This is a genomic window from Streptomyces sp. NPDC058671 (assembly GCF_042716475.1).
In the GTDB taxonomy this organism is placed as follows: Bacteria; Actinomycetota; Actinomycetes; order Streptomycetales; family Streptomycetaceae; genus Streptomyces.
Genome location: NZ_JBHXSA010000001.1, coordinates 107,922 through 221,919, shown reverse-complemented (window position 1 = coordinate 221,919; position 113,998 = coordinate 107,922). Strand labels below are relative to the sequence as shown.

At 71.1% G+C, this 113,998-nt stretch carries 106 protein-coding genes and 3 tRNA genes (1 of these 109 running past the window's edge); 53 read left to right on the top strand and 56 right to left on the bottom strand.

Annotated features, from left to right (window positions below):
* Together ACFWV2_RS00955 and ACFWV2_RS00950 are read left to right on the top strand one after the other, a co-directional pair.
* Positions 1-64: the final stretch of a SpoIIE family protein phosphatase gene (locus ACFWV2_RS00955; protein ID WP_384399688.1), read on the top strand. 2,132 nt of this gene lie to the left of the window's left edge; the window shows 64 of its 2,196 coding nt (coding positions 2,133-2,196); the start codon falls outside the window, past its left edge; the stop codon is at positions 62-64.
* 214 nt (positions 65-278) lie between these two features.
* Positions 279-1,097, top strand: a complete 819-nt coding sequence (locus ACFWV2_RS00950; RefSeq protein ID WP_384399685.1) for an MBL fold metallo-hydrolase — start codon at positions 279-281, stop codon at positions 1,095-1,097.
* A 205-nt stretch (positions 1,098-1,302) separates the two neighbouring features.
* Here ACFWV2_RS00950 and ACFWV2_RS00945 read toward each other — a convergent pair whose 3' ends face one another.
* Positions 1,303-2,265, bottom strand: coding sequence for a pirin family protein (locus tag ACFWV2_RS00945; protein WP_384399682.1), 963 nt, complete (start codon positions 2,263-2,265; stop codon positions 1,303-1,305).
* A gap of 131 nt (positions 2,266-2,396) precedes the next feature.
* Positions 2,397-2,897, bottom strand: coding sequence for an SseB family protein (locus ACFWV2_RS00940; RefSeq protein WP_384399679.1), 501 nt, complete (start codon positions 2,895-2,897; stop codon positions 2,397-2,399).
* A 152-nt stretch (positions 2,898-3,049) separates the two neighbouring features.
* Between ACFWV2_RS00940 and ACFWV2_RS00935 the strand changes: the two genes are divergently transcribed.
* The 6 genes from ACFWV2_RS00935 to ACFWV2_RS00910 all read left to right on the top strand — a co-directional run bounded on the left by ACFWV2_RS00935 (position 3,050) and on the right by ACFWV2_RS00910 (position 10,021).
* Positions 3,050-3,481, top strand: a complete 432-nt coding sequence (locus ACFWV2_RS00935) for a hypothetical protein (protein WP_384399676.1) — start codon at positions 3,050-3,052, stop codon at positions 3,479-3,481.
* 5 nt (positions 3,482-3,486) lie between these two features.
* On the top strand, positions 3,487-5,271 hold the full coding sequence (locus tag ACFWV2_RS00930) for an alpha/beta hydrolase (protein ID WP_384399673.1): 1,785 nt from the start codon (positions 3,487-3,489) through the stop codon (positions 5,269-5,271).
* Entirely contained in the window at positions 5,268-5,867 is a 600-nt protein-coding gene (locus tag ACFWV2_RS00925; protein WP_384399670.1) for a hypothetical protein, read from the top strand. Before ACFWV2_RS00930 ends, ACFWV2_RS00925 begins: the two co-directional genes overlap by 4 nt.
* Positions 5,868-6,109: 242 nt before the next feature.
* The gene (locus tag ACFWV2_RS00920; protein WP_384399667.1) at positions 6,110-7,939 is read left to right on the top strand and encodes an acyl-CoA dehydrogenase; all 1,830 of its coding nucleotides are present in this window, start codon (positions 6,110-6,112) and stop codon (positions 7,937-7,939) included.
* A gap of 338 nt (positions 7,940-8,277) precedes the next feature.
* Entirely contained in the window at positions 8,278-9,609 is a 1,332-nt protein-coding gene (locus tag ACFWV2_RS00915; RefSeq protein ID WP_384399664.1) for a M18 family aminopeptidase, read from the top strand.
* 67 nt (positions 9,610-9,676) lie between these two features.
* Entirely contained in the window at positions 9,677-10,021 is a 345-nt protein-coding gene (locus ACFWV2_RS00910) for a hypothetical protein (RefSeq protein WP_384399661.1), read from the top strand.
* 66 nt (positions 10,022-10,087) lie between these two features.
* On the opposite strand, the gene ACFWV2_RS00905 is transcribed toward ACFWV2_RS00910, so the two are convergent.
* The 7 genes from ACFWV2_RS00905 to ACFWV2_RS00875 all read right to left on the bottom strand — a co-directional run bounded on the left by ACFWV2_RS00905 (position 10,088) and on the right by ACFWV2_RS00875 (position 16,334).
* The gene (locus ACFWV2_RS00905; RefSeq protein ID WP_384399658.1) at positions 10,088-11,893 is read right to left on the bottom strand and encodes an NHL domain-containing thioredoxin family protein; all 1,806 of its coding nucleotides are present in this window, start codon (positions 11,891-11,893) and stop codon (positions 10,088-10,090) included.
* Positions 11,894-12,186: 293 nt separating this feature from the next.
* On the bottom strand, positions 12,187-12,411 hold the full coding sequence (locus ACFWV2_RS00900; protein WP_384399655.1) for a hypothetical protein: 225 nt from the start codon (positions 12,409-12,411) through the stop codon (positions 12,187-12,189).
* Positions 12,412-12,474: 63 nt separating this feature from the next.
* Positions 12,475-13,323, bottom strand: coding sequence for a helix-turn-helix domain-containing protein (locus ACFWV2_RS00895; protein WP_384399652.1), 849 nt, complete (start codon positions 13,321-13,323; stop codon positions 12,475-12,477).
* A gap of 13 nt (positions 13,324-13,336) precedes the next feature.
* Complete coding sequence (locus tag ACFWV2_RS00890; protein ID WP_384399649.1) at positions 13,337-13,855, bottom strand: DUF6879 family protein; 519 nt, start codon at positions 13,853-13,855, stop codon at positions 13,337-13,339.
* 10 nt (positions 13,856-13,865) lie between these two features.
* Positions 13,866-14,108 (bottom strand): hypothetical protein, encoded by a 243-nt coding sequence (locus tag ACFWV2_RS00885; protein ID WP_384399647.1) that lies wholly within the window; start codon positions 14,106-14,108, stop codon positions 13,866-13,868.
* A gap of 467 nt (positions 14,109-14,575) precedes the next feature.
* Positions 14,576-16,141, bottom strand: a complete 1,566-nt coding sequence (locus ACFWV2_RS00880) for a recombinase family protein (RefSeq protein WP_384399646.1) — start codon at positions 16,139-16,141, stop codon at positions 14,576-14,578.
* A gap of 34 nt (positions 16,142-16,175) precedes the next feature.
* Positions 16,176-16,334, bottom strand: a complete 159-nt coding sequence (locus ACFWV2_RS00875; RefSeq protein ID WP_384400344.1) for a hypothetical protein — start codon at positions 16,332-16,334, stop codon at positions 16,176-16,178.
* 144 nt (positions 16,335-16,478) lie between these two features.
* Between ACFWV2_RS00875 and ACFWV2_RS00870 the strand changes: the two genes are divergently transcribed.
* Genes ACFWV2_RS00870 through ACFWV2_RS00860 form a run of 3 tightly spaced genes read left to right on the top strand, consistent with a single transcriptional unit; the run spans position 16,479 to position 19,368 of the window.
* The gene (locus tag ACFWV2_RS00870) at positions 16,479-18,092 is read left to right on the top strand and encodes a hypothetical protein (protein ID WP_384399644.1); all 1,614 of its coding nucleotides are present in this window, start codon (positions 16,479-16,481) and stop codon (positions 18,090-18,092) included.
* Positions 18,093-18,094: 2 nt separating this feature from the next.
* On the top strand, positions 18,095-18,844 hold the full coding sequence (locus ACFWV2_RS00865; RefSeq protein WP_384399642.1) for a hypothetical protein: 750 nt from the start codon (positions 18,095-18,097) through the stop codon (positions 18,842-18,844).
* 32 nt (positions 18,845-18,876) lie between these two features.
* The gene (locus ACFWV2_RS00860) at positions 18,877-19,368 is read left to right on the top strand and encodes an LURP-one-related/scramblase family protein (protein ID WP_384399639.1); all 492 of its coding nucleotides are present in this window, start codon (positions 18,877-18,879) and stop codon (positions 19,366-19,368) included.
* Between the two features lie 35 nt (positions 19,369-19,403).
* On the opposite strand, the gene ACFWV2_RS00855 is transcribed toward ACFWV2_RS00860, so the two are convergent.
* Positions 19,404-20,624 (bottom strand): trans-sulfuration enzyme family protein, encoded by a 1,221-nt coding sequence (locus tag ACFWV2_RS00855; RefSeq protein ID WP_384399636.1) that lies wholly within the window; start codon positions 20,622-20,624, stop codon positions 19,404-19,406.
* Positions 20,625-20,687: 63 nt separating this feature from the next.
* On the opposite strand from ACFWV2_RS00855, the gene ACFWV2_RS00850 reads away from it, so the two are divergent.
* The 5 genes from ACFWV2_RS00850 (at position 20,688) to ACFWV2_RS00830 (ending at position 25,892) form a co-directional block, all read left to right on the top strand.
* Positions 20,688-22,184 carry a PLP-dependent aminotransferase family protein gene (locus ACFWV2_RS00850; RefSeq protein WP_384399633.1) on the top strand — a complete coding sequence of 499 codons (1,497 nt, stop codon included), beginning with the start codon at positions 20,688-20,690 and terminating at the stop codon, positions 22,182-22,184.
* 147 nt (positions 22,185-22,331) lie between these two features.
* Positions 22,332-22,772, top strand: a complete 441-nt coding sequence (locus tag ACFWV2_RS00845; RefSeq protein WP_384399630.1) for a hypothetical protein — start codon at positions 22,332-22,334, stop codon at positions 22,770-22,772.
* A gap of 11 nt (positions 22,773-22,783) precedes the next feature.
* Complete coding sequence (locus tag ACFWV2_RS00840; protein ID WP_384399627.1) at positions 22,784-24,241, top strand: hypothetical protein; 1,458 nt, start codon at positions 22,784-22,786, stop codon at positions 24,239-24,241.
* Between the two features lie 147 nt (positions 24,242-24,388).
* Positions 24,389-24,997 carry a hypothetical protein gene (locus ACFWV2_RS00835; RefSeq protein WP_384399624.1) on the top strand — a complete coding sequence of 203 codons (609 nt, stop codon included), beginning with the start codon at positions 24,389-24,391 and terminating at the stop codon, positions 24,995-24,997.
* Between the two features lie 52 nt (positions 24,998-25,049).
* Positions 25,050-25,892 carry a histidine kinase gene (locus tag ACFWV2_RS00830; RefSeq protein ID WP_384399621.1) on the top strand — a complete coding sequence of 281 codons (843 nt, stop codon included), beginning with the start codon at positions 25,050-25,052 and terminating at the stop codon, positions 25,890-25,892.
* A gap of 160 nt (positions 25,893-26,052) precedes the next feature.
* Here the strand turns inward: ACFWV2_RS00830 and ACFWV2_RS00825 are convergent, their stop codons facing one another.
* The gene (locus ACFWV2_RS00825; RefSeq protein ID WP_384399618.1) at positions 26,053-26,850 is read right to left on the bottom strand and encodes a carbon-nitrogen family hydrolase; all 798 of its coding nucleotides are present in this window, start codon (positions 26,848-26,850) and stop codon (positions 26,053-26,055) included.
* Positions 26,851-27,005: 155 nt separating this feature from the next.
* On the opposite strand from ACFWV2_RS00825, the gene ACFWV2_RS00820 reads away from it, so the two are divergent.
* Complete coding sequence (locus tag ACFWV2_RS00820; RefSeq protein WP_384399615.1) at positions 27,006-27,833, top strand: maleylpyruvate isomerase family mycothiol-dependent enzyme; 828 nt, start codon at positions 27,006-27,008, stop codon at positions 27,831-27,833.
* 4 nt (positions 27,834-27,837) lie between these two features.
* Here ACFWV2_RS00820 and ACFWV2_RS00815 read toward each other — a convergent pair whose 3' ends face one another.
* The 5 genes from ACFWV2_RS00815 to pdhA (ACFWV2_RS00795) all read right to left on the bottom strand — a co-directional run bounded on the left by ACFWV2_RS00815 (position 27,838) and on the right by pdhA (ACFWV2_RS00795) (position 33,682).
* Complete coding sequence (locus ACFWV2_RS00815) at positions 27,838-29,223, bottom strand: nitrate/nitrite transporter (protein WP_384400313.1); 1,386 nt, start codon at positions 29,221-29,223, stop codon at positions 27,838-27,840.
* 26 nt (positions 29,224-29,249) lie between these two features.
* Entirely contained in the window at positions 29,250-29,909 is a 660-nt protein-coding gene (locus ACFWV2_RS00810) for a GntR family transcriptional regulator (RefSeq protein ID WP_384399612.1), read from the bottom strand.
* Between the two features lie 155 nt (positions 29,910-30,064).
* Positions 30,065-31,495, bottom strand: a complete 1,431-nt coding sequence (locus ACFWV2_RS00805) for a dihydrolipoamide acetyltransferase family protein (protein WP_384399609.1) — start codon at positions 31,493-31,495, stop codon at positions 30,065-30,067.
* 10 nt (positions 31,496-31,505) lie between these two features.
* A complete protein-coding gene (locus ACFWV2_RS00800) occupies positions 31,506-32,486 on the bottom strand; it encodes an alpha-ketoacid dehydrogenase subunit beta (RefSeq protein WP_384399606.1) in 981 nt (326 codons plus the stop codon).
* 2 nt (positions 32,487-32,488) lie between these two features.
* Complete coding sequence (gene pdhA / locus ACFWV2_RS00795; RefSeq protein ID WP_384399603.1) at positions 32,489-33,682, bottom strand: pyruvate dehydrogenase (acetyl-transferring) E1 component subunit alpha; 1,194 nt, start codon at positions 33,680-33,682, stop codon at positions 32,489-32,491.
* A gap of 339 nt (positions 33,683-34,021) precedes the next feature.
* On the opposite strand from pdhA (ACFWV2_RS00795), the gene ACFWV2_RS00790 reads away from it, so the two are divergent.
* The 3 genes from ACFWV2_RS00790 (at position 34,022) to ACFWV2_RS00780 (ending at position 36,330) form a co-directional block, all read left to right on the top strand.
* Positions 34,022-34,681 carry a response regulator gene (locus tag ACFWV2_RS00790; protein ID WP_384399601.1) on the top strand — a complete coding sequence of 220 codons (660 nt, stop codon included), beginning with the start codon at positions 34,022-34,024 and terminating at the stop codon, positions 34,679-34,681.
* An 89-nt stretch (positions 34,682-34,770) separates the two neighbouring features.
* Positions 34,771-35,223 (top strand): pyridoxamine 5'-phosphate oxidase family protein, encoded by a 453-nt coding sequence (locus ACFWV2_RS00785; RefSeq protein WP_384399598.1) that lies wholly within the window; start codon positions 34,771-34,773, stop codon positions 35,221-35,223.
* Between the two features lie 15 nt (positions 35,224-35,238).
* Entirely contained in the window at positions 35,239-36,330 is a 1,092-nt protein-coding gene (locus ACFWV2_RS00780; protein WP_384399595.1) for a phosphotransferase, read from the top strand.
* 148 nt (positions 36,331-36,478) lie between these two features.
* Here the strand turns inward: ACFWV2_RS00780 and ACFWV2_RS00775 are convergent, their stop codons facing one another.
* Entirely contained in the window at positions 36,479-38,110 is a 1,632-nt protein-coding gene (locus tag ACFWV2_RS00775; RefSeq protein ID WP_384399592.1) for a protein kinase, read from the bottom strand.
* 263 nt (positions 38,111-38,373) lie between these two features.
* On the opposite strand from ACFWV2_RS00775, the gene ACFWV2_RS00770 reads away from it, so the two are divergent.
* From ACFWV2_RS00770 to ACFWV2_RS00740, 7 genes are all read left to right on the top strand, one after another.
* Positions 38,374-40,023: a protein kinase gene (locus ACFWV2_RS00770; protein ID WP_384399589.1), complete on the top strand. Its 1,650-nt coding sequence runs from the start codon at positions 38,374-38,376 to the stop codon at positions 40,021-40,023.
* Between the two features lie 334 nt (positions 40,024-40,357).
* Positions 40,358-40,831 carry a hypothetical protein gene (locus ACFWV2_RS00765; RefSeq protein WP_384399586.1) on the top strand — a complete coding sequence of 158 codons (474 nt, stop codon included), beginning with the start codon at positions 40,358-40,360 and terminating at the stop codon, positions 40,829-40,831.
* A 25-nt stretch (positions 40,832-40,856) separates the two neighbouring features.
* Positions 40,857-41,144: a hypothetical protein gene (locus ACFWV2_RS00760; protein ID WP_384399583.1), complete on the top strand. Its 288-nt coding sequence runs from the start codon at positions 40,857-40,859 to the stop codon at positions 41,142-41,144.
* Between the two features lie 94 nt (positions 41,145-41,238).
* The gene (locus tag ACFWV2_RS00755) at positions 41,239-41,931 is read left to right on the top strand and encodes a PadR family transcriptional regulator (protein ID WP_384399580.1); all 693 of its coding nucleotides are present in this window, start codon (positions 41,239-41,241) and stop codon (positions 41,929-41,931) included.
* Between the two features lie 103 nt (positions 41,932-42,034).
* A complete protein-coding gene (locus tag ACFWV2_RS00750) occupies positions 42,035-42,769 on the top strand; it encodes an ABC transporter ATP-binding protein (RefSeq protein ID WP_360788351.1) in 735 nt (244 codons plus the stop codon).
* The gene (locus tag ACFWV2_RS00745) at positions 42,766-45,630 is read left to right on the top strand and encodes an FtsX-like permease family protein (protein WP_384399577.1); all 2,865 of its coding nucleotides are present in this window, start codon (positions 42,766-42,768) and stop codon (positions 45,628-45,630) included. Before ACFWV2_RS00750 ends, ACFWV2_RS00745 begins: the two co-directional genes overlap by 4 nt.
* A 97-nt stretch (positions 45,631-45,727) precedes the next feature.
* Complete coding sequence (locus tag ACFWV2_RS00740) at positions 45,728-46,276, top strand: bacterial proteasome activator family protein (RefSeq protein ID WP_384399574.1); 549 nt, start codon at positions 45,728-45,730, stop codon at positions 46,274-46,276.
* Between the two features lie 125 nt (positions 46,277-46,401).
* On the opposite strand, the gene ACFWV2_RS00735 is transcribed toward ACFWV2_RS00740, so the two are convergent.
* The 7 genes from ACFWV2_RS00735 to pdhA (ACFWV2_RS00705) form a co-directional block, all read right to left on the bottom strand.
* Positions 46,402-47,388 (bottom strand): NAD(P)H-quinone oxidoreductase, encoded by a 987-nt coding sequence (locus tag ACFWV2_RS00735; RefSeq protein ID WP_384399571.1) that lies wholly within the window; start codon positions 47,386-47,388, stop codon positions 46,402-46,404.
* Positions 47,389-47,486: 98 nt separating this feature from the next.
* Positions 47,487-48,548, bottom strand: coding sequence for a potassium channel family protein (locus ACFWV2_RS00730; protein ID WP_384400310.1), 1,062 nt, complete (start codon positions 48,546-48,548; stop codon positions 47,487-47,489).
* 20 nt (positions 48,549-48,568) lie between these two features.
* The gene (locus ACFWV2_RS00725) at positions 48,569-50,035 is read right to left on the bottom strand and encodes a molybdopterin molybdotransferase MoeA (protein WP_384399568.1); all 1,467 of its coding nucleotides are present in this window, start codon (positions 50,033-50,035) and stop codon (positions 48,569-48,571) included.
* Positions 50,032-50,886 carry an NTP transferase domain-containing protein gene (locus ACFWV2_RS00720; RefSeq protein ID WP_384399565.1) on the bottom strand — a complete coding sequence of 285 codons (855 nt, stop codon included), beginning with the start codon at positions 50,884-50,886 and terminating at the stop codon, positions 50,032-50,034. The genes ACFWV2_RS00725 and ACFWV2_RS00720 overlap by 4 nt, the downstream gene beginning before the upstream one ends.
* Positions 50,887-51,126: 240 nt before the next feature.
* Positions 51,127-52,656 (bottom strand): dihydrolipoamide acetyltransferase family protein, encoded by a 1,530-nt coding sequence (locus ACFWV2_RS00715; protein ID WP_384399562.1) that lies wholly within the window; start codon positions 52,654-52,656, stop codon positions 51,127-51,129.
* Positions 52,656-53,702, bottom strand: coding sequence for an alpha-ketoacid dehydrogenase subunit beta (locus ACFWV2_RS00710; RefSeq protein WP_384399559.1), 1,047 nt, complete (start codon positions 53,700-53,702; stop codon positions 52,656-52,658). The genes ACFWV2_RS00715 and ACFWV2_RS00710 overlap by 1 nt, the downstream gene beginning before the upstream one ends.
* Positions 53,702-54,859, bottom strand: coding sequence for a pyruvate dehydrogenase (acetyl-transferring) E1 component subunit alpha (gene pdhA / locus ACFWV2_RS00705; protein WP_384400307.1), 1,158 nt, complete (start codon positions 54,857-54,859; stop codon positions 53,702-53,704). Before pdhA (ACFWV2_RS00705) ends, ACFWV2_RS00710 begins: the two co-directional genes overlap by 1 nt.
* Positions 54,860-55,036: 177 nt before the next feature.
* On the opposite strand from pdhA (ACFWV2_RS00705), the gene ACFWV2_RS00700 reads away from it, so the two are divergent.
* Entirely contained in the window at positions 55,037-55,663 is a 627-nt protein-coding gene (locus ACFWV2_RS00700; RefSeq protein ID WP_384399556.1) for an Lrp/AsnC family transcriptional regulator, read from the top strand.
* A 59-nt stretch (positions 55,664-55,722) separates the two neighbouring features.
* Here ACFWV2_RS00700 and ACFWV2_RS00695 read toward each other — a convergent pair whose 3' ends face one another.
* Together ACFWV2_RS00695 and ACFWV2_RS00690 are read right to left on the bottom strand one after the other, a co-directional pair.
* Entirely contained in the window at positions 55,723-56,316 is a 594-nt protein-coding gene (locus tag ACFWV2_RS00695) for a TetR/AcrR family transcriptional regulator (protein ID WP_384399553.1), read from the bottom strand.
* Positions 56,313-57,875 (bottom strand): 3-hydroxyacyl-CoA dehydrogenase, encoded by a 1,563-nt coding sequence (locus ACFWV2_RS00690; RefSeq protein ID WP_384399550.1) that lies wholly within the window; start codon positions 57,873-57,875, stop codon positions 56,313-56,315. The genes ACFWV2_RS00695 and ACFWV2_RS00690 overlap by 4 nt, the downstream gene beginning before the upstream one ends.
* Positions 57,876-57,999: 124 nt before the next feature.
* Here ACFWV2_RS00690 and paaN point away from each other — a divergent pair, with 124 nt between their 5' ends.
* A complete protein-coding gene (gene paaN / locus ACFWV2_RS00685; RefSeq protein WP_384399547.1) occupies positions 58,000-59,697 on the top strand; it encodes a phenylacetic acid degradation protein PaaN in 1,698 nt (565 codons plus the stop codon).
* An 80-nt stretch (positions 59,698-59,777) separates the two neighbouring features.
* Here paaN and ACFWV2_RS00680 read toward each other — a convergent pair whose 3' ends face one another.
* From ACFWV2_RS00680 to ACFWV2_RS00670, 3 genes are read right to left on the bottom strand one after another with little or no spacing between them, the layout of a single operon-like run.
* Entirely contained in the window at positions 59,778-60,479 is a 702-nt protein-coding gene (locus ACFWV2_RS00680) for a TrmH family RNA methyltransferase (RefSeq protein ID WP_384399545.1), read from the bottom strand.
* Complete coding sequence (locus tag ACFWV2_RS00675) at positions 60,476-61,765, bottom strand: HTTM domain-containing protein (RefSeq protein WP_384399542.1); 1,290 nt, start codon at positions 61,763-61,765, stop codon at positions 60,476-60,478. Before ACFWV2_RS00675 ends, ACFWV2_RS00680 begins: the two co-directional genes overlap by 4 nt.
* Complete coding sequence (locus ACFWV2_RS00670; protein ID WP_384399539.1) at positions 61,762-62,583, bottom strand: DUF5819 family protein; 822 nt, start codon at positions 62,581-62,583, stop codon at positions 61,762-61,764. The genes ACFWV2_RS00675 and ACFWV2_RS00670 overlap by 4 nt, the downstream gene beginning before the upstream one ends.
* Before the next feature lie 112 nt (positions 62,584-62,695).
* On the opposite strand from ACFWV2_RS00670, the gene paaA reads away from it, so the two are divergent.
* From paaA to ACFWV2_RS00645, 5 genes are read left to right on the top strand one after another with little or no spacing between them, the layout of a single operon-like run.
* Positions 62,696-63,718, top strand: coding sequence for a 1,2-phenylacetyl-CoA epoxidase subunit PaaA (gene paaA, locus ACFWV2_RS00665; RefSeq protein ID WP_360788309.1), 1,023 nt, complete (start codon positions 62,696-62,698; stop codon positions 63,716-63,718).
* A complete protein-coding gene (gene paaB / locus ACFWV2_RS00660; protein WP_250769027.1) occupies positions 63,715-64,002 on the top strand; it encodes a 1,2-phenylacetyl-CoA epoxidase subunit PaaB in 288 nt (95 codons plus the stop codon). The genes paaA and paaB overlap by 4 nt, the downstream gene beginning before the upstream one ends.
* Complete coding sequence (gene paaC / locus ACFWV2_RS00655) at positions 63,999-64,736, top strand: 1,2-phenylacetyl-CoA epoxidase subunit PaaC (protein WP_384399536.1); 738 nt, start codon at positions 63,999-64,001, stop codon at positions 64,734-64,736. Before paaB ends, paaC begins: the two co-directional genes overlap by 4 nt.
* Positions 64,730-65,236, top strand: coding sequence for a 1,2-phenylacetyl-CoA epoxidase subunit PaaD (gene paaD, locus ACFWV2_RS00650; RefSeq protein ID WP_384399531.1), 507 nt, complete (start codon positions 64,730-64,732; stop codon positions 65,234-65,236). The genes paaC and paaD overlap by 7 nt, the downstream gene beginning before the upstream one ends.
* A complete protein-coding gene (locus ACFWV2_RS00645) occupies positions 65,237-66,352 on the top strand; it encodes a 2Fe-2S iron-sulfur cluster-binding protein (protein ID WP_384399528.1) in 1,116 nt (371 codons plus the stop codon).
* A 340-nt stretch (positions 66,353-66,692) separates the two neighbouring features.
* Here the strand turns inward: ACFWV2_RS00645 and ACFWV2_RS00640 are convergent, their stop codons facing one another.
* From ACFWV2_RS00640 to ACFWV2_RS00625, 4 genes are all read right to left on the bottom strand, one after another.
* Positions 66,693-67,037, bottom strand: a complete 345-nt coding sequence (locus tag ACFWV2_RS00640; protein ID WP_384399525.1) for a rhodanese-like domain-containing protein — start codon at positions 67,035-67,037, stop codon at positions 66,693-66,695.
* A 56-nt stretch (positions 67,038-67,093) separates the two neighbouring features.
* On the bottom strand, positions 67,094-67,834 hold the full coding sequence (locus ACFWV2_RS00635) for a hypothetical protein (RefSeq protein WP_384399522.1): 741 nt from the start codon (positions 67,832-67,834) through the stop codon (positions 67,094-67,096).
* Between the two features lie 363 nt (positions 67,835-68,197).
* Positions 68,198-69,658 (bottom strand): DUF2252 domain-containing protein, encoded by a 1,461-nt coding sequence (locus tag ACFWV2_RS00630; protein WP_384399519.1) that lies wholly within the window; start codon positions 69,656-69,658, stop codon positions 68,198-68,200.
* Positions 69,659-69,810: 152 nt separating this feature from the next.
* Entirely contained in the window at positions 69,811-70,962 is a 1,152-nt protein-coding gene (locus ACFWV2_RS00625; RefSeq protein WP_384399516.1) for a hypothetical protein, read from the bottom strand.
* 103 nt (positions 70,963-71,065) lie between these two features.
* Between ACFWV2_RS00625 and ACFWV2_RS00620 the strand changes: the two genes are divergently transcribed.
* Positions 71,066-71,569 carry a MarR family winged helix-turn-helix transcriptional regulator gene (locus ACFWV2_RS00620; RefSeq protein WP_384399513.1) on the top strand — a complete coding sequence of 168 codons (504 nt, stop codon included), beginning with the start codon at positions 71,066-71,068 and terminating at the stop codon, positions 71,567-71,569.
* Positions 71,570-71,630: 61 nt separating this feature from the next.
* On the opposite strand, the gene ACFWV2_RS00615 is transcribed toward ACFWV2_RS00620, so the two are convergent.
* The 3 genes from ACFWV2_RS00615 to ACFWV2_RS00605 form a co-directional block, all read right to left on the bottom strand.
* Positions 71,631-72,290: a response regulator gene (locus ACFWV2_RS00615; RefSeq protein ID WP_384399510.1), complete on the bottom strand. Its 660-nt coding sequence runs from the start codon at positions 72,288-72,290 to the stop codon at positions 71,631-71,633.
* 37 nt (positions 72,291-72,327) lie between these two features.
* Positions 72,328-74,118 carry a sensor histidine kinase gene (locus tag ACFWV2_RS00610; protein ID WP_384400304.1) on the bottom strand — a complete coding sequence of 597 codons (1,791 nt, stop codon included), beginning with the start codon at positions 74,116-74,118 and terminating at the stop codon, positions 72,328-72,330.
* 193 nt (positions 74,119-74,311) lie between these two features.
* Positions 74,312-74,398 (bottom strand) — tRNA-Leu (locus tag ACFWV2_RS00605).
* 409 nt (positions 74,399-74,807) lie between these two features.
* Between ACFWV2_RS00605 and ACFWV2_RS00600 the strand changes: the two genes are divergently transcribed.
* From ACFWV2_RS00600 to pknB, 6 genes are all read left to right on the top strand, one after another.
* Positions 74,808-75,683 carry an FhaA domain-containing protein gene (locus ACFWV2_RS00600; protein ID WP_384399507.1) on the top strand — a complete coding sequence of 292 codons (876 nt, stop codon included), beginning with the start codon at positions 74,808-74,810 and terminating at the stop codon, positions 75,681-75,683.
* A gap of 10 nt (positions 75,684-75,693) precedes the next feature.
* Positions 75,694-76,215 carry an FHA domain-containing protein gene (locus tag ACFWV2_RS00595; protein WP_360788277.1) on the top strand — a complete coding sequence of 174 codons (522 nt, stop codon included), beginning with the start codon at positions 75,694-75,696 and terminating at the stop codon, positions 76,213-76,215.
* A gap of 179 nt (positions 76,216-76,394) precedes the next feature.
* Positions 76,395-77,888, top strand: coding sequence for a Stp1/IreP family PP2C-type Ser/Thr phosphatase (locus ACFWV2_RS00590; RefSeq protein WP_384399503.1), 1,494 nt, complete (start codon positions 76,395-76,397; stop codon positions 77,886-77,888).
* 26 nt (positions 77,889-77,914) lie between these two features.
* Complete coding sequence (locus ACFWV2_RS00585; protein WP_384399500.1) at positions 77,915-79,339, top strand: FtsW/RodA/SpoVE family cell cycle protein; 1,425 nt, start codon at positions 77,915-77,917, stop codon at positions 79,337-79,339.
* Entirely contained in the window at positions 79,336-80,802 is a 1,467-nt protein-coding gene (locus tag ACFWV2_RS00580) for a peptidoglycan D,D-transpeptidase FtsI family protein (protein ID WP_384399497.1), read from the top strand. Before ACFWV2_RS00585 ends, ACFWV2_RS00580 begins: the two co-directional genes overlap by 4 nt.
* Positions 80,803-80,957: 155 nt before the next feature.
* Entirely contained in the window at positions 80,958-83,000 is a 2,043-nt protein-coding gene (gene pknB, locus ACFWV2_RS00575; RefSeq protein WP_384399494.1) for a Stk1 family PASTA domain-containing Ser/Thr kinase, read from the top strand.
* A 121-nt stretch (positions 83,001-83,121) separates the two neighbouring features.
* On the opposite strand, the gene ACFWV2_RS00570 is transcribed toward pknB, so the two are convergent.
* The 5 genes from ACFWV2_RS00570 to ACFWV2_RS00550 all read right to left on the bottom strand — a co-directional run bounded on the left by ACFWV2_RS00570 (position 83,122) and on the right by ACFWV2_RS00550 (position 86,844).
* Positions 83,122-83,796 carry a class E sortase gene (locus ACFWV2_RS00570; protein ID WP_384399491.1) on the bottom strand — a complete coding sequence of 225 codons (675 nt, stop codon included), beginning with the start codon at positions 83,794-83,796 and terminating at the stop codon, positions 83,122-83,124.
* A 37-nt stretch (positions 83,797-83,833) separates the two neighbouring features.
* The gene (locus ACFWV2_RS00565; RefSeq protein ID WP_384399488.1) at positions 83,834-85,087 is read right to left on the bottom strand and encodes a class E sortase; all 1,254 of its coding nucleotides are present in this window, start codon (positions 85,085-85,087) and stop codon (positions 83,834-83,836) included.
* The gene (locus ACFWV2_RS00560) at positions 85,084-85,722 is read right to left on the bottom strand and encodes an aminodeoxychorismate/anthranilate synthase component II (protein ID WP_384399485.1); all 639 of its coding nucleotides are present in this window, start codon (positions 85,720-85,722) and stop codon (positions 85,084-85,086) included. The genes ACFWV2_RS00565 and ACFWV2_RS00560 overlap by 4 nt, the downstream gene beginning before the upstream one ends.
* Positions 85,719-85,880 carry a hypothetical protein gene (locus ACFWV2_RS00555; RefSeq protein ID WP_024760376.1) on the bottom strand — a complete coding sequence of 54 codons (162 nt, stop codon included), beginning with the start codon at positions 85,878-85,880 and terminating at the stop codon, positions 85,719-85,721. The genes ACFWV2_RS00560 and ACFWV2_RS00555 overlap by 4 nt, the downstream gene beginning before the upstream one ends.
* 196 nt (positions 85,881-86,076) lie before the next feature.
* Entirely contained in the window at positions 86,077-86,844 is a 768-nt protein-coding gene (locus ACFWV2_RS00550; protein ID WP_384399482.1) for a DUF881 domain-containing protein, read from the bottom strand.
* A 140-nt stretch (positions 86,845-86,984) separates the two neighbouring features.
* On the opposite strand from ACFWV2_RS00550, the gene crgA reads away from it, so the two are divergent.
* On the top strand, positions 86,985-87,239 hold the full coding sequence (gene crgA / locus ACFWV2_RS00545) for a cell division protein CrgA (protein ID WP_360788250.1): 255 nt from the start codon (positions 86,985-86,987) through the stop codon (positions 87,237-87,239).
* Between the two features lie 304 nt (positions 87,240-87,543).
* Here the strand turns inward: crgA and ACFWV2_RS00540 are convergent, their stop codons facing one another.
* Together ACFWV2_RS00540 and ACFWV2_RS00535 are read right to left on the bottom strand one after the other, a co-directional pair.
* Complete coding sequence (locus tag ACFWV2_RS00540; RefSeq protein WP_384399479.1) at positions 87,544-88,428, bottom strand: rhomboid family intramembrane serine protease; 885 nt, start codon at positions 88,426-88,428, stop codon at positions 87,544-87,546.
* 22 nt (positions 88,429-88,450) lie between these two features.
* Complete coding sequence (locus tag ACFWV2_RS00535; protein WP_384101916.1) at positions 88,451-88,978, bottom strand: peptidylprolyl isomerase; 528 nt, start codon at positions 88,976-88,978, stop codon at positions 88,451-88,453.
* A 162-nt stretch (positions 88,979-89,140) separates the two neighbouring features.
* On the opposite strand from ACFWV2_RS00535, the gene ACFWV2_RS00530 reads away from it, so the two are divergent.
* Complete coding sequence (locus ACFWV2_RS00530) at positions 89,141-89,851, top strand: DUF5324 family protein (protein WP_384399476.1); 711 nt, start codon at positions 89,141-89,143, stop codon at positions 89,849-89,851.
* A 285-nt stretch (positions 89,852-90,136) separates the two neighbouring features.
* Here the strand turns inward: ACFWV2_RS00530 and ACFWV2_RS00525 are convergent, their stop codons facing one another.
* Both ACFWV2_RS00525 and ACFWV2_RS00520 read right to left on the bottom strand, forming a co-directional pair.
* Entirely contained in the window at positions 90,137-90,517 is a 381-nt protein-coding gene (locus ACFWV2_RS00525) for a DUF6344 domain-containing protein (protein ID WP_384399473.1), read from the bottom strand.
* A gap of 346 nt (positions 90,518-90,863) precedes the next feature.
* Positions 90,864-90,936, bottom strand: a tRNA-Ala gene (locus tag ACFWV2_RS00520).
* 129 nt (positions 90,937-91,065) lie between these two features.
* On the opposite strand from ACFWV2_RS00520, the gene ACFWV2_RS00515 reads away from it, so the two are divergent.
* Together ACFWV2_RS00515 and ACFWV2_RS00510 are read left to right on the top strand one after the other, a co-directional pair.
* Complete coding sequence (locus tag ACFWV2_RS00515; RefSeq protein WP_360788235.1) at positions 91,066-91,614, top strand: DNA-binding protein; 549 nt, start codon at positions 91,066-91,068, stop codon at positions 91,612-91,614.
* A 60-nt stretch (positions 91,615-91,674) separates the two neighbouring features.
* Complete coding sequence (locus ACFWV2_RS00510; RefSeq protein WP_384399469.1) at positions 91,675-93,090, top strand: protein kinase; 1,416 nt, start codon at positions 91,675-91,677, stop codon at positions 93,088-93,090.
* Positions 93,091-93,114: 24 nt separating this feature from the next.
* On the opposite strand, the gene ACFWV2_RS00505 is transcribed toward ACFWV2_RS00510, so the two are convergent.
* From ACFWV2_RS00505 to dnaA, 11 genes are all read right to left on the bottom strand, one after another.
* Positions 93,115-94,488, bottom strand: a complete 1,374-nt coding sequence (locus tag ACFWV2_RS00505; protein ID WP_384399466.1) for a hypothetical protein — start codon at positions 94,486-94,488, stop codon at positions 93,115-93,117.
* Between the two features lie 104 nt (positions 94,489-94,592).
* Positions 94,593-94,727, bottom strand: coding sequence for a DLW-39 family protein (locus tag ACFWV2_RS00500; RefSeq protein ID WP_003958712.1), 135 nt, complete (start codon positions 94,725-94,727; stop codon positions 94,593-94,595).
* Positions 94,728-94,917: 190 nt separating this feature from the next.
* Positions 94,918-94,991: transfer RNA gene (locus tag ACFWV2_RS00495), tRNA-Ile, on the bottom strand.
* A 98-nt stretch (positions 94,992-95,089) separates the two neighbouring features.
* A complete protein-coding gene (locus tag ACFWV2_RS00490; protein ID WP_384399463.1) occupies positions 95,090-95,752 on the bottom strand; it encodes a DUF3566 domain-containing protein in 663 nt (220 codons plus the stop codon).
* A gap of 4 nt (positions 95,753-95,756) precedes the next feature.
* Positions 95,757-98,384 carry a DNA gyrase subunit A gene (gene gyrA / locus ACFWV2_RS00485; protein ID WP_384399460.1) on the bottom strand — a complete coding sequence of 876 codons (2,628 nt, stop codon included), beginning with the start codon at positions 98,382-98,384 and terminating at the stop codon, positions 95,757-95,759.
* Between the two features lie 41 nt (positions 98,385-98,425).
* Entirely contained in the window at positions 98,426-100,453 is a 2,028-nt protein-coding gene (gene gyrB / locus ACFWV2_RS00480; protein WP_384399457.1) for a DNA topoisomerase (ATP-hydrolyzing) subunit B, read from the bottom strand.
* 582 nt (positions 100,454-101,035) lie between these two features.
* Positions 101,036-101,605: a DUF721 domain-containing protein gene (locus ACFWV2_RS00475; protein WP_384399454.1), complete on the bottom strand. Its 570-nt coding sequence runs from the start codon at positions 101,603-101,605 to the stop codon at positions 101,036-101,038.
* A complete protein-coding gene (recF, locus tag ACFWV2_RS00470; RefSeq protein ID WP_384399451.1) occupies positions 101,602-102,723 on the bottom strand; it encodes a DNA replication/repair protein RecF in 1,122 nt (373 codons plus the stop codon). Before recF ends, ACFWV2_RS00475 begins: the two co-directional genes overlap by 4 nt.
* Positions 102,724-102,783: 60 nt before the next feature.
* Positions 102,784-103,662, bottom strand: coding sequence for a phosphogluconate dehydrogenase (NAD(+)-dependent, decarboxylating) (gnd, locus tag ACFWV2_RS00465; RefSeq protein ID WP_384399448.1), 879 nt, complete (start codon positions 103,660-103,662; stop codon positions 102,784-102,786).
* 109 nt (positions 103,663-103,771) lie between these two features.
* Positions 103,772-104,902 (bottom strand): DNA polymerase III subunit beta, encoded by a 1,131-nt coding sequence (dnaN, locus tag ACFWV2_RS00460; RefSeq protein ID WP_360788208.1) that lies wholly within the window; start codon positions 104,900-104,902, stop codon positions 103,772-103,774.
* A gap of 839 nt (positions 104,903-105,741) precedes the next feature.
* Positions 105,742-107,496 (bottom strand): chromosomal replication initiator protein DnaA, encoded by a 1,755-nt coding sequence (gene dnaA / locus ACFWV2_RS00455; protein WP_384399445.1) that lies wholly within the window; start codon positions 107,494-107,496, stop codon positions 105,742-105,744.
* A gap of 396 nt (positions 107,497-107,892) precedes the next feature.
* Here dnaA and rpmH point away from each other — a divergent pair, with 396 nt between their 5' ends.
* From rpmH to ACFWV2_RS00415, 8 genes are all read left to right on the top strand, one after another.
* A complete protein-coding gene (rpmH, locus tag ACFWV2_RS00450) occupies positions 107,893-108,030 on the top strand; it encodes a 50S ribosomal protein L34 (RefSeq protein ID WP_030205020.1) in 138 nt (45 codons plus the stop codon).
* A gap of 21 nt (positions 108,031-108,051) precedes the next feature.
* Complete coding sequence (gene rnpA, locus ACFWV2_RS00445) at positions 108,052-108,423, top strand: ribonuclease P protein component (protein ID WP_384399441.1); 372 nt, start codon at positions 108,052-108,054, stop codon at positions 108,421-108,423.
* A complete protein-coding gene (gene yidD / locus ACFWV2_RS00440) occupies positions 108,420-108,746 on the top strand; it encodes a membrane protein insertion efficiency factor YidD (protein ID WP_015034858.1) in 327 nt (108 codons plus the stop codon). The genes rnpA and yidD overlap by 4 nt, the downstream gene beginning before the upstream one ends.
* 3 nt (positions 108,747-108,749) lie before the next feature.
* Positions 108,750-110,069 (top strand): membrane protein insertase YidC, encoded by a 1,320-nt coding sequence (gene yidC / locus ACFWV2_RS00435; RefSeq protein ID WP_384399438.1) that lies wholly within the window; start codon positions 108,750-108,752, stop codon positions 110,067-110,069.
* Between the two features lie 29 nt (positions 110,070-110,098).
* On the top strand, positions 110,099-110,611 hold the full coding sequence (locus ACFWV2_RS00430; protein WP_384399435.1) for a protein jag: 513 nt from the start codon (positions 110,099-110,101) through the stop codon (positions 110,609-110,611).
* 117 nt (positions 110,612-110,728) lie between these two features.
* On the top strand, positions 110,729-111,445 hold the full coding sequence (gene rsmG / locus ACFWV2_RS00425) for a 16S rRNA (guanine(527)-N(7))-methyltransferase RsmG (RefSeq protein ID WP_384399432.1): 717 nt from the start codon (positions 110,729-110,731) through the stop codon (positions 111,443-111,445).
* Positions 111,446-111,681: 236 nt separating this feature from the next.
* Positions 111,682-112,758 carry a ParA family protein gene (locus ACFWV2_RS00420; RefSeq protein WP_384400301.1) on the top strand — a complete coding sequence of 359 codons (1,077 nt, stop codon included), beginning with the start codon at positions 111,682-111,684 and terminating at the stop codon, positions 112,756-112,758.
* Entirely contained in the window at positions 112,755-113,855 is a 1,101-nt protein-coding gene (locus ACFWV2_RS00415; protein WP_384399429.1) for a ParB/RepB/Spo0J family partition protein, read from the top strand. Before ACFWV2_RS00420 ends, ACFWV2_RS00415 begins: the two co-directional genes overlap by 4 nt.
* The last annotated feature ends 143 nt before the right edge of the window (positions 113,856-113,998 follow it).

The window sequence follows — 113,998 nt, the reverse complement described above, 5'->3', positions numbered from 1 at the left end:
CGAGGGCAAGGCGATCTGGTTCGAGCTGAACGAGTCCGCGACGGGGAAGGGCTGCTGCGCGTAGGGGGAAGGGGCACTGGGCGTAGGGAAAGGGGCGTTGGGGGTATCGGGAGGCCGGGAGGCGAGGCCCCCCCGGGGAGCACGGTGCACCGCCACTCCCGCGCACCCCGTCCTCACCGCGCCCGCCACGCCCGCACCCGTCTCCGCCGCGCGCCGCCGCCTCCCCCGGCGCAGACTGGTGTCGTAGTACGGCCGTCGGGGGGACCACGGAGCGTGCCATGGACATCCACAAGGTCGGGAGCGACACCACCGTCCTGGCCGACAGCCTCGATGTGCCCGGGATCGGGCACATTCCCGCCAACGCCTACGTCGTCACCGCCACCGAGCCCGTCGTCGTCGACACGGGGCTCTCCCTGTCCGACCGGAACTTCGTCGACACGCTCGGCTCGGTCGTCGACCCCGCCGACGTCCGCTGGATCTGGCTGACCCACCCCGACCGCGACCACACGGGCGGCCTCTTCGACCTGCTCGTGGCCGCGCCCCGGGCGAAGGTCGTCACCACCTTCATCGGTGCCGGGATCATGTCCACCGAGCGCCCGCTGCCGACGGACCGCGTGTACTTCCTCAACCCCGGCCAGTCCCTCGACGTCGGCGACCGCATGCTGCACGGCTTCAGGCCGCCGCTCTTCGACAACCCGGCCACCGTCGGCTTCTACGACGACAGGACGCGGATCTGCTTCAGTTCCGACTGCTTCGGCGGGCCCATGCCGACGCGGGAGCTCGCGGAGAGCGGGCACGCGAACGACCTCAAGCCGGAGGAACTGCGGCAGGCCCAACTCCTGTGGGCGTCCGTGGACAGCCCGTGGGTGCACGTCGTGGACCCGGTCAAGTACCGGGCGACGATCGACCCGCTGCGGGAGATGGCCCCGGAGATCGTGCTGTCCACGCATCTGCCGCCCGCGGTCCGGATGACGACGTCGATGATCGACACGATCTCGACGGCGCCGGACGTGGACCCGTTCGTCGGTCCCGACCAGGCGGCCCTGGAGCGGATGCTGGCGAGCTTCGAGCCGGGCGGCCAGCCCGCGGCGACCTGAGGGGCCTCACGTCACCGCCCGGCCACCGCCGGATCGGGCGGTTCCGCATCCGGCTTCCCGTACCGGGTCCGTGGGCGTGTCGTCGGGGCTCTGACTGCCCTGGCGCGCTGACTGCCGTACGGGTGACGGCTCGTCAGCATGCGCGCCGACGAGCCGCCCTGTTCGCCGCGTACTCCCCGTACCCGGCCCCGCCCCGTGCGCGGGGCTACTCCCCCATGCCGTGCACCGCCGGGACCGTCCCCAGGCGGCCGGCCTGGAAGTCCTCGAAGGCCTGGCGCAGTTCGGCCTGGGTGTTCATGACGAAGGGGCCGTAGTGGGCCATGGGCTCGCGGATCGGCTGTCCACCCAGGAGGACGACCTCCAGGTCCGGGGTGTTCCCGTCCTGCTTCTCGTCCGCGCGGACGGTCAGCGCGCCGCCCTTGCCGAAGACGGCGGTCTGGCCCATGTGGACCGGGCGGCGTTCGGCGCCGACGGTGCCGCGTCCGGCCATGACGTACGCGAGGCCGTTGAAGTCCTCGCGCCACGGCAGGGAGATCTCGGCGCCCGGCCGCAGGGTGGCGTGGATCATCGTGATCGGGGTGTGGGTGATGCCCGGGCCGTCGTGGCCGTCGAGCTCGCCGGCGATGACGCGGAGGAGCGCGCCGCCGTCGGGGGAGGTGAGGAGCTGGACCTGGCCGCCGCGGATGTCCTGGTAGCGGGGGGCCATCATCTTGTCGGCGGCGGGCAGGTTGACCCACAGCTGGAGGCCGTGGAAGAGGCCGCCGCTGACGACGAGGGACTCCGGCGGCGCCTCGATGTGGAGGAGGCCGGCACCGGCGGTCATCCACTGCGTGTCGCCATTGGTGATGGTGCCGCCGCCACCCTGACTGTCCTGGTGGTCGAAGATCCCGTCGATGATGTAGGTGACGGTCTCGAAGCCGCGGTGGGGGTGCCAGGGCGTGCCCTTGGGCTCTCCCGGCGCGTACTCCACCTCGCCCATCTGGTCCATCATGATGAACGGGTCGAGGTACTGGTAGTTGATCCCGGCGAAGGCCCGGCGCACCGGGAAGCCCTCGCCCTCGAAGCCCGTGGGGGCCGTGGTCACGGCGAGCACGGGGCGGGAGACGGCGTCCGCGGTGGCGGCGACGCGCGGCAGGGTGAGCGGGTTCTCGACGGTCACGGCGGGCATGACGACCTCCTAGGTGCGGCCTCGGCGGCCTCGATACGTCCACTTTAGTTGAACGATGAACTTCCTGCCACCCGGAACGCGGAACGCCCGGGAGGAATTCCTCCCGGGCGCCCCCGTACGTTCAGGATCGGTCAGCCGTACATCCGCCGCATCGCGAAGTCGACCATCTGCTCCACGGCCTTCGCGTCGAACACCATCCGGTGGTCGCCCTCCATGTCCAGGACGAAGCCGTAGCCCGTCGGCAGCAGGTCGATCACCTCGGCGCCGGTGATCACGAAGTACTTCGACTCCTTGCCCGCGTACCGCCGCAGCTCCTTGAGCGAGGTGAACATCGGGATGACCGGCTGCTGGGTGTTGTGCAGGGCCAGGAAGCCCGGGTTGTCACCGCGCGGGCAGTAGACCTTGGAGGTCGAGAAGATGTGCTGGAAGTCCTCGGGCGCGAGCGTGCCGGTCGTGAAGGCGCGTACGGCGTCCGCGAGGGAGGGCGGCGAGGGCTCGGGGTAGAGCGGGGCCTGCTGCTGCCCGTACCCGGCCTGCATACCGCCCTGCATGTCGGCCTGCGGGGCGTACTGCTGCTGCTGAGGCGGCGCGTACTGCTGCTGGGCACCCGGATTCTGCTCGTAGCCGTACATGGGGCCAGCCTATCGACCCGTGGGCCGTCGCATCACTGCCCGTCGGCGCCGGCCGGCCGCCGGGCAGCCCCCACCCGCTCTTCGTCAACACCCCCGCCTCTTGCTAGGTTCGCGGAAGCAATTTTCGGTCACCACGGGGGTGGAACATGGCGTTGAACGCCACTTGGGAAGAGCTGTTCGGCGGGACGCCGCCGCCGGGACAGGCCGCGGCGATGACCCTCGCGGGGGTGCCCGCCCCCGACTCCGGTGGAGGCGGCGGCGACGCGGACCTGAAGGCCGACGAAGGCCCGTGGCACCAGGCCGGGAACACCGCCGGTGAGCTGCGCACCTCCACGACCGCCTCGCTCACCGACCTCGACACCGCGAACGAGGGCGTCGGCGGCGGCACCGCCGGCTTCGACTCCTCGGCCGGCCTCACCGAGATCCTCGGCACCTGGAAGGCCCGCCTCGGCGCCGTACGCGACGAATGCGGCCGCCTCGAGGGCGCGCTGAAGGGCGCGGGCCTGCAGTTCGGCGAGCGCGAGGCCGCGACGAAACGGAAGATCGCCGCAGAGGCGCCGGCTCCCGCGCAGAAGGAAGGCTGAGCTCCGTGCCCACCTGGCAGCAACTGCGCGACGTGAAGCTGAACGAGTACACCGACGCGGCCGACGGCTGGGGCAAGGTCTCCTCCCGCTCCAACGCCGACAAGGACCGTGTCGACAACGGCATGTTCGCCAGGATCCACGACACGCAGAAGGGGGAGACCGCCACCGAGGCGACCCACGCCGTCCGGCAGCTCAGCCGCAACTACCAGTACCTGCACACCGAATGCGGACTGATCCGCACCGCGCTCAACGGGCTCGCCTCCGAACTCGCGGCCCCGCAGAGGAAGCTGAAGCAGGCCCTGGAGGACGCCGAGAACCTCAAGTTCACGGTGAAGCCCGACGGCTCGGTGGAGTACCCGACCCAGTCCTTCGTCCTCGCCCCCGGCAGCAACACCGCCGAGCACGGCGCGCCCGTGCCGCTCGCGCCCGGCAAGGGCGAAGGGGTCGGCAGCGCCGACGCCAACAAGGGCAAGGCCGAGGACATAGCCCAGCGCATCGGCGACGCCGTCCGCGAGGCCGCCGAGATCGACGGCCGCTACGCCGCCGCCCTGCGCAGGCTCAAGGCCGGCCCCGGCCTGGACGTCAGCGACGCGGACCTGGTCGACGCCGCCGCCGACACCAAGGCCCTCCAGCAGGCCGCCGGGAAGTACGCCGACGACGACAGGATCCCGCACGGGAAGTCCCCGAAGGAGAACGCCGAGTGGTGGAACGGCCTCAGCCAGGAACAGCGTGACGAGTACGCCACGCTCTACCCGGCCTCCGTCGGCGCCCTCGACGGCCTGCCCTCCTCGGTCCGCGACGACGCCAACCGGATGGTCTTCGCCGAGACCCGCGCCCAGATCCAGACGGACCTGAACAGGCCCGCGCCGAACCAGTACATCCCGAACCCGAACGGCAACTACCCGGCCGTCGTCCTCAGCCCCGAGTACAAGCAGTGGCAGAAGGACCAGGAACGCCTGAAGGAACAGCTCAGGGGCAGCGACTCGATCCAGGCGCGCTTCGACGCCACCGGCAGGGAGGGCCTGCCGGAGGCGTACCTCCTCGGCTACGACAAAGAGGGCATCGGCCGCGCGATCATCGCCAACGGCAACCCCGACACGGCCGACCACACCGCGGTCTACGTGCCGGGTACGACGACGAACCTGAAGGATTTCGACGGCGACATCACACGGATGACGGACCTGTGGAAGGAGACACAGAGCTGGGCACCGGGCCAGAACGTCTCCACCATCACCTGGTTCGGTTACGAGACTCCGCAGTCCATCGCACCCGATGCCATGCAGAAGGGCTGGGCGCACGACGGCTCCCCCAAGCTGCTCCGGTTCATGGACGGCCTGGAGACGGTGCAGGGCGGCGCCGACCGGAGCCACACCACGATCATCGGGCACAGCTACGGCTCGACCGTCGTCGGTGACGCCTCGAACAAGGGCGATCTCGCGGCCGACGACATCGTGGCGGTCGGCAGTCCCGGGATGCTCACCGGCAGGGCCGAGGACCTGGACGTCGGCAAGGACCACGTCTGGTCCGAGGCGGCGTGGAACGATGTCGTGCCGGCGGGTGGCAAGGCGGCCGGGCTCGGCGGCTACACGTGGGGCGTCGAGACCTGGAACGGCGTCCCGTTCAATGCCGGGTACGTGCAGACCGTTCCCTCCGACGAACTGTTCGGCGCCCATCGGATGGACGTGGACACCAGCGGACACAGCGACTACTGGACCCGGGACTCGGAGAGCCTCAGGAACCAGGCGAAGGTCGTGGCGGGCCGGTACGACGATGTGAACGAGGACCGATGAGCAGCAGCGACCACGACAGCACCGCAGGCCCGATGGCGATCCCACGGCCGCGCCGGGTCCGGCGCCCGGCCGTGCTCGGCGCCCTCCTCCTCTGCCTCACCACCCTGGCGACGGGATGCACCATGAACGACGCGGACGACCTCGGCTACACCCCCACGACCCTCGACGTCGCGGGCGCCAAGACGCGGACGAAGGCGATCTCCAGCGAGATCTTCGACATGATCGGGCTGCCCCGGGCCAGGACGACGGAGCCCGGCCCGAGCGCCTCCCCCTGCCCGGAGGACCGCGAGCACCTCTTCAAGACCCGTCACCCCTGGTCGGTGTACGACGTCTCCGACGACGAGCTGGAGCAGGGCTTCGAGCGGCTCCGCCAGGCGCTGCCCGGCAAGGGCTGGAAGATCGTCTCGTACGGGCCCAACAACAGCAGGGCCAAGTCCCTCGAACTCACGGCGGACTCGGAGAAGGAGCACTTCGCCGTCAACGCCGAGTTGTCGCTCGGCAGCAAGAACCCGAAGCAGAAGAACCTGATCGCCGTCACCGTCGTCTCCGGCTGCTACCGCGCCCCGGAGGGTACGGACCTCACCCACCTGTACTGACCGGGACACCACACGCCGACGCCCGCCTCCCCACGGAGGCGGGCGTCGGCGTTCCGCGGGTGGCACCGGCCAAGATCACGGCGGGCTCGATCGGGCTTTGCCGGCGGCGATCGACGTCACAGTTCCCCGTGCGGGGTTGCTCTTATTACCGGTGGGTAGCATCATCGGAGAGAGCGTGTTTGCTACTCGCTGGTACGTGTACGAGGAACCTCCCCTCCCCGAGCCTTAACGGAGCCGTCGCCATGGGGCACTACAAGTCGAATCTCCGCGACATCGAGTTCAACCTCTTCGAGGTCCTCGGCCGCGACAAGGTGTACGGCACCGGGCCGTTCGAGGAGATGGACGTCGAGACCGCCAAGAGCATCCTCGACGAGATCCGCCGCCTCGCCGAGAACGAGCTCGCGGAGTCCTTCGCCGACGCCGACCGCAACCCGCCGGTCTTCGACCCCGAGACCAACACCGCCCCGGTCCCCGCCACCTTCAAGAAGTCGTACAACGCCTTCATGGAGTCCGAGTACTGGCGCCTCGGCATCCCCGAGGAGATCGGCGGCACCGTCTCCCCCCGCTCCCTGATCTGGGCCTACGCGGAGCTGCTCCTCGGCTCGAACCCGGCCGTCTGGATGTACTCCTCCGGCCCCGCCTTCGCCGGCATCCTCTACACCGAGGGCAACGAGCAGCAGAAGAAGGCCGCGCAGATCGCCGTCGACCGCCGCTGGGGCTCCACCATGGTCCTCACCGAGCCCGACGCGGGCTCGGACGTCGGGGCCGGCCGCACCAAGGCCACCCAGCAGGAGGACGGCTCCTGGCACATCGAGGGCGTCAAGCGCTTCATCACCTCCGGTGAGCACGACATGGAGGAGAACATCCTCCACTACGTCCTCGCCCGCCCCGAAGGCGCCGGCCCCGGCACCAAGGGCCTCTCCCTCTTCCTCGTCCCCAAGTACGAGTTCGACTGGGAGACCGGCGAGCTCGGCGCGCGCAACGGCGTCTACGCGACCAACGTCGAGCACAAGATGGGCCTGAAGGCCTCCAACACGTGCGAGATGACCTTCGGCGACCAGCACCCCGCCAAGGGCTGGCTCATCGGCGACAAGCACGACGGCATCCGCCAGATGTTCCTCATCATCGAGTTCGCCCGCATGATGGTCGGCACGAAGGCGATCTCCACCCTCTCCACGGGCTACCTCAACGCCCTGGAGTACGCCAAGGAGCGCGTCCAGGGCACCGACCTGGCCAACTTCATGGACAAGGCCGCGCCCAAGGTCACCATCACCCACCACCCCGACGTCCGCCGCTCGCTCATGACGCAGAAGGCGTACGCCGAGGGCATGCGCTCCCTCGTCCTCTACACGGCCTCCGTGCAGGACGAGATCGCGATCAAGGAAGCGGCCGGCGAGGACTCCAAGGCCCTGCACGGCCTCAACGACCTGCTGCTCCCGATCGTCAAGGGATACGGCTCCGAGAAGGGCTACGAGCAGCTCGCGCAGTCGCTCCAGACCTTCGGCGGCTCCGGCTTCCTCCAGGAGTACCCGATCGAGCAGTACATCCGGGACGCCAAGATCGACACCCTGTACGAGGGCACCACCGCCATCCAGGGCCAGGACTTCTTCTTCCGGAAGATCGTCCGCGACCAGGGCGCCTCCCTGAACGCGCTGTCCGAGGAGATCAAGAAGTTCCTCGCCGTCGGCACCGGCGGCGACGACCTCGCCGACGCCCGCGACTCGCTCGCCAAGGCCGCCGTCGACCTCGAAGGCATCGTCGGCACGATGATCACCGACCTCACCGCCACCGGCGAGGACGTCAAGAACATCTACAAGGTCGGCCTCAACACCACCCGCCTGCTCCTCGCCTCCGGCGACGTCGTCGTCGGCTACCTGCTGCTGCGCGGAGCGGCCGTCGCCGCCGAGAAGCTGGCCGCCGGGGCCACCGGCAAGGATGTCGCCTTCTACCAGGGCAAGATCGCGGCCGCGAAGTTCTTCGCCGCCAACGTCCTGCCCGGCGTCACCGCCGAGCGCGCCCTCGCCGAGGCCGTCGACGGCTCGCTGATGGACCTGGACGAGGCCGCGTTCTAACCCGCGCCCACGTCCTGCAGGGAACGGCCCGTCCCCGGGGAGGGGGGCGGGCCGTTCTGTGTTTTTTGGGGCTCGGTTCGCCCCCGGGGTGCTCAGGCCGGGCTCACAGTCCCGACCGTGCTCGCCTGCCGACTTTCCGGGCTCGGTTCGCCTCCGGGGGGACGCGGGCGGACCGGGGCGGCGCGGGTCGCGCCCGCGAGGTCCCCGTCGTGTCGGCGACGGACGGCGCGGGTCCCGCTCGCGGGGTCCCCGGCCCGGTCGGACCGTCTCACGCGTGACGTGCCCGTCGAGCAGGTCCCCAGCGGCTCCGGCGCGGCCCCGCTGCGTAAGGTTGGGCCATGAGCAGCGCAGCTTCCCGTCCCGCCGCCGGCCCCTTCGACCGCGGTCACACCGACGACCTCATGGCCTTCCTGATGGCGTCCCCCTCGCCGTACCACGCGGTCGCGAGCGTCGCCTCACGCCTTGAGGCGGCCGGGTTCCGGCAGGTCGAGGAGACCGCCGCATGGGACGCTGCTACACCGACGGGCGAGCCGGCGGGGCACGGCGGGAAGTACGTCGTCCGCGGCGGGGCGATCATCGCCTGGTACGTGCCGGAGGGCGCCGCCCCCCACACCCCGTACCGCATCGTCGGCGCCCACACCGACTCCCCCAACCTGCGCGTCAAGCCGCGGCCCGACATGGGCGCGCACGGCTGGCGACAGGTCGCCGTCGAGATCTACGGCGGCGCCCTCCTCAACACCTGGCTGGACCGCGACCTCGGCCTCGCCGGACGCCTCACCCTCCGTGACGGCAGTCATCACCTCGTCGACGTCGGCCGGCCCCTGCTGCGCGTCCCGCAGCTCGCCATCCACCTCGACCGAGGGGCCAACGACGGCCTCAAGCTGGAGCGCCAGCGCCACATGCAGCCCGTCTGGGGCATCGGCGACGTCCACGAGGGCGACCTGATCTCCTTCCTCGCCGACGAGGCCGGCGTCGACGCCGAGGACGTCAGCGGCTGGGACCTGATGGTCCACCCCGTCGAAGCGCCCGCCTACCTCGGCCGCGACCGCGAGCTCCTGGCCGGACCCCGCATGGACAACCTGCTCTCCGTCCACGCGGCCGTCGCCGCGCTCGCCTCCCTCGCCGGCCGCGACGACCTCCCGTACATCCCGGTCCTCGCCGCCTTCGACCACGAGGAGAACGGTTCCGAGGCCGACACCGGCGCCCAGGGCCCCCTGCTCGGCAACGTCCTGGAACGCTCCGTCTACGCCCGCGGCGGGTCCTACGAGGACCGGGCGCGGGCCTTCGCCGGCACCGTCTGCCTGTCCTCCGACACCGGCCACGCCGTCCACCCCAACTACGGCGAGCGCCACGACCCGACGCACCACCCGCGCGTCAACGGCGGCCCGATCCTCAAGGTGAACGTCAACCAGCGGTACGCGACCGACGGCGGCGGGCGCGCCCTGTTCGCCGCCGCCTGCGAGCGCGCGGGCGTGCCCTGGCAGTCGTTCGTCTCCAACAACGACATGCCCTGCGGCACCACCATCGGCCCGATCACGGCCGCCCGTCACGGCATCAAGACCGTCGACATCGGCGTCGCGATCCTCTCCATGCACAGCGCCCGCGAACTCTGCGGCGCCGACGACCCGTACCTCCTCGCGAACGCCCTGGTCGCCTTCCTGGAGGGCTGAACCCCGACTGCCGGACGGCACCACGAGCGAAACATCCGCGAAAGGCCCCGCCTGACACCGTCACCCCATGCACCGTCATGAGGGGCCTCCCCCGCGCCAGTTCGTCCCGTACGCCGTCGGCTCCCTGCTCCTGGTCCTGACGGGGGCGGGGCTGCTCATCGACGCGTACCACGACCGGCCCCCGTGGGGCACGGACATCGCGTACGAGGGCGGCTACGTCCAGGCCTCCCGCATCCGCGGGTACGACGTGGACGGCACGCGGACGAAGGCCCTGCTCGACGGCGAGTGCGCGCTCATGGAACGGCAGGGAATGGGCGGCGACCGGGCCGTCCACGATCCCGCGGCATGGGTGGCCGGATGCCTGGACGGGGCCGCGGGGCGCCCGTCCAGGAACCAGGGGATGCTGCGCTGAGCGGCTGACCAGGGCCTTTCATGGGGATCAGGCCGGGCTCGCGGAGTCTGATCCCGACGAAAGGCGCTAGCCGTCCAGGCCCGCGAGGATCAGCGGGAGGCGGGAGACGCCCGCCTCCGTGATCTTCACGGGCACGCCCCAGTCCTGCTGGTGGACGTGACAGGCCGGGTACTCGTTGGCCGGGTCGTCGTCGCAGGACGCGGCCATCGCCGAGACGTGCAGGACGCCCTCCGTGACCTGCGGGTTCAGGTCGAGGTCCCGGAAGAGGTCCGTGCCCGTGCCGTCGCCGCCGAGCAGCAGCTCCGGCGGGGTCGAGGAGACCAGGAGCCGGGTCGAGGGGCCGTAGCGGTCGTCGAGCTTCTGGCCCGTCGGCGCCTGGAAGACGACGTCCAGGCGGAGCCGCCCGGGGGCGACCTCGGTGGCCTCCCGCCGGGTGCGGTGCGCCACGGCGGCGACCTGGACGGCCTCCTCGGGGAGCCGAAGCCGGGTCAGCCGGTGCCGGGCGGACTCGACGACCACGATGTCGCCGTCGACGAGGACCGCGCCGCTGGGCTCGCGCAGATCGGTGGCGAGGGTGGTGACCTCGTCGGTCGCCGGGTCGTAGCGGCGCAGGGCGTGGTTGTACGTGTCGCTGACGGCGACCGAGCCGTCGGGCAGGGCCGTGACGCCCAGCGGGTGCTGGAGCAGGGCCTGGCCGGCGGCGCCGTCGCGGTGCCCGAAGTCGAAGAGACCGGTGCCGACGGCGGTGTGGACGACCCCCTCGGGGTCGATCCAGCGCAGGGAGCTGGTCTCGGAGTCGGCGATCCACAGCCGGTCCTCGGTGGCCGAGAGCCCCGAGGGCTGCGCGAACCAGGCCTCGGCGGCGGGCCCGTCGACGAGCCCCTCGTTCGTCGTCCCGGCCGCGACCTCGACGGTCCCGCTCTCCGGGTCGTACGTCCACAGCTGGTGGACACCGGCCATGGCGATCCACACCTTGCCCTGCCACCAGGCCACGTCCCACGGCGAGGACAGGTCGACCTCCAGGGCGGGACCCGAGGTGGCGGATCCCTGCCACCACTGCTTTCCGGTGCCGGCGACCCGCTCGATCACGCCCGTCTCGGGGTCGAGGACGCGCAGCGAGTGGTTCACCGTGTCGGCGACGACGATCCTGCCGTCGGGCAGCTCCGCGAGGCCCTGCGGCTCCCGGAAGACACCTTCGCCGATGCGGCGCACGACGGTCTCGCCGTCGGCTTCGAGCTCCACGAGCTGGTGGCGGGTGGTGTCGGAGACCAGGAGGTTCCCCGAGGACAGCAGGATCGCCTTGCCGGGGAACCGCAGGTCGGTGGCGACGGGCTCGGGCGGCACGTACGGACCGTCGCCGCGCCGCAGCGTCCCCTTGGCCTCGTGCTCGGCCTCCAGCTCCTCGACGAGCGTCCGGATCGCGTTGGCGTGCCCCTCACCGGCGTGCTGGGCGACGACGTACCCCTCGGGGTCGATCACGACCAGCGTCGGCCAGGCGCGCACGGCGTACTGCTTCCAGGTCGCGAGCTCGGGGTCGTCCAGTACGGGGTGGTGCACCTCGTACCGCTCGACGGCGTCGACGACGGCCTGGTGCTCGGCCTCGTGCACGAACTTCGGCGAGTGCACCCCGACGATCACGAGCGTGTCGCGGTGCTTCTCCTCCAGTTCGCGGAGCTCGTCGAGGACGTGCAGGCAGTTCACGCAGCAGAAGGTCCAGAAGTCGAGGATCAATGTGCGACCTCGGAAATCGGCGAGCTTCAGGTCCTTCCCGCCGGTATTGATCCAGCCGCCCTTGCCGATCAGCTCGGGGGCACGAACACGGGCACGGCGGGGCGCGGGCGCGGGGGTGGGCGCCGGGGCAGCATCGTTCATGTTTCAAGCTTGCCATTGGCCCATGAACACCGGATCACGGCCGTACGACGCGGTTGCCCTGCGCAGCTATGGGATCCGCTCCACCACGGCGACCTCCGAGAATTCTCGGAGGTAGGTCATATGCCCGGTCCGGCCAGTGTGCTGTATGCACATGTCGGTGCACACGTCCGCGTTCCCGGTCGGTTCTGAGGTCCACCGGCAGTCCGGGTTCAGGCACCACGCGGTTGCCGTCGTCTCGGCCGATGGGTGGCGGCGCATGACGTAGCTCACGTACCGCAGCACGGCTTTCACGCTCACGTCGACTCCCCGGGGTGCGGGTGGTTGCTGAGCTCCACGTTGCAGTCACTGACCACGGAGCCGTCGCCTTCAAGGCGGGCCTCTCGGCGCTGCGCGGCCAGGGCGGCGCAGACTCCGCAGCCGGCTGCCGGTACGGGCTCCGGATCCGTTCGCAGCGGCAGCTCCACCGGGGGCTGCGCATAGGTGATCGGCTTCACGGCCCGATCTCGTGTCGTCCGCATGGTGACCACGCTAGGAACGCCGAGGTCGCACTTCCCATGAGATTGCATGAGGTTGCACGGCTATCACCGCAGGGTCTGGATGACGCTCGTGATCAGCGCTCGGGCCTTCGCTCCGTAGACCGCCATGTCAGCAAGTTCCCGGAACGTGTCCGCGTAAGCGGCAACCTCACTGGGCTGGGTCAGCGTGAGGTAGCCCGAGACCAACTCGACGTTGACCTGCGCGGTGTCGAAGATCCAGAACCCCTCCACCGGCATCCGCGATCGCTCAGTACACGTGGGGACCACGCCCAGGCTGACACTGGGCAAAGAGCCGACCGTGAGGAGGCGGCGGAGCTGTTCCTCCTGTACCTCCGCCCCTCCGAGCCCGTTCCGCAAGACCGATTCCTCAATCAGGAACGCGAACCGCCGATCACCCTTGTAGAGCACGCGCTGACGCTCCATGCGGACGGCGACCGCATCGGCAACGTCGTCGACTTCGACCCGTCTGCGCTGGACCGCGCGCAAGACGGCTTCCGTGTAGCCGTAGGTCTGGATCAGGCCCGGAACGAACCACGAGGAGTACGCGCGGAACCGGCGGGTTCGCTCGAAGAGCGGGAGACGGGCTTCTTGGGCCTGCTTGAGCCCGGCGCGCTCCATTCGCCGCCACCCGACCCACATGCCTTCGGCGGTACGCAGCGAGGCCAACAGATCTTCCGTCTGATCTTCCGAGCCACACGCCCGGCACCACGCCCGGATGTCATCAGCAGACGGAGGCGTACGGGCGTTCATGATCCGTGACGACTTGGACGGATGCCAGGAGCACAAACGGGCGATGTCCCGTCCGGTGAGGCCGGCATCCCGGCACAGCTCAGCGAGTCGATTCGCCAGAGCCTGCCGGGCCTGCTGTGCGCTTGATGAGGGTGAGACGGCCATGGTGGGTGACAGCTCAGCGCGGTCGGTACTCCTCGTGTGGAACGGCCCGTTGCCAAGCTGCCTCGAAGGCGCCGGCGCACAGCTTCACCCGCTCGGGGTCGTCCGCGTACTCCCGCCCGTCCTGGTCGAGCTGCCCGTTCCCGGTGAAGTGGTGGAAGAGCGTCTGCGCGCTGTCGAACAGCCAGAAATCGGTACCCGGCAAGGCCAAGTCCGTGGTCTGCCGCCGGGGCAGCCACCGGACCAGCTCACCCGCCGCGATGTTTGTGAACGTACAGTCGTACTCGTACCGCACGTAGTCGCTGATCGGCTCCGACACGATCCGGACCCGACGGACCACGACCCCGCGAGCCGTCGCCTCCTTCACCGCGTCGTGCCAGCCGCCCCACCACAAAGACCGGTCAGCGGGATCGAGGCGCTTCCCCCGCTGCCACGCGATGAACTCGGGGTCATCGAGCATGTAGCTGTCACGCAACTCAAGGTGCACCGCCGAGTGCTGTGCTCGTGCCAGTGCATGACGGGCGGGTGGCTGCACGTCCTACCTCTCAGTTGTCATCCGGGCAGGGGATGTACTTCAGCATCACCGCGGGCAGCCGGATGATCGTCTCGTGGTCCGGCACGTCCGTGGAATGACCCGGGATCGAACCGATCTCCTGGCACGCCCTCACTTCGTCCTCGGTCGCCTTGTACGACTGGATCAGAAGGTCGCCGGTCTCCTCGTGGAGCCAGATCGTCGGGGACTCGTCAGTCGGCGTATTGGGGATGATGCCGAGGAACTTTAGGGTCATGGTCGCTCCCGCCGTCGAGTGGGTTGCACCAGCGTGCACGAGCCTCACCGTTGAGGCTGAGCCGCGCAAGAGGGCCTTCAGGTCAGGCGCTTGGGCTGTCATCGAACGGACGAAAGCCCCCGCACCCACCGCCCCCATCAGGGCCGACGAGCACGGGGGCTCATGGTGTTCCACCGCCCGCCGGGCAGCTACGTGGGGCCTTTGGCAGGCTTTGCAGGGCGTTAACTGTGCCGCTCTCGCGCCTTCGGCGGTCGATATGCGCTGGTCAGAGCCATGATGGGCTCGAAAAACGGCGCCACACCCAGCGTGCGCGTTCCGAGCTGAGGCCGGGGCCGGGACGGTGACCACAGCGCAACTTCGCACCGACCCTTGGGCGGCCCCAGTGACGAAGTGACGGAATGACGTTTAGTTCTATTCCATCCATAGAGACTCAGAACATCTCTTAAGGAGGTAATGGACTTCGACCGTCATTCCGTCACTTCGTCACCCGCTGACTCCTCCCCAGCACCGTCTCTCGTCGCCCAGACGATCCGGCAGCGCTCGTCGCCGTCGAACCTCACGCCCACCCTGCCTCGCCGGACTTCCACTCGATCGATTGCGAGGCCGAGGCGTTCACGTCTTCCGGCCGCATCGTCGGCTTCCCAAGCTTCACGAAGCAGGCCCGCATCCAGGAGAGGAGAGATGTCCACGGAAGGGGTCGGCATCCGCAGTAGGTCCGCGCGCAGCCCCTCGATCCGGGTACGAAGTCGTCCTGCGAGCCGGTTGTACCGGTCGATCGCGTCTGCGCCGGTGAACTCGCCGCGGACGTACCTGGCCTCCTCCAGGTCCGAAAGGCGAGCCCCCTCGTCCGCGATCTCCGCCTCGATCGCGTCCCGCTTCGCGAAAATCTCAGGGTCCTCCCTCTGTACCCAGCGATCGGCGATCACGGCGAGCAGCGGGTCCTGAGGCTCCAGGGACGGCAGGCGTGAGAGGAACGCCCGAGTCACGTAGTCGTCAATGCTCTCCACACGGGCCGAGACACCGGAGCATCCCCGCCCCATGCGGTGGCTGGAGCACTGGTACGACGTGCCGGCCTTGCTCATCCGGGCCCCGCAGAGCCCACAACGTGCTATCCCGGTGAGCAGCGACTTCCCCTGCTTGTGACCGTGCCGCTTCCCCGCCAGAGGAAACGTGCGCGCTTCGAGCTGGCGGAGGATGAGCTCACGCTCCCCGACCGTGATGATCCCCTCACCGATGCTCACGGTCTCCAGCGTCTCCGGGTCTCGGTAGGGAGAGACCCGGTTCATGTACTTGCGTGTCCCGTCCGGCTGCTCCTCGTACTCGGTCTGCGGCATGAGACCGGCGAAGGCCGGTGAACGAAGGAGTTGCATGACGCTGGACGAGTTCCACTCGCCCCCACGGGCGGACTCCACCCCGTGCTCGTTCAGCAGCCGGGCGATGTGGACGAGGGCCTTCCCGGACAGCGCCTCGTCGGCGATCAGGCGGGCGTAGACGGCGGTCTCGGGGTCGTGGACGAGCTTCTTCGCCTCCGGGTCCACCAGCAGCCCGTAAGGCGGCTGTCCGCCGATCCACTGGCCCCGCTGGCGCAAATACCGCTTTGCGTTGCCGACGCGCATCCCAAGGTTGCGGGACTCATTGCGCGCCAGTTCCGCCAGCATCGCGATGGTGACCCGGGCGTTGTCGTTCTTCGTGTCGAGGCCGTCCATGACGGAGACCAGGCGTCCGCCGACCCGGCCTATGTCGTCCAGTGCCTTGCCGACCTCGCCGATGCCCTTGCGGGACAGGCGGTCGAGCTTCCAGACGATCAGAACGCCCACGACGCCGGCCGTGGCTGCTGTGATCGCCGCATCGAATCCCTTGCGGCTGACGCTCTTGTAACCGGAACGTCCACGGTCGATGTGGACCTTGCGGACGGTCAGTCCGTTGCGCTCCGCCCATGCGCGACAGTCGGCTTCCTGGCGGTCGATCGCGGTCTTGCCCTCCCGGTCCAGGGACAGGCGCAAGTACAGGTCAGCAGTGGTGTGTTGGTGCACGCGCCCAACGCTAGCGAGGAGTGCTCACATTGGTTCATGAAATCCAGAAATCGAGCAGCACGATCTTTCCTCGCAGGCCGGCGAGGGTCAGGTCGTCTCCTCCCGTGTTCAGCCAGCCGCCCTTGCCGATCAGCTCGGGGGCGCGGACACGGGCACGTCGGCGGGGCCCGGGCGCGGGCGCGGAGTCGTTCATGTCTCAAGGGTGCCGTACGGGTGGAAAGTGAGGGCCGGGTGGGGCGGGGGTGCGTGTCCGGGGGCCGGGTGGGGGCGGTGCCTGGCGAGCATGGCGGGCATGGCGGAACGTTTGGTCAGGTCATCGGATTATTACCGCCATCGGGTGAGCGGGGGGCTCCTGGTGGTGCTGCTCGTCCTGGTGCCCGTCGTACCCCTGGCCCTCCCCGCGAACCTCGCACGGGCCGGCGGCGTCGGGGACGGGGCCCTGCGGCTCACCGTGACCGTGAACGGTCGCGGCGACAGCCGGCAGCGGCCACCCGCCGTCCGGGCCGGCACGGACGCCGTGAAGCGGTACCGCCTCGTGAACCGCGGCGAGGCGCACCTGTACGGGGTACGGGTCGTCGACCCCGAGGTCCCGGCCGGGTCCGTGCGCTGCCCGGCGGGGCCGCTGCCCGCGCTCGGGGAGGTGGAGTGCGTCGCCGGATTCCGCGCGGCGCCGGGGCTGCACCGGGGCACCGTGCACGCGGAGGGCACCGTCCCGTCCCTCCGGAAGCGGCTCACCGCGACCGCGGGCGCCGGATACACCGGGATCGCCGGAAGCCTCGGTCTCACCGAGCGGGTGACGGTCGGGGGCGGGAGCACGGCGGGGCGGAGTGTGGGGAGTGGTTCGGGCCGGGGTGTGGGGAGCGGTTCGGGGCTGGCCGTGGGGCGGGGCACGGCCACCGTCACGTACACCGTGACCAACCACGGCAACCGGCCCCTCCAGGCGGTACGGGTGCGGGACACCGCCCTCGGTCTGCGCGACGGCTCCGTGGACTGCGCGGGACATCCCGGCACCGTTCCCCGGCTCGCCCCCGGCGCCTCGGCCCACTGCACGGCCACCGTACGGCGGCCCCCTGGCACCCACCGGAGTACGGGGGTCGCCTCGGGGAGCGACCGGGTGACCACCTACGGGCCGGGCGGCGCCCGGGTGGCCGCGCCGATGCTCGTCGCCCGGTCGTCGGCCGTGTTCACGGTGGTGGGACCCGGGGGGTCGGTGGGGGGATCGGGGGGTGTTTCCTCCGGCGGGACGGTAGGGGGGACGGCCCCCGGGGCGGTCGGAGGGTCCCTATGGGGGCCCGTGGGGGATTCCGTACGGGGAGCGGGTGCGGCGCCGGGTGTGCTTGGCGCGCCGGTACCCGGGGCCGGGGCGGCTCCCGGGGCCGCGGCGGCCGTACCGGGAGCTGCCGCGGCGGCCGTACCGGGAGCTCCCGCGGCGGCGGAAGCCGGGCCTGGAGCGGCGGCGGCAGCTGCGGCCGCCGCCGCTGCGGGAGCGGCCCTACCGGGGGCAGCCGCGCCCGGAGCCGGTGCGCCGGGGGCAGCCGCGCCCGGGGCAGCCCTGCCCGGAGCCGGTGCGCCCGGGGCCGCCGCACCCGGCGGGGCGGGCGTGCCTCCGGGTGCCCTCGCCGCCGCGGGCTTGCCCCCGGCGGGCGTACTCCCGGGAGCCGTTCCCCCCGCCGCCGTACCCCCGCTCCTGCCCATCGGGCCGCCCGGGAGCGGGGACGGCACCGGGACCGACCCCGGCTCCGGGGTCGGGGTCACCGCCGGCACAGGGGTCGGCGGCGTCGTCAGTCCTCCCGCCGCCCGCCGCGCCGCCGCTCTCGACTCCGAGGGGTTCCTCGGGCGGCTGCGGCGGCGGGGGCGGGAGGCCGGTGAGTTCGGCGTCGTGACGATGCTGCTGCTGCTCCTGATCCCGGCGGCCGTCGCGGCCGCCCTCCTCGGCAACCGGAGAAGCTGACCATGGCCCTGCTCGAAACGCTCGTCGTCGTCCTCGGTGTCGCGGTCGCCGCCGCCCTCGCCGTCGTCGCCAAGACCAGGCTCTTCCCCGTCGGAGAGGACGAGGAGCCGCGCGAGGACGTCGCCGAGTACATCGCCATGATGGTGTCGGTGCTCTACGCCGTCGTCCTAGGCCTCTGTCTCGTCTCCGTCTGGGACACCCGCTCCTCCGCGGCCGACCACGTCCAGGCCGAGGCGAGCGCCCTGCACCAGATGTATCTGCTCGCGGACGCGCTCCCCGCAGACCAGCGGCAGCCGCTGCGCGAGGCGGCCCGGACGTACGCCGGGCACGTCGTCGACGTCGAGTGGCCGGTGATGGCGGCCCGCGAGCCGCTTGACATGGCCGGCTGGCGGCTCCTGGAACAGGTGCGGCGGGCCGGTGAGGTGCAGGACTCCGCGAAGGTGCCGCAGCAGATCGCCGCCCAGGAGGTCCTCGCCCAGCTCGGCTACGTCGACGACGCGCGGCGCGGGCGGGAGGCGGCGGCGCAGGAGCGGCTGTCCCCGGTGCTGTGGGCGGGACTGCTCATCGGGGGCACGCTGACGCTCGCGTTCATGTTCCTCTTCGGGATCAGGAGGAGCACGACCCATGTGGTGATGGTGATGGGTCTGGCGGGGTTCATCGCGTTCACGGTGCTGCTGATCCACCAGCTCGACTCGCCGTTCGGCGCGACGCTGGGGGCGACCCCGGACGCGTTCACCCGCTACTTCAGGTGAGAACCGCCGCTCGTCCGGGCAGTCATACCGCCGTGAAATATCTCGTACGGGACAAGATCTTCGCGATCGGTGACGACTACTGGATCGAGGACGAGCAGGGTCGCCACGCCTTCCTCGTCGACGGCAAGGCGCTGCGGCTGCGCGACACGCTGGAGCTGAAGGACCCCGACGGGCAGGTCCTGATCACGCTGCGGCAGAAGATGTTCAGCCTGCGGGACACCATGACCGTCGAGCGGGACGAGCGGCCGCTGGCGACCATCCGCCGCAAGCGGCTCTCGCTGCTGCGCAACCACTTCCGGGTGACGCTGGTCGAGGGGACCGAACTGGACGTCAGCGGCCGAATCCTGGACCGGGAGTTCACCGTCGAGTACGAGGGCGAACTCCTGGCCCACGTCTCCCGGCAGTGGATCCGCGTCCGGGAGACGTACGCGGTGAACGTGGTCCGGGAGGACGCGGACGCCGCCCTCCTCGTCGCCGTGGCGGTGTGCGTGATCCGGATGGCCGAGCGCGAGCGGGAGGACTGACGTGGCATCACACGTACACCTGGGGTGACCTGTCGTCACCCGACCTTCGCCAAGGCCTGTTCCAGGTCCGTCCACAGGTCCTCGACGTGCTCGATGCCGACCGAGATCCGGACCGTGCCGGGGCCGATCCCGGCCGCCGCGAGGGCCGCCGCGTCGAGCTGGTGGTGGGAGGTGGAGGCCGGGTGCATCACCAGGGTCTTCACATCGCCGAGGGAGACGCTGAGCGAGGCCAGCCGTACCGCCTCGACGAACGTGCGGCCCGCCTCCCGGCCGCCCGCGAGGTCGACCGAGACCACTCCGCCGCCACCGCCGGGCAGCAGGCGCGCGGCGATCTCCCGGTCCGGGTGGCTCGCGAGGGCGGGGTGGCGAACGGCCGCGACGGCGGGGTGCGTCGCGAGCCGGGCCGCGAGGTCGGCGGCGCTCGCGCACTGGCGTTCCATGCGCAGCGACAGGGTCTGCATCCCGCGCAGGGTCAGCCAGGCGGCGAACGGGTCGGTGGAGGCGCCCTGTTCGACGGCGTGGTGGCGGACCCTGCCGTACAGCTCGTGGTCCTTGAAGACGGCGACGCCGCCGAGGACGTCCGCGTGCCCGGCCAGGTACTTGGTGGCCGAGTGGACGACGATGTCGGCGCCGTGGTCGAGGGGGCGGCACAGGAGCGGGGAGGCGAAGGTGTTGTCGACGGCGACCGGCACCCCGGCCCCGGCCGCGACGGCGGCGAGCGCGGGCAGGTCGGAGACGCGGGTGGTCGGGTTGGCGATGGTCTCCAGGTAGAGGAGCCGGGTCGTGGGGCGCAGCGCCGCCCGGACCTCCTCCGGGTCGGTTCCGGAGACGTAGGTGACGTCGACGCCCCAGCGGGCGGCGAGGTCGGTGAGGACCGCGTACGTACCGCCGTACAGGCAGCTCTGGGCCACGACGTGGTCGCCGCTGGAGAGCAGGCCGAGCAGGACGGCGTTGACGGCGCCCATGCCGGAGGCGAAGGAGAGGCCGGCGGCTCCGCCTTCGAGGCGGGTGACGGCGTCCTCGAGGGTGCGGACGGTGGGGTTTCCGAGGCGGCTGTAGAGGAAGGCGTCCCCCGAGGTGAAGGCGGTGGCGAGGGCGTCGGCCGAGTCGAAGGCGAAGACGTGGCCCTGGTGGAGCGGGACGCCGAGGGGCCTGCTGCCCTTGACCTCCACGTGCGGCGGGTGGACGGCGAGGGTCTCGGGGCGGACGGCCCCGGTACGGAGGGGCGTGGCTGCGGAGTCGTCGGCGTGGCTCATGCGTCCAGTCTGTGGACCCGCCGCTTGCCTTCCCAGGGCCAATCCCGGCAGATTGGTCCGGCGATGGAGCCAATCGACGCGTCCCTCGACCTGGACGACCTGGTCGCCCGCCTCGGCCGCTGGTCGGCCGGGCGCGGGCCGCTGTACCTGCTGCTCGCGGCCCGGCTGCGCCGGCTGATCGACGAGGCCGCGCTGCCGCCGGACGCGCTTCTGCCACCGGACCGGCGGCTCGCGAAGGCCCTGGCCGTGGGCCGTACGACGGTGGTCGCCGCCTACGACACGCTGCGCCAGGAGGGGCGGCTGGTACGGCGGCAGGGCAGCGGAACCCGGGTCGCGCGGGCGGCGCTGGCTCCGGAGGGGCGCGGGGGGACGGAGGCGTCCCGCCGACCGGACACCCCCCGCGTCACCGAGACGTCGAATCCGCTCTTCCTGCACCTCCTGGAGGCGCCGGACGACGTGATCCTGCTGACCTGCGCCGCCCCGTCCCAGCCGCCGCCCGAGCTGGCGGAGGCGTACCGCTCGCTCGTCCTGCCCGACGCGGACCTCGGCTACCACCCGGCCGGTCTCGCGGCGCTGCGGACGGCGGTCGCCGAGCGGTACACGGCGCGCGGGGTGCCGACCGAGCCGGCGCAGATCCTGGTCACCACCGGCGCGCAGCAGGCGCTTTCGCTGCTCACGCGGCTGCTGCTCGCGCCGGGGGACGGCGTGCTCGTGGAGGCGCCGACGTATCCGGGGGCGCTCGACCTGTTCCGGGAGGCGGCGGCCGTACCGCTGCCGGTGGCGGTCGGGCCGTACGGGACCGACGTGGCGGAGGCGGTACGGGTGATGGAACGCCACCGTCCGGCCCTGGCCTATGTGATGGCGCGGTTCCAGAACCCGACGGGGGCGGTGCTCCCGCCGCTGGCCGGGCGCCGGCTCGTGGAGGCGGCGAACGCGTTCGGCGTGCCGCTCGTGGACGACGAGGTCCTCGCGGACCTGGCGTTCGACACGGCGTCGCCGCCGGCGGCCCCGCTCGCCTCGTACGGCGAGGTGATCGCGGTCGGTTCGCTGAGCAAGACGGTGTGGGGCGGGCTGCGCATCGGCTGGCTGCGCGGCCCCGCGTCCCTGGTCGCCCGTCTCGCCCGGCTCAAGGCCCTCCACGACCTGGGCAGCGACCTGCCGTCCCAGCTCGCCGCGACCCGTCTCCTCGACGACTTCGGCCCGGTCCTCGCGGCCCGCCTGGCGTCGGTGCGGGCGGGCCACGACCACCTCAGGGCCGAACTTGTCCGCCACCTGCCCTCCTGGTCCTGCGCGCCGTCCACGGGCGGCCAGACGCTGTGGGTACGGCTCCCCCACGGCGACGGCGTCTCCTTCGCGCAGCTCGCCCTGCGCCACGGGGTGGCCGTCCTGCCGGGCTCGACGGCCGACGCGCTCGGCGGGAGCGTCCGCCACCTCCGGCTGCACCACCTCGCCCCGGCCGACGTCCTGACGGAGGCGGTGCGGAGGCTGGCGGCGGCCTGGGCGGAGTACGCCCCGGGGCCGGTAACGGAACGGGCCTCCCTGCGGGCGATCGTCGTCTGACTCCGCGTGCGACCGTCGCTGACGCCGGGGGCGATCGTCGTCCGGCCCCGGTGGGGTGGCCGACCGACCTTGCGTCCCACGCGTCTCAGCGGAAACATACGATGCACCTGCAAAGTGGTGATCATTTTTTCATGGGGGCGCTACACCATGGGTTTTGACGAGGACTGGGCCGCGATGCGCTCCGGCGCACCGGAACAAGCCCCCGCCGACACGCGATTGAACCAGGTCGCACCGGGTGGCGGCGGCGGTCCGGCGGGCGGGACGCCCCACCTCGCCACCGCACCGGCACGGAAGAAGGCCGCGGCGAACACGATCGAGGCCGAGCTGGAGCCGAACACCGGCAAGGCCGCCACGTGGGCCGACGCCGCCACCACCGCCGCCGTCGGCGGCTTCGAGGGCTGGGCGACCGCCGCCGGCCTCAAGACCGTCGACTCCACCTGGAACAACCAGGTCAAGAGCCTCCTCGCCCGGCTCGCCGCCGAGAAGACCGCCCTGCGTGACACCGCGGTCTCCTTCGGGCAGCGGGAGGCCGACAACCGCGCCCGTATCGCGGGGGTCCGGCCGACCTCCCGCATAGACCGGTACTGAGGGGGCGGACCGTGCTGACGTACTCCGAGATCATGACGACCGACCTGGGCAAGCTCGCCACCGCCGCCGACAAGTGGCAGGAGATGGCGGGGGAGCTGCACAAGGTCGAGGAGCGCTACCGGGACACCGTGCAGTCGCTGACCACGGCGCAGAGCTGGCTGGGCGAGACCGCGACCGCCGCCCACACCACCTTCGCGGCGACCCGCTACGAGTACCAGGCGGCCCAGACGCAGGCCAGGGCCACCGCGACGCTGCTGCGCAACGGCCACGAGCAGTTCACCGAACTGAAGAAGCAGTTGGAGAGCGCCCGCGCCGACGCCGTCAAGGCCGGTATGAAGGTCTCCGAGCAGGGCAGGGTCGCCTACGACTACGAGCGGCTCACCCCCGAGGAGCGCACCGCGCTGCACCACGACCCGGACGGCGCCGAGAGCGTCCGGGCGGCCGAGGCGGCCTGGGCCGAGCACCTGGACGGCTGCGTCAAGGCCTTCGACCTCGCCGACCAGGACCTGAAGAAGGACCTGGAGGCCGTGGTCAAGGACGGCCACGGCAACAAGAACGACGCGACCCTCGGCACCGGCTTCAACGGTGACGCGGGCAAGGTCGCCGCGGCCGACGACAAGGCCGAGGACGACCGGACGAACCTGGCCTGGCTGAAGATGAAGGACAACGAGACGCTCGACGACTACGTCGCGCGGCTCCAGCGCGACGGCGTCGCGAAACTCACCGGCAACGAGAAACTGGCCGAACTGGTCGCGCAGTTCACCAAGGGCACGATCACGGCGGGCGCGTTCGCGGGCGCCCTGACGTCGGTCGGCCTGTACTCGTACAAGCTGTCCCAGGCGATCCGTCCGCCGTTCGTCCACCCGACCGCGCCCGGCACCTTCCTCTCCAAGCACTTCAACATGCGGCTGGCGGGGGCAGCTCCCGGCAGCATGCTCAGCAAGGTGCCGCCGGGTCTGGCGACCGCGCTCACGGGCTCCGACGAGGCCGCCATGCTCGGCGGTCACCTGCGCAACGGCGCCTTCTTCATGCCGACCACCGCCGAGGCCAACCTGGTGAAGGTCGCGCAGAACGGCGGCCTCGCCAACGCCGCCAAGGCGGCCGGCTGGCTGCGCGGCGCGGGGGTCGTCGGCGGGGTCGCGGCCACCGCGTACGGCGTGGCCAACCTCACCACGTACAACACGGACATGATCAAGGCCGACCCGGCGAAGTTCGCCTCCGACCTCACCGGGACGGCCTTCAGCGCCTCGATGACGGCCCTCACCGTCGCCCCGAACCCGGTCACGCTCGGGCTCGCCGTCGGCACGGGCGTGGCCTACGCCGGTGCGCTGGTCTGGGACAACCACGAGGCCATCGGGAAGGGTCTGGAGAAGGCGGGCGACTGGGTGGGCGACAAGGCCTCCGACGTCGGGTCCGGGATCGCGAGCGGGGCGAAGAAGCTGGGCGGTGCGCTGAACCCGTTCGACTGACCCGTTCGCCGCGGGCCGGTCGGCGCGGGGCCGGTGGACGCGGGGCCGGTCGGCGCGGGGCCGGGGGACGAGCCTGCTGGACCGCACCGCACCCGTCGCACCGCACCCGTCGCACCGCGCCTGCCGCACCGATGAGGAGTTCCTGTCATGCACACCAACGTCACCCCGTTCGACCTCCACGCGTGGAAGGAGGGGAACCGGCACGACTACCGCGCGGGCTGGAAGGGCGTCTCGCCGGAATTCGGGGAGATCACGCTGACCTGCCCCCTGCCCCGGACCACGCCCGAGTCGATCGTCTCCGAGGTACGCGGCGGGCAACTCCCCGTCGCCTCCTACGAGTCGCGCGGGATGCACGCCGAGGGACTGAAGCTGCCGACCCTGAACCGGTCGACGCTGCGGGTCGGCGACCGGATGGTGTACGTGGAGCGGAACCGTCTCGGCGCCACCCTCGGCCGGCGCGCCCTGACGATGCGGTACGCGGGCGACCACTACCGGCTCGCCGCCCTCGACAAGCACGGTTACGTCCTGACCCGCGAGGCCGACGACGAGGACCCCGGGGTGACGATCACCGTCCGTGAGTCCGGGCGGGGCAGGAACCGCAGGCTCTCCGTCCAGGTCGCCGGGCGCGCCGAGGGCGGGGACCTGGCGCTGGCCCTGATCTTCGCGGGCGTCGACCGTTCCGCCCTGACGCACCTCGGCGCGGTGAAGGCGGGCATCTCCCGCGTGACCCACTTCTGGACCGAGTCCCAGTACTGATCCCCTGACCACCACCTCCGAACTCCACCCGCCCTACCCGAGTGAGCGACACATGCCTTCCTTCGACGTGACCCGATCCCGTTTCCGGCTGTCCGACGACGAGGTCTTCGTCCTCGCCCAGCTGGCGACCGGTCAGCCGGTCCCGGAGTCCATGGCGCCCGCGGAGGCGCGGCTGCGGGACTGCGGGCTGATGAACGGCGCCGGGGAGCTGTCCACGCTCCTGCTGCCCCTGGTGCAGACCCTCGTACAGCCGTCCGTGATCGTCTCCCTGGAGGCGGGGGGCCGGCAGGGCACCCTCCACCACGGGGTGCTGATCGGCGACGACCACGTCGTGTGCCACGAGACCTGGCCGGGCCAGGAGGAAGCCGAGTACCGGCTCGTGGAGCCGAGGACCGTGGTGTGGACGCTGGCCGACCTGGTCGGCCTGCGTCAGTCCGGCGTCGCCGAGGCCGCCGGGCAGGTCGTCGAGACGACCGTGGGCGTCCTGGAGGCGGGGCTCGCGGCGCTGGAGAAGGCCGCGTCGACGCCCGGCGCGGACGACCGGACGCTGGTCGTCGAGGCCCTGCGCGCGGCGGGGGCACCGGACGCGACCGCCGTCCTGCTCGGGGAGCTCGTCGTGGAGCTGCGCTCCAACTGGCGCATGACCGCGGCGTGGCAGGGCAGCCAGGACGGGGTACGGGGGGTGGCCGCCCGCGTGGTCGCCGCCTGGGACTGCGGCCCCCTCGGCCACTGGCTGCGGGAGCTGCCCGCCGAGCCGCTGGCGGAGGGCGGGGCGAGCGCGGACAGCCCGTTCCGGCTGCGCCGCGTCGCGCCGAAGCGGATCTGGCAGGAACTGACCGGCCTGCTCCCGGACGCCACGGAGATCACACGAGCGGAGGCGCCGGGGCAGGGCTGAGCGGGAGGGGAGCGGTGGGCCGCCGGGGCGCCGGGAGCGGAGGGCGTCGGGGGCCCGGGCCCCCGGCCCCAGGCGGCTACCCGGGCCCAGGGCCTCAGGCCGCTGCCGGGGCCCAGGGCCTCAGGGCCTCAGGGCCTCAGGCCCTCGGGCCCCCAGTTCCTCAAGGCCTCTTCGGCGGGGTGACGCCCAGGACCCGGTCCTTCAGGGCCGGGAACTGTTCGCGGGTCGTGGTGACCTTCGCCGGGTCGAGGTCGACCCGGAGGATCTCCTCTTCGGGGCCCGCCTCCGCGAGGACCTCGCCCCAGGGGTCGACGACGATCGAGTGGCCGGCCTGCTCGACACCCGCGTGGGTACCCGCCGTCCCGCAGGCCAGGACGTACGCCTGGTTCTCGACGGCACGCGCCTGGGCGAGAAGGGTCCAGTGGGCGCGGCGGCGGGCCGGCCAGCCGGCCGGGACGACGAAGGCCTGGGCGCCGGCGTCGACGAGCCCGCGGAAGAGCTCCGGGAAGCGCAGGTCGTAGCAGGTGCCGACGCCGACGGTGAGGTGCGGCAGGTCGACGGTGACGAGGTCCTCCCCGGCCGCCATCATCACCGCCTCGCCCCTGTCGAAGCCGAAGCGGTGGATCTTCCGGTAGGAGGCGGCGAGTTCGCCGTCGGGGGAGAGGACCAGCGAGGTGTTGTAGAGGGCGCCGCCCTCCGCCTCGACGAAGGAACCGGCGTGCAGCCAGACCCCCGCGTCACGCGCGGCGGCCGCCATCGCCCGGTGCGTGGGGCCGTTCAGCGGCTCGGACTCGGCGGCGAACGACTCGTAGGCGAAGGCGCCCATGGGCCACAGTTCCGGCAGGACGACGAGGTCGGCGCGGCCGGCCTCCTCCCGTACGAGGCGCGCCACGCGGGCGCGGCGGGCGTCGACCGGTTCGTCCGGGTCTACCGCGATCTGGATCAGCGAGGCGCGCACACTACCACCGTCCTGGCATTCGAGCCGTCAACACCGGCCTACGATCGTCACACGAAAGCACTGCCGGGGTGCCTTCGGGCAGCGTAACTTAGCGTCCGAGCCTCCCACCCAGTCGTGTTTTCAGCCCGCGCACCGAAGAACCGCCGAGGGGTCCCGTGACCGTCCATCCCAGCCTCCAGAACTACGCCGACGCCTGGACCCATTCCATCGAGGCGATAGCCGAGCTGGTGCAGCCGCTCGTGGAGGGCGAGTGGAACCGGCCGACACCGTGCCCGGGCTGGTCCGTCCGGGACATCGTGTCCCATGTGATCGGCATGGAGACGGAGATGCTCGGCGACCCGCGGCCGATCCACTCCCTGCCGCGCGACCTGTACCACGTACGCACCGACTTCGCGCGGTACATGGAGGTGCAGGTCGATGTGCGACGGCACCACACCGCGCCGGAGATGACCTCGGAGCTGGAGTACATCCTGATCCGCCGGGCCCGGCAGCTCCGCAACGAGAACCGCTCCCCCGAGCACCTGATCCGCGCGCCCCTGGGTGCGGAGCAGTCCCTGGAACTGGCTTACCGGATGCGTGCCTTCGACGTGTGGGTGCACGAGCAGGACCTGCGGACGGCGCTCGGGGTGCCGGGCAACCTGGACTCCGCGGGAGCGCACGTGACGCGTGACGTGCTCCTGGAGGCGCTGCCGAAGGTGGTCGCCAAGGACGCGGGCGCGCCGGCGTCCTCAGCGGTGGTCCTGGACGTGAGCGGTCCGGTGGAGTTCCTGCGGACGGTCCGGGTCGACGCGGACGGCCGCGGTTCGATCGACGGAGCGCCGTCGCTGGGTCCCGCGGTGACGCTGGCCACGGACTGGGAGACGTTCGTGCGTCTCGCCTGCGGCCGGATCCGGCCGGCCGACGCGGCCGACCGGGTCAAGGTGGAGGGCGACGAGGAGCTGGCGCGGGCGATCCTCGCCAACATCGCGGTGACGCCCCGCTGAGGACTCAGACGGGGACGTGCACCGCCTCCACACGGCTGACGACCAGCCGTTCGCGTTCCCTGCGGTGGGTACGGGCCTTGAGGCGCAGGATCTGGACGACGCCGAGGGCCTCCAGGACGAAGACGGACGAGAACGCGATCCGGTAGTTGTCGCCGGTCGCGTCGAGGAGCACGCCGACGGCGAGGAGCGTCGTCATCGACGCCACGAACCCGCCCATGTTGACGATGCCGGACGCGGTGCCCTGGCGCCCCGGCGGGTTCGCCGGGCGGGCGAAGTCGAAGCCGATCATCGAGGCCGGTCCGCAGGCGCCGAGGACCAGGCAGAGGGTGACGAGCAGCCACATCGGCGCGTGTTGGCCGGGGTACGCGAGGGTGGCGCCCCACATCAGGGCGGTGCCGGCGACCGTGCCGAGGGCGAGCGGGGCGCGGGCCCCGTGGTGACGGGCGATGATCTGCCCGTACGCGAGGCCGACGGCCATGTTCGACAGGACGACCAGGGTGAGCAGTCCCCCGGCAGCCGACCGGGAGAGGCCCTGCGCCTCGACGAGGTAGGGCAGTCCCCAGAGCAGCAGGAAGACCATCGCGGGGAACTGGGTGGTGAAGTGCACCCACATGCCGAGGCGCGTGCCGGGTTCCCGCCAGGACTCGGCGATCTGGCGGCGGACGAAGGCGGCGCCCGCGTGGGACGGGGGTGCCCCCTGCTCGAGCGCAGCCGAGAGCAGGGGGGAGGGCTGGGGTTCGTACCCCTCGGGGTGGTCCTTGAGGAAGAGCAGCAGCAGGACGAGGACGAGGACCCCGGCGAGGGAGCTGCCGACGAAGGTCGTCGTCCAGCCGAGGCCGTGCAGGGCGCGGGCGATGAGGACGGTGGAGACGAGGTTCCCCGCCATGCCGAAGAGGGCGGCGACCTGGCCGATGAGCGGACCGCGGCGGGCCGGGAACCAGTGGGCGCCGAGCCGCAGGACGCTGATGAAGGTCATGGCGTCGCCGCAGCCCAGGAGGGCGCGGGCGGCGAGCGCCGTGCCGTACGAGGGCGAGAGCGCGAAGCCCAGCTGGCCGAGGGTGAACAGGACGACGCCGAGGGTGAGGACCTTCTTGGTGCCGAGCCGGTCGACCATGAGGCCGACGGGTATCTGCATGCCCGCGTAGACGAGCAGCTGGACTATGGAGAAGGTGGAGAGCGCGGAGGCGTTGACGTCGAAGCGGTCTGCGGCGTCGAGTCCGGCGACGCCGAGGGACGTGCGGAAGATGACGGCGACGAAGTAGACAGCGACGCCGACGCCCCAGACGAGGGCGGCGCGGCGGCCGCCGGGCGGGTCTCCGGGGAGGGTGCGGGCAGACCCGGACCCGTCGCGGCTGCCACGGCCCTTCCCGCCGCCACGGCCGTTCCCGATGTCACGGCCCTTCCGGCTGTCGCCGCTCACCGGTCCTCACCGCGGACCAGGACCTTGACCCAGGTGAGGTGCTGACGGACGCAGCGAGCGGCGCCCTCCACGTCTCCGGCCTTGATCCGGTCGAGGATCTCGGCGTGCTCGGTGATGTTCTTGGTGACCCGGTCGGGCTGGGACTGCATCACGGCGACGCCCATGCGCAACTGACGGTCGCGGAGCTGGTCGTAGAGGCGGGACAGTATCTGGTTGCCGGCGTGACGGACGATCTCGGCGTGGAAGCAGCGGTCGGTGACGGCGACCTCGGCGAGGTCCCCGGCCTCGGCGCGCCGCTTCTGCTCCTCCAGGAGCTCTTCGAGCCGTGCGACGAGGGAGGCGGGCGCGGGCACGGCCCGGCGGACGGCGAACTCCTCGACGAGGAGGCGGGTCTCGACGACGTCGGCGATCTCCTGGGCGGAGACGGCGAGGACGAGGGCGCCCTTCTTCGGGTAGAGCTTGAGCAGCCCTTCCATCTCCAGCTTGAGCAGCGCCTCGCGGACCGGCGTCCGGGACACTCCGACGGCGAGGGCGAGTTCCCCTTCGGTGAGGAGGGTGCCTCCCTCGTACCGCCGGTCGAGTACGGCCTGCTTGACGTGCGAGTACACGCGGTCGGCGGCGGGCTGTTGCTTGACGGGGGCGGTGGCGGACGGCATGCGCACAGGATAGATACAACAGAGGTGCAACAGAGAGCCCCATCCACATCGTGGACGGGGCTCCCTTGTTTCACGTGAAACGGACGGACCGGCGCACTACGACTACACCCAGGGAGTCAGCCCGAGGCGTCAGCTCCAGGCGTCAGCCCGAGGCGTCAGCTCCAGGTGATCAGCCGCTTCGGCTGCTCCAGGATCGCGGCGACGTCCGCCAGGAACTTGGAGCCGAGCTCGCCGTCGACCAGTCGGTGGTCGAAGGAGAGGGCCAGCGTGGTGACCTGACGCGGCTTCACCTTGCCCTTGTGCACCCACGGCTGGAGCTTGATCGCACCGACCGCGAGGATCGCGGACTCGCCGGGGTTGAGGATGGGCGTACCGGTGTCGACGCCGAAGACGCCGACGTTGGTGATGGTGAGGGTGCCCCCCTGCATGGCCGCCGGGGTCGTCTTCCCCTCCCGGGCGGTGGAGACCAGCTCGCTCAGGGACGCCGAGAGCTCGGGCAGGGTCTGGGCGTGCGCGTCCTTGATGTTCGGCACGAGCAGACCGCGCGGGGTGGCCGCGGCGATACCCAGGTTCACGTAGTGCTTGAGGACGATCTCCTGCGCCGCCTCGTCCCAGGCCGCGTTGATCTCCGGGTTGCGCTTGACCGCGACCAGGACGGCCTTGGCGATCAGGAGCAGCGGATTGACCCGCAGGCCCGCCATGTCCTGGTCGGACTTGAGCTCCTCGACCAGCTTCATCGTGCGCGTGATGTCGAAGGTCACGAACTCGGTGACGTGCGGAGCGGTGAAGGCCGAACCGACCATCGCCGCCGCCGTGGCCTTCCGTACGCCCTTGACGGGCACACGGGTCTCCCGGGCGTCGGTCGAGACGAGCGGCGCGGACGCCACAGCCTGGGCCGGAGCCGGAACCACGGCCGGCGTCGGAGCCGGGACCTCGACGGCGGGCGCGGGCGCCGGAGCGGCCGCCGCGTGCACGTCCTCACGGGTGATGACGCCGTCGGGGCCGGTCGGAGTGACCGTCGCGAGATCGACGCCGAGGTCCTTCGCGAGTTTCCGGACCGGCGGCTTGGCCAGCGGCCGGGCTCCGGCACCGGCCGGAGCGTGCCCGTTGAGCTGCTCCGGTACGGAGACGGTGACGGGCACTGCCGGAGCCGGAGCGGCGGGGGCCGAGCCCGTCGGCGCCTTGCGCGCACGGCGCTTGGTGGAGCTGGCGGCCACGCCGTAGCCGACGAGGACGGGCTGGCGGCCCTTCGGCTCCTCGTCCTCCTCGACCGGCGCGGGCGCGGGTACGGCGGCTGCCGGAGCGGCCTCGGCCACCGGAGCGGCGGGGGCCTCGGCGGTCCCGCCGCCGACGTTCACAGAGATGATGACCTGGCCGACGTCGACCGTCGTCCCCTCGGGGAAGCACAGCTCGTGGACCGTGCCGTCGAAGGGGCTCGGCAGCTCGACCGCGGCCTTGGCCGTCTCTACCTCGCACACGACCTGCCCGTCGGTGACCGTGTCACCGGGCTGGACGTACCACTTGAGGATCTCGGCCTCGGTGAGGCCCTCGCCCACGTCGGGCATCTTGAATTCGCGGATCGTCACGGTGCTCTCCTCAGTACGCCAGCGAGCGGTCGACGGCGTCGAGCACGCGATCGAGACCCGGCAGGTACTCCTCCTCCAGGCGCGCCGGCGGGTACGGCGCGTGGTAGCCGCCGACCCGCAGGACGGGGGCCTCCAGGTGGTAGAAGCACCGCTCGGTGATCCGGGCGGCGATCTCGGCGCCGGACCCGAAGAAGACGGGCGCCTCGTGGACCACGACCAGGCGCCGGGTCTTCTCGACCGAGGCCTGGATGGTGTCGAAGTCGAGCGGCGAGACGGAGCGCAGGTCCACGACCTCGACCGACCTGCCCTCCTCGGCGGCGACGGCGGCCGCCTCCAGGCAGGTCTTCACCATCGGCCCGTAGGCGACGAGGGTGAGGTCCGTGCCCTCGCGAGCGACCCGGGCCTTGTGCAGCTCGCCGGGGAAGGCCTCGACGTCGACCTCGCCCTTGTCCCAGTAGCGGCGCTTGGGCTCGAAGAAGATGACCGGGTCGTCGCTCTGGATCGCCTGCTGGAGCATCCAGTAGGCGTCGGAGGAGTTCGCCGGGGTGACGACCTTGAGGCCCGCGACGTGCGCGAAGAGCGACTCGGGGGACTCGGAGTGGTGCTCGACCGCACCGATGCCGCCGCCGTACGGGATGCGGATGACGACCGGCATCTTCACCGTGCCGAGCGAACGGGCCCGCATCTTCGCCAGCTGGGTGACGATCTGGTCGTACGCCGGGAAGACGAAGCCGTCGAACTGGATCTCCACGACCGGCCGGTAGCCGCGCAGAGCGAGGCCGATCGCGGTCCCGACGATGCCGGATTCGGCGAGCGGGGTGTCGATGACCCGGTCCTCGCCGAAGTCCTTCTGCAGGCCGTCGGTGATCCGGAAGACACCGCCGAGCTTGCCGACGTCCAGGCCCATGATGACGACCTTGGGGTCGGTCTCCAGGGCCTTGCGCAGCGACTCGTTGAGCGCCTTCGCGAGAGGAAGATTCTGAACAGCCATGATTACTGGCCCTCCCCGGCCGCGAAGGACGCCTGGTAGGCGGCGAACTGCGCGCGCTCCTCGTCGACGAGCGCGTGCCCGTCCGCGTACGTGTGGTCGAAGATCGCCATGTGCTCCGGTACGGGCATGGCGCGGACGACCTCGCGGACGTTCTTGCCGAGCGCCTCGCTCTCCGTCTCCAGCTCCTCGAAGAAGGCCGCGTCGGCGTGGCCCTCGTTCTCCAGGTAGGCCCTCAGGCGCAGGATCGGGTCCTTGGCCTCCCACTCCGCGCGCTCCGCGTCACGGCGGTAGCGGGTCGGGTCGTCGGAGGTGGTGTGGGCGGCCATGCGGTACGTGAACGCCTCGATGAGCGTCGGGCCCTCGCCACGGCGGGCACGCTCCAGGGCCGACCGGGTCACGGCGAGGCAGGCGAGGACGTCGTTGCCGTCGACCCGGACGCCGGGGAAGCCGAACCCGGCCGCGCGCTGGTAGAGCGGGACGCGCGTCTGCTTCTCGATGGGCTCGGAAATGGCCCACTGGTTGTTCTGGCAGAAGAACACGACGGGGGCGTTGTAGACCGCGGAGAAGACGAACGACTCGTTGACGTCACCCTGGCTGGAGGCGCCGTCACCGAAGTACGCGAGCACGGCGGAATCCGCGCCGTCCTTGGCGATCCCCATGGCGTAGCCGGTGGCGTGCAGGGTCTGCGAACCGAGAACGATCGTGTACAGGTGGAAATTGTTGCTGCTGGGATCCCAGCCACCGTGGTTGACACCACGGAACATTCCCAGCAGGTTCGTCGGGTCGACTCCCCGTACCCACGCGACACCGTGTTCGCGATAGGTGGGAAAGACGTAGTCGTCGTCCCGCAGGGCCCGGCCGGAACCGATCTGGGCCGCCTCCTGGCCGAGCAGCGAGGCCCACAGGCCCAGCTCGCCCTGGCGCTGCAACGAGGTGGCCTCGGCGTCGAAGCGACGGGTGAGCACCATGTCGCGGTAGAGGCCGCGCAGCTCCTCGGCGCTCAGGTCGATGTCGTAATCGGGGTGCTGGACGCGCTCTCCCTCGGGCGTCAGCAGCTGGACGAGCTCGGGCTCCGTCGCTCCCGACGCGGCGCGCGTGCTCGTCTTCTTGGTGGTGCTCGTGCTCGCGCTTGCGGTGCGCTTGGTGCCGCTGCTGCGTCGCGTCGTCTTGCGCGCGGCAGTGCTCTCCACGGTCACGTGCGTGCTCCTCCGTCGGTCCGGCCTCCGGGTTCGCCGGGTGGGCCAGTGCGGCTCCGCCTTGCCCGTACCTGCGCACGGGGTGGGTGCGACGCGGTCGGGGTCGGGCGTGACAGGTGCCCCGACGAACGCCGTCATAGGCACGTTACCCACAGTGCGGCATTCCCGCGAAACCCCACCTGACCTGCGATTTTGCTTGGATATCCAAGTAAATCGAGAAAAGCGGGGACTCCGCCCTGGTCAGGGCGTGGACAACGGCCCGACACCGTCGTCGGAACAACCGGCACGTTATCCCGCGCACCCCGGGCGCGGGAAGAGCCAATATGTGAGACTGACCGAGTGCGCGAAGAAGGAAAAATCCGGGTATTTCTGCTGGACGACCACGAAGTGGTCCGGCGCGGCGTCCACGAGCTGCTCTCCGTGGAGCACGACATCGAGGTGGTCGGCGAGGCCGGCACGGCGGCGGACGCCCTGGTCAGGATCCCCGCGACCCGTCCCGACGTGGCCGTGCTCGACGTCCGGCTGCCCGACGGCAGCGGGGTCGAGGTGTGCCGCGAGATCCGTTCGCAGGACGAGAGCATCAGATGCCTGATGCTGACCTCGTACGCGGACGACGAGGCCCTCTTCGACGCGATCATGGCGGGGGCCTCGGGCTACGTCCTCAAGGCCATCCGCGGCAACGAACTCCTGAACGCCGTACGGGACGTGGCGGCCGGCAGGTCGCTGCTCGACCCGGTGGCGACGGCCCGGGTCCTGGAGCGGCTGCGCGACGGGAACAACCCGAAGAAGGACGACAAGCTCGCCAACCTCACGGAGCAGGAGCGCAAGATCCTGGACCTGATCGGCGAGGGCCTCACCAACCGGGTCATCGGCGAGCGGCTCCACCTCGCGGAGAAGACCATCAAGAACTACGTCTCCAGCCTGCTGTCGAAGCTGGGCATGGAGCGACGCTCGCAGGCCGCCGCCTATGTGGCGCGGCTCCAGGCGGAGCGCCACTGAGCCGACGGCGCGCTTCGGGACCTAAGGCCCCCTGAAGGCGGGGCGGGGGCCCCTTTCCCGGCACGGGTCGGTGCCGGAGAGTGGGGACCATGTCCACCGACGAGATCCGCGCCATCGAGATGCTGAACCGCGTGGCGTACGGCCGGGTGGCGACGAGCATGCGGGCGATGCCGTTCGTCGCGCCCGCCCGGCACATCGTGGTCGACGGCCGCGTCCTGCTCCGGATGCACCGGGGACTCGGCTACCACCGCGCCTGCAGCGGCAGTGTCGTCGCGTACGGCGCGGACAACTTCAACTCCGGGTCCGAGCACCTCTGGACCGTGCAGTTCACCGGCACCGCCGAGATCGTCGAGCCGACCGGGGAGGAACTCGCGGCCTTCGGTCCCGAGCCCGAGCAGGTCGACGACGAGGCCTTCGCGCCGGTCTACATGCGGATCGAACCGCAGTTCGTGACGGTGCACGCGCTCGACTACGCGAGCGAGACCCCGGTGACCCGCCCCGCACCCCGATCCGTACGGCGACACCTTCACCACGTAGCGTGATCTAACATCTGGCGGGTGCCGCGCTCATCTGAAACGATCCCCCCGCCGACCGCCCCGCCCACCCGGCACACCGCGCCCACCGCGCCCTCCCCGCCCGTCGCGGCCCTGCTGCGCCGCCACCGGCACGCGGGCGAGCCGCTGTCCTGCGTACCGGTCGCCGAGGGCCTGCTCAACCGGAGTTTCCGACTCTCCACCACCCGCGGCACCTACTTCCTCAAGCAGCACCTGGACGCCCCCACCGCCGACCGCGCCACCATCACCCGCCAGCACCGCGCCACCCATCGGCTGCACGCCCTCGGCCTGCCCGTCGCCCCGCCGCTGCCCGACGCCACCGGCCGCACGGTCGCCGTCATCGGCGGCCACTGCTACGCCCTGCACCCCTGGATCGACGGCCGCCACCGCGACGGCACCCAGCTCTCCACCGGCTGCTCCCGGCGCCTCGGCACCCTCCTCGGGCAGGTCCACACCGCCCTCGACCGGGTCATGGAATCGCAGGCGGGACCGTCCGGGCCGTCCGGCACCGCCGCCGGAGACGTCTGCGCGAGCGCCGACCTCCAGGACACCTTCCGCGCCATCGACGAACTGATCCGCCTCGCCCGCGCACACCGCCCCCGTGACAGCTTCGACGCGCTCGCCGAGCACCGGCTCAGGGAGCGGCGCCGACTGCTCGCCCAGCACGCCCACCACCGCCCGCCGCCCGCGGCGGCCGCCGGCTGGGTGCACGGCGACTTCCACCCGCTGAACCTGCTCTACCGGGGCGCGGAGCCCGCCGCCATCGTCGACTGGGACCGGCTCGCGGTCCGGCCGAGGGCCGAGGAGGCGGTCAGGGCCGCCGCCATCTTCTTCGTACGGCCGGGCGGTGAGCTGGCCCTGGAGAAGGTGCGGGCCTACGCGCGCGCGTACCGCCGGGCGACCGGCGCGGACCGCGCCGAGCTGGCGGCGGCGGCCCACCGGGTGTGGTGGGAGCGGCTCAACGACTTCTGGACCCTGCACTGGCGCTACCGGCTCCACGACCGAAGGGCCGATCCGCAGTTCCCCGCGGTGTCGGCCCTGGCGGTCTGGTGGACCCACGAATACGCGGCGGTCCACGACGCCTTCACGGCGTGACCGGCGGACGCCGCGCCTGCGACTGGGGCTGACGGCGCCGCGTCGTCACGGCGTGAGGGCGCGGCGCCGCGTCGTACGTGCGCGGGCGCGTGCGCGGGCAGGCAGTGTCACGGCCGGAGCGGATGGCGCCGCCCGGTCGCCGGGTTCGTCAGCCCGTTTCCGCGTCGGACGGCGGGGTCGTGCCCGGGTTGCCGTTGCCGCCCGTCGGCTCGCCGCCGCCGGTCGTCTCGCCCCCGGTCGGCTCGCCCCCGGTCGTCTCGCCGCCCGTCGGCGTGTCCGTCGGCGTCGGCGTGCCCGTGGACGTGGTGGGCGGGGTGGTCGTCGGCTCCGTCGGCTCCTGCGGCGGCGGCGTCGTCGCGGGATCCGTCGGCTGGTACGACGTCTCCGGCGGCCACGGGTTCTGGGTCTGGCCGCCGTCCGTCCTGCCCGGGTCCTGTGACGGCTCCGCGGTGGTCTCCTGCGAAGGCGTGGGCTCCTCGGAGACCGTCGAGGGGGACTTGCTGACGGTGGGCGTGATGACGCCCTTCTCCCCGCCCTTCCCGCCCGCCTTGTCGAGCGCGAAGACGACTCCGGCGACGACGGCGATCAGCGCGAGCGCCGCGAACAGCCACACCTTGCCGCGGCCGCCGCCACCACGGCCCTGCGGGCCGTAGGACCCGTCCTGGACGTAGCCGCCGGAGCCGCCCGTACCGCCGCCGTATCCACCGCTGTATCCGCCGTCGTTCGGGTTGACCGGCGGCAGGAGCGGGCCCTGCGCGGTCTCGCCGTGCATGGGGTGCCCCATGGCGGCCGTCGCGGCCATGCCGCCGACCGGGGTGTGCCCGCCCTCGTGCATCTCGACCGGCCCGGTGTTCCACGTGCCGGTGTGGCCGCCCTGCTGCTGGAGCATCTGCAGGCCGTACTGGATGAGGCCGCGCATCTCCTCGGCGCTCTGGAACCGGTCGTCCGGCTCCTTCGCGAGCGAACGCATCACCAGGCCGTCGAGCTCCGGCGGCGCGCCCTGCGCCACGTCGGACGGCGGGATCGGCGCGTCCTGGACGTGCTGGTACACGACGGACAGCGGGGTCTCACCGGTGAACGGGGGCCGCAGCGCGAGCAGTTCGTAGAGGAGGCAGCCCGTCGCGTACAGGTCGGAGCGGTGGTCGACGGCCTTGCCGAGCGCCTGCTCGGGCGAGAGGTACTGCGGGGTGCCCATGACCATGCCGGTCTGGGTCATCGTCGACTGCGCGCCGTGCAGGGCGCGCGCGATGCCGAAGTCCATGACCTTGACGGCGCCGCCGTGCGTGATGATCACGTTCGCCGGCTTGATGTCGCGGTGCACGATGCCGTGCTGGTGCGAGTAGGCCAGCGCCTCCAGGACTCCGGAGACGATGATGAGGGCCTGCTCGGGCCCGGGGGCCTCGGCGCTGAGCAGCAGCTCGCGGATGGTGCGGCCCTCGACCAGCTCCATCACGATGTACGGCACGGGCCGGCCGGCCACGAGGTCCTCGCCGGAGTCGTACACGGCGACGATGGCGTGGTGGTTGAGCCCGGCGACGGACTGCGCCTCGCGGGTGAAGCGGGCCTTGGAGACCGGGTCCTCGGCGAGGTCGGCGCGGAGGAGCTTCACGGCGACCGTGCGGCCCAGCCGTACGTCCTCGGCGGCGAAGACCTCCGCCATGCCGCCGCGGCCCAGACGGTGGGTCAGGCGGTAGCGCCCGTCGCCGACGACTCCGCCGACGCCCCAGGACTCCGCCGACGCGTCCGGCACACCGCCACCTGATCCGGATTCGGGTGCCATCAGTCCTCGCCGTCGTCTGTCGTGCCGTGTCCAGTCGTCACGCTACAGGCTCCGTACGACATCACGGTCCGAGATGGACCGGCCATCCAACCCCGCCCGCGTACACCTGTGCAAATTCGACGCTTTCATCCGCCGCCGAGGAAACGGTTCCTGTGCGCAGGGTCACGGAACGGGCACCCGGCTTGACGTGTCACTGCCCTCGGGCAGACTTGGCCAGGAAAATCCGGATCAACGCCGCCACGCGCGCGTAGGGGGAAGCACAGATGAGCCAGGACGGCGCACAGGGCCGCTATGCGGGCGGTTCGGTCGCGGGCGGCCGGTACCAGCTGCGCGACCTTCTCGGCGAGGGCGGCATGGCGTCGGTGTACCTGGCCTACGACAGCGCGCTCGACCGGCAGGTCGCCATCAAGACGCTCCACACCGAACTCGGCCGCGAGCAGTCCTTCCGCGAGCGGTTCCGGCGCGAGGCGCAGGCCGTCGCGAAGCTGTCGCACACCAACATCGTCTCGGTCTTCGACACCGGCGAGGACACCCTCGACGGCGCCGTCATGCCGTACATCGTCATGGAGTACGTGGAGGGGCAGCCACTCGGCTCGGTCCTCGCATCGGACATCCGGCAGTACGGCGCGATGCCGGCCGACAAGGCGCTGAAGGTCACGGCCGACGTGCTGGCCGCCCTGGAGGTCAGCCACGAGATGGGCCTGGTCCACCGGGACATCAAGCCGGGCAACGTGATGACGACCAAGCGCGGCGTCGTCAAGGTCATGGACTTCGGCATCGCGCGCGCCATGCAGTCCGGCGTCACGTCGATGACCCAGACCGGCATGGTCGTCGGCACCCCGCAGTACCTCTCCCCCGAGCAGGCCCTCGGCCGCGCGGTGGACGCCCGCTCCGACCTCTACTCGGTCGGCATCATGCTCTTCCAGCTGCTCACGGGCCGGCTCCCGTTCGACGCCGACTCCCCGCTGGCCATCGCGTACGCGCACGTGCAGGAGGAGCCGGTCGCCCCGTCCACCGTCAACCGGGCGGTGACGCCGGCGATGGACGCGCTCGTCGCCCGCGCGCTGCGAAAGAACCCGAACGAGCGGTTCCCGAGCGCGGCGGCGATGCGCGACGAGTGCCTCCGGGTGCTCGCGGCCGGTCAGACCGGCGCTCCGGTGATCGTCCAGGGCGGCCCGGTCATCAGCGGCGCGGGTGTCGGCTCGGCGGTCTTCCCGCCCGTCGGCCAGACCCCGCCGCCGACCCCGCACCCCGGCCTGCCCGGGGTGCAGCAGCCCTACCAGCCGGGACCGTACGGCCCCGCGACCCCCGCGCCCGCGTACGGCTACCCGCAGGCGCCGACGCCCGCGCCGATGCAGTACCAGACGCCGGCCACTGCGGGCCCGGTGTCGTACCAGCCCCCCGGTCCCGCCTCGTACGCCCCGGCCCACACGTCGTCCTCCTCCTCGACGGGCGGCGGTTCACGGCGGACTCCGATGCTCGTGGGCGCGATCATCGCCGCGCTGCTCGCCGTCGGCGGCGTGCTCGTGGCACTCGACAGGAACAAGGACGACCCGGGCACGGAGGCGGGCGGCGCCGGAGGCACGGGAACGGACCAGAGCCAGACCGCGGCCCCGGGCCACAAGGGTCCTGACCTGACCAAGACGATCGACCCGAAGAAGTGCTCCCAGCCGAGGGAGTCGAGCGAGGACCCGGAGAAGTTCGAGGTACCGAACTTCACCTACAAGAACATCCAGTCGGTCAAGGACTGCGTCCAGGCCGCGGGGTGGAAGATCATGACCCAGACCCCGGTCGACGAGGCGACCTACGGCGAGGGCACGGTCCTGGAGCAGTACCCGCCGGCCGGTGAGGACATCACCGACAAGGACGCCGAGTTCACCCTCAAGATCTCGACGGGCAACCCGCCGCAGTAGCCCCCTAGACCCGCCGCGCACTCCGGCCCTCCTTCAGGGGTGCCGGTCCGGATCCACGTCGACCGGCCGGGCTTCGTCCGCTGACGCGCCTCCATGTCCGCCTGCCCGGGTCCAGGTGGGCCGACCCGGCTACGTCCGCCGACCCGGCTCCGTCCGCTGACCCGTCCCTACTTCTGTCGACCCCGTCCCGGATGCCGGAAACGTCCCGTCATGTGACGCTGAGTCGACCATCTCGGCTGCTCGGTACGGGAGGGGGTCACCCGGTGACTCCAGTACTCCGCAGGGCACGCGCGCGGGCCTACGGCCCCGCGCTGACCTGCGTGTTCACCTGCGCGTGCATGCTGTACGCCGCACCACTCGGGTCCGGGCGGGACCTGGCGTACGGGGTGGAGGCGCCCGGCGGTCCGGGGGGCACCACGGCCCCGCCGCCGGCGACCGGGACCAGTCCGGCGCCGTCACCCCCGCCACCCCCGTCGACCTCCCCTCCGGCTTCGGCGTCGCCCCCCGCCTCCACCTCGCCGTCCGCGACCGCCGCTCCCACCCGGTCCCCCTCCACGTCGGCCGCCGCTCCCACCCGGTCCCCCTCCACGTCGGCCGCCGCTCCCACCCGGTCCCCCTCCACGTCGGCCGCCGCGCCCTCCTCCGGCTCCGCTTCACCGGGGCGGCCCGGGGGTGCCGGTACGCCCCCGCCCCCCGCGCCCGCGCCTACCGGCACCGGGGCACCGGCCCCGTCCGCGTCGAACGCCGAGCCCAGCGACGCCCCCGCGCCCAGCGGCTCCGCCTCCCTGGCGGGCCGGCCGGCCGGTGAGGGGCGGACCCGGCCCGGGCGCTCCGTGCCACCCCGCCCCACGGAGCCCTCGCCGGACGACTCCCGTACCGAAACGGCAACAGACCCGCTGACCCCGGAGGCCGAAGAGGAGGAGGCCGAAGCGGTACGCGAGGAGGACCCGTTCCTGACGGAGGTGGCGCCCGCGAGTCGGCCCGGTGCCGCGCCCCGCGAGGCGGCCGAAGCCGTCCCCGCCCTCGCCGACCAGCGGATTCCCGTCCTCACGCTGGGCGTGGGACTGGCCCTGATGGGGCTCGGGATCGGTTTTCTCGGGGTGCGGATGCGCCGCCGCTGAGCCTCCCGGGCGTCCGGGTCCCCCTTGAGGCGGACCTGCCGCCTCCGTCCCAGGACGGTTGTCCGCCTCGGCATACCCGGTATACATACTGAGTATGTCGATCCGTCACGGGCTTCTCGCCCTCCTCGAACGCGGCCCTCGGTACGGCTCCCAGCTCCGTACGGAGTTCGAGTCCCGCACCGGTTCCACCTGGCCGCTCAACGTCGGCCAGGTCTATACGACCCTCAGCCGGCTCGAGCGCGACGGCATGGTCGCCCAGGGGGGTGAGGACACGGCGGGGCACACGCTCTACACGATCACCGACAGCGGCCGCGCCGAGCTCAGGACCTGGTTCGAGAACCCGGTGGACCGCACCAGCCCCGCCCGTGACGAGCTGGCCATCAAGCTCGCCATGGCCGTGGGAGCCCCCGGTGTCGACATCCGCGACGTCATCCAGTCCCAGCGCCGGCACACCGTGAAGGCCATGCAGGACTACACCCGCCTCAAGGCCCAGGCTCTCGTCGCCGTCGAGAGCAGCGCGGCGCGGGAACGGGACGACGTGGCCTGGCTGCTCGTCCTGGAGCAGCTGATCTTCCAGACCGAGGCCGAGGCGCGCTGGCTCGACCACTGCGAGTCCCGGCTGATCCGCCTGTCGACGGCGACGGCGACGGCGACGGCGACCTCCGCGAACGCGCCGGTCGCACCGGACGCCCATGCGGCCCCGCCCATGCCGGTCGCGCCGGGCTCCCCGGTCGCACCGCACGCACCGCACGCGCCGAGCGCGCCGCGCTCCGACCTCGGCCGCTGACCCCGGGGCCCGCGCGCCCCACCCCGTACCGCCGACGTACGACCCTTCCACCGCTCGTTCCCGTACCCGGCCGACCGCCGTGTACGTCCAAGGGGGACCCTTCATGTCCGCACAGCAGCCCGTGCTGCAACTCACGAACCTGACCCGCGTCCACGGCGCGGGCGCCACCGAGGTCCACGCCCTGCGCGGTATCGACCTCGCCGTGTACCCCGGTGAACTCGTCGCCGTCATGGGCCCGTCCGGCTCCGGCAAGTCCACGCTCCTGACCATCGCGGGCGGCCTGGACACCGCCACGTCGGGCCAGGTGATCGTCGAGAACACCGACATCACCACCGCCGGCGTCAAGGAACTCGCGGCCCTGCGCCGCCGCAGCATCGGATACGTCTTCCAGGACTACAACCTCATCCCGGCGCTCACCGCCGCCGAGAACGTGGCCCTGCCCCGCGAGCTGGACGGGACCTCCGCCCGCAAGGCGCGCGTCGAGGCCGTCGGCGCACTGGAGGAGATGGGACTCGGCCACCTCGCCGACCGCTTCCCCGACGAGATGTCCGGCGGCCAGCAGCAGCGCGTCGCCATCGCCCGCGCCCTCGTCGGTGACCGCCGCCTCGTCCTCGCCGACGAGCCGACCGGTGCCCTCGACTCCGAGACCGGCGAGTCCGTGCTCGCCCTCCTCCGCAGCCGCTGTGACGCGGGGGCCGCCGGCGTCCTCGTCACCCACGAGCCGCGGTTCGCCGCCTGGGCCGACCGCGTGGTGTTCCTGCGGGACGGTGCCATCGTCGACCAGACCGTGCGCAGCGAGGCCGATTCCCTGCTGTCGGGCCAGGTGGCTGAGGCGTGAAGACCTGGTTCCACTCCTGGCGGGCCGCTATCCGCATCGCCCGTCGTGACGCTTGGCGCTCCAAGGGCCGCAGCGCCCTCGTCCTGGCCATGATCGCTCTGCCGATCCTGGGTGTCAGCGCCCTCGATCTGACCTTCCGCAGCTCGGAGCTGTCCCCCGCCGAGCAGGCGACGAGGTCGATGGGCACGGCCGACGCGATATTCCGGGACGCCCACGTCGAGGGTGTCCCGATCTTCCAGGACCCGAGCGGCGAGATGCACACGCCGGTCACCGATTACAAGGACCGACCGTGGCCCAACGGCGCCACCGATGTCACCAAGGCCTTCCCCGCGGGTTCCACGGTCCTCAAGGACAGCTCCGGATCGGCCAAGCTGACCACGACCCACGGTCTGCTCACGGCCGACGTGCGTGAGCTGAAGGCGTCCGATCCGATGGCCCGGGGCATCATGACCCTCCTGTCGGGGCGCTTCCCGGAGAAGGGCGACGAGGTCATGGCGACCTCTCACTTCCTGGAAAGCAGCGGTCTGTCGATCGGCTCGACCCTTTCCGCCCGCAACTTCGACCGTCCGTATCGCATCGTCGGCTCCTACGAACTTCCCGACGCGCTCGCCGCCGACCAGGTCACCGCGCTGCCCGGGGCCTTCCTCGCCCCGTACGGCAAGGCAATCGAGAAGGCCGGCCTCTCCGCCCCCGAAACCTCCACCGCCTACCTGGTGGGCAAGCCGGGTGGTTTCACGTGGAACATGGTCAAGGAGATCAACGCCAAGGGCGTGGTCGTCGCCTCACGCGCCGTCCTCCTCGCCCCGCCCGCCGACGCCGAGGTGCCGCTCTACCAGAAGGAGAGCTGGGGCAGGTACGAGTCCAGCCCGGCGGCCGACGCCACCGAACTCGCCGCCATCGGGACCGTCGTGGGCCTGGCGATGCTGGAGATCTGCCTGCTCGCCGGACCGGCCTTCGCGGTCGGCGCCCGCCGCTCGCGCCGCCAGCTCGGTCTCGTCGGGGCCAACGGCGGTGCCCGCAGCCACATCCGGGCCATCGTGCTGAGCGGCGGCCTGGTCATCGGTGTCGCGGCCGCCGTCACCGGCACCGTCCTCGCGGTGATCCTCACCCTGGCACTCCAGCCGGTCCTCGAAGACATGATGAACCAGCGGTTCGGCGCCTTCGACGTCCGACCGCTCGAACTCCTCGGCATCGCGCTGCTCGCCGTTCTGACCGGTCTGCTCGCGGCGATCGTGCCGGCCGTCACCGCTTCCCGGCAGACCGTCCTCGCCTCGCTCACGGGCCGTCGCGGGGTCCGTCGCAGCAGCCGGGTGCTGCCGCTGATCGGTCTCGCGGCCGTCCTGCTCGGAGGGGCGATCGCCCTCTTCGGCTCCCTCTTCTCCGAGCAGTTCATCATCGTGGCGGGCGGCTCGGCGATCGCGGAGCTGGGCGTCGTCGCCATGACCCCGGCCCTGGTGGGCCTGTTCGGGCGGGCCGGGCGCTGGCTGCCGCTGTCGCCGCGGCTCGCGCTCCGGGACGCCGTCCGCAACCGGGGGCGTACGGCCCCGGCCGTCGCCGCCGTCCTCGCCGCCGTCGCGGGTACGGTCGCCGTCTCCACCTTCATGGCCAGCAGCGAGGCTCAGAACAGGGCCCGTTACGAGGCCCGGCTGCCGCACGGGGCGGTCTCCGCCTTCGTCCTGGAGGAAGGCGGCCGGGACGTTCCGGCGGTCCGCGAGGCCATCCAGCGCTTCTTCCCGGTGGACGTCCGGGCCGACGTCGAGCGCGTCTCGGTCGGAAAGCCCGGCTGTCCTCCCTGGGGCGGCGGAGCGGGCTGCGGCCGCTACGAGGTCGTGATCCCCCCGGCGAACGTGTGCCCGCTGTACGCGGTGCTCCCCGACGGCAGTGACCCCAGCGAGAAGTACACCCCCGAACAGCGCCGGAAGATGATCACCGAGGACTGGCGGTGTGCCTACTCCGACGGCAGCTACCTCCCCGTCGACGGCGGGCTGCTCGTGGGCGACGCCAAGGTCCTCCAGGTCCTCGGCATCGACGACCCGGGTGCGGTGAAGGCCCTGGACGAGGGCAGGATCGTCAGCTTCTCCCGAATGGAGATCGACAAGAACGGCGCCATCGGGATCAAGCAGATCACCGACATCGCCGCCGCCGACAGGGCCTCCGAGCAGGGCCGTCCCGTGCCCGGCAAGGTCAGCTCCGTCGCCGCCTACCTGGTGCCCGAGGGGCAGAAGTCCTACGGCGTCAGGGCACTGATGACCCCGGCCACCGCCAAGGCCGCCGGTCTCGCCACCCTGCCCGCGGGCTCGTACTTCAGCACCGAGCGGATGCCGGACGGCGAACAGCGCCAGAAGCTCGACGGCGAACTCGCCAAGCTCGGCAGCAGCGTCGAGGTGCACGTGGAGGAAGGCTTCGTCAACGACGACAGTCTCTTCCTGATCGCCCTGGCGATCTTCGCGGGCCTCGTGACCATCGGCGCCGCCGGCATCGCCACCGGCCTCGCCCAGGCCGACGCCGAGGCCGACCTCAAGACGCTCGCCGCCGTAGGCGCCCCGCCCCGGGTCCGCCGCACCCTCAGCGGCTTCCAGTGCGGAGTCGTCGCGGCGATGGGCGTGATCCTCGGATCGGCGGCCGGAGTCCTCCCGGCGATAGGCCTTCGTCTCACCGACGAACGCGAACAGATCCGCTACTACGAGGAGGCGCTCCTCCAGGGCTGGGACAACGGCCTGTCCGGCCCGCCGTACGTCCCGATCGTCATCCCCTGGGAGACCCTCGCGGGCCTGCTCATCGCCGTCCCGCTGGGCGCCGCGCTGCTCGCCGCCCTGGTGACCCGCTCACGCGGTGCGCTGGCCCGGCGCGAGGCGACCTGACGGTCTTCGTTGCCGTCCTGTGCCCCTGTACGAGGGTGGATCACCCTCGTACAGGGGCACACCCCGTGGTGACGCACGTGTACGAGAGAATGGCGGCATGGAGATGCCGAGGAATGACAGGTCGCAGGAGAGCCCCCAGGTCCTCATCGTGGGACAGGACGGGATGGCGCTCGGCGGCACTCAGGGCGACGACGAACCCCGCGAGGTCCCGGTGACGGAAATGGTCGAGCAGCCTGCGAAGGTCATGCGGATCGGCAGCATGATCAAACAGCTCCTGGAGGAAGTACGCGCGGCACCTCTCGACGAGGCCAGCCGGGTGAGGCTCAAGGACATCCACGCGAGCTCCGTGAAGGAGCTGGAGGACGGACTCGCGCCGGAGCTGGTCGAGGAACTGGAGCGGCTCTCGCTGCCGTTCACGGACGAGGCGATCCCCTCCGAAGCGGAGCTGCGCATCGCGCAGGCCCAGCTCGTGGGCTGGCTGGAGGGCCTCTTCCACGGCATCCAGACCGCGCTGTTCGCCCAGCAGATGGCGGCCCGCGCGCAGCTGGAGCAGATGCGCAGGGCGCTGCCTCCGGGTGCGTCGCACGACGAGGACGACGACGACCGCGGCCCCGGCCACCCGGTCCGCTCGGGTCCGTACCTGTAGGCAACCGGAAGACGGAAGGGGCCCGGCACACACGGTGTGCCGGGCCCCGTTCTTCGTGGGCGCGTCAGGCGGGGGCGCGAGGCGCGGCTGAGGACCAGGTGCCCGGCGCTCGCGCTCCGGCGGCGTCAGGTCCGGGGGGCGAGGAGCAGCACCTTGCCGACGTGGCTGCCGGACTCCAGCGCACGGTGCCCCTCGGCGGCATCCGTCAGCGGCACCGTACGGTCGACGACCGGCCGGACCGTACCGGCACCGATCAGCGGCCAGACGTGCTCCCGTACGGCGGCGACGATCGCCGCCTTCTCCTGCGGCGGGCGGGAGCGCAGTGTCGTCGCCATGACGGCGGCGCGCTTCGCGAGCAGCGCCCCGAGGTTCAGCTCGCCCTTCACCCCGCCCTGGAGTCCGATGACGACGAGGCGGCCGTTCACGGCCAGCGCCTTCACGTTCCGCTCCAGGTACTTGGCACCGACGATGTCCAGGATGACGTCCGCGCCCGCTCCGTCGGTGGCCTTGTGCAGCTCCTCGACGAAGTCCTGCTCGCGGTAGTCGATGAGGATGTCCGCGCCGAGGTCGGCGCAGCGCGCCAGCTTCTCGGGACCTCCCGCGGTGACCGCGACCCGCGCCCCGACCGCCTTGGCCAGCTGCACGGCCATCGTGCCGATCCCGCTCGCCCCGCCGTGCACGAGCAGCGTCTCGCCCGGCCGCAGGTGGGCGATCATGAAGATGTTGGACCAGACGGTACAGGCGACCTCCGGGAGCGCGGCGGCCGTGGCCAGGTCGACGCCCTCGGGGACGGGGAGCAGCTGGCCGGCCGGGACGGCCACCTTCTGCGCGTAACCGCCGCCGACGAGCAGCGCGCACACCTCGTCGCCGACGGCCCAGCCGGATACTCCCGGGCCGAGGGCGGTGATCCGGCCGGAACACTCCAGGCCGGGGTACGGGGAGCTGCCCAGTGGCGGGTCGTAGAAGCCCTGGCGCTGGAGCAGGTCGGCGCGGTTGACGGCGCTCGCCGCGACCTCGACGAGCACCTCTCCCTCGCCGGGTACGGGATCGGGCACCTCGGCCCAGACGAGGGCCTCGGGGCCGCCGGGTTCCGGAATCGTGATCGCATACATGGCGGCGAGGCTACTCCCGCCGCCGTCCGGGGCGTGGTGGTCCTGGCCCCGGCGGGCGAGGACGCTCCCGACCCCGGGGCGGGGCGGCCGCTCCCGCTTCAGTCCTCCCGCGGTGTGCTGAGCCGGGTGACCGGCACCGCGCGCACGATGGTGATCAACCGGTCGGTCAGCTGGAGCGGATTGGCCGCGGGGTCGTCGTACCCGAGGAGCCGGTGGCCACGGAGCACACTCACCACCAGGTCGCCGGTCTCCCGCGGGCTCTTGCCCACCTCGCTCTTGGTCACCGGGCGTTCCACCAGGTCGAGACCGGATCCCTGCTGGATCAGGTCCTCCATGACCGTGCCGGCGCTGGGGCTCAGCACGGAGAGGCCGAGCAGGCGCCCGGCGGCGCTGGCGCTGGTGATGACCGCGTCCGCACCGGACTGGCGCAGCAGCGGCGCGTTCTCCTCCTCGCGGACGGCGGCGACGATCTTGGCGCCCCGGTTGAGCTGGCGGGCCGTGAGGGTGACCAGGACGGCCGTGTCGTCGCGCTGGGTGGCGATGACGATCTGCCGGGCCCGCTGCACCTCGGCGCGGAGCAGCACATCGCTGCGGGTCGCGTCACCGATGACGCCGACGAATCCGTCCGCGTTCGCCGTCTCGATCACCTTGCTCGACGGATCGACGATGACGATCTGTTCCTTGCTCAGGCCGGTCGCGCAGAGGGTCTGGATCGCGGACCGCCCCTTGGTACCGAAGCCGACGATGACGGTGTGGTCGCGCAAGGTGGACCTCCAGCGGTTCAGCCGGAACTCTTCGCGGGTCCGCTCCGTGAGGACCTCGAGAGTGGTGCCGACCAGGATGATCAGAAACAGCACGCGCAGGGGCGTGACCAGCAGGATGTTGGCGAGCCGCGCCGAGTCGCTGTACGGGACGATGTCGCCGTACCCGGTGGTGGAGAGCGTGACGGTCGCGTAGTAGGCGCAGTCGAGGAAGTCGAGCGTCTCGTTGGCGTTGTCGTGGTAGCCCTCACGGTCGACGTAGACGATGAGGACCGTCAGGGCCAGCACACCGAGCGCCATGAGCAGGCGTTTGCCGACCTGGCGCAGCGGCCGCTCGACCTCCTGGCGGGGCAGCGTGACCCGAGGGCCGGAGAGTTTCTCGTCCGCGTGGCGGGCCATCACGTCACGACTGGGAAGTTTCACGTGAAACACGCTCCTTGGGCCGGCACGGCCCCCGCTTCGGTCGGCCAGGGAAGGTCGAGGATGTCCAGCTCCTGGCCGGGCCGCGCGCCGCCGGGCGGCACGACGGCCAGCCCGTCCGCCGCGGCGATGCCCCGGAGCATGGCCGGTCCGTTGTAGCGCAGGGGTACGGCCTGCCCGCCACGGCGGACGACCGGGACGAGCCGCGTGTCGTACGGATGCCCGTGCACCTCGCCCTGAACGGCGGCGCGGGGCGGAGCCGGGGACGGGGCCGAGGACGGAGACGGGGACGGGGACAGGTTCGCTCCGGCTTCGGCCCCCTTGAGGGCCGTGAGCAGGGGCTCGGCGAGGGTGAGGAGTCCGGAGACGGCCGCGAGCGGATTGCCGGGGAGCCCGACGAGATGCCGGACGGGACGACCCGGGGCGGGTTCGGCGTCGAGGCGGGCGAGCAGCATCGGGTGACCCGGGCGGACTTTCACCCCGTCGACGAGGAGGGTGGCGCCCGCCTTGCCGAGCACCCCGTGGACGTGGTCCACGGGCCCGGCGGCGGTCCCGCCGGTGGTGACGACGAGATCGGCGGGGGAGCCGGTCACGGCGGCGTACAGCTCCTCGGCGTCGTCACCGATACGGCGGGTGGCGAGCACGTCGGCGCCGAGCGCGGTCAGCCAGGGGCCGAGCATCGGGCCGAGGGCGTCACGGATGAGCCCCTCGTGGGGGAGGCCCGCCGTGAGCAGTTCGTCGCCGAGGACCAGGATCTCCACGCGTGGGCGGGACGGCACGGGCAGCTCGTCGTACCCGGCGGCGGCGGCGAGGCCGAGTACGGCGGGGGTCACGGTGGTCCCCGCGGGAAGCAGCTCGTCGCCCGCGCGGCACTCCTGGCCCCGGGGACGGATGTCCTGCCCCGGAACCACGTCACGCAGGGCGTGCAGCAGGAGGGCGGGGTCGGTTCCCGCTCCCACCTGCTCGGGACGGGCGCCTGCGATACGGGCGTCTTCGAGCCCGGCGTCTTCGAACCCGGCGTCTTCGACAGGCGAGGGCTCGGTACGGGAGGGCTCGGTACGCGAGTGTTCGGTACGGAGGACGGCGGTGGTCCCGGCGGGGACGCGGGCGCCGGTGGCGATCCGTACGGCCTCCCCGGCGACCGACACGTGCGCGGACGCCTGCCCGGCGAGCACGGCGGCGTCCTCGCGCACCCTCCAGGGGCCGGGGCCCGCGACCGCCCAGCCGTCCATGGCGGAGGTGTCGAAGGGCGGCAGGTCGGTGAGGGCGAGGAGCGGCTCGGCAAGGACCTGGCCGAGTGCCCGCCCGAGGGGAACGCCCAGCGGAGCCCGGCCGTCCCGGGCGGCGGCCCCGGCGCGTACGGCGGCGGCTCGCGCCTCGGGCCAGGCGGTGGCCCGGTGCGGCTGGCCGGCGCGCGCGTCGGTGGCGGCGCCCGGGGCCACCGGGGCGGGTTCCTTCAGGTTCATCCGGCCTCGTCCTGCTCGGCGGCCCAGCGCTGGGCCAGCGCGGCGGCCTTGCGGGCGGCCTCGGCGACCGCCTCCGGACCGCCCTCGGCGCCCGCGCGCGCCGCCGCGTACCCGACCAGGAAGGTGGTCAGGGGCGCGGCGGGGCGGGCCACTCCGTGGGCGGCGTCACGGGCCAGGTCGAGCAGCACGCCGGTGTCGACGTCCAGCTCGATACCCAGTTCGTCCTTGACTGCGGTGATCCATTCATCCAGCACGGTCCCATGCTCCCTGATGCGGGCCCGGGCCGTGGCGATGTCCTCCCAGGTGTCGCAGTCGAAGGAGGCCAGGGGGCCACCGGCGACCCGGACGGGGCGGAGCACGTGGGTGAGGTGGCGCAACGGCAGGTGGGCGAGGCCTCCATGGTCCCGCGTGAGACGACTCAGCTCACGTCGGAGCGGCCCCGTCCGGTAAGCGGCGACGAGCGGTTGGTCCCTTCCCTCGGCGTCGACGAGGAGCGCGACCTCCGACTCGGGTGCCCCGTCGAGCGCCGTCACGAGGTCCCGGACGGTGTCCCCGTCCAGGAAGGGAAGGTCGGCGGAGAGAACGAGGAGGACGGCGGCCTCCGTCTCCCGGACGCCGGCGTCGAGGGCGGCCACCGGCCCGCCGCCGGGCGGCTCCTCCCGGGTCCAGCGCACGGGGCGGGCCGTCGGGCGCGGAGCGCCGACGACCACGGTCAGGTCCGCGTCGGGGCATGCCCCGAGGACGCGGTCGAGCAGGGGCCTTCCCCCGACCCGTACCGCGGGCTTGTCGGAACCGCCGAGGCGCCGGGCGGCGCCCCCGGCGAGCACGACGGCGTCGTAGGCGGTGGTCACCCCAGCAGTATGGGGCGCGGTGTCCGACGAGTGCCCGGCGCGTCCCACTCAGAGAGACGGAGCGCGCCGGACGGACGGCCTCCACGGACGGGCGAGCCCTCCTCGGGCGGCCCGGGAACTCCGAGGAGCCCGAGCGGCCCGCGGAGCCCGAGGAGCCCGAGGAGCCCTAGGAACGCTGCGGGAGGCGTCCTCCACCGCCGGGCCGCCACGGGAGGGCGCGGCCCGGACCGGTGCGGGCCGTCAGAGCGTGCGGAGCAGGACCGCGGGCTGCTCGACGCAGTCCGCCACGTACCGCAGGAAACCGCCCGCCGTCCCGCCGTCGCATACGCGGTGGTCGAAGGTGAGGGAGAGCTGCACCACCTGACGGACGGCCAGTTCGCCCTGGTGCACCCAGGGCTTGGGGATGATCCGGCCGACGCCGAGCATGGCGGCCTCGGGGTGATTGATGATCGGCGTGGATCCGTCGACCCCGAACACCCCGTAGTTGTTCAGGGTGAACGTGCCACCCGTCAGATCGGCCGGGGTGAGCGCGGACTGCCGGGCCGACTCCGTCAACCGGGCGAACTCCGCCCTCAGCGACTCGGCCGTGCGGGCCCCCGCGTCCTTGACCACGGGGACGACGAGACCGCGCGGGGTCTGGGCGGCGAAGCCGAGGTGCACGGCGGGCAACCGCACGATCTCCCTGGCGGCGGTGTCCACGGTGGAGTTGAGCTCGGGGAACCGGGCCAGGGCATGGACGCAGATCCGGGCGAGGAGCGCGAGCAGCGAGATCTTCGGCCCGCCCGCCGCGTTCATCGCCGAGCGTGCCGCCATCAGCTCGGTCGCGTCGGCGTCCACCCAGCAGGTCGCGTCCGGGATCTCCGTACGGCTGCGCGACAGCTTGTCCGCCACGGCGCCACGGACCCCGCGCAGCGGAATCCGCTCACCGGCCGTGGCGACGCCCGCCGGAGCGGCGGCGACCGCGGGCGCCTGGGGGGCTTGGGGGGCCTGGGGGGCGATCGCACGGTCCAGGGCCGTGAGGGCCAGCTCCACATCGGCGCGCAGGATCAGCCCCTCGGGCCCCGATCCCCGCACCTCCCGGAGGTCGAGCCCCCGGTCCCTGGCCAGCTTCCGCACGAGCGGTGAGATGACCGGCACCGGGCCCTCGTGCACTCCCGCACCCACGCGGGCGGACGCCGAAGCCGGTGAGGCGGTCGCCGAAGCGGGAGCGACGGACGCCGGAGCGGCGGCGGGCGGCGCCGATGCGGCGGACGCCGTAGACCCGGCCGTGCCCGTCAGGGCCGTCGCGGTGGCGGGCTCGGACGTCCGCGCCACGGCCGGGCTCTCGTGCCGCACTCGACGGCGCCGGGCGGCGGGTCCCGCCGTGCCGTAACCGACCAACACGTTGCCCGAGTACTCGGACGAGACGGCGGAAGCGGCGGCCTCGTCCGAGGCGCCGGAAGCCGCGGGGACGGAAGCCGAGGGGACGGGCGCCGAGGCGCCGGAAGCCGCGGCGGCCCCGTTCCCGCCCGCGTCCGCGTCCGTACCGCCCACCGCGACCGTCAGAAGCGGCGCGCCGACGGGCAGCTCCGTGCCCTCCTCGCCGTACCGGGCGGTGACGACACCGCCGTACGGGCAGGGCACCTCGACCATGGCCTTGGCCGTCTCGACCTCGACGACCGGCTGGTCGATGGCGACGACGTCGCCGACGGCGACCAGCCAGCGGACGATCTCCGCCTCGGTGAGCCCCTCCCCGAGGTCGGGCAGCTTGAACTCGAGCACTCGCGCCATCAGCTTCCCGCCTCCCACTGCAGCCGCGCCACCGCGTCCAGGACCCGGTCCACGCCGGGCAGATGGTGCCGCTCCAGCATGGGCGGCGGATACGGGATGTCGAAGCCCGCGACCCGCAGCACCGGTGCCTCCAGGTGGTGGAAACAGCGCTCGGTCACGCGCGCGGCGATCTCCGCGCCGGGGCCGCCGAACCCGGTCGACTCGTGGACCACGACCGCGCGGCCGGTGCGCCGCACCGAGGCACAGACGGTCTCGTCGTCGAAGGGCACGAGCGAGCGCAGGTCGACGACCTCCAGGTCCCAGCCCTCGGCCTGCGCGGCCTCCGCGGCCTCCAGGCACACCGGCACCGAAGGGCCGTAGGTGATGAGGGTGGCGCCGGTGCCCCGCCGCCGTACGACGGCCTTGCCGATCGGCTCCACGCGCGCGGGGGCCTCGGGGGACCAGTCCGACTTGGACCAGTAGAGCCGCTTGGGCTCCAGGAAGACCACGGGGTCGTCGGAGGCGATGGCCGCGCGCAGCAGCCCGTAGGCGTCCTCGACGGTGGCCGGCGTGACGACATGCAGGCCGGGGGTGGCCGTGTAGTAGGCCTCGGAGGAGTCGCTGTGGTGCTCGACGCCGCCGATCCCGCCGCCGTAGGGGACACGGATGACGATCGGCATCGGCATCGCGCCGCGGGTGCGGTTCCGCATCCGCGCCACATGGGAGATCAGCTGCTCGAACGCCGGGTACGCGAACGCGTCGAACTGCATCTCGACGACCGGCCGCAGGCCGTACATGGCCATGCCGACGGCCGCGCCGAGGATGCCCGCCTCGGCCAGCGGGGTGTCCGTGCAGCGGTCCTCGCCGAACTCCTTGGCGAGCCCGTCGGTGACCCGGAAGACGCCGCCGAGCGTGCCGACGTCCTCGCCCATCACATGGACGGTCGGGTCCTCGGCCATCGCGTCACGCATGGCGCGCTGGAGCGCCTGCGCCATCGTGGCCGGCTTCGGCCTGTTGCCGTTCCCCGCGGTCCTGTCCGCCGTGGGTCCGGTCGTCGCCGTCGTCATCACGCCTCACCCTCGGCATCGAGCTCGGCGCGCAGCTGCGCCGCCTGTTCGCGCAGCTGTGTGGTCTGCTCCGCGTACACATGGGCGAAGAGGTCCATCGGGTCGAGCACCGGGTCGGCGTTCATCCGCTCGCGCAGCTCCGCGGCCATCGTCTCGGCGGCCTCCGCCGCCGCGCGCCTGCCGTCCTCGTCGAGCAGGCCACGCTTGGTCAGTTCCCTCTCCAGGATGAGGATCGGGTCGTGCGCCCGCCAGGTCTCGACCTCGCCTGCCGCACGGTAGCGGGTGGCGTCGTCGGCGTTGGTGTGGGCGTCGATCCGGTAGGTGACGGCCTCGACGAGGGTGGGTCCGCCGCCGCGCCGCGCACGGCTCACGGCCTCGGTGAGTACCTGGTGGACGGCGACCGCGTCGTTGCCGTCGACGAGCCGGCCGGGCATCCCGTATCCGACGGCCTTGTGGGCGAGGGAGGGGGCGGCGGTCTGCTTGGCGAGGGGCACGGAGATCGCGAAGCCGTTGTTCTGCACGAAGAAGACCACCGGGGCCTGCCAGACGGCCGCGAAGTTCAGCGCCTCGTGGAAGTCGCCCTCGCTGGTGCCGCCGTCGCCGACCATGGCGAGCGCGACCACGTCGTCGCCCTTGAGCCGGGCCGCGTGGGCGAGGCCCACCGCGTGCGGGAGCTGGGTGGCCAGCGGGGTGCAGAGCGGTGCGATGCGGTGCTCGTGCGGGTCGTAGCCGGTGTGCCAGTCGCCGCGCAGCAGGGTCAGGGCCTGCACGGGGTCGAGGCCGCGGGCGACGGCCGCCAGGGTGTCGCGGTACGAGGGGAAGAGCCAGTCCCGGTCCTCCAGGGCGAGGGCGGCGGCGATCTCGCACGCCTCCTGGCCGGTGGTGGACGGGTACACGGCGAGGCGGCCCTGCTTGGTGAGGGCGGTGGCCTGCGTGTTGTACCGGCGGCCGCGGACCAGCTCCGCGTAGAGCCGGAGCAGCAGCGCGGGGTCGGCGTCGGACACGGCGTCCGTGCCGAGCACGCGCAGCGGCTCGGTGTCGGGCAGCAGCGGGGCGGGGTCGGTGCGCGGCTGCCATGCCGGCGGGGTGGGCCGGTGGGCGGTGACGGCACCGGGCGGCTCTTGGACTGTCGAACTGCGCTGTTGCAACGAGTCCACCTCCTCGTGGGAGCGGGCATGACACCCGAAGGCGGGTGGCGCGAGTGTGGTGCGCCTCACCTACCGATTGTTCGGTCGTGGAGGCATTTTGGCTACAGGCACCACCAGCCTGTGGACAAACGGTTCTCCACAGCCTGGGATATGAGCAGGTCGTCCATCGGAGAGAGGCGGGGGCACATGGCGGATGAACAAATGGCCGTCGACCGGAGCGGGGCTCCGGGCGACGGGACGAGCGACGAGGCGGCCGGTGGCGCGAGCGGCGACCTGGGCGGCGCCCTCGGCGGAGCCGAGCCGGAGGTGCCCGGCGAGGTCCTGAGCGCCCCCGTCGGCACGCCGACGGGCGCCCTGCCGGCCCGCCCGCTGGACGCGATCGACAGGGACATTCTCCGCCTGCTGCAGGCGGACGGTCGCGCCTCGGTACGCTCCGTAGCCGAACGGGTGCACGTCTCCCGGGCCAATGCCTACGCGCGCATCAACCGGCTCATCGACGACGGGGTGATCCGCGGCTTCAGCGCCCGGGTCAACCACGAGCGCGCCGGGCACGGCGCCTCCGCCTACATCACGCTCAAGATCGTCCAGAACTCCTGGCGTACGGTCCGCGAGCAGCTCAAGACGCTGCCGGGCGCCACACACATCGCGCTGGTCAGCGGCGACTTCGACGTCCTGCTCCTGGTGCACACACCGGACAACCGGACCCTGCGCGAGCTGGTGCTCACCCGGCTCCAGGCGATCCCGGAGGTGCTGTCCACCCGCACCCTGCTGGTCTTCGAGGAGACGGACCTCAACACCGACCCGCGCGCCTGAGCCCACAGGAACCGGGCCTGCCCCTGGGAAGGCCCTCAGCCGCGCCCTCAGCCGTCCCCTCAGCGGGCCGTCCGCAGCCCGTCGAAGGCCAGACGGGCGACGGTCTCCGCGAGCTGCTCCCGCTCCGCCGTCGCGTCCGGATGCGGCCGGTACCACTCCACCAGAGAGTTGATCATGCCGAAGAGGAGCCTGGTGGCGAGCCGGATGTCCACATCGGCCCTCAGATCGCCCTCATCGGCGGCGGCCTTGAGCAGTTCGGCCACCCTGTGGTCGAACTCGCGACGCCGCTCCATGGCCCACCGCTCGGTGCTCGTGTTGCCGCGCACCCGAAGGAGCAGCGTCACGTACGGCAGCTCCGCGATCAGCACCTCGACCGTCCGCCGCGTGACGTACTCGACCCGCTCGACGGCCCGGCCACGCCCGGCGCCCGGCTCGTCGAGGATCGCGAAGAGCCCGTCGAGCGCCCGGCTGACCGCCCGCCGCAGCAACTCCTCCTTGCCGGACACATGGTGGTAGATCGACGACTTGGAGATCCCGGCCGCCTTGGAGAGGTGCTCCATGGAGGTGCCGTCGTAGCCGCGCTCGTTGAAGATCCGGACGGCGACCGAGAGCAGCGTCTCGGGGGTGTACGTGTCGCGCTTCACGGTGGTCATCGGGAGTCCTCCGCCTCCTCGGCGTACCCCCGGCGCACGAGGGCGACGCTCGGCGCGTACCGCCCCGTCGGGTACCGCTCGTGCAGCTCCCCCAGGAGCCCGGACATCCGCTGGTATCCGACGTTCGCGGCCCACTCCAGCGGGCCGACGGGGTAGTTCACCCCGAGCCGCATCGCCGTGTCCACGTCCTCGGCGGTCGCGACGCCCCTGTCGACCGCGTCGGCCGCGATGTCGGCCAGCATGGCGACCGTACGGGCCACGATCATGCCGGGCACGTCACCGATCACGGAGACCTGCTTGCCGAGGGCCTGGAAGAGGCCCACGGCCTTGTCCAGGGTCTCGGGCGAAGTGCCCTCCCTGGTGGAGAGGACGATCCGGCTCGCGCGCGCGTAGTCCAGCGCGAGGTCGAAGTAGACGATCTCCTCCCGGGGGTACTCGAAGGAGCTCTCCCCGTCCGCGAGGTTGAGCTCACCCCCGCCGGGCAGCTCGATGAATCCGAAGCCCTTCTTGCGCCGGACCTCGATCCCCGCCTCCTCGAAGAGCCCCACCAGCGGCTCCGCGGGTCCCAGGTCACCCCGCACGACGATCTTCGTGGGGGCCTTCGCCGGCGGCGCCGTGTGCGGCTCCGGCCGCTCGGCGCCCTCCGCGTACGAGAACCAGCCCTGGCCCGTCTTGCGACCGAGGCGCCCGGACTCCACGAGCCGCCGCTGTGCGAGCGAGGGCGTGAACTTCGGGTCCCGGTGGAAGGACTCCCACACGGACCGGGTGACGGCCTCGTTGACGTCCTGGCCGATCAGGTCCGTCAGCTCGAAGGGGCCCATGCGGAAGCCGCCGCAGTCGCGCAGGGCCGCGTCGATGGTGGCGGGGTCGGCGGCGCCCTCCTCGTAGATCCGCAGGGCCTCCGCGTAGAAGGGGCGCGCGACCCGGTTCACGATGAAGCCGGGGGTGTCCGCGCAGCGCACCGGCGTCTTGCCCCAGGCCTTCACCGTGTCGTACGCCCGCGTGGCGACGTCCGGGTCGGTGGCGAAGCCGCTGACGACCTCGACGAGCGGGAGCAGCGGCGCCGGGTTGAAGAAGTGCAGCCCGACGAACCGGCCGGGCAGCCGCAGCCCTCCCGCGATGGCGGTGACGGAGAGGGAGGAGGTGTTGGTGGCGAGGACGGCGTCGTCGCCGACGACCTTCTCCAGGTCGGCGAAGAGCTGCTGCTTGACGGGGAGCAGTTCGACGATCGCCTCGACGACGAGCGCCGCGTCCGCGAGTTCGGCCAGGTCCTCCGCGGCGTGCAGCCGCCCGACGGCGGCCTCGCGCGCGGTGGCGTCCAGCCGGCCCTTCTCGACGAGCCGGTCCAGGCGGGCGGTGAGGGCGGCCACGGCCTCCCCCGCGCGGCCCGGGGCGCTGTCGTAGAGGCGCACGGGGTGGCCGGCGACCAGGGCGACCTGGGCGATGCCCTGGCCCATGGTCCCCGTGCCCACGACGGCGACGGTGCGGTCCTGCGCGAGGGCGGTGGGCTCACTGGCGGTCACGTCGTCGCTCCCCCTGACGGTCACGTTGGCGCTCATAGGGGTGATCCTCCCCGATGGGTTTTCCACAGGATCGACGGACCCCCTTGTCCCGACCGATCGTTCGGTTACTCTAACTCCGTACGTGTCTCCCTGCCCAGCTCGACGAGGAGTTGGTCCATCCATGGCCACCGCTCAGCTGACCACCGACCGTCTGGCCGAGAAGCACCGGTCCACGCTCGACCAGGCGCTCGACACCATCCGGACCCGTGCCTACTGGTCGCCGTACCCCGAGCACCCGAAGGCGTACGGGGCGGACGGCTCGCTCGACGCGGCGGCGGGCCTCGCCGCCCACCAGGCCACGTTGAGCACCCGCTTCGAGCTCGACCAGCCCGGCACGGACGGCTGGACCGGCGGCGAGACCTCGCCGTACGGCCCGTCGCTCGGCATCGAGTACCCGCACGCGGACATCGACGTCCTGCTGCCCGCGATGCGCGCGGGGACGGGCGCCTGGCGCGACGCGGGGGCCGAGGCCCGCGCCCTGGTCTGCCTGGAGATCCTCGCCCGGATCTCCGCCCGCACCCATGAGTTCGCCCATGCCGTGATGCACACCAGCGGGCAGGCGTTCATGATGGCGTTCCAGGCCGGCGGACCGCACGCGCAGGACCGCGGCCTCGAAGCCGTGGCGTACGCGTACGCGGAGCAGACCCGCACCCCCGCGGGACGGGCCGACTGGTCCAAGCCCCAGGGCAAGCGCGACCCCCTGGAGCTGAGCAAGGAGTTCACCCCGGTCGGCCGCGGCATCGCCCTGGTGATCGGCTGCAACACCTTCCCCACGTGGAACGGCTACCCGGGCCTGTTCGCCTCCCTCGCCACCGGCAACCCGGTCCTCGTCAAGCCGCACCCGCGCGCGGTCCTGCCGCTGGCGCTCACCGTCCGTGTCGCCCGCGAGGTGCTCGCCGAGGCCGGCTTCGACCCGAACCTGGTCGCGCTCGCCGTCGAGCGGCCGGGCGAGGGCATCGCCAAGACGCTGGCCGTCCGCCCCGAGATCCGGATCATCGACTACACCGGTTCCACCGAGTTCGGCGACTGGCTGGAGGCCAACGCCCGGCAGGCCCAGGTCTACACCGAGAAGGCCGGCGTCAACACGGTCGTGGTCGACTCGACCGACGACTACAAGGGCATGCTCGCCAACCTGGCGTTCTCGCTGTCCCTGTACAGCGGCCAGATGTGCACCACCCCGCAGAACCTCCTGATCCCCCGCGAGGGCATCGTCACCGACCAGGGCCCCAAGTCGTACGACGAGGTCGTCGCCGACCTCGCGGCGTCCGTCGACGGTCTGCTCGGCGACGACGCCCGGGCGAACGGTCTGCTCGGCGCCCTGGTCAACCCGGACGTGAAGGCGCGCCTGGAGGCCGCCGCGGGTCTCGGTGAGGTGGCGCTCGCCTCCCGCGAGGTGGCCAACCCGGAGTACCCGGACGCCGTGGTTCGTACGCCGGTCATCGTGAAGCTGGACGGCTCCAAGCCGGACGCCCAGGCCGCGTACTTCTCGGAGTGCTTCGGACCGGTCTCCTTCGCCGTCTCGGTGGACTCCACCGACGACGCCCTGGAGCTGCTGCGGCGCACGGTGCGGGAGAAGGGCGCGATGACGGTCGGGGCCTACACGACGTCGGCGGAGACCGAGCGCGCGGTGGAGGAGGTCTGCCTGGAGGAGTCGGCCCAGCTCTCGCTGAACCTCACGGGCGGGGTGTACGTGAACCAGACCGCCGCGTTCTCCGACTTCCACGGCTCGGGCGGCAACCCGGCGGCGAACGCGGCGCTGTGCGACGGCGCCTTCGTCTCCAACCGCTTCCGGGTGGTGGAGGTCCGCCGCCAGGCCTGAGGCACAGGCGCGTGGAGGCTCCATGGGGGGCCTCCACGCCCGCGGGGGGGGCTGGGGACCTCCGGGGGCCCGGGGCCCCGCTAGGGGCTGTCGATCTCCGCGTAGCGCTGCACCCAGGCGTGCATGGCGATGGCGGCGGCGGCCCCGGCGTTGATCGAGCGAGTCGAGCCGAACTGGGCGATCGAGCAGACCATCTCGACGTGGGCGCGGGCCTCCTCGGTGAGTCCCGGGCCCTCCTGCCCGAAGAGCAGCACGCAGCGGCGGGGCAGCACGGTCCGCTCCAGCGGTACGGCGCCCGGCAGGTTGTCGATCCCGATGACCGGAATGCCCTCGGCCGCCGCCCACGAGGTCAGGGACTCGGTGTCCGGGTGGTGCCGGACGTGCTGGTAGCGGTCGGTGACCATGGCGCCACGGCGGTTCCAGCGCCGGCGGCCCACGATGTGGACCTCCTTCGCGAGGAAGGCGTTGGCGGTCCGTACGACCGAGCCGATGTTGAAGTCGTGGCCCCAGTTCTCCACGGCCACATGGAAGTCATGGCGCCGGGTGTCCAGGTCGGCGACGACCGCCTCCCGCGTCCAGTACCGGTAGCGGTCCACGACGTTGCGCCGGTCGCCGCCGGCGAGCAGCTCGGGGTCGTACCGCTCGTCCTCGGGCCACGGCCCCGGGTGCGGTCCGACGCCGATCTCGGGGCCGAAGCCCTCGTCGTACTGAGCCGGCTCGACGTCCCCGGCAGCGGCCTCGACTCCGGCCCCGGCAGCGGGCTTCTCTTCGGTGGTGCTCACCCGACGAGGGTACGGGGACCGTGCTCCTCACCCGTACGGCGCTGCTCGGGCAGCGTCCCGGCGGTCGGGCGCCGCAGCAGCCGGTCCCGGCGGCGCCCGACCCACGCGCCGAGCGCCATCAGGAAGGGCGTCGGCAGGAAGACGGCGTCGGCGGAGATCATCGCGAGCGAGAAGACCGGTAGTCCGAGAAGCACCGCGATCCCGGCGTGCTCCAGCATCATCGCGACCAGCAGGACGTTCTTGACCTTGCGGTGGAAGAGCGTGAAGGGGAAGGCGACCTGGATGACCACCGTGCCGTAGGTCAGCAGCATCACCATGACCCCGCTGGTCCCGAGCAGCTCGGAGAGGGCCGGCCAGGGCGTGAAGTAGTCGAGGTTGAGCGGGTAGAACAGGGCGGTGCCGTCCTGCCAGCGCGAGCCCTGGATCTTGTACCAGCCGGCCGTGGCGTAGATCAGACAGACCTCGGCCATGATCACGAACAGGGCCGCGTTGTGCGCGAGGTGGGCGAGGGCGTCGAGCAGGGTGCGCGGTTCCTCCGGCGCGTACCGGCGGACCAGCCACCACAGGCCGTTGCCGAGCCACAGGACCCACAGCAGGACGGGCAGCCACCACTCGCCGGTGACCTCGCTGAACCAGGTCGTGGCGAGGAGGAAGCCGCCGAGCACGGTCCACAGCAGCGGGCCGACGCGATCGTCGCGCGGCGGCTCGCCCGCCGCGGCGGCGCGGGCGTCACCGGCCGCCCGCCGGGCGTCGAGCGACCACACCTGGGCGCAGCGGGTCAGCACGAGGTAGATCGCGGCGAGGTGGAGGACGTTGTCGCCACCGTCGCCGACGAAGACGGAGCGGTTCTGCAGCGAGAGCACCCCGACCATGAAGACCACCGAGACGGCCCGGGTGCGCCAGCCGACCAGGAGGAGCACGGCGGAGAGCACGGCGAGCCCGTAGACGAGCTCGAACCAGATCCGGCCGTCCGACCACATGAGGACGGTGAAGGACCGGTTGTCGGCGATCAGCCGCCGGGCCATCTCCCAGGACCAGGGACCGTCGGGGCCGTACAGCTCATGGCGGTGCGGCAGCTCGCGCAGCAGGAAGAACAGCCAGGTCAGCGAGAAGCCGATCCGCACGATCGCGGTCTGGTAGGGGCCCAGGGAGCGTCCCGTGACGGTCTGGACGGCGCGGGCGAGCCGGCGGTCGAACGGTTCGCGGGTACGCGCGCGCGTGGCGGTGCCCGCGGGAGGGACAGGCACCGGGGGTGTGGGGGCCGGGGCAGGGCTGCGGGTGCTCATCGGCCCGCCTCCGTGCGGCTGCGCGCCGCCTCCGCGTGGTTCCGGTCGGGTTCGGCGGGCCGGTCGGCCTCGGTGACCGGCCACCACGGGAAGTCCTGGTAGGAGGGGGCGGTGTCGGTCTCCTCCGTGCTCCACCGGGGGGCGGCGACGGGCCGGGTGACGGTACGCAGCTGTACCCGCCGCACGTCCCCGGTGATCGTCCGCCCGTCGGGGCCTTCGAGGGCGGGGAGGGCGTCGAGGCGGAGCATCGCGATCCGGCGCATGTACTCCTCCGAGAGGCGGCCGCGCGACCCGTTGGGGCGGTCGTCGTCGGAGTGGGAGCCGAGGTAGAAGTCCACGGCCCGGCGGAGTTCGTTCTGCTGGGCGTGGCTGGGCACGGGGTTGTGGCGGATCGCCTCGGCGTCCTGGGCGGTGAGGTCGATCCAGCCGGTCGTGCTCAGGGCACCGTCGGCGGTGGCGAGCTCGGCGCGGACCTCGACGGAGATGTTCTGTTGGAGCGGGTTGGGCGCGAAGAGCTTCCAGTTCTGTTCGAACTCGGGGTAGACCCAGTCGTCGACGGCCTGGCCGTGCCGTTTGGTCAGCGTGTTGGACGGCGCCACGTGCAGGAACACCATCGCCAGATGGACGCAGGCGAAGACCCCCGCGACGGCCAGCGCCACGGCGAGGACGACCTGGTAGGGCAGGGAGAGGGCCATGATCCCGGTGGTCGCGCGGTCCGCCGGGGGAGTGGTTTCCGGGGTGTCGGCGAGGGGGTCCGCCGGGGCCGCGGGAGGGCTCTCGTGCACGTCAGCCGCGTCCCTCTCGACGTCCGCGTCCATTCCGCCCCGATCTCGATCGGCCCACCTCGGTTATCCACAGGGTTGACACCATACGGGCCGTCGACTCACCATTGAAGTCATTCAACCGAACGATCGGTCGGTAGGGGGTCCGATGACCGCAGTGACGGCAGGGACGGCAGTGACCACGGGCGTGCCCGGCGTGTCGGACGCGGCCGTGGCGGCGGAGCAGGCCGCTCACGAGGCCGTGTTCGACGCCGCCGTGGCCGCCGACGAGCGGATCGAGCCACGCGACTGGATGCCCGAGGCCTACCGGGCCTCGCTCGTCCGGCAGATCGCGCAGCATGCCCACTCCGAAATCATCGGCATGCAGCCGGAGGCGAACTGGATCACCCGCGCGCCCTCGCTGCGGCGCAAGGCGATCCTCATGGCCAAGGTCCAGGACGAGGCCGGCCACGGCCTGTACCTGTACAGCGCGGCCGAAACCCTCGGCACCAGCCGGGACGAGCTGCTCGACAAGCTCCACTCGGGCCGCCAGAAGTACTCCTCGATCTTCAACTACCCGACGCTGACCTGGGCCGACGTCGGCGCGATCGGCTGGCTGGTGGACGGGGCCGCGATCACCAACCAGGTCCCGCTCTGCCGCTGCTCGTACGGGCCGTACGCCCGCGCGATGGTCCGGGTCTGCAAGGAGGAGTCCTTCCACCAGCGCCAGGGGTACGAGGCACTGCTCGCCCTCTCCCGGGGCACCGAGGCCCAGCACGCCATGGCCCAGGACGCGGTGGACCGCTGGTGGTGGCCCTCCCTGATGATGTTCGGCCCCCCGGACGACGAGTCGGCGCACTCCGCCCAGTCGATGGCCTGGAAGATCAAGCGCCACTCCAACGACGAGCTCCGCCAGCGCTTCGTCGACATCGCCGTGCCGCAGGCCGAGGCACTCGGACTCACCCTCCCCGACCCCGACCTCCGGTGGAACGAGGAGCGCGGGCACTACGACTTCGGCCCGATCGACTGGGCCGAGTTCCGGGACGTCCTCAAGGGCAACGGCCCGTGCAACGACCAGCGGCTGAGCAAGCGACGCCAGGCCCACGAGGACGGCGCCTGGGTCAGGGAAGCGGCGACCGCCCACGCGGAGAAGCACAAGCACACCGGCAAGGACGGGGAGGCACAGGCATGACGAGCGACGGTTGGCCCCTGTGGGAGGTGTTCGTGCGCTCCCGCCGCGGACTGTCCCACACCCACGCGGGCAGTCTCCACGCGCCCGACGCGGAGATGGCCCTGCGCAACGCCCGCGACCTGTACACCCGCAGGAGCGAAGGCGTGTCGATCTGGGTCGTCCCCTCCACGGAAATCACCGCCTCCTCCCCCGACGAGAAGGACCCCTTCTTCGAGCCGGCCGCGGACAAGGCCTACCGCCACCCGACGTTCTACGAGATCCCTGAGGGGGTGAAGCACCTGTGAGCACCCCCGACACGCACGAGGGCACCGTGATCGCCGCGGCCGCCCTCGCCCTCGGCGACGACGCCCTCGTCCTCTCCCACCGCCTGGGGGAGTGGGCGGGCTCCGCCCCCGTCCTGGAGGAGGAGGTCGCCCTGGCCAACATCGCGCTGGACCTCCTCGGCCAGGCCCGCATCCTGCTCTCGCTCGTCGGCGACGAGGACGAACTGGCCTACCTGCGCGAGGAGCGTTCCTTCCGGAACGTCCAACTGGTCGAGCATCCGAACGGCGACTTCGCCCACACCATCGCCCGACAGCTCTACTTCTCCACCTACCAGCGCCTCCTGTACGGGCAGCTGGCGTCCGGCGACGGACCCTTCGCCGGCCTCGCGGCCAAGGCCGTCAAGGAGGTCGCCTACCACCAGGACCACGCCGAGCAGTGGACCCTGCGCCTCGGCGACGGCACCGCCGAGAGCCACGAGCGGATGCAGCGGGCCTCCGAGGCCCTCTGGCGGTACACGGGCGAGCTGTTCCAGCCCGTCGAAGGCCTCGACCTGGACCACGCGGCCATGGAGAGCGCCTGGCTGGCCTCGGTGACGGACGTCCTCGGCAGGGCCACGCTCACCGTGCCCTCCGGGCCCCGCACCGGCGCCTGGCGCGCGGGAGCCGGACGTCAGGGCCTGCACACCGAGCCCTTCGGCCGGATGCTCGCCGAGATGCAGCACCTGCACCGCAGCCACCCGGGGGCGACATGGTGACCATGACCGCCCTGGAGGAGGAACTGAGCCGGATCGCCGGCGCCGTCCTCGACCCCGAGCTGCCCGTCATCACCCTGGCCGAGCTCGGCGTGCTGCGCGGCGTCCAGGTCACCGGCCCCGGCCGGGTCGAGGTCGCCCTCACCCCGACCTACACGGGCTGCCCCGCCGTCGAGGCCATGACCTCGGACATCGAGCGCGCGCTCCACGAGCACGGAGTGCCGGAAGTCTCCGTCCTCACGGTCCTCGCCCCCGCCTGGTCCACCGACGACATCAGCGAGGAAGGCCGCCGGAAGCTGGCCGAGTTCGGCGTCGCCCCGCCGCGCCCCCAGGGCCCCGCGGGCCCCGACGGCGGACCGGTGCCGCTGACCCTGGCCATCCGCTGCCCCCACTGCGGCTCCACCGACACCGAGCTCCTCAGCCGCTTCTCCTCGACCGCGTGCAAGGCACTGCGCCGCTGCACCACCTGCCGCGAACCGTTCGACCACTTCAAGGAGTTGTAGATGGCGACCTCAGGCTCCCCCAGCCCCCGCCGGGAGGCATCCCCGGGGCGGGCCGGGTTCCATCCGCTCAGGGTGAGCGAGGTCGAGCGGCTCACCGACGACTCCGTGGCCGTCACCTTCGCCGTCCCACCCGAACTCCACGAGGCGTACCGACACCTCCCCGGCCAGCACCTCGCCCTGCGCCGCAGCGGCGAAGCCGGAGAGGAGATCCGCCGCACGTACTCCATCTGCGCCCCCGCCGCCCCGGCCGGCGAGCCCCCCGTCCTGCGCGTCGGCATCCGTCTCGTCGAGGGCGGCTCGTTCTCGACGTACGCGCTCAAGGAACTGGCCGTCGGTGACCTCGTCGAGGTCATGGAGCCCATGGGCCGCTTCACCCTCGCCCCGCGTCCCGGCCACTTCGCGGCCGTCGTCGGCGGCAGCGGCATCACCCCCGTCCTGTCGATCGCGGCCACCCTGCTCGCCCGCGAACCGGAAGCCCGGTTCTGCCTGGTCCGGAGCGACCGCACCGCCGCGTCCACGATGTTCCTCGACGAGGTCGCCGACCTGAAGGACCGCTACCCCGACCGCTTCCAGCTGGTCACCGTCCTCTCCCGGGAGGAACAGCAGGCGGGACTGCCGTCCGGCCGGCTCGACCGTGAGCGGCTCGCCGAACTGCTGCCCGCGCTGCTGCCGGTCGACACGATCGACGGCTGGTTCCTCTGCGGCCCCTTCGGGCTCGTGCAGGGCGCCGAGCGGGCACTGCGCGGCCTCGGGGTCGACCGCGGCCGGATCCACCAGGAGATCTTCCACGTCGACGACGGCTCCGCACCCGCCGCGGTCCCCGCCACCGACACCCCCGCGCACGCCACCCTGACCGCGACCCTGCACGGCCGGTCCGGCAGCTGGCCGGTGGACCGGGGCGAGTCCCTCCTCGACACGGTGCTCCGCGCCCGCGCCGACGCCCCGTACGCCTGCAAGGGCGGAGTGTGCGGCACCTGCCGCGCCTTCCTCGTCGGCGGAGAAGTGCGGATGGACCGCAACTTCGCACTGGAACCGGAGGAGACCGAAGCCGGATACGTCCTCGCCTGCCAGTCCCACCCGGTCACGGCGGACGTGGAGTTGGACTTCGACCGCTGACGAATCCGGACGTCTCCGCGAAGCCCCGGCCCCGACCTCGCCGCTCCCTTCACCATTACCTGCTCCATATTGACGGACCGTCAACGGAACAGGAGAAGCAACGGGAGGGCAGGGCAGTGGACTTCGCCTTCACCGAGGAGCAGCAAGCGGCGGTCGAGGCGACCGAGGCGGTCTTCTCGGGCGTCGCACCCGACGCGGTACCGAGCCCCGCCCGTCGCCCTGACCATCGAGCGGTAGCCCCGTACGCCACCACCACACCGACGTCATTCGGCCCGCTGCGACGCACAAGGAGGCCCTGGGCGACCAGCTGGCCATCCACCCCTCGGCTAGCCGGCGGACATCAGAGGACGAACGCCGGGCTGCCGTCCCCCGTCACCATCGGACGCCCGGCACCGTCCCAGGCGAGCATCCCGCCGTCGACGTTCACCGCGTCGAAGCCCTGCTGCACCAGATACTGCGTGACCTGCGCCGACCGGCCACCGACCCGGCACATCACATACGCGCGACCACGCTCGGCCACGGCCTCCGTCACCTCGCCGAAGCGGGCCACGAAATCGCTCATCGGCACGTGCAGCGCGCCCTCGACATGACCGGCCGCCCACTCGTCGTCCTCCCTGACGTCCAGCACCAGGGCATCCGCCGGCACGGAGGCCGCGTCCACCGAGGGGAGCGGGGAGAAATTCATGGGACCGGCCTTCTCTCGTCAGTACCGCCCGAAGGACATCGAGCGCACGGAAAAACCTACTGCACCAGTTCGGACAGCTCGTTCTCCCGCTCGGAGACCTGCGCGAGCAGCTGCTCCGCGATCTCCTCCAGGAGCCGGTCCGGGTCGTCCGGCGCCATCCGCAGCATCGCCCCGATCGCGCTCTCCTCCAGCTCACGCGCCAGCGCCGACAGCATGTCCTTGCGCTGCGCCAGCCACTCCAGACGCGCGTACAGCTCCTCGCTCTCGCTGAGCCGCTGGGCCGGTACGGGACCGGCCTCCCACTCGGCGGAGAGCTCACGCAGCAGGGCCTCGTCGCCCCGGGCGTAGGCGGCGTTCACCCGCGTGATGAACTCCTCGCGCCGCTTCCGCTCGTCCTCCTCACGGGCCAGATCGGGGTGGGCCTTGCGAGCCAGCTCCCGGTAGAGCCTGCGGACCTCCTCGCCGGGGCGGACCCGCTTCGGCGGCTGCACCGGCCTGTCGGTGAGCATGGCCTCCGCCTCGGGGGAAAGGCCGTCGGAGTCGATCCAGTCGTGGAACAGCTCGTCCACCCCGGGCATCGGCATGACCGCGGCCCGCGCCTCCTGCGCCCGCCGCAGATCCTCGGGGTCACCGCTGCGCGCCGCCCGCGCCTCGGCGATCCGGGCGTCGAGTTCGTCGAGCCGCGCGTACATCGGGCCGAGCTTCTGGTGGTGCAGCCGCGAGAAGTTGTCCACCTCGACCCGGAAGGTCTCGACGGCGATCTCGAACTCGATCAGTGCCTGCTCAGCCACCCGCACAGCCCGTTCAAGCCGAGCCTCGGGCCGCTGATCCCCACTCTCGCCCCCGGACCGCTCAGCCTCAGACCGCTCGTTCCGGGATTCCTCGGCCCTGGGCCGCTCAGTCTCAGACCGCCCGGTCTCAGGTCCCTTGTCCCCGGGCCGCTCGTCCCCAGGCTCCGCGGCCCTGGGCCGCTCGTCCCCGGGCCCGTCGTTCACACCCTGGTCCACGCTCACGTCCACGCCCGCCCAGTCCTCGTTCGGCCTCGTCCCCCCAGCCTACGGGCCTCAGAGGGCCTCGGGGGGCTCCCCCTCCCCCCTCCCTCCCGCCCCCGCCCCCTGACTGCTACCGCCCGCCCCCCGCCCCCCGCTACTCCCCAGCCGTCAGACGCCCTGTTCCGCCGCTATGCGGCCCGCGCGGACGGCCGAGAGCAGGTCGGCGTGGTCGGCGGTGGTGGTGTCCGCGTAGGACACGGCGAAGGAGGCGACGGCCTGGTCGAACTGGTCGTTCTTGCCGCAGTACCCGGCTATCAGGCGCGGGTCGGCGCTGTGGGCGTGGGCGCGGGCCAGCAGCGCGCCGGTCATCCGGCCGTAGTCGTCGACCTGCTCGACGGTGAGGGCGGCGGGGTCGACGCTGCCCTTGCGGTTGCGGAACTGGCGCACCTGGAAGGGGCGCCCGTCGACCGTGGTCCAGCCGAGCAGGATGTCGCTGACGACCTGCATCCGCTTCTGTCCGAGCACCACCCGTCGCCCCTCGTGGCCGGGTTCCGGCAGGGGGAAGCCCGCCGCCGGCAGATGCGGCAACAGCGCGGACGGACGGGCCTCCTTCACCTGGAGCACGAGCGGCTCTCCCCGGTGGTCGAGGAGCAGGACGACATAGGAACGGGTGCCGACGCTGCCGGTGCCGACCACCCGGAAGGCCACGTCGTGAACGGCGTACCGCGCGAGCAGCGGCAGTCTGTCCTCGGACACCGTCTCCAGGTACGGACCGAGGGAGGCGGCGACGACGGCGGCTTCGGCGTCCGGGACCCTGCGCAGTACCGGGGCGGCGTCGACGAACCGGCGGCCGCCGCCCTCCGCGTCGGTCACGGCCTCGGTCGACCGGGCGGCGAACCGGGCGCTCGTGTTGTTGCGGGCCTTGGCGGACACCTCCTCCAGGGTGCCGAGGAGATCACGGGCGTCGGTGTGCGAGACGAGTTCCTCGTCGGCGATCGCGTTCCAGGCGTCGAACGCGGGGAGCCGGGCGAGCAGGCGCATGGTGCGCCGGTAGGCACCGACGGTGTCGAAGGCGGCGGCCCGGCACATCTCCTCGCTCGCGCCCACCTCACGGCCCGCGAGGACCAGGGACGTCGCGAGCCGCTTGAGGTCCCATTCCCAGGGGCCGACGACGGTCTCGTCGAAGTCGTTGAGGTCCATGACGAGGCGGCCGCGGGCGTCGCCGTAGAGCCCGAAGTTGGCGGCGTGGGCGTCGCCGCACAACTGGGCGGCTATCCCTGTGACGGGGGTGTCGGCGAGATCGTGGGCCATCAGTCCGGCGGATCCGCGAAGGAACGCGAAGGGGCTGGCCGCCATCCTGCCGATCCGTATCGGCGCGAGCTCGGGGACGCGGTCGCGGCTCGACTCCTCGACGGCCCGGACCGCGTCCGGCCGGTCGTCGGCGAGGGCCGGCCGGGAGTGGGCGGAGCGTGGGACCCGCTCCCTGAGCTTCTTGCCCCGCTCCTTGTGGTCGCTTCCGCCACCGAGGGCGGCGCGCCGCGCGAACCCCGGTACGTGCGGGACGCGCACGTCCTCCGGGCTTCCGTCCGAACCGCGCTGTTCCGGTACTCCGGCCAGGATCTCGTCCATGGCACGCCTCCCCCGATGTGTGAGTCCAACATCATCCGAGGCTGACGGTACCGCCGCACCCGAGCGAGCGTCTCCCCCTGTGGACAACGCCGGTCACCCGCCTGTGGACAACTCTGCGGACAGGCCGACGGCGAACGGGTCCCGCGACGGGCTCAGACGGCCACGGCCTCCTCCATCTCCTCCTCGACCTCCCCCGTCTGCGCCCTCTCCTTCTGAGCCCTCGCGTCCTCGGATGTCTCCCTCGTAGCCCTCTCGTCCTCGGACTTTTCCCTCTCAGCCCTCTCCTCCTCGGTCACGACCGCGTCGTGGGTGCCCTGTGCCGGCCCGGCCGCGCGGCCACGCTTCGCCTCCGTGATCCCGGCGGCGGTGACGAGGGCGGTTCCGGCGAGGAACCAGAGGGCGAGGACGAGGACGTGCCCGCCGAGCGCGTGCCCGCCGAAGTAGACATGGCCGCGTACGCCCTCGATGAAGCCCGCGCCGTTCCAGAACGCGTGCAGTGCGCCGAAGAAGCCGGGCTGGAACTCGGGCCGGTAGATGCCGCCGGAGCTCGTGAAGTTGAGCATGACGAAGAGGACCATCACACCGAGGGTGGTCCAGCGGCGCAGGAAGGTGTGGAGGCCGACACCGACGAGCAGGATGCCCGCCGCGTACAGCCAGGACAGCGCCCACACGCCTCCGAGGCCATGGTCGACCAGGTGGAAGGCCGGTCCGGCGAAGAGCGTCCCGATGAGGCTGACGACGAGGGACATCCCTGCCGCGAGGAGGACCCGCACGCGCATGGGCAGGACGGCACCGGCTCCGCCGATGACGGCGACCGACGCGTACGCGCCGATGCTGAGGGCGACGAGCAGGAAGAAGACGCCCTGGCCGGTGGGGTCGCCGGGGGCGACGGGCGCCACGTCGGTGACCTTGAGCGGGGCGTCCTGCCCGGCGGCGACCTTGGTGAACACCTTCTCCACGGCCATGGCGCTGGTGTCGGAGGAGGCGGAGGCGATGAGCAGTTCGGGCTTCTCACCGGGGACGTAGGCACCGAAGCTCCCCTGCTCGCGCAAGGCGGTGACGGCCGTGTCCCGGTCGGCGACGGTACGGACGTCGAGGTCGCCGGCGCCCTTGTCCTGGAGGGTCTGCGCGAGGATCTGGGCGGTGGGCCCGGAGCCGACGACGTCGACGCGCAGATCGTGGGGTGCGGGGGCGTGGAACGCGCCGAGGTAGGCGAGCCCCATGCCGACGCACATCAGCAGCGGGGTGAGCAGATGTCCGAGGACGTGCCGCAACGCCCCGGTGGTGTTCGGTCCTGCGGACACCGATACCTCCATGGTTGGCTTTTACAACTACCGACTCGTTGTACTATACAACCGAAAGGCCGTGGTGGGTGAACAGTGCCCATCCGACGACGAGGGAGCCCCCATGACCGCCCCGATGACCGGCGCCGCAGAGCCCGCCGGAGAGCCCCTACGCGAGGCGTCCGTGGACGTCATCCAGCGTGAACTGACGGCCTTCGCGCGCCGAGCCCGCGCCGCCGCTGCCCGGGTCCACCCCGAGCTCCCGCTCGTCTCGTACACGCTCCTCGCCCACATCGAGGAACAGAGCGGTTGCCGCGCGACCGATCTCGCGGCCCACTACCTGCTCGACAAGTCGACGGTCAGCCGCCAGATCGCGGCCCTGGATAAGCTCGGTCTCGTCGAGCGCCGCCCCGCACCCGACGACCACCGCGTGCACGTCCTTCACCCCACCGAGGCGGGCACCACAGTGCTGACCACGGCCCGCACGAGCCGGCGCGCGGCCTACCAGGAACGCCTCAAGGACTGGCAGCCCGAGGACCTCGCCCGCTTCGCCGCCTACCTGCTCCGCTACAACGCGGCCGACCCCACCGACCTCCCGACCGACCTCCCCGGCAGCCCCCCGCACTGACCCCCGGCCCCGCACCCCTCCACCTCCAGCACGAAAGCCCAAGGCCCAACGCCCAAGGCCCCTACAGCCCCGCGTCCCGCGCCAACAGAGCCGCCTGCACCCGGTTCTCGCAGTCCAGCTTGGCGAGGATCCGGCTCACATACGTCTTCACCGTGGCCTCGCTCATGTGCAGCCGCTTCCCCGCGTCCGCGTTGGAGAGGCCCTCCCCGAGCAGAGCCAGCACATCGCGCTCCTTGTCGCTCAGCCCCGCGACCCTTCCCCGCGCCTGCTCCGCACGGGCCGCCTCCCGCCCGGTGGCGAGCCGCTCCACCACATGACGGGTCGCCGCCGGAGACAGATACGCGTCACCCGCCGCGGCCGCCCGCACCGCCCGGATCAGCTCGGCGGGCGCGGTGTCCTTGAGCAGGAACCCGGCTCCGCCGTGCTCGAGCGCCCGCAGGACGTTCTCCCGCTCGCCGAACGTCGTCAGGACGATCACCCGGGCTTGCGGCGCCGTCCGGCGCAGCTCCGGCAGGGCCGAGAGGCCGTCGAGCACCGGCATCTGGATGTCGAGGAGCACCACGTCGGCGGCGTGCGCCCGAGCCGCTTCGACGGCCTGCCGCCCGTCGGCGGCCTCGCCGACGACCTCGATCTCCGGGTCCGAGGTGAGAATCATCCGGATCCCGGCCCTGATCAGAGGCTCGTCGTCGGCGATCACGACCCGGATCGGCTGCCCTGCCACTGCTGTCCCCCACGGCTTCGGTACGGGCGGATCGGCGCTACCGCGCCTCGACCTCGTACGACTTCTTCTCGATCAGCTTGCCGTCCTTGAAACAGAACCGGAAGACGGGCTCCGTCTCGAAGGTCTCACCCATCTCCGAGGACATCAGCACCAGGCAGTTGGCGCCCTCCGGTCTGTCGGGCCCCTTGGCGCTCAGACCCGCGGTGGCGATCGTGTCGCCCGAGGGAAGCTGGTCACGTACCTCCTTCTCGGGCATCCCCACCTTCACCGCGTCGTACTGCTCGGGTTCGATCATCCCCTCCTTCAGTGAACCCATCAGGAAGTAGAGGCCGAATCCCCCCGCCACCATCAGCAGCACGAGCGCCGCGAACGCGATCCCGCAGCCCAGCGCTATCGAACCGCCCGTGCTTCTGGTCCTGCCCCCACGCATCGCCATGGCGAGCTCCCGCTCCGTGAACGTCCAGTCGGCCGGTCCGACCACGACCGGACGACCATCGCCGACCAGCGGCCTCGTGGTCTGCTGCCGGAAGTCGTCGGCCACATCGACCAAAGGCGCCGCTTCCGCGACGGGCGCCGCCCCGTACGGCAGCATCCCGGCCACCCGGAACCCGCCGCCGTCCGCCGGACCCGCGTGACACATGCCGCCCACCAGGCGGGCCCGCTCGGCGAGTCCGTCCAGTCCCTGGCCGCCGCTCACCACGTCCTCGGCGGGCCCGTCCGTCGGCTGATCGTTGAGGACCTCCACCACGAAGGTGTCCGGCTCGTAGCGCAGTTCGACGCCGATCGGCGCGCCCGGCGCGTGCTTGTAGGCGTTGGTCAGGGCCTCCTGCACGATCCGGTACGCGGCATGGTCGGCGGCCGGCGCCAGTGTCCGCTCCTCCCCCGACCGTCGCAGCCCGACCGAGGTGCCGGACGCCCGCGCCGCCTCCACCAGCCCCTCGATGCCAGCGATCCCCCGCGCTGCCCGCCCCGTCTCGTCCCCGGCCCGCCCGAGGGCCAATGTGGTCCCGTCGACGGCCTCGACGCCGTCGCGGAGTATCCCGACGACCTCCCTCAGCTCGTGCATCGCGGTCACCGACGCGTTCCGCAGGACCCCGACCACCTCGCGCTGCCGCTCGCTCAGCTCCCTGTCCACCTCAAGGGCTCCCGTGTGCACGGCGATGAGGGCCAGCTGGTGCCCGAGGCTGTCGTGCATGTCCTGGGCGATCCGCTGCCGCTCCCGCAGCCGGGCCTGCCAGGCCACCATCGTCCGCTCCCGCACCAGCTGGGCGTTCCGCTCCTGGAGCGCGTGCAGCAGGGTGCGTCGCTGGGTCCAGTAGCGGTGGGCGAGCCCGGGGGCCAGGGTGGTGCCGAGGTAGTAGAGGGTCGCTGTGAGGGCGATGGCGAGCAGCCGCTGCCGGTCCCAGGGCCCGATGAGGCTCCCCCCGACGTTCAGGACGAAGGCGGCGATGTACGCGGCGAGTGCCCGCCCGGCGCCCGCGATGTACCGCCCGGACGACCAGCCGACGACGAGCAGCAGCGGCCCGAAGCCCGGTACGAAGGGTGTGAGCCCGGCCGTCAGGACGAGGACACTCGCGGGAAGTCGGCGCCGCACCAGCGACAGCACGGCGGAGCCGACGGCCACCCAGGCCAGCCGCCACCCTTCGCCGCCCAGCAGGTCCTCGGTCCCGGCGCCGAGCAGCGCGACGACCGCGGCGAGCGCCACCTCACCGGTGGTCCTGCGCCCCGACCACTGCCCCGGCACCGCGAACCAGGCCCACCCGGCGGCGAGCACGGCCCTGCCCCCGACTCCGGCCCCGTACGAACTCCGGTCCCCCGACTTCGACATGAGATCCACGCTCGCACCGTAGGCCGTGGCCCGGCGCCCGGGCGTCTCTCTTTCGTCTCGTCCGCCGACGACCAAAGTCGCTGCCGACCACCATCAGTGCCCGCCCCGGGGAGAAGAGGGGGGCATGGGAAGGCTCACACGCACGACGACAACGCGGAAGCCCCGTAGGTCGATGACCTACGGGGCTTCCGTCTGGTGCGCGAGGGGGGAGTTGAACCCCCACGCCCTTTCGGGCACTGGAACCTGAATCCAGCGCGTCTGCCTATTCCGCCACCCGCGCATTGGGTGTGCTCCGGGCTCTCTCACTTGTGGTGCGAGTGCCTGGCGACATCAGAAGATTAGCACGTCGCAGACCGTGGATTCACATCCGTTGTTTCGCCTCCGCTCGGGGAGACCAAGGTGAGGAAGGGGTAGGAGCACGGAAGCGGGAAGGAGGGAGAGGAGAGCAGAGGGATGGAGAGGGTGAGGAGGGGGAGGAAGGGGACGGACCGCCCCGAAGCCCGGACCGAGCCCCCGCTTCCACAGCCGGGTGCGGGACACTGTCCACAGGCCGCCTCTACGATCCGTGGGGAAAGCCTGTGAGAGGTGACACTCGTCCACAGGGCAGAGAAGGGGAACCAGCCGATTTCCCGACGCGTGGATACGATCAGTAAGCAGTACCAGGACGACAACGACGGAGGAGGTGCCCCATGGGAGTCCTGAAGCGTTTCGAGCAGCGTCTCGAAGGTCTGGTCAACGGCACCTTCGCCAAGGTCTTCAAGTCCGAGGTCCAGCCGGTCGAGATCGCCGGCGCGCTCCAGCGCGAGTGCGACAACAACGCGCAGATCTGGAACCGCGAGCGGACCGTCGTCCCCAACGACTTCATCGTGGAGCTGAGCACCCCGGACTACGACCGGCTCAGCCCCTACTCGGGCCAGCTCGGCGACGAGCTCGCCAGCCTGGTCCGGGACTACGCGAAGCAGCAGCGGTACACCTTCATGGGCCCGATCAAGGTCCACCTGGAGAAGGCCGACGACCTCGACACCGGCCTGTACCGCGTCCGCAGCCGCACTCTGGCGTCGAGTACGTCACAGTCGCAGCCGGCCGCGGGCGGACCGTCCCACCAGCAGCAGAGCCCGGCACAGGGCGGTCGCGGCGGCTACGGGTACCCCCCGGCCGGCGCCCCGCCCATGCCCGCATCCCCGCCTCCCGGCGCCCCCGGTCAGCGGCCCACGGCCGCCGCGGGACGCCCCGCGGGCGGTCCCGGCCCCATGCCGGGCCCCGGCACCCACGGCGGAGCGGGCTCCCCGCGCCGCTGGATCGAGATCAACGGCACCCGCCATCAGATCTCCCGCCCGACCCTGGTCCTCGGCCGCAGCACCGACGCGGACGTGAGGATCGACGATCCCGGCGTCTCCCGCCGGCACTGCGAGATCCGGACCGGAACGCCCTCGACGATCCAGGATCTGGGATCCACCAACGGCATCGTGGTGGACGGGCAGCACACCACCCGCGCTACGCTCCGCGACGGCTCGCGGATCGTCGTGGGCAGCACCACCATCGTTTACCGGCAAGCCGAAGGGTGAAGCGGGGGCAATGTCAGAGCTGACCCTTACGGTCATGCGGTTGGGTTTCCTGGCCGTTCTGTGGCTGTTCGTCATCGTGGCCGTCCAGGTCATCCGTAGCGACCTCTTCGGTACGCGGGTGACCCAGCGCGGTTCACGGCGCCAGGAGGCGCGACCCCAGCAGCAGGCGCGGCAGGCCGCCGCGCCTCCGCAGCAGCGCGGCCAGCAGAGCACGGGCGGTGGGCGGCAGCGCCGCGGCGCCCCGACCAAGCTGGTCGTGTCCGAGGGCACCCTCACCGGCACGACCGTCGCCCTCCAGGGCCAGACGATCACGCTGGGCAGGGCGCACGATTCGACGATCGTGCTGGACGACGACTACGCGTCCAGCCGGCACGCCAGGATCTACCCGGACCGGGACGGCCAGTGGATCGTCGAGGATCTCGGGTCCACCAACGGCACGTATCTCGACCGGACCCGCCTCACCACCGCCACACCGATTCCGCTGGGCGCGCCGATCCGCATCGGCAAGACCGTCATCGAGCTGCGGAAGTAGTGCGACATCATGAATAGGCGCGAGCGGAGCGAGCGAGACGGGACGGTCCCCGCCACAGGCCGTGCCGCGCTCCTGACCGGAGCGAGCGAGACGACCGGCGTGACCGGAGCGACCGGAGGGTGGGCAGTGTGGGTCGAGACCGGCTGTACCCCGATGCAGCGGCGACAGGGCAGGTGCGCATGAGTCTGTCCCTGCGATTCGCCGCGGGCTCGCACAAGGGCATGATCCGCGAGGGCAACGAGGACTCGGGCTACGCCGGTCCCCGGCTGCTCGCCATCGCCGACGGCATGGGCGGACAGGCGGCCGGCGAGGTCGCCTCCTCGGAGGTGATCTCCACCCTCGTCACGCTCGACGACGACGTCCCCGGCTCCGACATCCTCACCTCGCTCGGTACGGCGGTGCAGCGCGCCAACGACCAGCTCAGGATGATGGTCGAGGAGGACCCGCAGCTGGAGGGCATGGGCACCACGCTCACCGCCCTCCTGTGGACCGGCCAGCGTCTCGGCCTCGTGCACGTCGGTGACTCGCGCGCCTACCTGCTCCGCGACGGCGTCCTCACCCAGATCACCCAGGACCACACCTGGGTCCAGCGGCTCGTCGACGAGGGCCGGATCACCGAGGAAGAAGCCACCACCCACCCGCAGCGCTCGCTCCTCATGCGTGCGCTCGGCAGCGGCGACCACGTCGAACCCGACCTCTCCATCCGTGAGGTCCGGGCCGGCGACCGCTATCTGATCTGCTCCGACGGCCTGTCCGGCGTGGTCTCGCACCAGACGCTCGAGGACACCCTCGCCAGCTACCAGGGCCCGCAGGAGACCGTGCAGGAGCTGATCCAGCTCGCCCTGCGCGGCGGCGGCCCCGACAACATCACGGTGATCGTCGCCGACGTCCTCGACGTCGACGGCGGCGACACCCTCGCCGGTCACCTCAGCGACACCCCGGTCATCGTGGGCGCGGTCGCCGAGAACCAGGCCGCCCAGCTGAACGACGGCGGGGCGATGCAGACCCCGGCCGGCCGCGCCTCCGGTCTCGGCCGCGCGTCCGCCCACCAGCAGCCGCCCGCCGGCGGCTTCGGGCCTCCCGGCAGCGGCGACGACCACGGCTACGGCGGCATGCCCCCGCAGGGCTCCTTCGAGTCGTACACGGACGACGACTTCGTGAAGCCGCGCACCGGCCGCAAGTGGCTCAAGCGCTCCTTCCTCCTCGTCCTCGCCCTGGCGGTCGTCGGCGGCGGGCTGTACGGCGGCTGGCGCTGGACGCAGACGCAGTACTTCGTCGGCTCCAAGGACCAGCACGTCGCGTTGTACCAGGGCATCAGCCAGGACCTGGCCTGGGTCTCGCTCTCGAAGGTCGAGAAGGACCACCCCGAGATCGAACTCAAGTACCTTCCCGCCTACCAGCGGAAGCAGGTCGAGGACACCATCGCGGGCGGCAGCCTCGGCAAGGCCCGGACGAAGATCGCCGAGCTGGCGGCACAGGCCACGGCCTGCAAGAAGTCCGAGCAGCGCCGCGAGGCCGCCGAGAAGGCCGCCGACCAGGCGAGCAAGCCGCCGACCGAGAAGCCCGGCGACACCGCCACCCCTGACCCCAAGCCCACCACAGCCGCTCCGTCCCCGGGTCCCACCCTCACCGCGGAGGAGCAGAAGCTGGCCTCGAACTGCGGCAAGCAGTAAGCACCCGTAGGGGGCCTTTCACCACCATGAGCGTTGTCACCAACACGACCACCATCGGCGCGATCGAGGCGCCGAGCCGCCGCAACACCGAGCTGGCGCTGCTCGCTTTCGCCGTCGTCATCCCGGTGTTCGCGTACCTCAACGTGGGCCTGGCCATCGACGGCAAGGTCCCGGCCGGCATGCTCGGGTACGGACTCGGGCTCGCACTGCTCGCGGGCGTCGCCCACCTCGTGGTGCGCAAGTGGGCCCCCTACTCGGACCCGCTGCTGCTTCCCCTCGCCACCCTGCTGAACGGCATGGGCCTGGTGCTGATCTGGCGACTGGACCAGTCGCCGCGGCTGATCGCGACGTCGATGCGGCTGTACGACAGCTTCAGCCCCGACGCCCCCAAGCAGATGATGTACTCGGCGATCGGCATCGCGATGTTCGTCGGCATGCTGCTGCTCCTCAAGGACCACCGGGTCCTGCAGCGCTACACGTACATCTCGATGGTGGTGGCGCTCGTACTCCTGCTGCTGCCGCTGGTGCCGGGCCTCGGCTCGGCCGTCTACGGCGCCAAGATCTGGATCAACGTCGGCGGTTTCTCCATCCAGCCCGGCGAGTTCGCGAAAATCGTGCTCGCGATCTTCTTCTCCGGCTACCTGATGGTGAAGCGCGACGCCCTGGCCCTGGCCAGCCGCCGCTTCATGGGGCTCTACCTGCCCCGTGGCCGTGACCTCGGCCCGATCCTGACGATCTGGGCGGTCAGCCTCCTCATTCTGATCTTCGAGAACGACCTCGGCACCTCGCTGCTGTTCTTCGGCATGTTCGTGATCATGCTGTACGTGGCGACCGAGCGAACCAGCTGGATCGTCATGGGCCTGCTCATGTCGGTCGCGGGCGCGGTCGGCGTGGCCTCCTTCGCCGGTCACGTGCAGGACCGCGTGGACGCCTGGGCCGACCCGTTCACCTGTGCCAAGGAAGGCGTCGCCGCCTGCCAGCAGATGAGCCAGGTCATGATGTCCTTCGGCTCCGGCGGCATCCTCGGAACGGGCCTCGGCCAGGGCAACTCCGACCTGATCGGTTTCGCCGCGAACTCCGACTTCATCTTCGCCACCGTCGGCGAGGAACTCGGACTGACCGGTGTGATGGTCTTCCTGCTCATCTACGGACTGATCATCGAGCGCGGTGTCCGCACCGCGCTCGCCGCCCGTGACCCCTTCGGCAAGCTGCTCGCGATGGGCCTCTCCGGCGCCTTCGCGCTCCAGATCTTCGTCGTCGCCGGCGGCGTGATGGGCCTCATCCCGCTGACCGGTATGACCATGCCGTTCCTGGCGTACGGAGGATCCTCCGTGATCGCCAACTGGGCTCTGATCGGCCTCCTGATCCGGATCAGCGACACCGCGCGCCGTCCGGCGCCCGCGCCTGCCCCGAACCCCGACGCCGAGATGACCCAGGTGGTCCGTCCGTGAACAAGCCGCTGCGACGGGTCGCGATCTTCTGCGGCCTGCTGATCCTCGCCCTGCTCGTGCGCGACAACTGGCTGCAGTACGTGCGCGCCGACGAATTGAACAGCCACCCGACGAACAAGCGCGTCCAGATCGAGCGGTACGCGAACGAGCGGGGCAACATCATCGTCGACGCCAAGCCGATCACCGGCTCCGTCGACTCCCAGGACCCGTACTACAAGTACAAGCGCACCTACGTCGACGGTCCCATGTGGGCCCCGGTCACCGGCTACGCCTCGCAGGCCTACGACGCCAACCAGATCGAGAAGATCGAGGACGGCATCCTCACCGGCAACGACGACCGGCTGTTCTTCGACCGCACGCTCGCCATGTTCACCGGCGAGAAGAAGAAGGGCGGCGACGTCGTCACCACCCTCAGCGGTGCCGCCCAGAAGGCCGCTTTCGAGGGCCTCGGGAGCAAGACCGGCGCCGTCGTCGCCATCGAGCCGAAGACCGGCAAGATCCTGGCGATGGCGTCCACACCCTCGTACGACCCCACCTCCTTCGCCGGCTACTCCTCCAAGGACGAGAAGGCCTGGGTGGCGCTGGAGAAGGACAAGAACAAGCCGAAGCTCAACCGGGCGATCCGCGAGATCTACCCGCCCGGTTCCGTCTTCAAGGTCGTCACCGCCGCCGCGGCACTGGAGAACGGCAAGGTCACCGACATCAACGCGGCGACCGACACCCCCGACGGCTGGAAGATCCCGCTCTCCACCAAGGAGATGGTCAACCACGCCAGTGGCTGTGCCAACGCCAGCCTGAAGCGTGCCCTCGAAATCTCCTGCAACTCGGTCTTCGCGAAGCTCGGCGACGACGTCGGCCGGGACAAGATGGTGGAGATGGCCGAGAAGTTCGGTTTCAACGCCGAGCAGTTCACCCCGGTCCGTTCCTCCGCCTCCGTCTACGACAAGAAGGCCGACCGCGGCGGCAACGCGCTCTCCTCCATCGGCCAGTTCAACACCGCGACCACCCCGCTCCAGATGGCGATGGTCACGGCGGCGATCGCCAATGACGGCAAGCTGATGAAGCCGTACATGATCGACCAGTTGCGCGCTCCGAACCTCGACATCCTCAAGCAGAACGAGCCGGAGGAGATGAGCCAGCCGATCTCGCCGAAGAACGCCCAGCTGCTCCAGCAGATGATGGAGAGCGTCGTCACCGACGGCACCGGCGGCAAGGCCGACCTGAACATGGCCGGTGTGAAGGTCGGCGGCAAGACGGGTACGGCCCAGCACGGCGACAAGAACGCCAAGCGTCCGTACGCCTGGTTCATCTCGTACGCGAAGACCGCCGAGGGCTCCCCGGTCGCGGTCGCCGTCATCGTCGAGGACTCGGCGGGCACCGACCGCGAGGACATCAGCGGTGGCGGTCTGGCGGCCCCGATCGCGAAGGCCGTCATGAAGGCGGTCGTGAAGAGCCGCGGCTGACGTCTCGGCCCCGTACGTGCCAGGTACCGGTCAGGTATCAGCTACCGGCCCCGGGCGGAAGGTCTCCCCGGGGCCGGTAGCGTATGCGCGAACAGCACACACCGCCGGACCACCCATGGGTGCGGTCGGGACAGACGGAGAGGGCTGGATTAGCTATGGAAGAGCCGCGTCGCCTCGGCGGCCGGTACGAGCTGGGCTCGGTGCTCGGCCGTGGTGGCATGGCCGAGGTGTACATCGCCCAGGACACCCGGCTCGGCCGCACCGTCGCTGTGAAGACGCTGCGGGCCGACCTGGCCCGCGACCCGTCCTTCCAGGCCCGGTTCCGCCGTGAGGCACAGTCCGCCGCCTCGCTGAACCACCCGGCGATCGTCGCGGTCTACGACACCGGCGAGGACTACGTCGACGGGGTCTCCATCCCGTACATCGTGATGGAGTACGTCGACGGGTCGACCCTGCGTGAGCTGCTGCACTCCGGACGCAAGCTTCTCCCCGAGCGCACCCTCGAGATGACGGTCGGCATCCTCCAGGCGCTGGAGTACTCGCACCGCGCCGGGATCGTGCACCGTGACATCAAGCCGGCGAACGTCATGCTGACGCGTACCGGCCAGGTCAAGGTCATGGACTTCGGCATCGCGCGCGCCATGGGCGACGCGGGCATGACGATGACGCAGACCGCCGCGGTGATCGGCACGGCCCAGTACCTCTCCCCGGAGCAGGCCAAGGGCGAGCAGGTCGACGCCCGCTCCGACCTGTACTCCGCGGGCTGCCTCCTCTACGAGCTCCTCACCGTACGGCCCCCCTTCATCGGTGACTCCCCGGTCGCCGTCGCGTACCAGCACGTCCGCGAGGAGCCGCAGGCGCCGAGCAACTTCGACGCCGAGATCACGCCCGAGATGGACGCCATCGTCCTCAAGGCCCTGGTCAAGGACCCCGACTACCGCTACCAGTCCGCCGACGAGATGCGCGCAGACATCGAGGCCTGCCTCGACGGTCAGCCGGTCGCGGCCGCCGCTGCGATGGGCATGGGGATGGGCATGGGCGCCCCCTCGTACGGCGGGGGCTACGGCTATCCGCCGGAGGACCAGCCGACCACGGCACTGCGCCAGGCGGACCCGGCCGGCCAGACCTCGATGATGCCTCCGGTCAACGCGGACGACGGCGGCTACGGCTACGACGACCGACCGGACCGCAGACGCGGTGGCCAGAAGAAGTCGAACACCTCGACGATCCTGCTGGTCCTCGCGGGCATCCTGGTGCTCGTCGGCGCGATCTTCATCGGTGTCTCGCTGCTCGACAAGGAGGACGGCCCCCGGCAGGTCACCGTGCCGCAGCTGGTCGGTCAGACCGTGCAGGCGGCGACGGGTCTCGCGTCCAACGCCGGGGTGAAGATGCAGCAGGCGGGCACCGAGCGCTGCGACCAGCCCAAGGACTCCATCTGCCGTCAGACCCCGGTGGCGGACGGCTCCGCGCAGATGGAGACCGACGGCACGATCCAGGTGTACGTCTCCGAGGGCGCCCCCCTCATCGAGGTCCCGGACGTGGTCGAGCAGTCGCAGGAGCGCGCCGAGCAGACCCTGAAGGACAAGGGTTTCAAGGTCAAGGTCGAGCAGGAGGAGTCCGACGAGGACCCCGGCACGGTCATTCGCACGAACCCGCAGAACGGCACCAAGGCGGAGACGAACTCCGAGGTGACGATCACCGTCGCCAAGCAGAAGCTGAAGACCGTTCCCCCGGTCGTCGGCAACCAGTTCCCCCAGGCCGAGCAGCAGTTGAAGGCGCTCGGGTTCGTCGTGGTCACCGAGTACGTGGACTCCGAGAAGCCCAAGGACGAGGTCCTCGAACAGACCCCGAACGGCAACGCGTCCGCGGCGGAGGGCGCCGAGGTCAAGCTGCGTATCTCGAAGGGCCCGCAGCAGCCGGCGCAGGTCCAGATCCCGGCCGACATCGCCACCAAGCCGTTCAAGGACGTCAAGGCGCAGCTGGAGGGCCTGGGCCTGGTGGTCCAGCAGCAGGGCTCCGACAAGGAGGACGCCATGGTCGTCGGTTCGAACCCGCAGGCGGGTTCGATGGTCAACGCCGGCGAGACGGTGACGCTCTACACGGTCGGCGGTGGCGGGGGCGACCCGGGCGGCAACGGGAACGGCAACAACGGGGACAACGGCGGGGACAACGACGGTGTCGGCGGCATCTTCGGCTGAGCCGCACACCTGAGCCCCGCACGACGGAGCCCCGCACGATGGAGCACCCGTACCGACGGGGAGAGCCCCGGCATCCAGAGGATGCCGGGGCTCTCCCCGTATCGCTTCGCCTCGCCTCAGCTCAGTTCAGCTCCGCCGGCGGCGTCCGGTCGCGGTCGACCTTCTCCGTGCGCTCCAGTTCGCCCCAGACGATGTACCGGTAGTCGGAGGTGTACATGGGGGTGCAGGTGGTCAGGGTGATGAAGCGGCCGGGCTTGGTCCTGCCGGATTCCCTCGGCACGGGCTGGAGGACGTCCACGTTGTACTTCGTGGTCTCCGGCAGGGACTTGTAGACCTTGTAGACGTACCAGGTGTCCTTCGACTCGAAGACGATCGCGTCCCCGGTCTTCAACTTGTGGATGTTGTGGAACTTGGCCCCGTGCCCGTCCCGGTGCGCGGCGAGCGTGAAGTTGCCCTGCTTGTCCTGCGGGAGCGCGGACTTGATCGGGTCGGTGTAGTAGCCGGCCACGCCGTTGTTGAGGATGTCGCTTCCGGTGCCCCGCTTGACCAGGATCTCGTCGTCGCCCATGGCCGGGACGTGCAGGAAGCCGATGCCGTCCCTCGTGTCGAGCGCACCCGGGCCGCCGGCCCAGCGGTCGCGGACCTGGGCGCCGTCCTGGTCGGCGGCGCGGTCGGCGAGGACGTTGGTCCACCACAGGGAGTAGACGACGAAGAGGCCGAGCACCACGCCCGCGGTGATGAGGAGTTCACCGAAGAGGCTGATGATCCCGGCGATCCGATTACGCACGCGTGCCACTAGGTCGTCCCGTCGTCCCGTCCGGAGGTGTGGGGGCTCAGCCTACGAGCGCTTCGGGCTTTCCCTTGCTGCGCGGTCGTTCCTCGACCAGCTTGCCCCACACGATCATCCGGTACGTGCTGGTGAACTCGGGCGTGCAGGTGGTCAGCGTGATGTACCGGCCGGGCTCGGTGAAGCCCGAGCCCTTCGGCACGGGGTCGATCACGGCGACGTTCGAGGGCGCGGTCTGCGGCAGGATGCTCGCCATCTCGTAGGTGTAGTAGGCGTCCTGGGTCTCGACGACGATCGGGTCCCCGGGGTTGAGCCGGTTGACGTACCGGAACGGTTCGCCGTGGGTGTTGCGGTGGCCGGCGACCGCGAAGTTGCCCTGCTTGTCGGACGGCATGGCCGTCTTGAGCGCGCCCTCGGCGTAGTGGCCGACCATGCCCTTGTCGAGGACCTTGGTCTTGTCGATGCCCTCGGCGACGGGGACGACGACGTCGAGCTTGGGGATGTACAGGATGGCGAAGCCCTCGCCCGGCTCGAAGGCCTCCGGCTTGCTCTCGCCCTTGGCCCAGGTGTCCTCGATCTGTTCCTTGGCCTGGTCGGTCTCCTGCCCCGCCAGGACGTTCGTCCACCAGAGCTGGTAGGTGACGAAGAGCAGCATCACGACGCCGAAGGTGATGAAGAGCTCCCCGACGGCCCGGCTCGCGATGACGCCGAAGCTGTCCTTGGCAGCGCGGGCGGCGCGCCGGGCCTCGACCCGGGAGAGCGGGGCCGGGGGCCGGGCGGCGGGGGAGGTGCCCGGCGGGCCACTGCGCCCCTTGCCCCGGCCACCGCCCTTGGCGGCGCGGCGGCGTTCGGCCCGACCGGGGCCTGGAAGGGGCTCCACGGCCCGTAGGGGCCTCGTCTCGTCCGGGGAGGCCTGCGGGGGCTTCTCCGCCTCCTGTGGCTCGTACGGGGGCACGTAGGGGTCCGCCTGCCCGTAAGGCGTGGCGGACCGCCCGTAGACCGGGTCCTCCTCGTAAGGGGCGGGGTCCTGTCCGTACGGGGCTGAGGGCTGCCCGGACGCGGCGGTGGGCTGACCGTACGCCGGGTCCTGTCCGTACGGGGAGGGGTCCTGCCGGTACGGCGCTGCGGGCTGCCCGTACGCCTCGGCGCCCTGGGCGTACGCCGGGTCCTGCCCGTATGAGGCGGGTTCCCCGTACGGTGCGGCGTCCCCGTACGGCGGCGACGGGATCCCGTACGGGTCCGCGGGTATCGGCTCGGGTCCCGGCTCGTCCTGCCGGGGCCATGGGGAGCCCGCCGTCACGCGACGGCCTTGCCCACCACCGGCGCGAGCCCCGCCGACCGCCCGACCGCCCCCTTGTCGCCGCACTGCTGCAGCCAGTTGGCGAGCATCAGGTGGCCGTGCTCGGTGAGGACCGACTCGGGGTGGAACTGGACGCCCTCGACGGGCAGGTCGCGGTGGCGCAGACCCATGATGATGCCGTCCTCGGTCCGCGCGGTGACCTCGAGCTCGGCCGGCAGGGCGGTGGGCTCGGCGGCCAGCGAGTGGTAGCGGGTCGCGGTGAACGGCGAGGGCAGACCGGCGAAGACGCCCCGGCCCTCGTGGGTGACGGGGGAGGTCTTGCCGTGCAGCAGCTCGGGGGCACGGTTGACGACGCCGCCGTACGCCACGGCCATCGACTGCATGCCGAGGCAGACGCCGAAGACGGGCACGCCGGTGGCCGCGCAGTGGCGGACCATCTCGACGCAGACGCCGGCCTCCTCGGGCGTGCCGGGCCCGGGCGAGAGCAGGACGCCGTCGAAGCCGTCCTGGGCGTGGCTCAGCTCGACCTCGTCGTTGCGGAGGACTTCGCACTCGGCGCCGAGCTGGTAGAGGTACTGAACGAGGTTGAAGACGAAGCTGTCGTAGTTGTCGACGACGAGAATGCGTGCGCTCACTGGCCGTCCACCGTCACATCGTTGAACGGAAGCAGAGGCTCCGCCCAGGGGAACACGTACTGGAAGAGGGCGTAGACGACCGCGAGGACCAGCACGATCGAGATCAGCGCCCGCACCCACGCGTTGCCCGGCAGATGCCGCCAGATCCAGCCGTACATGACGTCGACCGCCCCTTCCGTTCGTTACGGGGACCAGAGTACGGGGCGAGGGGGGCCGCGGGGGGTCAGCCGGCCAAAGCCTGTGGACAACCGTCGGCGACCGGCCGTGTGGCGTCGAGGCGCGCCCTGACGGCGAGTCGGTGGCCCGCTGTCCCCCTCGCGTCGGAGGGCAGGCCCCCAGGCCGCCCTCCCGCCGTCAGCTCACCGGCTTCGCGTGGTGGAGGTCCACCGTGCCCGAGTAGCCGGGGAGGGTCACCGCTCTGTGGTCGTCGACTTTCCAGCCGAGCCCGTACGCCTTCACGTAGAGCTGGTAGTTCTGGATCGCAGGGGACCCGGCGAGCGCCCTGCTCAGCTTCCCCCGGTCACCGACGGCCGTGATCTTGTACGGGGGCGAGTAGACGCGGCCCTGGAGGATCAGGGTGTTGCCGACGCAGCGCACGGCGCTGGTGGAGATCAGCCGCTGGTCCATGACCCGGATGCCTTCGGCGCCGCCCTGCCACAGCGCGTTGACGACGGCCTGGAGGTCCTGCTGGTGGATGACGAGGTCGTTGGCCTGCGGCTCGGGGTAGCCGGGGGCGGCCTGGGCGTTCGGCGGGGCGTCGTCGAGGGTGACGGTCATGCCTGGGCCGGAGACCTCGGTGGTGCCCGCCGACGCCTCCAGCGCGTCGAGTCGCTCGTCCTCCTCACGGGTGGATCCGTCGTCGCGGGCTGCGAGAGAATCGACCTGGGAGCGGAGGGCGGCGGTGGACTCGTCGAGGCCGGCGTTCTTGTGGCTGCGCTCCTCGATCAGGTCGGAGAGCCGCAGAAGGGAGGCGTCCGTGCGGATGTTGGTGCCCTTGGCGGTGTTGAAGCTCGTGACGAAGATCAGTCCGGCGAGGGCGAAAACGGCAAGGGTGAGCACCCGGACGGGGCGCCACCTCGCGGTGCGGCCCGCACGTTCGGGAGTGCCGGCGGAATTGGTCAACGTACCCTGATCCCCTTCGGTGCCGCGGAACCACTACGCTAACGGACGCCCGGGGGACGCAGTCGTCCTCCTTCGTCACATCCCGGCGCCAGCCACAGTTCCCTGCGCGGTCACGCAGCGCATCGACAGGAGAGTCCCTCGTGCCGAAGTCACGGATCCGCAAGAAGGCCGACTTCACGCCTCCGCCCGCCAAGCAGGCCACCAGTATCAAGCTGACCAACCGCAGCTGGGTGGCACCTGTGATGCTGGCACTGTTCGCCATCGGTCTGGTGTGGATCGTGGTCTTCTACGTCACCGACGGCTCGATGCCGCTCGAGTCGATCCGGAACTGGAACATCGTGGTGGGCTTCGGCTTCATCGCGGCCGGCTTCGGTGTCTCCACGCAGTGGAAGTAGCGGGGCCCTTGCCCGGGCGGAGGGCGCTCGTCAAGCTCTGCCCTGAACTTATCCACAGCGTTGTGCACAGCACTGGATAACTTACGAAGATCTGTGGATAACTCGCACGAGGTTGACGCCGGTATGATCGGAATCACCCGCGCAAGAGCTTGGAGCGCCCCTCACCTCCCTGGAGAAACACCAGGTCAGAGGCGAGGGGCGCAACCTTTCCCCACACAGTGCCCAGGAGTCGCCACGGACTGTGGATAACTCTGGGGAAAGCTCTCCGAAGCTCACCTGGCTGCTCGTCCACAGCCGTGTTCGCTCAGGTGAGCGCTGCCGAGCGGGCGAGCACGATCCCCAGGTCGATCAGGAGCACCAGTCCACAGGCGCCGTACTGCACCACGTCCCGGAGGACCCGAGGCGCGTGCACGAGCGCGTACGTCACCAGGGCGCCCGCGACTAGACCACCCACGTGGGCCTCCCAGGAGATCCCCGGACGGGTGAACGTCATGAGCAGCGACAGCGCTACGAAGAGGACCACCGGCCGCATGTCGTGACGCCGCCGACGGGCCAGCACCACCCAGGCGCCGATCAGTCCGTAGACGACGCCGGAGGCGCCGAGCGACGGCTGGTTCGGTTCCGCGACGAGGTAGGCGAGCGCGGAGCCGGAGAGACCCGAGAGCAGACACAGGGCCGCGTACCGGATCCGGCCCAGCTCGGGTTCGACGATCCCGCCGATCACCCATAGACCCAGCACGTTGAAGAGGATGTGCCAGACCTCCTGGTGGAGGACGGTCGAGGTCAGCAGCCGGTAGTACTCGCCGTCCGCGACCCCGACGACCTCGCCGAGCCCCGGGCTGAAGGCGTAGCCGATGAGCACGAGCTCGTCGACGAGCCGGTCGCCCAGGACCAGGACCGCGAGGTAGACCGCGAGGTTGATCCCGATGAGGACCTTGGTGACGAGACGGTCGTCGGCCGCCACCTTCCCGCCCGCGAGCGTCCTCGGCTGGTTGGCGTCGGCGGCGTGGCCGGTCCCCGAGCCGTCGCGTACGCAGTCGGGGCACTGGAAACCGACGGACGCGGAGATCATGCACCGGGTGCAGATCGGTTTGTCGCAGCGGGTACAGCGGATGCCGGTCTCGGCCTCCGGGTGGCGGTAGCAGCGCGGCGGGCCGGCGGGCGGGTCCGTGGAAGGTCGCGGGTCCATGGAGGTTGCGTCCCTTCCCTTCTCAGCGCTTCTCGATCACCACGGACTCGATGACCACGTCCTGGAGCGGTCGTTCGGTGTGCGGGTCGGTCGCGGTGGTCGCGATCGCGTCCACGACCTTCCTGCTCTCCTTGTCCACGACCTCGCCGAAGATGGTGTGCTTGCGGTTCAGCCAGGTCGCGGGGGCGACGGTGACGAAGAACTGCGAGCCGTTGGTGCCCGGGCCGGCGTTGGCCATGGCCAGCAGGTAGGGACGGTCGAAGAACAGCTCCGGGTGGAACTCGTCGGCGAAGGCGTAGCCCGGGTCGCCGGTGCCGTCCCCCAGCGGGTCGCCCCCCTGGATCATGAAGTCCTTGATGACCCGGTGGAAGACCGTGCCGTCGTAGAGCGGGTCCGAGGAGACCGTGCCGGTCGCGGGGTGGGTCCACTCGCGCTCGCCCGAGGCGAGTTCGACGAAGTTCCGGACCGTCTTGGGGGCGTGGAACGGCATCAGCCGCACCTCGATGTCACCCAGGCTGGTCTTGAGGATCGCGTACAGCTGCTCGGCCACGGTCGCCTTCCGTCCACGTCGTGTCACGTCTGTCCTTGGCGCCTTCGATCCTCGCATGCCCCCGTATGCCCGCCCCACATGCCGGACCTGGTCCCGACGGGCATGATTCGAAAAAGGATGGAAAGGCGAATTACGACATCGCCACCGAGGAGGAGGAATCCTGTGACCCGCATGGACAGCGTGCGCGCCGCGACAGGTTCGGCGAAGGAGAGCGTCGTGCACGCCGCGGAAGTGGTGGCGCCGTACGCCGACACGGCGAGGGACCAGGCCTCGCACTACGCGCACGAGGCGCGCGTGCTGCTCGCGCCGAAGGTATCGAAGGCCGCTCGACAGGCCCGAGCGCAGGCACGTGCGCAGTACGACTCGTACGTCGCACCGCATGTCCCGCCGCGGGTCGACGCGGCCGCACATCGTGCGGCGGTCAAGACCCGCAGGGCCGCCCGTCAGGCGGCCGACTACACCGTTCCGCGTGTCGAGTACGCGGTCGCCGCGACCGGTCCCGCCCTTGAGGAGGCCGGGTCGCGTTCCACTGCTGCCTGGGCCGCGCTGCGTGGCCAGGTGACGCCGAGGGAAATCCAGAAGATCGTGAGGAAGCACGAGCGCCGGGCCAGGGCCGGACGCCTCGCCAAGGGCCTCATGGTCCTGGGCGTTGTCGCCGGTGGCGCGTACGCCGCCTGGAAGTGGTGGGACAAGCAGGCCAATCCCGACTGGCTGGTCGAACCGCCCGCTCCCACCGAGGTGGACGAGGACGCCGTACTGGCGTCGGTCGACGGCAGTGAGGGTTCCCTCGACCCGGAGGTGGAGGCCAAGGAGACCGAAGCCGAAGCCGCGGCCGCGGCCGAGAAGGCCGCCGAAAGGGACGAGCACCGCTGATCTGGCCGGGGTCCTGCCGGATCCCGCTGAGGTCTGGCGGGTCCTGCCGGGCCCGTCGAGGTCTGGCGGAGTTGCTACCGCATCCCGCTGAAGTCCGGCGGGTCCTGCCGGGCCCGTCGAGGTCTGGCGGGTCCTGCGCGGTCCTGCCGGGGTGGCGGGTCACTGCAGAGTCCTGCCGAAGTCTGGTGGGGTGCAGCTGAGTCCTGTGAGGCGACGGGGGTCCTGTGAAGCGACGCGGGTCCTGCGAGGAGGTGCGGGGAGTACGGATGATCGGCTCCCCGCGCCCTACACCGCAGAAGTGAGCGCCAGCTCCGTCAGGGCGGCCGACTCGTCGCCCTCGGCCGGGGCGGTCGAGGAACGGTGCCGTGAGGACGGGGACGAGCCGTGCGCCTCGGCGGCGATGCGCTGCTTGATGGTGGGCGGCAGGGAACGGTCCCCTGCGACCGGCCGGTGGTGGGCACGTTGTGCGGGTACGGACGCGAGCGCGGCTCGCTCCCTGGCGACCGGGGCGGTGGCGGAGGAAGCGGGGGCGGCCGGCTCCTCGGGCTGCTGGACGGCGGGCTGCTGCGCCGCGGCGGCGGTGCCCGCCAGGCCGACGGAGGCGAGCAGGGCGAAGAGGACGGAGATGAAGGCGGTCCAGAACTGCTTGACCTTGGCGGTGGCCATGACCCCTCACTTTCGTGACGTTCCCGGATGGTTCATTTCGGTTTGCGCGCTTTACGTACTTTCCTCATGATGTGGATGCGCTTCCGAATTCCGTGGAACGTCGCCGCCGTCGCGCAGTTCTTCCGATGAACACCACCCGTCCGGACCAGTAGTCGGCGTCTGAGCTGGGCAAGCTGCCGCTTGAGCGGATCCACCGCGTACGTCGGTGCGCGCCCGCTGTCGGTGAGCGGGCAGAAACAGAGCTCTGCGAAGACCGTCCGGGAGACCCGGTCGACCTGGCGGGACCACCACGCACGACAGCCCCCCGTTCCCACGTTCCCGTGGGTCAGGAGGGCTGTCCGAGGAGTGGAGCCTAGGGGAGTCGAACCCCTGACATCTGCCATGCAAAGACAGCGCTCTACCAACTGAGCTAAGGCCCCGGAACGAGAACAGCGTACCGGGTCACCCCCCATGTCCGGCAAAAAGATGGGGACTCCCGGTCCGCGACCACTCTCCGTAAGATGCTGCCCGAGGTTCGCAGTGGCGAACCGCAGGGATGGGGAGACGTAATGGACGCAGCGCAGCAGGAAGCCACGGCCAGAGCCAGAGAGCTTCAGCGCAGTTGGTACGGAGAGCCGTTGGGGGCGCTCTTCCGTCGGCTGATCGACGATCTCGGGCTCAACCAGGCCAGGCTGGCGGCCGTGCTCGGGCTCTCCGCGCCCATGCTGTCCCAGCTGATGAGCGGCCAGCGCGCGAAGATCGGCAACCCGGCCGTCGTCCAGCGGGTCCAGGCCCTTCAGGAACTCGCCGTGCAGGTCGCCGACGGCAGTGTGAGTGCCGCCGAGGCCACCGACCGGATGGACGAGGTCAAGAAGTCGCAGGGCGGCTCCGTCCTCACCAGCACGGGCCAGCCGAGCACCGGCCCCGGCGCTCCGACCGTGCGCCGGGTGGTCCGCGAGATCCAGTCCCTTCTGCGCTCCGTAGCGGCGGCGGGCGACATCATCGACGCGGCGGACTCCCTCGCCCCGGCCCACCCGGAACTGGCAGAGTTCCTCCGGGTGTACGGGGCCGGGCGCACCGCGGACGCGGTCGCCCACTACGAGTCGCACCAGAACTGACGCGGGCGGCAGCCGGCCGGCATCGCCGAGAGACGACCAACGGGGAGCGGACGCAGCACGATGGGTGAGGTCTTCGCTGGTCGGTACGAGCTGGTCGACCCGATCGGGCGGGGTGGGGCGGGCGCGGTGTGGCGTGCCTGGGACCACCGTCGCCGCCGCTATGTGGCGGCCAAGGTGCTTCTGCAGAGCGACGCGCACACCTTGCTCCGCTTCGTCCGCGAGCAGGCGCTCCGGATCGATCATCCGCACGTCCTCGCTCCGGCCAGCTGGGCCGCCGACGACGACAAGGTCCTGTTCACCATGGACCTGGTCGCCGGCGGCTCCCTGGCCCACGTCATCGGCGACTACGGCGCGCTGCCGCCCCGGTTCGTCTGCGTCCTGCTGGACCAGCTGCTCTCGGGCCTGGCCACGGTGCACGCCGAAGGGGTCGTCCACCGGGACATCAAGCCCGCCAACATCCTCATGGACGTCACCGGCACCGGTCGGCCCCATCTGCGGCTCTCCGACTTCGGCATCTCCATGCGCAAGGGCGAGCCGCGCCTCACCGAGACCAACCACGTCGTGGGCACGCCCGGATACTTCGCGCCCGAGCAGCTCCTCGGCGCCGAGCCGGACTTCACCGCCGACCTCTTCGCCGTCGGCCTGGTCGCCCTCTATCTGCTCCAGGGCCGCAGGCCGGACTCCCAGGCTCTGGTCGCGCACTTCCTCACGCACGGCACTCCCAGCGCCCCCCAGGGCGTCCCGGAGCCCCTCTGGCAGGTGCTCGCCGGGCTGCTCCAGCCCGATCCGCAGGCCCGCTTCCGGACCGCCACGGGGGCGCGCAAGGCGCTGTCCGCCGCCGTCGAGATGCTTCCCGAGCCGCCCACGGACGAGCAGCCGGTCGAGATCTTCGACCAGCTCGGCCCCCTGCCGTCCGGCTTCGGCCCCCAGGGGCCCACCAGTCCTACCAGTCCCCCCAGCCCCGCAGGTCGCGCCGGGCCCACGGACGCCGCCGGCGCCCCCGTCACACCCCCGCGGGCCGCCGAGGACGCCACCGCCGCCCCCGAGGCCGTACCGTCGCCCGTTCCCACCCCCGTACCGCCCCCGCAGCAGCCCCCACAGCCGCAGTACCAGCCCCCACACCCCGTCGCACCCCACCCCGGCGCGTCCCCCGCGACCGCGCCGCCGCCCGGTCCCTCCGAGACGGGCAGCTTCCACCTGCCCCCGCCGGTCGTCCATCCGGCCCCCTCCTTCGCACAGGCCCCCCTGCCCGCGGCGCCGTACGGACCGGCCCCTACTCATCCATACACCGCTCGCCCCGATCAGGTTCCCGGGCAGCACCTGGCACCGGCGTACACCGAACCCAGCCCGCTCACGGGGCACGCGTCCCCCGCGCCCGTACGACGACCGGGACCGCCCCCGACGGTGGCGATCCCGGTCCTCCTGCTCGCGCTCGCGTGCTTCGCGGTCGGCTTCTGGGCCCTCACCCGGACCTGAACCGGCCGCGCCCGCACCCGAGCCCTACGCGGCCCGCCGTCGCGCCATCACGGTCCACGCGCCGAGGCCGAGCAGCAGTACCGTCCCGCTGCCGATGCCGGCCGCCGCGACGACACGCATCGAGCCGTCCCGCTCCGCCGCCCGCGCCCCGCCGGCGCCGTTCGCGGCGGCCTCCCTGTCGTCGGCGGTCACCGTGAACGGTCCGGGGTCACCGTCGTACCCGGGCCCCGGCTTCGCGCCGCCCCGCAGGGAGACCCGCAGCGTCAGCGGCACCGGTCCGGCCCCGTACTCCTCCGCGACCGCCGGGCTGAGCGTGGCGGACAGGTAGTACCAGCCGGCGAACCGCATGCCGCTGGTCGCGTCCTGGTACGAGACGCGGTTCTCGTGGGCCACCGGCCGCAGCGCGTCGAGCGCCAGGGTCGAGGGCTTCCCGACGTAGCTCGCGGTGTTCTCGTCGACGTGCCCGAGCGCCGGGTTCTCCAGGGAGAGGACGAGGGCGTTGCCGATGTACTCGTCGCCCGCGGCGCTGCTGCCGAGTTCGGCACTGGCGAAGAGCTGCTGCCCCCAGTCGACGGGGACGCGGTAGAAGAGCGTCTGCCCCGGCCGGATGTCGGACCGCCACTCGCCCTGCTCCAGCGACGTGGCGTCGTGGACGCCCGCGCCTCCCTGGCGCTTCCTCGGACCGCCCGCGGGGGGTGCGGGGGTGCCGGAGGCCCAGACCTCGGGAAGCTCCGTCGGCCCGGCCTTCCTGAGCGGCGGCTCGGCGGCGTACCTGATCTCGAGTTCCCAGTCGTCCGGACTCGAGGTCGGCTTGGACTCACGCTCGATCAGCACGTAGTAGGCGCCCGGCCGCCGGCAGAGGGAACTGTCCGCGTCGACGATCCGTCGGGCGTACGCGGCGAGCGGGCGGGGGTACTCGGCCGACGAGAAGTTGACCTGCTGGTAGCCGCAGTCGATGCCGGAGCTGTCCTGCATGCTGATCTTGACGCCGTCGCCGTGGTCGACCTTGCCGCCGGGTTTCGGGACGGCGACCACGGACACGTACGCGTTCCGCTTGTCGTCGAGGTCGACCCGGTAGTAGACCTTGCCGTTCTTCCTGAGCGCGTCGCGGTAGGTCTGCCCTGTCCGCAGCTGAGCCGCGTCCGCGCTCGAAGCGGCTCCCTCGACCTGCTGGGCCGTGCTGTCGAACGCGTACGGCGGAAGCCCGCCCCCGCCGGTGCCCTCGGCCCCAACCGCCTGACCAGGCAGCGCCTCAACCCCCTGACCAGGCAGCGCCGTAGCCCCCTGGCCCGGCAGCGCCGCGAGCGCCTGACCGGGCAGCGCCGCCACCGCTCCCATGGCCGCGACCGCCGTGATCAGGGCCCCCGCCCTCCGGCCGATGCCGACCCGCGTCCCCACCCGCTTCTCCTTTTCACTCAAGCAAGTCGCCGCTTCGCTCAGGCAAAGCGAAGCCCCGGCCCGCTCACGCGCGGCCGGGGCTTCACCCACAGACGGTCTTCGTCTCACACACCCGAACCTGCGGGCACGGAGTCGGTCGCCTCCGTCCACAGGTCCTGCTCGGCGCGATCCGCCTGGATCTGGCGGTACACGAGGAGCCCGCCGATGGCGGCCAGTGCGACCAGGAGCAGCTTCTTCACCGCGCGACCTCGTCTTTCGTTGACGTAGGAGACTTCTGACGCCCACTCTACACATCGACCGATACCAATCGGTGATCTGTACGAGCTTCAGACCCTCCCGCGTTCAAACCCCACTCGCGTTCAAACCCTCCCCGCACCCCGGAAAACAGATCGACCCGGACGGAGGAACCGTCCGGGTCGATCGATACTGTGGGGCTAACAGGATTTGAACCTGTGGCCTCATCCTTATCAGGGATGCGCTCTAACCAACTGAGCTATAGCCCCGCCGCGCTGTGCGGTGTGTGTCCCGCGCGCTGACTCCTGAAGATTAGCGCACGTGGGGGCCAGTCCCAAAATCCGTTGTCGGACCGGCCCCGCGCGTCCTACTCGTCCTCGGCGAGCGTCAGCTCGACACCGCCCACGAAGCCGGCCGACAGGTTGTAGATGAACGCGCCCAGGGTCGCCAGGGCGGTCATCAGGACCACGTCGATCACGGCGATCACCGAGGTGAACATCAGCACCCGCGGCAGCGACAGGAACGACTGCAGGTCGAAGCCGTTGGACTCGTTCGAGCCCGTGGCCTCGCTGATCGTGCCGCCGACCGTCGAGAAGACGCCCATGGCGTCCATGACCATCCACAGCACGGCCGCCGCGACGACCGTGCAGATGCCCAGGGCGATGGAGAGCAGGAAGCTCACCTTCATCACCGACCACGGATCGGCCTTGGCCACCCGCAGCCGTGCCTTGCGCGTCCGGGGCGTCGTCCGCGCGCCCGTCCGCGGCCGGCGCACGGCCGCGGTACCCGCCTGGCCGCCCGGCGCCGGAGCACCGTACGCCTGCGGCGGGTGGTACGGCCCGCCCGGCTGCTGCGCTCCCGCGCGCTCGCCGGGCAGCGGCCCGTTGTAGGTCTCGTACGAGGGCTGCTGCCCCCGATTGTCCGTCACCGCAACCCCCTGGGAGTCCGTGGCGGAGCCACGGGCGCCGTTCGCTCCAGCACTGGCAGAAGCTCCGGCGGCCGCCGATCCGGCGCCCGTGGCTCCACTCACGCTCTTACTCCTCGTGCTCCCCGGCCGAGGGCTCCGTGCCCTCGGCTGCTGCCTCGGTCTCGACCACCGCGGCCTCGGACGCCTCCACGGCGCCCTCGGCGTCGATGGCGTCGTCCACGTCCTCGACGTCCTCGTCGCTGCCGGCCTCGGCGTTCCGTGCGATGCCGACGACGGCATCGCGCTTGCCCAGGTTGATCAGCTGGACGCCCATCGTGTCACGGCCGGTCTCCCTGACTTCGTTGACTCGCGTACGAATCACACCGCCGGACAGCGTGATGGCGAGGATCTCATCCGTCTCCTCGACCACCAGCGCGCCCACGAGCGAGCCGCGGTCCTCCACGATCTTGGCGGCCTTGATACCGAGGCCGCCACGGCCCTGGACGCGGTACTCGTCGACGGGGGTGCGCTTCGCGTACCCGCCGTCGGTCGCGGTGAAGACGAACGTACCGGGCCGGACGACATTCATCGAGAGCAGCTCGTCGTCCGCGCGGAAACTCATCCCCTTGACGCCCGAAGTGGCGCGTCCCATCGGACGCAGCGCGTCGTCCGTGGCGGTGAAGCGGATCGACTGCGCCTTCTTGCTGATGAGCAGCAGATCGTCCTCGGCCGAGACCAGCTCGGCCCCGATCAGCTCGTCGTCGCTGCCGTCCGCCGTCTCCCGGAGGTTGATCGCGATGACACCGCCCGCGCGTGGCGAGTCGTAGTCCTTCAGGGCCGTCTTCTTGACCAGACCGCCCTTGGTGGCGAGCACCAGGTACGGCGTGGCCTCGTAGTCGCGGATCGCCAGGATCTGGGCGATCTGCTCGTCCGGCTGGAAGGCGAGCAGGTTCGCCACGTGCTGGCCGCGCGCGTCCCGGCCGGCGTCGGGCAGCTCGTACGCCTTGGCCCGGTAGACCCGGCCCTTGTTGGTGAAGAAGAGCAGCCAGTGGTGGGTCGTGGAGACGAAGAAGTGGTCGACGATGTCGTCCTGCTTCAGCTTCGTGCCGCGCACGCCCTTGCCGCCGCGCTTCTGCGAGCGGTAGTCCTCGGTCTTCGTCCGCTTCACGTAGCCACCGCGCGAGATGGTGACGACGATGTCCTCCTCGGCGATCAGGTCCTCGATGGACATGTCACCGTCGAAGGGCACGAGCTTGGAGCGCCGGTCGTCGCCGAACTTCTCGACGAGCGCGGCGAGCTCCTCGCTGACGATCGAGCGCTGACGCTCGGGAGAGGCCAGGATCGCGTTGTACTCGTTGATCTTCGCCTGGAGTTCGTCGTGCTCGGCGACGATCTTCTGGCGCTCCAGGGCGGCGAGCCGGCGGAGCTGCATCTCCAGGATCGCGTTGGCCTGGATCTCGTCGATCTGGAGGAGGTCCATCAGGCCCCCGCGCGCGACCTCGACGGTGTCACTGCGCCGGATGAGCGCGATGACCTCGTCGATCGCGTCGAGCGCCTTGAGCAGACCGCGCAGGATGTGGGCGCGCTCCTCGGCCTTGCGCAGCCGGAACTTCGTCCGGCGGACGATGACCTCGATCTGGTGCGTCACCCAGTGCCGGATGAACGCGTCGAGCGAGAGGGTGCGCGGCACGCCGTCGACGAGCGCCAGCATGTTCGCGCCGAAGTTCGTCTGGAGGTCGGTGTGCTTGTACAGGTTGTTGAGGACGACCTTGGCGACGGCGTCGCGCTTGAGCACGATGACGAGGCGCTGGCCGGTCCGGGACGAGGTCTCGTCGCGGACGTCGGCGATGCCGCCGATCTTGCCGTCCTTCACCAGGTCGGCGATCTTCTGCGCGAGGTTGTCCGGGTTGGTCTGGTACGGCAGCTCCGTGACCACCAGGCACTGGCGGTTCTGGATCTCCTCGACCTCGACGACCGCGCGCATCGTGATCGAGCCACGGCCGGTGCGGTACGCCTCCTCGATGCCCTTGCGGCCGACGACGAGCGCGCCGGTGGGGAAGTCCGGGCCCTTGATCCGCTCGATGAGGGCGTCGAGGAGTTCCTCGTGGGTGGCCTCGGGGTGCTCGAGCGCCCACTGGGCGCCGGCCGCGACCTCGCGCAGGTTGTGCGGCGGGATGTTGGTGGCCATGCCGACCGCGATGCCGGCGCTGCCGTTGATCAGCAGGTTCGGGAAGCGGGCCGGCAGGACCGTCGGCTCCTGGTTGCGGCCGTCGTAGTTGTCCTGGAAGTCGACGGTCTCCTCGTCGATGTCCCGGAGCATCTCCATCGACAGCGTCATGAGCTTGCACTCGGTGTACCGCATGGCGGCGGCCGGGTCGTTGCCCGGGGAACCGAAGTTGCCGTTGGAGTCCACGAGCGGCATCCGCATCGACCAGGGCTGGGCGAGGCGGACGAGCGCGTCGTAGATCGAGGAGTCGCCGTGCGGGTGGTACGTACCCATGACGTCGCCGACGACGCGGGCGCACTTGTAGAAGCCCTTCTCGGGCCGGTAGCCGCCGTCGTACATCGCGTACAGCACGCGGCGGTGGACGGGCTTGAGGCCGTCCCGGACGTCGGGCAGCGCGCGGGACACGATGACGGACATCGCGTAGTCGAGGTACGAGCGCTGCATCTCGGTCTCGAGCCCGACGGGCTCGATCCGCAGCACGGGCTCCTGCTCTTCGGTGGTGCCGGTCGGCGTGGTTTCGTCGGCCATTGCTGGTCGTCAGTCCTTTCTTACGGTCAGCTGAGACCGACTCAGATGTCGAGGAAGCGAACGTCCTTGGCGTTGCGCTGGATGAACGAGCGGCGTGCCTCGACGTCCTCGCCCATCAGCACCGAGAACAGGTCGTCGGCCTGCGCGGCGTCGTCCAGGGTGACCTGGCCGAGCACGCGGTGGTCGACGTCCATGGTGGTGATGCGCAGCTCCTCGGCGTTCATCTCGCCGAGACCCTTGAAGCGCTGGATCGAGTCTTCCCTGATCCGCTTGCCGCTCTGCTTGCCGAGCTCGACGAGCGCGTCCCGCTCGCGGTCCGAGTACGCGTACTCGAAGTCGTCCCGGCCCCACTTGATCTTGTAGAGCGGCGGGCGGGAGAGGTAGACGTGACCGGCTTCGACCAGCGGCCGCATGAAGCGGAAGAGGAAGGTCAGCAGGAGGGTGTTGATGTGCTGGCCGTCGACGTCGGCGTCCGCCATCAGGATGATCTTGTGATAGCGGAGCTTCTCGATGTCGAAGTCCTCGTGGACCCCGGTACCGAAGGCCGAGATCAGCGCCTGGACCTCGGTGTTCTGCAGGATCTTGTCGATCCTGGCCTTCTCGACGTTCAGGATCTTGCCGCGGATCGGCAGGATGGCCTGGTACATCGGGTTGCGGCCGGACTTGGCCGAGCCGCCGGCGGAGTCGCCCTCGACGATGAAGATCTCGCACTTGGCCGGGTCGTTCGACTGGCAGTCGGAGAGCTTGCCCGGCAGCGACGCCGACTCCAGGAGGCCCTTACGACGGGTCAGGTCGCGCGCCTTGCGGGCGGCCACGCGCGCGGTGGCGGCCTGGATGGACTTGCGGACGATGTCCGCGGCCTCGACCGGGTTGCGGTCCAGCCAGTCGTTGAGGTGCTCGTAGACCGCCTTCTGGACGAAGGTCTTCGCCTCCGTGTTGCCCAGCTTGGTCTTGGTCTGGCCCTCGAACTGCGGCTCGCTCAGCTTGACCGAGATGATCGCGGTCAGACCCTCGCGGATGTCGTCGCCCGTGAGGTTGTCGTCCTTCTCACGGAGGTGCTTCTTGTCGCGCGCGTACTTGTTGATCAGCGAGGTCAGCGCCGCACGGAAGCCCTCCTCGTGCGTGCCGCCCTCGTGGGTGTGGATGATGTTGGCGAACGAGTACACGCCCTCGGTGTAGCCGCTGTTCCACTGCATCGCGACCTCGAGGGACAGGGCCTTGTCCTTGTCCTCCGCCTCCAGGTCGATCACGGTGGGGTGGATCAGCTCGCCCTTGCGCGAGTTGAGGTACTTCACGAAGTCGACGATGCCGCCCTCGTAGTGGTACTTCACCGTGCGCGCGGTGGGCTCGGCGGCCTCCGCCTCGGGGTCGTCCGCGCCGACCGTGGCCTTCGCCGACTCGCGCTCGTCCGTGAGCGTCAGGGTGAGGCCCTTGTTGAGGAAGGCCATCTCCTGGAAGCGGCGCGCGAGCGTCTCGAAGGAGTACTCGGTGGTCTCGAAGATGTCCGGGTCGGCCCAGAAGGTGACCGACGTGCCGGTCTCCTCGGTCGCCTCGTGCTGGACCAGCGGGGCCGTCGGGACGCCCATCTTGTAGTCCTGCGTCCAGCGGTGGCCGTCCGTCCTGATCTCGACGGAGACCTTGGTGGACAGGGCGTTCACGACCGACACACCGACACCGTGCAGACCGCCGGAGACGGCGTAGCCGCCGCCGCCGAACTTGCCGCCCGCGTGCAGCACGGTCAGCACGACCTCGACGGCCGGCTTGCCCTCGGAGGCCACGATGCCCACCGGGATGCCACGACCGTTGTCGATGACGCGGACGCCGCCGTCGGGCAGGATCGTCACGTCGATGGTGTCGGCGTGGCCGGCCAGGGCTTCGTCGACCGAGTTGTCGACGACCTCCTGCACCATGTGGTGCAGACCGCGCTCGCCGGTCGAGCCGATGTACATGCCAGGGCGCTTACGCACGGCATCCAGGCCTTCGAGAACCTGGATGTTGTTGGCGGTGTACTGGTTGTTCTCGTTGGGGTTGCCGGAATCGGCCACGAAGCGCCCTTTCTGGCACAGCACAGGCCGTTCTCCGGGCATACGGGAGCGGCTGCGTCGTTCGACATGTTCCGCAGGGTGGCGGGATTGTCTTCCAGTCTACCGGTAGCGCTGACACTCATGGGGGTTTGCCGGTCCCTGAGTCCGCATGTGCCGCCCTGAGCGGGAGCGAGACGACTCCCCATATCCGGACAGGGGCTCCAGAGCCCTCTGACGGCCACCCAGCGCTTCGGGCTGTGACGGCGAGTGCCACCCGCCGAGAGCATCGGACCGGCCGCGGGGCGGGCGCCTTGCGGAGGGCGTCGCGGGGGCGTCGCGGGGGCGGCGCGGGAGGCGCTGTGGGGGGCGCTGTGGGCGCCTCCATCCGCGCGCTGGGGACGTCCCGGCCGACGGCGTCGCGGGCATCCGCGTCCCGCGTTGTCGGCGTCGTACCTACGGCGTCGCGGGCATCCGCGCCCCGGGTTGTGGGCGTCCGCACCACCGCGTTGTGGGCATACGTTCCGCAGGGTGGAACGGGTGGGCACGACGCCCCCGCGCGGCGGCCCTCGGCCCGGACCCGCGCCCCGAGGTGCCGAGGTCGCGCCCCGCGGTCCGCCCCGCCCGCTGCTACCCGTACGTGTCCCCGGGCCCCACCGACCCCGGCGCCCTGAGCGGCCCGTACCCCCGCCGCGGCGCCCCCGGTCCCAGCACCTTGATCACCCGCACCGTCCCATGGCCGAGGTCCTCGTTGAGACGGGCCACGAGCCGGGGCGCCAGCAGCCGCAGCTGCGTCGCCCAGGCCGTCGAGTCGCACTGCACGGTGAGCACGCGCGCGTCCGGCTCGTCGTCGAACTTCAGCGGTACGCAGTGCTTCGCCAGGTCCTCGCCGACGATCTGCGGCCAGCGGCCCATCACCCCGCCGACGGCGGCCGGCGTCTCCCACCCGCGCTCGGTGATCAGCCGGTTGATCGCCGCACCGAGGGCCATGGGGTCGCGTCCGTCGGCGCGCGCGCCGGAGCGCAGTCCGCCTCCGCGCCGGGCCTGCTTCTTCTGCTGGGCGGCCGCGCCCTTGGCCTTGGCCTGCTCCTTGGCGGCGCGCAGCGCTACCCGGGCGAGGTCGACACCCGAGGCCTCGGGCACCGAAGGCGTCGTCGGCAAAGGTGTGTCCACAGGCTGTGGACGGTGTTCCTCGCTCATACCCGTTCCACCGTCCCGCCGCCCACCTCGTACCGCGCCCCCGCCAGGACCGCCGGGACGTCGTCGTCCACGGCCGCCGTCACGAGCACCTGCTCGCCGCCCGCCACCAGCTCCGCGAGCCGCTCGCGGCGCCGCGCGTCCAGCTCGGCGAAGACGTCGTCGAGGACGAGGACCGGCTCGTTGCCCTCGGACCGCAGCAGGTCGTACGAGGCGAGCCGCAGCGCCAGCGCGTACGACCAGGACTCGCCATGACTGGCGTATCCCTTCGCCGGCAACTCGCCGAGCTTGAGCAGCAGCTCGTCCCGGTGCGGCCCGACCAGCGTGACGCCCCGCTCGATCTCCTGCTTGCGCACGTCGGCGAGGGCGGCGATCAGCTGTTCGTACAGCTCCTCGCGGGTGTGCCCGGTGCCGGGCGCGGAGGGTCGGTACTCCAGCAGAATCGGTCCGCCTGCGGGCGCCAGCTGGTCGTACGCCTTGTCCGCGAGCGGCTGCAGTACGGCGATCAGATCCAGCCGCTGGGCGAGCAGCTCGGCTCCGACCCGCGCCAGGTGCTGGTCCCAGACGTCCAGGGTGGAGAGGTCCATGCCGCGGCCGCCGTGCCGTCGGGCCATGGCGGCGGACTTCAGGAGCGTGTTGCGCTGCTTGAGCACGCGGTCGTAGTCGGAGCGCACGCCGGCCATGCGCGGCGTGCGCGCCGTGATCAGCTCGTCGAGGAAGCGCCGGCGCTCGCCGGGATCGCCCTTCACCAGGGCGAGGTCCTCGGGCGCGAACAGCACGGTCCGTACGATGCCGAGCACGTCACGCGGTCTGACCTGCGAGGACCTGTTGATACGGGCACGGTTGGCCCGACCCGGGTTGAGTTCGAGCTCGATCAGCTGGGAACGCTCGCCCTGGGTGACGGCGGCGCGGATGACCGCACGCTCGGCGCCCATCCGGACGAGCGGCGCGTCGGAGGCGACGCGGTGGCTGGAAAGGGTCGCGAGATAGCCGACGGCCTCGACCAGATTGGTCTTGCCCTGGCCATTGGCACCCACGAAAGCGGTGACGCCCGGGTCGAGCGGGACCTCGACCCGGGCGTAGGAGCGGAAGTCGGCCAGCGACAGATGCGTGACGTGCATGGTTGGGCGCCGACCTTCTTCCCCCGGCGGCTGTGCACCGCGGGGCGCACAGCCTGTGGATTACTTCTTGGACTCGACCGCGTGGCCACCGAACTGGTTGCGCAGCGCGGCGATCATCTTCATCTGCGGGGAGTCGTCCTGCCGCGAGGCGAACCGCGCGAACAGCGACGCGGTGATCGCCGGCAGCGGTACGGCGTTGTCGATGGCGGCCTCGACGGTCCACCGGCCCTCGCCGGAGTCCTGGGCGAAGCCGCGGAGCTGCTCCAGGTGCTCGTCCTCGTCCAGGGCGTTCACCGCGAGGTCGAGCAGCCAGGAACGGATGACCGTGCCCTCCTGCCAGGAGCGGAAGACCTCACGCACGTCGGTGACGGAGTCGACCTTCTCCAGGAGCTCCCAGCCCTCGGCGTAGGCCTGCATCATCGCGTACTCGATGCCGTTGTGGACCATCTTCGCGAAGTGGCCGGCGCCGACCTTGCCCGCGTGGACCGAGCCGAACTCGCCCTCGGGCTTGAGCGCGTCGAAGATCGGCTGGACCCTCGCCACGTTCTCGGCGTCGCCGCCGTACATCAGCGCGTAGCCGTTCTCCAGGCCCCAGACGCCGCCGGAGACACCGCAGTCGACGAAGCCGATGCCCTTGGCCGCCAGCTCCTCGGCGTGCTTCTCGTCGTCCGTCCAGCGCGAGTTCCCGCCGTCCACGACGATGTCGCCGGGGGAGAGCAGGGCGGCCAGCTCGTCGACGGTGGACTGGGTCGCGGCACCGGCCGGAACCATGACCCACACGACGCGGGGCCCCTTGAGCTTGCCCACAAGCTCTTCGAGGCTGTGGACATCGGCGAGGTCCGGGTTGCGGTCGTATCCGATGACGGTGTGGCCTGCGCGGCGGATGCGCTCGCGCATGTTGCCGCCCATCTTGCCGAGACCGACGAGACCGAGCTCCATCAGAGATTCCTTAAGCGTCGTGTGCGGTTTACCCGGGTCCGAGCCTACGCCGGGACCCGGGTGCACACCTGTGGGGTCAGCCGCTCAGTCGACGGCCGCCCCGGAGGGGTCATCCGGAGAGTCGCACCGGCATGATCAGGTACTTGTAGGCCTCGTCCGCCTCGGCGTCCAGGGCCGGCTTCCCGCTCAGCAGCGCCGGCTTCGTGGAGGTCGTGAAGGAGAGCTGGGCGACCGGGGAGTCGATCGCGCTGAGACCGTCCAGGAGGAAGGTCGGGTTGAAGGCGATCGAGATGTCGTCGCCCTCCAGCTGCGCGTCGACCCGCTCCACAGCCTGTGCGTCGTCGCTGGAGCCCGCCTCCAGGATCAGCACGCCCTGCTCGAAGCTCAGCCGGACCGGGGTGTTGCGCTCGGCCACCAGGGCCACACGCTTGACGGCCTCGACGAACGGGGCGGTCTCGATCACCGCGACCGAGTTGAACTCGGTGGGGAAGAGCGTCCGGTACTTCGGCAGGTCGCCTTCGAGCAGCCGGGTCGTGGTGCGGCGGCCCGCGCCCTCGAAGCCGATGAGGCCCTCGCCCTTGCCGGAGCCGGAGAGAGCCAGGGTGACGGTGTCGCCACTGGTGAGCGCCTTGGCGGTGTCCAGGAGGGTCTTCGCGGGCACCAGGGCGACCGCGGAGGCGTCCGGGGACTCGGGCTTCCACATGAACTCGCGGACCGCGAAGCGGTAGCGGTCGGTGGAGGCCAGGGTGACCGTGTCGCCCTCGATCTCGATGCGCACACCGGTGAGCACCGGCAGCGTGTCGTCACGGCCGGCGGCGATGGCCACCTGCGCGGCGGCGGAGGCGAAGACCTCACCGGGGACGGTGCCGGTCGCGGTGGGCATCTCCGGCAGCGCCGGGTACTCCTCCACAGGCAGCGTGTGGAGGGTGAAGCGGGAGGAGCCGCAGACCACCGTCGCCCGTACACCGTCTGTGGAGATCTCCACGGGCCGGTTGGGGAGGGCGCGGCAGATGTCGGCGAGCAGTCGGCCGGAGACCAGGACGGTGCCGTCCTCCTCGACCTCCGCCTCGACGGAGACGCGGGCCGAGACCTCGTAGTCGAAGCTCGAGAAGCTCAGTGCGCCGTCCTCGGCCTTCAGCAGAAGGCCCGCGAGCACGGGCGCCGGCGGACGGGCCGGGAGGCTGCGGGCCACCCAGGCCACCGCCTCCGCGAGTACATCGCGCTCCACCCGGATCTTCACCGGAACCGCCTCCTGCTGTTGCTGGCTCTTCGTCGACTGCGAGAACCAGTCTGACGTACGCCGCCGACACTCGGTGCTGCTCGGGGTCAAGTCGGGACGAGAGCGCGTCGGAGCTCCGACGCCGAGTTGTGCACAGGCCCCACTTCGAAGCGGATTCCGGGCTAACTCTATGTGGGAGTAGTAGTAGGGCCTGTGGAAACGGTGGATAACCCCGTTTTTGCAGGTCAGACCCGATTTTTTGTCCACCGAGCCTGTGGGTGAACCCGGTGGACAACTCGGGGTCTCTGTGGACACCCGAAAGTTCTGCACACCCCGTACACAGGCCACGGGGAGTTCTCCCCAGCGCTGTCCCCAGCTTTACCCCGGTTCCCCACAGCCCAACCGTCCTCCTTGGTGTGACCGCTTTCACTCGACGCGGTGAGAGGGGGCGATTCGTTGCCGAACAGTGGACAGGGGTGTGGAGAAGCTGTGGGCAACGGACCTCAGCCTGTGGGCGGCCGGTGGACAACCCTCGGACAGCCCTGTGGACGAAAGATTCATCCACAGCCTGTGGAGATCTTTTACCAACAATTCCACAAGGGTCTGACCTGGGGTGATGGTCTGTCACCAGACCTTCCTGTGGACACGATCGGGATAACTCGACAGTCCCCACCCTGTGGACGGGAGATCATCCCCCAATCTGTGGAGAACCCGCCACCGGAACGGAGTAATCGAACAGCCGGGCCGCCGCCCCGGCGTCGTGCACAGCCGTGCACCACCCCGCGGAAGGGCTCCGGAGACGCCGAAGGGCGCCCCGGGAGGTGTCCCGGGGCGCCCTTCGGAGGCTGCTGAGGCGAGCGTCAGCCGTTCTTGATGCGGTTGGTGAGCTCGGTGACCTGGTTGTAGATGGAGCGCCGCTCGGCCATCAGCGCGCGGATCTTCCGGTCCGCGTGCATCACCGTCGTATGGTCACGGCCGCCGAACTGCGCGCCGATCTTCGGCAACGACAGGTCCGTCAGCTCGCGGCACAGGTACATGGCGATCTGCCGGGCCGTCACCAGGACACGGCTGCGCGAGGATCCGCAGAGGTCCTCCACCGTCAGACCGAAGTAGTCCGCCGTCGCCGCCATGATCGCCGGCGCCGTGATCTCCGGCGACGAGTCCTCGCCACCCGGGATGAGGTCCTTGAGGACGATCTCGGTCAGACCCAGGTCCACCGGCTGCCGGTTGAGGCTCGCGAACGCCGTCACCCGGATCAGCGCGCCCTCCAGCTCACGGATGTTCCGCGAGATCCGGGACGCGATGAACTCCAGCACCTCCGGCGGGGCGTTGAGCTGCTCCTGCACCGCCTTCTTGCGGAGGATCGCGATGCGCGTCTCCAACTCGGGCGGCTGGACGTCGGTGGTAAGACCCCACTCGAAGCGGTTGCGGAGCCGGTCCTCCAGGGTCACCAGCTGTCGGGGCGGCCGGTCCGAGGAGAGCACGATCTGCTTGTTCGCGTTGTGCAGGGTGTTGAAGGTGTGGAAGAACTCCTCCTGCGTCGACTCCTTGCTCGCGAGGAACTGGATGTCGTCGACGAGCAGGATGTCCACATCGCGGTAGCGCTTGCGGAAGGCGTCGCCCTTGCCGTCGCGGATCGAGTTGATGAACTCGTTCGTGAACTCCTCGGAGCTCACGTACCGCACGCGCGTGCCGGGGTAGAGGCTCCGCGCGTAGTGTCCGATCGCGTGCAGCAGATGGGTCTTGCCGAGGCCCGACTCGCCGTAGATGAAGAGCGGGTTGTACGCCTTCGCCGGCGCCTCGGCCACCGCGACGGCGGCCGCGTGCGCGAAGCGGTTCGAGGAACCGATGACGAAGGTGTCGAAGAGGTACCGCGGGTTCAGCCGCGCGTGCTGCTCGCCGGGAGCGCCGGAGCCCTGCGCGGAGGACGAGGAGCCGTGGCCCCCGCCCGGCCCGCCCCCGGGACCGCCGGGACGGGGGCCGGGACGGCCCCCGTGGTTCTGGGGGTCGGGCAGCTCGCCGCGCTCGGGCCGCTGCGACTCGTAACCCCGGGGCGCCTCGTCGTATCGCGACTGCCTCGGCTGCTCGGGACCGGTGTACGGAGCCCGCTCCTGGTAGCCGCCCATCCGGGGCTGCTGCCAGAGGTCCTCCTGGGTGCGCGGCCAGGCGCCGAGATCGGGCCGCTGCTGTGAGTAGTCCGGGTAGGCGGGGCGTGCGGTGGGCAGCCCGTCGTCGGGCATCGGCCGGTGGCCGTATCCCTCGTACTTCTCGTACGGCTCCGGCTGGCCGCGCTCGTCGTAGCGGGACTGCTGCACGGGCGGCGCCGGCGGGGTCGGCTCGCCTACGGAGTCGTCGACGGTGATCGCGATCCGGATTGTGCGGCCGCACTCACGGCTCAGGGTCTCGCTGATCAATGGAGCGAGCCGGCCTTCGAGGACGCGCTTGCCCCACTCGTTGGGCACGGCGAGGAGCGCGGTGTCCGCGACCAGGGCCAGCGGCTGGCAGCGCTCGATCCACTGCTTGTCCTTGGGCTCGATTCCCTGCTGGCCCTCGGCGAGGAGGTGCTCGAGGACGCGTGGCCACACTGCGGCAAGATCGGCAGGTACGTCAGCCACAGGGCACGCTTTCTCGCGGGTCCCCCGATGGTGTGGTTCTCGGGGGACGGTGGGTCGATGTCCGTGAGGACGGGTCCAGGAGGACAGGTGAGGACAGAACGGAAAAGAGGTCGGAGTCCATCCACGGTAGTCGCGGCGGCTGACGTGGTTCAAGTTGTTGTCCACAGCCTGTGCACAATGGAGGGCGGCGACAGGTCGGTTTGACCGGATGGCGTAGCCGCGCGTACCGTAACCAGGTCGAGTTGTCGATGGCTGCTGCCGCCTGCCTCCGATGGGCAAAGATCACGGTCTGTGATCGTGAAGCGGTGCACTCGGGCGTATTGCGAGCTACTCGTGGGCGCACGGTGACAGCCAGGCGATGTCCCGCCATCTACGAATCATTTCTGGAGCCCCCGAGTGAGCAAGCGCACCTTCCAGCCGAACAACCGTCGTCGCGCCAAGACCCACGGCTTCCGCCTGCGGATGCGTACGCGTGCCGGTCGAGCCATCCTTGCGAACCGCCGTTCCAAGGGTCGCTCCGAGCTGTCCGCCTGATCTGCCTTAACAGGTCATGACGTGCTGCCTACCGAGAATCGGCTGAGGCGGCGCGAGGACTTCGCAACCGCGGTACGCCGAGGTCGCCGGGCCGGTCGCCCGCTCCTCGTCGTCCACCTACGCAGCGGTGCAACGAGCCCGCACGCGCCTGGGGAGAGCGTTCCCCCGACGCGTGCGGGTTTCGTCGTGAGCAAAGCCGTGGGCGGGGCGGTCGTACGCAACCAGGTGAAGCGTCGTCTGCGCCATCTCGTCCGCGACCGGCTCACCGAGCTGCCCCCCGGTAGCCTGGTGGTCGTACGGGCGTTGCCCGGAGCCGGCGACGCCGACCACGCACAGCTGGCCCGAGACCTGGACGCCGCTCTCCAGCGGCTGCTGGGAGGGGGCGCGCGATGAAGTACCCGCTGCTGGCTCTCATCAAGCTGTACCAGTGGACGATCAGCCCGCTCCTGGGCCCCGTCTGCCGGTACTACCCGTCGTGTTCCCACTATGGATTCACGGCCATCGACCGGCATGGCGCGATCAAGGGCACGGCCCTGACCGCCTGGCGCATCCTGCGGTGCAACCCGTGGTCGCCCGGTGGTGTGGACCACGTCCCCCCGCGTAAGCGCCCCCGCTGGCACGAAATGCTGAGGAACGCGCTGCGCGGCGACAAGGGCGGGTCCACCGCCGAGACGAGCCCGGCCGCAGAGACCTCGCCCAATGCTCAAGGAGCCTGATTAGTGGACACGATTGCCAGTTTTTTCAGCTTCATCACCACACCTGTCTCATGGGTGATCGTCCAGTTCCACAAGCTGTTCGGGGCGATCTTCGGCCCTGACACGGGCTGGGCCTGGGGCCTGTCGATCGTGTGCCTGGTGGTGCTGATCCGTATCTGTCTGATTCCGCTGTTCGTCAAGCAGATCAAGTCGACGCGGAACATGCAGGCGCTCCAGCCCAAGATGAAGGCGATCCAGGAGCGCTACAAGAGCGACAAGCAGCGTCAGTCCGAAGAGATGATGAAGCTGTACAAGGAGACGGGTACCAACCCGCTCTCCTCGTGCCTTCCCATCCTGGCGCAGTCGCCGTTCTTCTTCGCCCTGTACCACGTGCTGTCCAACATCGCCGAGGGCGACACGGTCGGCGTCATCAACCAGTCGCTGCTCGACAGCGCCCGGCAGGCGCACATCTTCGGCGCTCCGCTGGCCTCGAAGTTCACGGACAGTGCCGCCGATGTCGCCGCTCTGGACGCTTCGATCACCTCGGTCCGGATCGTCACCGCGATCATGATCATCATGATGTCGGCCTCGCAGTTCTTCACCCAGCGCCAGCTGATGATGAAGAACGTCGACCTCTCGGTGAAGACCCCGTACATGCAGCAGCAGAAGATGCTCATGTACATCTTCCCGGTGATCTTCGCCGTCATGGGCATCAACTTCCCCGTCGGCGTCCTCGTCTACTGGCTGACCACCAACGTGTGGACCATGGGCCAGCAGATGTACGTGATCAACCAGAACCCGACCCCGGGCAGCAAGGCGCAGGACTCCTACCTCCAGCGCCTGCTGAAGAGCATCACCACGCACGGCGAGGTCCGCGGTCGTCGCCGGAAGACCATCGTCAAGATGATCGTCGCCAAGAGCAGCAGCGACCGCAACGAGAACGAGCGCCGCTTCTTCTCGGGTCTGACCAAGGCGGGCTTCGCCGCCCAGGCCGACGGCACGGTGATCAAGAGCGACACGATCGAGACCGAGGCCGAGGGCGGTGCCGCCGCCAGGCGCCAGCAGCCCAAGCGCCAGACCAAGGCCCAGCGCCAGGCCGCCGCGGCTCAGGCCATGGCCAAGGACACCGAGGGAGTCTCCGAGCCGGCCGCCGGAGAGGTGACCACCTCGCTCGAGAAGAAGCCTCAGGGTCCGGCCGCGACCGACGCCAAGGGCGACTCGAAGGACGAGGCAGGCGACAAGCCCGCGCGTCCGAGCCGTGCCAACTCCGGAGGCTCCCGCCAGGGCAAGTCCGGTCAGCGCAAGGGCCAGCAGCGGCCCAAGCACCCGTCCTCCAAGAAGTAAGCCTCGCCGAAGCAAGAAGGAGTCCATCCGTGACGGAAGGCACCATCTCCGCCGCCGCCGAGGGTGGCGACACCCTGACCCGCCTCGAGCAGGAGGGTGAGATCGCGGCCGACTACCTCGAAGGTCTGCTCGACATCGCCGACCTCGACGGCGACATCGACATGGACGTCGAGGCGGACCGGGCCGCGGTCTCGATCATCAGCGACTCCAGCAGCCGTGAGCTGCAGAAGCTCGTGGGCCGCGACGGTGAGGTCCTGGAGGCCCTCCAGGAGCTGACCCGCCTCGCCGTGCACCGGGAGACGGGTGACCGCAGCCGCCTGATGCTCGACATCGCCGGCTTCCGTGCCCAGAAGCGCACCGAGCTCGCCGAGCTGGGCGCCAAGGCCGCGTCCGAGGTGAAGTCCACCGGGCAGCCGGTCAAGCTGGACCCGATGACGCCGTTCGAGCGCAAGGTCGTGCATGACGCGATCGCCTCCGCCGGTCTGCGCAGCGAGTCCGAGGGCGAGGAGCCCCAGCGCTTCGTCGTTGTGCTCCCGGCCTGAACCCTCACGTAGTGTCGGCCCCGTCTGTTCACAGGCGGGGCCGATCTTTGTCAGCCCGATAGTCAGCCACCACAGTGCGCTCGCACGCGAAGCGTGCGGTACGGAAGGACGGTTCCCGTGACGGAGGCAGCGGAGCTCCCCGAGGCTCCGGAGCAGGCACGGACAGTCTTCGGCCAGCACTTCCCAGAGGCCGTGCGGTATGCCGAGCTGCTCGCGGACGCGGGTGTGAAGCGGGGTCTGATCGGCCCCCGCGAGGTCCCGCGACTGTGGGAACGCCACCTGTTGAACTGTGCTGTCCTCTCGGAGGTCGTCCCCGAAGGCGTCACCGTCTGCGACGTGGGCTCGGGCGCCGGCCTTCCCGGCATCCCCCTGGCGCTGGTCCGGCCCGACCTGAAGATCACGCTCCTGGAGCCGCTGCTTCGCCGGACGAACTTCCTCCAGGAGGTCGTCGAGATGCTCGGCCTCGACCACGTCACCGTGGCCAGGGGACGCGCGGAGGAGATGCTCGGCAAGATCACGCCCGTCCATGTGGTGACCGCTCGCGCGGTGGCGCCGCTGGACCGCCTCGCCGGCTGGGGGGTTCCCCTGCTGCGCCCGTACGGAGAGATGCTCGCGCTCAAGGGCGACACCGCGGAGGAGGAGATCAGCGGTGCCCGCGCGGCGCTCTCCCGACTCGGTGTGGTGGCGACCTCGGTGCTGCACGTGGGCGAGGGAATCGTCGATCCGCTGTCCACCGTGGTCCGGGTGGAAGTCGGCGAGAGCCCGGGCGGGGTACGGTTCGCGGCCAAGCGGGCCAAGGCGGCCCGGACGAGCAAAACTCGCCGACGCCGCTGACTGTCCCCTACGTACCATTTCGGAGTGTCGACCGGCCCGGGACGAACGGCAGGGGCATGGTGTTTCACGTGAAACGTCGCTCACTGCTGCAGGGGATCATCAGCCGCGGTCGCGCGGCCGCCACGCCCCGGGACCGTCGACTCCGTGTGAAGCCACCCGCGAGGGTTACGAAGATGTCCACAGAGGTGGATTCACCCACAGAACCACCGGCCTCGCTGGTTCATGACCCTGAAAGCATGGCAGGCTCTCCCCATCGCGAGCCTGAAGCCGAGGAGAGTGAATCCTTGCGGTCCGACGCCAACATCGCGGGACCGATGACCGATCCGGTCCCCGGTCCCCGAACCGAATCGGTGGGGGAGGATGTTTCACGTGAAACACCGCCCCCGATGGACGACACCCCCATTGGTCGTGCTGCCCAGCTGGCAGTAGAAGCCTTGGGTCGTGCCGGTGAGGGACTTCCCCGCCCGGCGCAGACTCGCGTGATGGTGGTTGCCAATCAGAAGGGCGGCGTGGGCAAGACGACCACGACGGTCAACCTTGCCGCGTCCCTGGCTCTGCACGGTGCCCGGGTCCTCGTCATCGACCTGGACCCGCAGGGCAACGCCTCCACGGCACTCGGCATCGACCACCACGCCGAGGTCCCCTCGATCTACGACGTCCTTGTCGACAGCAAGCCGCTTTCCGATGTGGTGCAGCCGGTCATGGACGTCGAGGGCCTCTTCTGCGCCCCCGCCACCATCGACCTGGCCGGCGCGGAGATCGAGCTGGTGTCCCTGGTGGCGCGAGAGAGTCGCCTCCAGCGGGCGATCCAGGCTTATGAGCAGCCGCTGGACTACATCCTCATCGACTGCCCGCCCTCGCTCGGTCTGCTCACGGTCAACGCCATGGTGGCCGGAGCCGAGGTGCTGATCCCGATCCAGTGCGAGTACTACGCGCTGGAGGGGCTCGGCCAGCTCCTGAGGAACGTCGACCTGGTGCGGGGACACCTCAACCCCGCACTCCACGTCTCCACGATCCTGCTCACCATGTACGACGGCCGGACGAGGCTCGCCTCCCAGGTCGCCGACGAGGTGCGCACCCACTTCGCCGACGAGGTGCTGCGGACCAGCATCCCGAGGTCCGTCCGTATCTCGGAAGCCCCGAGTTACGGTCAGACGGTCCTCACCTATGACCCGGGTTCCAGTGGCGCCCTGTCGTATCTCGAGGCGGCTCGTGAGATCGCTCTGCGGGGGGCCGCCGTGCACTATGACCCGCAGCACGCCCATGTCGGGCACCAGAACAACCAGCGCAGCATGTCGGAGGGGATCCAGTGAGTGAGCGACGTAGGGGATTGGGGCGTGGGCTCGGTGCTCTGATTCCCGCTGCTCCCCAGGAACGACAGACGTCGGCAGCCGGTGTCGGGGCGGGCGTGACCTCCCCCGGTGCGGTTCCCGCCATGCCTTCTGATCGCGGGGTGGCGGCGGCGAAGCTGGCGACACTCCCGCAGAGTGCGCGGTCGCCGGAGTCCACACCGTCGTGGAACGAAGCGGAGCCGCTGCTCCGGCCGGAGCCGCCGACCGGGGCCTATTTCACCGAGCTTCCGCTCGATGCCATCGTTCCCAATCGGCACCAGCCGCGTGAGGTCTTCGACGAGGACGCCTTGGCGGAGCTCGTCATCTCCATCAAGGAGGTCGGCCTCCTCCAGCCCGTGGTCGTGCGCAAGGTCGATGGCGAGCGCTACGAGCTCGTCATGGGTGAGCGTCGCCTGAGGGCGTCGAAGGCGGCGGGTCTTGAGCGGATTCCGGCGATCGTCCGGGACACCGACGACGAGAAGATGCTCCTGGACGCCCTCCTGGAGAACCTCCACCGTGCCCAGCTGAACGCGATCGAAGAGGCTCACGCCTACGAGCAGCTCCTGAAGGACTTCGGCTGCACCCATGACCAGCTCGCGGAGCGCATCGGCCGGTCCCGCCCGCAGATCTCCAACACACTGCGTCTCCTGCGGCTCTCGCCGCCGGTGCAGCGGAGGGTTGCCGCCGGGGTGCTGTCCGCCGGTCACGCGCGGGCCCTGCTCGGCGTGGAGGACCCCGAGTCCCAGGACAAGCTGGCCTACCGGATCGTGTCCGAGGGCCTCTCGGTGCGCAGTGTCGAGGAGATCGTGAGCCTCATGGGCTCCGAGGAGCCCGTCGGTCCGGTCAAGCCGAAGGGCCCGCGCGCGGGCGGCCGGGTCTCGCCCGCGCTGACGGACCTCGCCTCCCGGCTCTCGGACCGGTTCGAGACCCGGGTGAAGGTCGACCTGGGGCAGAAGAAGGGCAAGATCGTCGTCGAGTTCGCCTCGATGGAGGATCTGGAACGGATCCTCTCGACGCTCGCTCCCGGCGAGGGCCGGGTGCTGGACCAGAAGAACGCTGCTCCGGGCGCGGAGGGCTGAGTTTCCCGCAGCCTTCAAGGCCGCCCAGGGCGGGGGGGGGGGGGGGGGGGAACCGGACCCCCCCCCCCCGGGGTGGGGGTGGGGGGGGGCCGCCCGGGGCAGTTAGATAAAGGTGAGAAGGGGGGATTAGGAGAACGAGTGGG

Bases quoted from the DNA above. Each gene is read 5' to 3' on its own strand.
- ACFWV2_RS00770 (WP_384399589.1), top strand. From the start codon at position 38,374: ATGAGCCAGGACGGCGCACAGGGCCGCTATGCGGGCGGTTCGGTCGCG.
- ACFWV2_RS00845 (WP_384399630.1), top strand. From the start codon at position 22,332: ATGGGTTTTGACGAGGACTGGGCCGCGATGCGCTCCGGCGCACCGGAA.
- ACFWV2_RS00695 (WP_384399553.1), bottom strand. From the start codon at position 56,316: ATGACCACCGTGAAGCGCGACACGTACACCCCCGAGACGCTGCTCTCG.
- ACFWV2_RS00730 (WP_384400310.1), bottom strand. From the start codon at position 48,548: ATGGCCCGCCACGCGGACGAGAAACTCTCCGGCCCTCGGGTCACGCTG.
- ACFWV2_RS00740 (WP_384399574.1), top strand. From the start codon at position 45,728: ATGGAGATGCCGAGGAATGACAGGTCGCAGGAGAGCCCCCAGGTCCTC.
- ACFWV2_RS00925 (WP_384399670.1), top strand. From the start codon at position 5,268: ATGAGCAGCAGCGACCACGACAGCACCGCAGGCCCGATGGCGATCCCA.
- ACFWV2_RS00785 (WP_384399598.1), top strand. From the start codon at position 34,771: ATGTCCACCGACGAGATCCGCGCCATCGAGATGCTGAACCGCGTGGCG.
- ACFWV2_RS00810 (WP_384399612.1), bottom strand. From the start codon at position 29,909: ATGCCGTCCGCCACCGCCCCCGTCAAGCAACAGCCCGCCGCCGACCGC.
- paaN (WP_384399547.1), top strand. From the start codon at position 58,000: ATGGCCACCGCTCAGCTGACCACCGACCGTCTGGCCGAGAAGCACCGG.
- ACFWV2_RS00885 (WP_384399647.1), bottom strand. From the start codon at position 14,108: ATGACCCTAAAGTTCCTCGGCATCATCCCCAATACGCCGACTGACGAG.
- ACFWV2_RS00620 (WP_384399513.1), top strand. From the start codon at position 71,066: ATGACCGCCCCGATGACCGGCGCCGCAGAGCCCGCCGGAGAGCCCCTA.
- ACFWV2_RS00590 (WP_384399503.1), top strand. From the start codon at position 76,395: ATGAGTCTGTCCCTGCGATTCGCCGCGGGCTCGCACAAGGGCATGATC.
- ACFWV2_RS00755 (WP_384399580.1), top strand. From the start codon at position 41,239: ATGTCGATCCGTCACGGGCTTCTCGCCCTCCTCGAACGCGGCCCTCGG.
- ACFWV2_RS00905 (WP_384399658.1), bottom strand. From the start codon at position 11,893: ATGAACGATGCTGCCCCGGCGCCCACCCCCGCGCCCGCGCCCCGCCGT.
- ACFWV2_RS00875 (WP_384400344.1), bottom strand. From the start codon at position 16,334: ATGAACGACTCCGCGCCCGCGCCCGGGCCCCGCCGACGTGCCCGTGTC.
- recF (WP_384399451.1), bottom strand. From the start codon at position 102,723: ATGCACGTCACGCATCTGTCGCTGGCCGACTTCCGCTCCTACGCCCGG.
- ACFWV2_RS00645 (WP_384399528.1), top strand. From the start codon at position 65,237: ATGGCGACCTCAGGCTCCCCCAGCCCCCGCCGGGAGGCATCCCCGGGG.
- ACFWV2_RS00585 (WP_384399500.1), top strand. From the start codon at position 77,915: ATGAGCGTTGTCACCAACACGACCACCATCGGCGCGATCGAGGCGCCG.
- ACFWV2_RS00670 (WP_384399539.1), bottom strand. From the start codon at position 62,583: ATGGACGCGGACGTCGAGAGGGACGCGGCTGACGTGCACGAGAGCCCT.
- ACFWV2_RS00610 (WP_384400304.1), bottom strand. From the start codon at position 74,118: ATGTCGAAGTCGGGGGACCGGAGTTCGTACGGGGCCGGAGTCGGGGGC.
- ACFWV2_RS00640 (WP_384399525.1), bottom strand. From the start codon at position 67,037: ATGAATTTCTCCCCGCTCCCCTCGGTGGACGCGGCCTCCGTGCCGGCG.
- ACFWV2_RS00630 (WP_384399519.1), bottom strand. From the start codon at position 69,658: ATGGACGAGATCCTGGCCGGAGTACCGGAACAGCGCGGTTCGGACGGA.
- ACFWV2_RS00750 (WP_360788351.1), top strand. From the start codon at position 42,035: ATGTCCGCACAGCAGCCCGTGCTGCAACTCACGAACCTGACCCGCGTC.
- ACFWV2_RS00850 (WP_384399633.1), top strand. From the start codon at position 20,688: ATGGAGCCAATCGACGCGTCCCTCGACCTGGACGACCTGGTCGCCCGC.
- ACFWV2_RS00830 (WP_384399621.1), top strand. From the start codon at position 25,050: ATGCCTTCCTTCGACGTGACCCGATCCCGTTTCCGGCTGTCCGACGAC.
- paaB (WP_250769027.1), top strand. From the start codon at position 63,715: ATGACGAGCGACGGTTGGCCCCTGTGGGAGGTGTTCGTGCGCTCCCGC.
- ACFWV2_RS00855 (WP_384399636.1), bottom strand. From the start codon at position 20,624: ATGAGCCACGCCGACGACTCCGCAGCCACGCCCCTCCGTACCGGGGCC.
- ACFWV2_RS00540 (WP_384399479.1), bottom strand. From the start codon at position 88,428: ATGGACCCGCGACCTTCCACGGACCCGCCCGCCGGCCCGCCGCGCTGC.
- ACFWV2_RS00895 (WP_384399652.1), bottom strand. From the start codon at position 13,323: ATGGCCGTCTCACCCTCATCAAGCGCACAGCAGGCCCGGCAGGCTCTG.
- ACFWV2_RS00690 (WP_384399550.1), bottom strand. From the start codon at position 57,875: ATGAGCGCCAACGTGACCGTCAGGGGGAGCGACGACGTGACCGCCAGT.
- ACFWV2_RS00475 (WP_384399454.1), bottom strand. From the start codon at position 101,605: ATGAGCGAGGAACACCGTCCACAGCCTGTGGACACACCTTTGCCGACG.
- ACFWV2_RS00865 (WP_384399642.1), top strand. From the start codon at position 18,095: ATGGCCCTGCTCGAAACGCTCGTCGTCGTCCTCGGTGTCGCGGTCGCC.
- paaA (WP_360788309.1), top strand. From the start codon at position 62,696: ATGACCGCAGTGACGGCAGGGACGGCAGTGACCACGGGCGTGCCCGGC.
- ACFWV2_RS00775 (WP_384399592.1), bottom strand. From the start codon at position 38,110: ATGGCACCCGAATCCGGATCAGGTGGCGGTGTGCCGGACGCGTCGGCG.
- ACFWV2_RS00735 (WP_384399571.1), bottom strand. From the start codon at position 47,388: ATGTATGCGATCACGATTCCGGAACCCGGCGGCCCCGAGGCCCTCGTC.
- ACFWV2_RS00950 (WP_384399685.1), top strand. From the start codon at position 279: ATGGACATCCACAAGGTCGGGAGCGACACCACCGTCCTGGCCGACAGC.
- ACFWV2_RS00700 (WP_384399556.1), top strand. From the start codon at position 55,037: ATGGCGGATGAACAAATGGCCGTCGACCGGAGCGGGGCTCCGGGCGAC.
- ACFWV2_RS00675 (WP_384399542.1), bottom strand. From the start codon at position 61,765: ATGAGCACCCGCAGCCCTGCCCCGGCCCCCACACCCCCGGTGCCTGTC.
- ACFWV2_RS00555 (WP_024760376.1), bottom strand. From the start codon at position 85,880: ATGTACGGCTGGATCTGGCGGCATCTGCCGGGCAACGCGTGGGTGCGG.
- ACFWV2_RS00835 (WP_384399624.1), top strand. From the start codon at position 24,389: ATGCACACCAACGTCACCCCGTTCGACCTCCACGCGTGGAAGGAGGGG.
- ACFWV2_RS00945 (WP_384399682.1), bottom strand. From the start codon at position 2,265: ATGCCCGCCGTGACCGTCGAGAACCCGCTCACCCTGCCGCGCGTCGCC.
- ACFWV2_RS00710 (WP_384399559.1), bottom strand. From the start codon at position 53,702: ATGACGACGGCGACGACCGGACCCACGGCGGACAGGACCGCGGGGAAC.
- ACFWV2_RS00600 (WP_384399507.1), top strand. From the start codon at position 74,808: ATGGGAGTCCTGAAGCGTTTCGAGCAGCGTCTCGAAGGTCTGGTCAAC.
- ACFWV2_RS00915 (WP_384399664.1), top strand. From the start codon at position 8,278: ATGAGCAGCGCAGCTTCCCGTCCCGCCGCCGGCCCCTTCGACCGCGGT.
- ACFWV2_RS00910 (WP_384399661.1), top strand. From the start codon at position 9,677: ATGCACCGTCATGAGGGGCCTCCCCCGCGCCAGTTCGTCCCGTACGCC.
- ACFWV2_RS00715 (WP_384399562.1), bottom strand. From the start codon at position 52,656: ATGGCGCGAGTGCTCGAGTTCAAGCTGCCCGACCTCGGGGAGGGGCTC.
- ACFWV2_RS00800 (WP_384399606.1), bottom strand. From the start codon at position 32,486: ATGGCTGTTCAGAATCTTCCTCTCGCGAAGGCGCTCAACGAGTCGCTG.
- ACFWV2_RS00940 (WP_384399679.1), bottom strand. From the start codon at position 2,897: ATGTACGGCTACGAGCAGAATCCGGGTGCCCAGCAGCAGTACGCGCCG.
- ACFWV2_RS00725 (WP_384399568.1), bottom strand. From the start codon at position 50,035: ATGAACCTGAAGGAACCCGCCCCGGTGGCCCCGGGCGCCGCCACCGAC.
- paaD (WP_384399531.1), top strand. From the start codon at position 64,730: ATGGTGACCATGACCGCCCTGGAGGAGGAACTGAGCCGGATCGCCGGC.
- ACFWV2_RS00595 (WP_360788277.1), top strand. From the start codon at position 75,694: ATGTCAGAGCTGACCCTTACGGTCATGCGGTTGGGTTTCCTGGCCGTT.
- ACFWV2_RS00420 (WP_384400301.1), top strand. From the start codon at position 111,682: ATGGCAGGCTCTCCCCATCGCGAGCCTGAAGCCGAGGAGAGTGAATCC.
- ACFWV2_RS00525 (WP_384399473.1), bottom strand. From the start codon at position 90,517: ATGGCCACCGCCAAGGTCAAGCAGTTCTGGACCGCCTTCATCTCCGTC.
- ACFWV2_RS00510 (WP_384399469.1), top strand. From the start codon at position 91,675: ATGGGTGAGGTCTTCGCTGGTCGGTACGAGCTGGTCGACCCGATCGGG.
- ACFWV2_RS00515 (WP_360788235.1), top strand. From the start codon at position 91,066: ATGGACGCAGCGCAGCAGGAAGCCACGGCCAGAGCCAGAGAGCTTCAG.
- pknB (WP_384399494.1), top strand. From the start codon at position 80,958: ATGGAAGAGCCGCGTCGCCTCGGCGGCCGGTACGAGCTGGGCTCGGTG.
- yidD (WP_015034858.1), top strand. From the start codon at position 108,420: ATGAAGTACCCGCTGCTGGCTCTCATCAAGCTGTACCAGTGGACGATC.
- gyrA (WP_384399460.1), bottom strand. From the start codon at position 98,384: ATGGCCGACGAAACCACGCCGACCGGCACCACCGAAGAGCAGGAGCCC.
- gnd (WP_384399448.1), bottom strand. From the start codon at position 103,662: ATGGAGCTCGGTCTCGTCGGTCTCGGCAAGATGGGCGGCAACATGCGC.
- ACFWV2_RS00920 (WP_384399667.1), top strand. From the start codon at position 6,110: ATGGGGCACTACAAGTCGAATCTCCGCGACATCGAGTTCAACCTCTTC.
- ACFWV2_RS00900 (WP_384399655.1), bottom strand. From the start codon at position 12,411: ATGCGGACGACACGAGATCGGGCCGTGAAGCCGATCACCTATGCGCAG.